This window comes from Planctobacterium sp. AWM4_229, from assembly GCF_056160305.1.
The window spans coordinates 115,344-230,686 of record NZ_JBSWWX010000002.1 but is presented as its reverse complement, the minus strand read 5'-3'; the positions used below and the strand labels follow the sequence as shown (position 1 = coordinate 230,686).

Genomic DNA, 115,343 nt, shown 5'->3' with positions numbered 1-115,343 from the left:
GAATATGTGGCCTTATTACAAGAACTGGCCGCTAAATATCCGGTAATCGCCATCACTAATGGCAACGTTGATATTGCGCGGGTCGGACTGAAGGGCTGTTTCCACCATGTATTTCACGCCAGCACTCAGCTGCGCAGCAAACCCTATGCCGATATGTTTGATGCCGCCAGTTTAGCCTGTGGTATTGATCCTCAGAACATTCTGCATGTGGGGGACAACCTGGAAAAAGATGTTGGCGGTGCGATAAAGGCTGGTTTTCAGGCCGCCTGGTATGCTGAAAATCGACCTATGAATATCAACAATGAGCCAACCCAACAATTGCCTCATGTGGTGCTTAATGAGCTTGAGGAGTTAAAGCAACTGATATAGCTGCTAAGGCTTAAGCGAGGTCTTTAAAACTCCAGATCAGGATTAATATCGTTTAAAAGTACGCTGTTTTTACCTGATTTTTTTGCCTCGTACATAGCTGTATCAGCGGCTTCTATGATGTCTCCTAAATCATCGCCGATAGTAAATTCGCTAATACCGATAGAAACCGTAACCCTTATTTGTTGGTCTGCCACACTAAAAACATGTTGCTCAATGGCCCGGCGTAAACGCTGCATTGTATCCATAGCCACAACTTTATCGCTTTCCAATAAGGCAATGACAAATTCTTCACCGCCCCAACGACAGCAAATGTCTTCCTCACGGCAATGGCTTTTAAGTAGCTTTGCAATGCCTCTGAGTACTTCATCACCGGCACGATGCCCGAAGTTATCGTTGACCTTTTTAAAGTCATCGATATCTATGATGGCAATGCTATGAATTTGCCCTGGGTTGTTGAAGGAAGAATCGTTCTCTGAAAACTCGTTACTTATGGCTCGGCGGTTCAATAAACCAGTTAGTGGGTCGGTTATGGAGAGCTCAATACGCTTTTTTAATTCCGCTTGTACTTGTGCTACCTGATCTTTTAAACGACGGAATTTGCTTTCCAGAATACCGTTACTATTGGTGAGACGGATCAACAAATGGCTGGGGTAGGCGCTTTCCTCTGTTCTCACGGAAGAGAGTGTAATGGTGATAACTGTGGGTTCTGGGTTGTCATTGGATACAACTTCAAAGCGCGCCGGGATAATGGCTGTGGTGCGCAGTGTGCCTTTGGCAACCCGTGAAAATTTAAGTACTTCCAGTCCTAATACTTCAGGTAGATTTACATTAAAGTTTTCATCGTGAATGCTGTCCTGGAGCAATCCTTTGCCAAGGTTATTCAGGTGCAGAATATTGCCGTTTTTATCACACAAAAAAGCCGGCTCATTAAAACCGCTTAACAGGCTTTGTATGGAAAACCTCGGCAGACTTAACTGTTCAGGATTGGCTAAAATACTCACGATACTCCTCACTTTCTGTGAATTCGTCAGACATTTTTAATTCTATTACCACACGGCATCTGCCATGCCCCTGTGCGATTGTTTCCGGTAACTTAATTGCGGCATAGCCGTTGCTGTTAGAAACGATATAACCGAATACATTAGAAGTCATCATGCACAAGGATGGGCGTTGTAACACCTCTTTACCAAAAGGGCAGCGTTTGTTTGTCAGCACCATCTGCTTGTTGTTGATTGACTCTATGCTGAAATCACCCCCAATGCGACGTTTTAAATCTACTAATATGTCTGCAATAGTTTGTTTATCAAAATTTCGCGTCTGAAGTGATTTTTCGTAGGCCAGCTCAATTCTTCTACCTAACTCTTGCCCCAGAACAGCAATGAAGCCTGATGCCTCATCCATACCCACTCTATCTTCTAACGTGCCAGCGACGGTTCGGATCATTTGCCGGAAAAAAATATCGCTATCCAGAGCCACATCGAGATTTTTCACATCGATACGCTCTCCAGCGTTAAGGTCTGGCATGGTTACTCCGTTTCACTAGATTCTTAAACGATTGCCGAGATTTGAATAGGCCATCAACAATCCTCAGACCCACCAAAATTCGACCAACTAAAGCGTCAATTGGATTTTAGTCTAATATGTTTTGAGAGGTAAGTCCCTTGTTGACTTGGTATAGGTGAAACAACAGACATTAAGTATCAACATAATGGCTGTTGTATTATTTGGCATACCTTACTTGGTGTTAAAGGTGAACAATATGGAAAAAATGCTCTGCTATACACCCACTCTGGGTAAAGCGCCCACTAAAATTGATTTCGATAAATACCGACAAGTCGCTGAAGCAATATTAAATGTGTTGCCAGATGAAGGTGATGGATTGGCGTTTAAAGACTTACCGGACCTGGTGGCAGATTACCTTGGTGAGTCAAAAATGCAGGCAATTGGCTCGCGTACCTGGTATACCACTACAGTAAAATTGCACCTGGAAACGGAAGGAAAAATAAAGCGGGTTACTGGTAAAGGTTCACAGCGATTAATTAAAGTGGTTAATTAAAACCAACTCAGCGCGACAATATTTTCTCCTGATGGCTCCATTTCCAGGTAGTGAATCTCATTGAATATTTCTCTATTGTTTCAAGCAGGAATCTTGCATTCCGCCTTTTCGATGCAAATGGGCGCATTTTCATGTTTTTTTTGCAGCTTTTGTAGTGTTATTGCGCCAGTTTTGAGTCTTGTTAGTCTAGCGCTAGACCTTTGTCTAATTCCGGGCGAAAAACAACCAGCTAAACTAGAAGTCATTGGGTTGGAAAAGACTAGATTTAACATTAGGGTTTGATTGCAGGTGAAATTAGGCGTTTATATTCTCGATGATGATGCGCAGTTTACTGGCATGCTTAAACGTATTGCCGAGAGCTTTCATTATCCGGTAAGCGTGTTCAACGACGCACAAGCGTTTTTAGATTTGGATATCGATGTCGGTATTTTAATACTGGACCTCAAAATGCCATCTTGTGATGGTATTGAAGTTATTCGTTTGTTGGCGCAACGACAATCTCGGTTAAAGCTGGTGTTGATGAGTGGTTATGACCAAGGTGTACTGAATTCAGCTAAGACGCTTGCAGAAGCCCACAAGTTATCTGTTTTGGCTTCCTTTAACAAGCCTGTAGATGTACACGAATTAAAGCGAGTGCTAGATGCAGCGACGGAAGGAGAAGAAATAGAACAACCGGATTCTGCAGCACAAATCCAGATCGGCAAATCCACGTTGCAGCAGGCCTTACAAGAAGAGCAGCTTTATCTGGAATACCAGCCACAATACAGTTTAAAGCAGCGACGCGTCACAAGTTTTGAGGCGTTAGTGCGCTGGCATCATCCTGATTATGGCGCCATTTATCCCGATGTGTTTATTCCCATTGCCGAGCGCAGTGGATTGATTAGCGATGTGACAAAACATGTTATTCGTATGGCATTTCAACAACTGGCGCAATGGCAAAAGCAGCGAAGAGATTGGCGAATATCCATCAATATTTCCGCTAAAGATTTATTACAAATGGATTTGCCGGCTTTTCTCACTGAATGTGAAGCGCAATATCAGGTGTCTCCTCAGATGGTGATGTTAGAACTTACTGAAAGTGCTGCCACCGGGAGCCTGACTGACTCACTGGAAGTATTGAATCGACTGCGCTTGCAGGGCTATCAGTTATCAGTAGATGATTTCGGCACGGGCTATTCCTCGTTATCTAAACTTCACGATGCGCCTTTTAATGAGCTTAAGATTGATCGGCGATTTGTGTCGGCATTACTGGTAGATAACAAAGCCATGGCAATTGTAAAAACCTGTGCTGCTTTGGCGAAAATGCTGGGTTTGCATATTGTGGCCGAAGGTGCTGAAGACGAACCAACCTTTAAAGCCCTGGAGGAAATACACTGTGATCTGATCCAGGGCTATTTTATCGGTAAGCCCATGAGTGCGGCAGTGATAGATAAGGAGTATCGCTATGTTTCCTAAACAAACCTTAAGGGCAGGGCTGCTGCTGGTTCTCTTTAGTCTCTTCGCCTGTGTACCGAAACACGAAAAAACATTGCAGGTAAGCAGTAATCATTGGATTGGTTATGAACCCTTGTATCTCGCCCAGGATCAGGGATTTTACAGGAATGCCAATATCAAGATATCCGAATTATCATCTGCCAGTCAGGTAGCGAAAGCCTTTGAACAAGGCGTCATTGATGTGGCTGCACTTACGCTGGATGAAGCCATAAGATTAACGTTCAGAGATGATAATTATGAAATTCTTTGGGTATTAGATTATTCCTTCGGCGGCGATGCCGTTATTGCGCAATCTCAATATCAGTCGTTGTCCCAGTTGAAAGGGCAAAAAGTCGGGCTTGAAGAAGGCGCTGTAAGCAAGTACCTTTTATCTCGAGCGGCCCAGAAGCATCAAATGACTCTGGAAGACTTCGAGATTGTGCCGGTTCATCTGAACCAACAGGAGTCTGAATTTGTGCAAGGGAACATTGCTGCAGTCTCAACCTTTGATCCCACGAAGACCAGACTCTTAGAATTTGGCGCCAATCAGGTGTTTTCCAGTCGTGAAATCCCCGGCGAGATTGTCGATATTTTGGTTGTTAAAAAGTCCACTTATGCAGAATTTGGTGAGCAAATAAAAGCCCTAATAACGGGCTACCTACGCGCGGTAAAATTAATTCAGGAACAAGATAAGAGTGCCATTGAATCACTGGCACAGCGCTCGGGTGTATCCCGCACGGAGGTTTTACTTATGCTTGAAAATATGCGGATCCCGGATGTGCAGGAAGTCGCTGACATGCTGTATTCTGAAAATCCTTCTCTTGAGCAACAAATTAAGCAGCTGTCTGGCTTTTTCGCTGAACAAGGAGAGACTACCAGGTTGCTTGAATCACACAGCCTGATGCCGACATTCAAATTACCATTGTAATATGCTGAAACTACTATCGAGATTGACGGTTGTTAAACAGGTTCTGATTATCCTGCTGACATCCGTCGTTGTGCAGTTGTTGGTGTTACAAGTTTTCACCCAACAAGAGCGGGTCAACGAGGAGATGCAATCCAGTATTGAGAGCATCCGCGACAAATTTTTACTCACCCAGGATGCCATCGAGTACCTGGTGATAGATGGGGTAGAAGAAGAAGTCCGAAAGCTGCTTTTGTTGTTGAATACCGATGAAAACATTACTCACATAGTATTACTGGATAAAAACGATAAGATAAAAATTTCCACCGACGCAAGATTCCGCGATAGTGACCAGCAAACGATGCTCGAAGACCTCAATACTGAGATGCTGTTAGGCGCATTGAAAGCTTCACGTCAAAACCAACAGGCCCTGTTTACTCACTTTCGCGAAAGTGACAATTTACTGATATTAATGGCGCCGATTGAGTTTTCTCGCTTTAATTTTGTAAAGCAGGATTACAGGCTGTTATTGCTCGCAGACTTATCACAACGCAAAGCACAAATTACTTATAGTTCATTACGTCATTTTTTGATTCAGATGGTGGTGATGCTCGCTGCTGCACTGGTGATACTGGTATTGTTCAATCGCGCTATTCAGTCGCGTTTGACTAATCTGACACTGTCATTGCGTGATTATGCTACAGGCAAGTCCAATACCCCGCTTGAGCAATATGGCAACGATGAAATAAGTCAGCTCTCCAATGAAGCCAATCGTCTTATTGAACAAATCAAAGACAGTCGTCTTGAGACGCTAAAACAAAAGGAATACTTCGCTGCGGTATTTGAAAATATGGCGACAGCCGCCGTCATTGTAGACAGGAACAACACTATTCTTAGTTGTAATAACCGGGCGGATTGGTTGGCTGAGCAAGCTGAAGTACTGCCAGGCAGTGGATTTTCAGAGTGCTTTAAGATTACCCGACAAGTGAGCGGAGAGTCGTGTTGGCAACCCACTTTGGCAAGTAATCGAGAATTTATTAGAGGTTTTCTGCATCAGCAACGTGCAGCACTGCGAGTCGCGGTTACGGTTTCTGAGCTGGGACAAGAGCACGGGCCTGGCGGAGAAAAAATCATCCTGATCCAGGAACAGCAAAAGGAGTACGAATTACAGGCCAAAATTCAGGAAAACGAGCAAAAGTTGAGTGCCATTCTGGAAAATATTCCAGGGCCTGTCATGGTGTTTGAAAGCCGGGGGGAGTTGCAGTTTCGCAATGAGCATGCGCAAAAACTATTTGGCGAAAACCCGGACAATTTTAATTACAACGCATCAGACAGTCATTTGCCCGCCGTGTTGAGAGAGCACTTGTTGGTGCGTGAAGACGGTATTCGTCATGGGCGAATGTTTAAAAGAGAAGAGTTGAATTTGCTCATTGACAAGCGCCATTACTGCTTTTCGATAACTTTGTTTCCGGTGGCCAGTCACACTTCATCAGATATTTTTCTGGCGTGTATCATGCTTGATATCAGTGAAGAGGTGCGCAACCGACAGGAATTATTGGGCTCTAAGCAACATCTTCAATCTTTTGTTAGCAATTCACCCACTCCCATCATTGAGTGGGATGAGAACTATCAGATCACCTTTTGGAACCTGGCTGCGGAAAAACTATTTGCAGAGTCTGCAGAGCGAACATTGGGTCGTTCATTGTTGCAGGTATTGAACTGCCGCGACGTGGGGAAATTGAAAGCTCATCTTGGCAATGTTATCGATGGTGAAAAGAACGAGTCTGGCGCCTTACCTTTCGAACTGGCTTCTGGCACGGTGCTGACTGAATGGACCAGCTTTAAGGTGAGTGGCGGATATAGCCAAATGCGCTTTGCATCTTTGGTGTCGGATGTGACGCAAATTCAGGAGATGATCCGCAACATATGTCTAAAAGATGCGGAGAAAGACGAAGTATTGCGCTCTATGGTGGAACCCGTGATCACCATAGATGAAAAAGGTGAAATACTCTCGTTCAATCAGGCTGCTGAAGAAAAGTTTGGTCACCAGGCAAGTGCTGTGATAGGGCGCAATGTGAATATGTTGATGCCGCAAAGCATTGCTAAACATCACGACGGGTTTATCCAGCGTTATCTCAATACAGGAAAGAAGCGCATTATCGGCTCTGGTCGCGAGGTACAGGGGCTCAAAGCGGATGGTTCGCTATTTGCCATGTACCTGTCTATCAGTGAATTGCCCTTGCAGCCCAATGGTGTGAGGCGCTTTATTGGCAACTGTGTGGATTTATCCGTATTAAAAGACAAAGAACGCCAGCTCAATCGCGCGGTTAAAATGGATGCTTTGGGTAAATTGACGGGAGGCATCGCCCACGACTTCAACAACATTTTGAGCATCATGTTGGGCTATTGTGACTTGTTGTTGCTTAATAGTGAACTCAATGAAACCGATAAAAATGCGTTATCAGAGATCAGAAAAGCCGGTGACAGGGCGACTAACCTGACAGGAAAACTGCTGACATTTTCCAAAAAAGGCAGTGGCACTACAACAAGTGCTGATTTAAATACTCTGATCATTGATAACAAGGTTATTCTGGAAAAATCGTTAACTCCCGGTGTTGCATTAAACCTGGAGCTCAGCGAGGGCAAGCATATTGTCGCTGTTGATGTCAGTGATTTTGAGGATGCACTATTGAATTTGGTGATCAATGCCAATCAGGCGTTGGCGGATAGCGGCATCATCCAAATTGCAACCTATCGCGAGGATGGCATCGTCTTGGCGGATGGTAGCGATATTATCTCTTGTATTGTTTGTGAGGTGAGTGATAACGGGCCGGGTATTCCTCAGGAAATTCAGGATAGAGTTTTTGAACCCTTCTTTTCCACTAAAGGAGATAAGGGGACCGGACTTGGATTGAGTCAGGTGTATGGTTTCGTGAAGCGCTCTGGAGGAACTATCGATTTGCAGACTAGCGCGGATGGCACGCGGTTTTTGATGAAGTTCCCCATCAATACACAATCGCTTAAAAAACTTCCTCAAGCTGATAAAGCGCCGGTATCCAGGCTGGACGCCAAAACAAAGATTCTGGTGGTAGACGATGAAACCGGATTAACCGACGTTATCGGAGCAATTCTTGCTAGTGAAGGAATTGATGTCACGTTAGTGAATTCTGGAAAAGATGCCCTTAACACGCTGAAGCACGATACCTTTGATTTGATGTTAAGTGATGTGGTGATGCCTGAGATGGATGGTTTTAAGTTGGCCAAATTTGTCCAGCAGAATTACCCCAAGACCAAAATCCTGATGATGAGCGGCTATCTGGATACTCAACTGATACCCGAGATGGATGAAAGCTTGCTCAATGCCCTACTGAACAAGCCTTTTACGCCCGAGAAGTTGTTGAATGCCATCAGTGCAGCACTTGAGAATGGGTTAGAATAATTCAACATCACTGTCTGAGTTTGCATCGCTATTGTCTTGAAAAGGCACTGCGCCGATGGCATTGGCAATACCAGCTTCATCCCGTAAATTCTGCAACACGTTGTTTAGTTGAGAAAACAGCTCCTTGAATTGGTCAAAGCCACTTAGCTCCTTTTCAATTATATCTGTTAAGTGTTGCTCTTGTGCCTCATTTAAATCCAGGATGTGAAAACTGGCGGTCAGTTTTTCTGAAATGTTGTTCAGGATATTTTGACCAGATTGAGCATGTAGGTGCAATCCTGCCTCTAAAATACTGATTGAGTCATTGAGCTTGTCTACTACGTTGCTCAACGCTGCTTGTTTTTTAATGGCGATATAACGCGCTGATAAACCTTCGATAAGTGCTGCGCAATAATCGCGTATATGGCCAGCATCTGCTTCATCTTCAGGCATATTTTTGACGATAAAGGACAAGTGAAGGTCGTTGACGATCATGCGTTTTCCAAACTGATATAATCTCCCCTGGTTGTGCAGTTTTTCATAGACGCTATGTTCAATGGGACTGATGCGATCGTGTTGATAATCAAAGAAGTGTCGCTCTTCGTCGTTTATCATCAGACTACTTTTCAAGCCAAATCGTTCCATGGCGTTGAAGAAGGTATCGGCCAGTTCGGAAATACTGTTCACATAAAACATACTTTTGAAACAGGCCATAACATTGCCGTATTCCGCTGCTAGCTTCATGGATTCAGCGGCCACTTTTTCAGTTATTTGCAAGTTTTGATTCTGCTTGCGCTGTACAACAAATTCGCTAAGACGACTCACTTTTCGTTGCAGTTCAATGACCTCAAAAGGCTTGGCGATAAAATCATCGCCACCCACATCGAAAGCCTGGAGGCGCTTTTCCAGAGTGTTATAGCCGGAGATAAAAAGAATGACTGGCTGTTCAGTGGATTCTTTCTGTTTTAATTGTTTACACAGCTGATAGCCATCCATTGCTGGCATGTGGATGTCTAAAACAATGACATGGGGGGCAAATTGCGCGGCTTCATCCATTGCGGCCAAAGGATCGCAAACCGTTCTGCAATCGTAATTCACACTTAGTGCCGCTTGCATCATCCGTGCGGCAGCTGGTTCATCATCGACAATCAAGATACGGATCAATTCACTATTGCTGTTATAACTCATGCAGTCTCCTTAAAACTCAAGGTGAAAATTGCATTTTTGAATCCATGTTTTGATATTACTGCCCAATTGCTTGATATTTTGTTTCTCGAACTTTTCTGAAGATTGCCCGAGAGGGAGCCGCACTCTTACGGGAATGACTTTTGCGACTGTTTTGGCAATTAACCCCAAAAATGAGGGACGAGATACATTTAATTGTGGTTGCCTGGTGTTTGTTGACGGGTGACGCAAATTATTTCTAATTTGTTTCCTGGTGTCGCTTTCTGTTATTGCGACCGCCGTTATCCTGCTGAAGGTAAAACAAAGCTAAAACAGGTACCTTTACCCAATACACTCGTGACTTGCATTGTAGCACTGTTGAGTTCCATAAGCTTTTTGCAGATGGCCAGTCCTAGTCCTGCGTGTATGCCTCTGTCCTTTTGGCTATTACTGGCTTGATAACGGGCATCAAAAATCGCGTTTAATTCCGTTTCCGGGATACCTACGCCTGAATCCGTTACAGAGACTGCAATGCCATCGGCTTGCGGCTGAATACTTAAGGTAACATGGCCGCCATTTGGGGTATGGCGGATGGCGTTTTCAATCAGATTGGTTAACACCCGTTCCAGTTTGCCAATATCGGCAGACACCATGGCATTTTTGCTGTCTGGACTGACACTGAGTTGTACCATCTTATCCTGCGCTTTAAGGGAAAATTTGGCGACCACATCATGGATAAGCTCGGCTACCGGAAAGGTTTCTTTGTTTACAGTTACCTGGCCTGATTCAATGTAGGCCAGCTCAAATATCTGATCGATTAGCTGTTTAAGGTTTTGAGCATTATTTAACGAAATTTGAATAAAACGCGCTTTATCTTCATCGCTCAGGGTTTGCTGATTTAAAGCCAGGGTTTCAATATAGCCTTGCAAATTGGCCAGGGGGGTTCGCAAGTCATGGGATAAGTCGGCCAGTAAAGTACGCCGGCGATTGTCCAGTTCCTGCAATACTTCAAACTGCCCTTGTATGTGGGACACCATGTCATTGAAGGCACATCCCAGTTTTTGTATTTCGTCGATGCTGTCTCGATTCCATGGCATTGGGCTGTATCCTGAACGCGTTAAATCGTAATCGGCGGCGCGCACTGATTCCATGGCAAGAGTGAGCTTTTTCATGGGTTTGGTAAGCCAAGCAAATAAGATCACCATCAGTACCAGAAACATCACCAGAGTACTGACGCCTAACAAGGTATACTGGGCGAAGTTGCGGTCGTGGCTGAGTTTACTGACAATGGTATCGTATTGCTCGCCACCTAAAATGACATATAGGTAACCCTGTAGCGCCTGATCTTTATAAACTGGTGCCACCGAGAAGATTTTCTGTTTTTCCGGGTTTTTAGGGTCGCTACCGTAAACTGGCAATGATTTGGGCAAGTCCATAAGCTGTTGAATGGGCGCGAGATCGATACGAGTGAGTTTCACTTTGCCGGGTTTGGCATTATCCGTAAGAATATTTCCCTCGTGATCCAGGTAATAAAATTCAAAGTTTGGCCCCATCACCATCAAGGTATGAAAGAGATTGCTCAAAGCCTGATAGTCAAAGACGCCTTCTTTTAACAGCGGGTTGTCTTCTACCAGATGTTTTGCCAGATTGAGGTGCAGTTGCTGTTCGGCCTGGTGGCTGATGGTGGCCTGCATTTTATCTGACCACCAAAGAAAGATACTGGTGATCAACAAAAATACACTAATGGTTGCCAGTGACAGGCGCTGATAAAAACACAACTTCACGCCAGACCCACCCCTTCGGGATTAAACTTGTAACCGACCCCCCAAACTGTTTGCACTATAGTGGGTGAGGCGGCGTCTTGTTCTATTTTGGCCCTTAAACGATTGATATGAGAATTGACGGTATGCTCATAACCATTATGGGAATAGCCCCAAACGGACTCTAATAATTGCGCCCGGCTAAACACCTGATTCGGGTGTTTGGCCAGATACCAGAGTAAATCGAACTCGGTGGCCGTCAGGTCTAAAGGGAGCTGATTGAGCCAAGCTTGCCGCGACTTGTGATCAATGCTCAATTGTCCTGTCACCAGATTGTTTTCTTCTGCTTGTTGTGTCGATTGTTCTGCAAGCTGCTGTACCAGACTGACTTTGCGTAACTGCGCCCGCACTCTGGCTTGTAGCTCTCGGACACTAAAGGGTTTGCTCATATAGTCATCTGCACCCAGCTCTAGTCCCAGTACTCTGTCGGTTTCGGAATCTTTGGAAGTGAGCATCAATATGGCTTGAGCGGGGTTTTCCTGACGAATGATGCGGCATATATCTAAGCCACTGAGTGAGGGCAGCATGACATCTAAAATTAACAAGTCCCATGGTTCCGAGCGGGCAATATTTAACGCTTTTTCGCCATCGGCACAGTGTCTTAATTCGGCACCTGATTCCGCCAGGTTAACCCTTATTAAGTCAGCGATGTCGAGATCATCCTCAACGATAAGTATTCTATTTGTCATGGGCTCATCAAATGGTTCAATTAAGCGCAATGTCCACTGCAGTAGACATTGCGCTGGCTGTCATTACTCAGTGCGAGTAACCTGTATTTTGGCGATTGGATTGTCAAAGCCATGAAGTTTGTTCAATACCGATGTGCTTAAACCATCATCGATAGAGACGATACCAGGGTGCATGGCAACAAAATCCACATCATCTCTGGCGGCATCAAATCCAACGCCCATATCCACAGGACCGGGGATCGTGCCCATTGCTTCCGAGTTAGCTTCAGTTCCTGAGTCATAAGCCAGCGTTGTGCTGCTCCAGCTCTCTCCCACAGCTAGTTGTGCAAGGCTCTGAGCGTTGATCCCCGTAAAGGCATCATTGCTGTTCACTAACATGGTGACGACAGATAGCAGCGGCATGTCGTTGTCTTCAATACTGATAGAAATAGTTTCAGATCCTCCCGGACCTATGGGTGCCAAACCACTCTCACCGGCCGAAACAACAGGAAGTGCCAGTAAAAAGCTGTTATCGCCGCCTTCGGCAAGATATTCCAACTCTTCAGAGGCGGTTTCGCCCAAAGTCCAAAGTCGTCCTTCAGCGTGCAAAACTACAGCAACAGGAGAGAGGGGTTGGGCACTCGTCAGGTTGGTTATGGTAATGTCATAACTGCTGACAACCGGGGCTGGTGGTGTCACGACTGGTTCTTCCGCAACGTGATCGTCATCATCACTACAGGCGGAAAGCACCAGGGTTGTGGCCAATAACAAGGCCAGGTGTCTGGCAGTTTTTGTGCTGTTATTTTTCATGGCGGTCACCTACTGTACAGTTACAGTTAGCTTAGCCACTGGGTTCAACCAGCGCTGGACACTGCTATTGATGTCGCTAATCCCCGCATCTTGCATGCTGTCGCCCAGATTCCCTCTGTGAATGTGTACTGTTGTGTTGGCTTCTTCCGTCGTGACACCGGTGCCGCCAGTGCCAATCAGGTCTTCGAGAGGTGGAGGCACCGGCATGCCGGCTACACCGGGTGCACCGCCACCACGGATCTCATCATTAGCTTCCGTACCCGCATCGTAGGCGTTGAGATAAACCGTGTAGGTGCCTGCTTGTTCGGGAATGGTCCAATTATCCAAACCCACAAAGGCATCGTTTGTGGGTAAAAGCATGGCGGTTAACGACAATACGGTATTATCTGTGTCTGTGCTCAACATAAAAGTGCGGCTGGCACCGGGAGCGGTAAGCTCTGCTTGTATCTCTGCGCTATTGCCATTAACACTGGCTACAATACTTGCAAGACCACTGACATCACCCCCTTCGGCCATCATTTGTAATTCAGCTGAAGCGGCTTCGCCAGTTTCGAACAAGGATGCTGTCGCCGGGTGGGCAGACACCAGTATTGGCGTGTAATAAATGCCTTGGGTCAGGCTTTGAAATTCAATGGTGAGTTCTGCCGCGTTTGCAGAAGCTGTAGCCAGCATTGCTGAGGCTAATAAGGGAGTGCGTAGTTTCATGGTTTTCCTCGAATCGTTAATTTACAACACGAGAAAAAGTATGGGAGCCATTTATCCCAAAAGTATCACGAAAGTTTTACGATTTGGTACGAATAGGTACCAATTCAATAGAGAAAATTTGAAAGCAGTGAAGTGGGAGTGACCATCATGCATGCAATGAATGCGCGCGCGATAGTCACTCGTTTAATTCACTAATACAGCATGGCGTAGAGCTTGCGGCGGTAAGTGGCAGCGAGGCTGTCGCCTTCAGGTAGTGCATTGATGGTGTCGATCATCAGCTTTTTAGCTTCGCCAAAGTTAATATCTCGTTGCAGTACTTTTAGCAGTAATGCCAGACCTTCTTCCTGGCGATTGTTTTGCTGGTATTGCACGGCGAGATCGACCTTGGCTTGCAGATCCTCTGGATTTTTCTCCACGATTTCTTCTAAGGCTAAAATTTCTGGCGATTGAGACGCTTTTTCTGCCAGTTCCAGTTTGCCTTTCAAAGTTTGGTAGTCAGCGTCTTGATCTACCAGCATGACACTTTCCAGTAGCTCTTTAGCTTGTGCTAAGCGACCTAGTTCTAATTGGGTATCGATAAGCGCAAATTTGATATCGGTTCTGTCTGGCGCGGTTTCGAATGCGGTTTTAAGTAGTGGAAAGGCCTCATCGTATTTGCCTTCCGCCATCAATTCACCAGCATTGGTAAGCAGACCGTCTTCTACTTTCGGTAGGTGCTTTTCCAATAGAGTGCGTATTTCTCCCTCTGGCTGAGCACCCGCAAAGCCATCAATGGGTTGGCCATCTTTCACAAGGATCACGGTAGGTAGATTGCGTACGCCAAACTGCATGGAGATGGCTTGCTGTTCATCACAGTTTACCTTGGCCAATAATAAATCTTGAGGATACTCCGCAGCGATCTTTTCCAGTATGGGCATCAGAGATTTACACGGCTCGCACCAATCAGCCCAAAAATCGATCATCACCAGACGTTGTTGAGATTCTTCCAGCACGATCTGCTGAAAGTTATCAGGTGTCATATGTACGATATTACTGGTAACTTGTTCCACAGGAATTCCTTAAACTATCTGAATTGCTAATTATACCCAAACCACCTCAAGATACTCTGAAGCAGGCATCTTGAGGTAGTTTGGGTATATGTATGGGCTGTCCGGTGCAACACAAGTTCAATTGTCACCTGATTGACAGAGTTTTATTTATATTGTGCTAAGTTAAGCATATTCCAACGCTAAATGAGTGAGCGCTATGTCTGACGTTACACCGCCAAAACAGTTTGCCTCTTTTGCTGAATTCTATCCTTTTTATCTTTCTGAGCATGCCAATCAAACTTGTCGACGCTTGCACTTTGTTGGCTCAACATTGGTGCTGGTTTGTATCGCCGCAGCAATATTGACAAGTAATTGGATGTTGCTTTGGTTATTACCTGTCATCGGTTATGGCTTTGCTTGGGTAGGGCACTTTTTCTTCGAGCATAATCGCCCTGCCACCTTCACTTATCCGTTTTATAGCTTGTTGGGAGATTGGGTGATGTACAAGGATATTTTGACCGGCAAAATCAAGTTTTAAGGGGAAAGGAGTTAAGTTCCCTTAGTATCCTTACACATTGCTAGTGATTAAAATAACAGCGATAACATAAACCCCGAGCATCAGGGCACTTTCAAAGCCGATTCGGCCGATACCGTACTTTTCCCGTAAAACCATGCCCAATAAGAGAATTGCTGACATGAGTATCGCTACCAGGCCCCATGCCATTTGTAATGGGTCCATTGCGTGGTAGATACTGCCATCGGTATAGCCCGCATCGGCGGCGGCCACCACCAGTATATTAAAACAGTTAGTTCCAAATATATTACTTACCGCCAGTGTGAGTGCACCAATTCGAATCGCGGCGATGGTGGTCACTAATTCGGGCAGTGATGTTACCAGTGCTGTAAACATCCCGCCCACTAAGGTATCAGGTAGCCCGGTCTGGTCCGTAATCTCTTTAGCGGCTCCCATCAATACCCAACCGGCTACAGCAGTAATGAGTGCAAGACTGAGAAATGAAAACCAGAGTCGCGCCGTATTTTGCCCCTCATTCGGTGATATATCATCGGTTACTGTCTGGTGAGTTTTGCGAGGAAACCACATGGGACGTTTTTGGGTTTTTTGTACCAGATGCAACCCAAAGAGATAAGCAATAATGATTATTGGCGTAACAGGGTGCATGTTAAAGCCGTCTATCAATGGTATAAATACAGCAAACATAGGCAGGGTTAACAACGCAATCAGTAAACCGGCAAGCATCAGATTCACGGGAGACGCGGCAGCGTGCTCCAGATTGGCCTTGCGATAGAGAATGTCTGCTACCCCCAAAAAGGCGAGGTTAAGCACCATGCTCCCCATAATATTGCTGATGGCTAAATCTGCCCGACTATCCAGTGCGGCACTCAATGTTGAGGCAAAGTCTGGTAGTGAGGTGATACCGGCCAAAAATACGATACCAAATAGCGCTTCCCCCATGCCAGTTTGGTCGGCCAGAGTATCGGCTTGTTTTACTAACTTAACGCCTGCTAACACCATGACAAAAGCGGCAGAGATAAACAGTAAACAACTTAACAGGAGAGGAGACATCATTATTCTCTTTTTGAGTTTACACGGGTTATTTTATACACAAAGATGATTGTTTTTCATTGCTATCAGACCCGGTGAACTCACTCTTAAACCATCAAGCGTAACTCTACTGTATTGCCTTGCGGATCTTTGATGTAAATGGAATTGCCAAACCCCTGCGCTCCATAGCGTTGTTCGAAGTCTCCTTCGGTGATACCAAAGTTTGCCAGATGCAATTTGATATCTGCATCGGATATGGGACTGAGCTGCAGGCAAAAATGGTCCATGTTGTTGCCCGTTGCCGATGGTGCCTCACCGCCAAGCTTGCCCAATTCACTCTCCACAGTCACCAGGTCAATCAAAGCATTTCCGGCTCGTAACTGAACTAAACCGTTTTCTGGAGGGGGTTCTCTCTCGACAGTGCAGCCTAGTACATTGCAGTAAAAGTCCAGCATCTGCTGGAGTTTTGAGGTTCTAAGTACGATATGATCAATGGCAGTGATTTCCAGCATCAGACCTAACCAATCTATATAGATGACTATTAATTTAGCCTATAAAGCCTGAATTAAGAAGCTCGTGCAGGGATGAATAGATAAAACTTATTTGTTTGACGTTGGAATTTGAAGTAGCAGAGATGATACGAATAATCGAACTGTTCAGTTCGACGTCTTAATTAACATTGATATTTTGAATAATTGGAAATCTGGAGAAGAGAAGGAATGGTGCCGACTGCCGGAGTCGAACTGGCGACCTACTGATTACAAGTCAGTTGCTCTACCAACTGAGCTAAGTCGGCACACTAAAACCTTTTCGCTGTGATGCAGAACATCGAAGCGGGCGCCATTTTAGCGGCGCCCTTTATTTTGTCAAGCACAATCACGTACTTAATTGATTAATAATTGCAGTTTTACTATTGCAGTTTCTCTGCCAGAGATTTGAGTAGCGGAAAGCTCTCTTCTGGAAGATGTTTTTGCAGTTCCAGTAATCGACTCGCTAACGTGGCTTTATCTGCCGCGCTGACGTTAAAATGCCCCAGTTTGCGTTTAGCACGTGCGGTTTTGCCGTACCAGTGAATATGGCAGCCGGGAATCGCCAGCATGTCTCTGCTGAAACTACCGCAGCCAATAATGTTCACCATGGCAGTTGCTGAGCGTAGTTCGGTTGAGCCCAGTGGTAAGCCGCAAACCGCCCGCAGGTGGTTTTCAAACTGACAGGTATCAGCACCCTGCATGGTCCAGTGACCCGAATTGTGCACTCGTGGGGCAATTTCATTTACCAGAAGTTGGTCCTCAACCTGGAAAAATTCCACTGCTAACACGCCCACATAGTCCAGATCTTCTGCGAGCTTTTTGAAAATAGTTTCGGCCTGAGCCTGCAGACTCTCAGTGATTTGAGGCGCCGGAGCGATAGTCAGGTGCAACTGACCCTCGTGATGGTGATTTTCCACCAAGGGATAAAATGCAAATTCACCTGTTTGTGAGCGAACGCCCACAAGTGAGACTTCTCTGGAGAAGTTGATCATCTTTTCCACGATTATCGGTACAGTGTGCAAATCCAGCTTGGATAGTGTCAGGCTCAATTCGCTAATGTCGGATTTGTCTTTTAAGCGCCATTGACCGTAACCATCGTAACCATCGCGACTGGCTTTAAGTACCAGTGGTGTTCCCAACTGCTCAACGATTTCTGGCAATTCACTGACATTGCTCATAACGCGGAATTCACTGGTGGGGATGTCCAGACTGGCCAATAAATTCTTTTCTTTAACGCGATCAGCACCGGCGCGAATAGCGGTGATACCGGGTTTGAGTTTGCCTGTTTCATCAGCGAGTTTAAGCAAGTGCTCTGGAACGTGTTCGAACTCAACAGTGATCACATCAGCATCATCTACAGCTTCGGCTAATGAAACTTTGGCAGGTGTTTTACTGATGGGGTTGATAACCTGATCTTTGTTGACATCGACGGCTCTGACATGGATACCCAATGGACATCCAGCCAAGTACATCATTCGGGCTAGCTGCCCACCGCCATAGACGAGCGCCTTCATTCAGGTAACTCCAGCTCACCTTGTTCCAGCACGGTGGCTGTTTGTGTTTCTCTGAAGTTAATCACGCGTTTTCTTAGCGCTTCATCTTGGTTTGCCAGCATTTGCGCGGCCAATAATCCGGCATTGGCGGCGCCCGCTTCACCAATGGCCAGGGTCCCCACAGCAACACCTTTTGGCATTTGAACTATGGATAGCAATGAGTCCAAACCACTGAGTTGCGATGAGCGCACGGGTACGCCCAACACGGGTAAATGAGTATGCGCGGCAATCATACCGGGAAGATGCGCAGCACCGCCAGCGCCGGCAATTATCACTTCAATGCCTTGGTCTGCGGCACCTTCGGCAAATTCGGTCAATAAGTTGGGGGTGCGATGCGCCGATACTACCTTGGCGTCGAAATCCACCCCTAAATCCCTTAACATTAACGCTGCTTTTTGCATGGTTGGCCAATCAGATTTTGAGCCCATCACAATCGCGACTTTTGCCATGAATACCTCGGTTTTGCCTGTTGGAAAAAATGCGCATGATACCTCACAACGCCATGTTTAAACTAGCAATCCACTTAAATAATTCCCGCAAATACCCGGTGATCTGATTTTTTCTGATATTTCCCGCAATAAAAATCATGGTCAATGGCAAAATCACGAGCATTATCTTTGTCACAAACAAGATGCTTTTGTATATAATGCCGCAGTTTTGCAAAAGTCTGTGCTGAATCAATGAATTTTCACGAAAATGTAAGACAATTGTGAGAGCTTTCATCCGACTTGTTTTAAAGAAGTTCAAAAACAAGCGGCATGTTTTGATTTTAAGCTTTTCAGATACCTTTGTGAGTACTGTCTGCTTGTGTAATGTTGGAATTATAGATGACTCATTCAAATCTTGAAGAATCCCAGAGCAAAGAAGTGCAACTTCCCTCAGACTCTTCAAATAAGGCCAAAAAATGGGCCTTTCTGGCGCTTTTAATTTATGGGGTGCTGCTGGCCGTCACCATCATAGGATCAGGCTTTAAGCTGGCTACTGGTGATCACGCTCGAGAATTGTTCGAGTTTGCCTCTAATCCGATAATGGGCTTGATTATCGGCATGGTAAGCACGGCGCTTATCCAGTCTTCCAGTACGGTTTCTTCCATCATCGTAGCCATGGTGGCGGGAGGTTTACCCATTACCATAGCCGTACCCATGATCATGGGGGCTAATATCGGCACCAGTATTACCAGTACCTTGGTGAGCTTGGGGCATGTTGCGGATAAAAAAGAATTCCAACGGGCTTTTGCTTCAGCCACCATCCACGACTTTTTTAATATTCTCAGTGTCTTGATATTCCTGCCGCTGGAAATTGCCTTTAATCTTCTGGAGCGCATCAGTGCTACGTTGATGGAGTTCTTCCACATAGGTGGTGGTTTGTCGTTAGGCGGCTTTAATCCTCTGAAGGCCATAACTGCGCCAGGTGCCGACCTACTTAAAAGCCTGTTTTCTTTCTTGCCGGATGAGTGGGCGGGGGCATTAATGGCCATGATTGGCGTTGGCTTAATTATATTGTCAATCACCTTTATGGGTAAAACCATGAAGTCGTTGATGGTGGGTAAAGCCAAAGACATTCTGCACAGCAGTATCGGTAAAGGTCCCATTAGCGGTATAACTTCCGGTACTTTTATTACGGTGTTGGTGCAGTCTTCTTCTACTACAACATCATTGATTGTGCCATTGGTGGGCAATAATGTACTGACTCATCGCGATATCTATCCTTTTGTTCTGGGCGCGAACATCGGTACATGCATCACCGCAGTCATCGCAGCACTGGCGGTAACCGGAGTCAATGCTGGCTTCGCGCTGCAAATCGCTTTAGTACACTTCTTGTATAATTTCCTGGGAGTAATAGTGATTTATGGGGTTAAGTTTTTGCGTGAAATTCCCATCAAGGCTTCCCATGGCCTATCTATGAAAGTGGCTGAACAAAAATTGTGGGGATTGGCCTACATCGTTGGTTTGTTTTTCCTGGTACCCATTTCCGCGATATTTTTAACTAATTAGTCTGGTTTAATTTCAGCAATAAAAAAGGCAGCGAGGCTGCCTTTTTTATTGCTGTCTTCTAAGTTCGCTAACTCAGTCAGTCTTGAGTTTCCATTGCAGTTCCTGTCCAGCAAAGAATGGCACGATAGGATTACCATTTGGCAGGTTGATGGACTCAGGAACCGTCCAGCTTTCTCGCACCAGTGTTATGCTGCCAGTGTTTCTTGGCAGACCATAAAAATCAGGACCATTGAAACTGGCGAAGGCTTCAAAGTGCTGCAGCGCGTCCAGTTCTTCAAAAACCTGAGCATAGAGTTCGATAGCGCTCCAGGCGCTGTAACATCCGGCGCAGCCACAATCACTTTCCTTCTTACTCTTTTCATGAGGCGCAGAATCCGTGCCCAGAAAAAACTTTTTATTACCTGATTGCACCATGTCTCGAAGTGCCTGTTGATGGGTGTTGCGTTTCAGTACAGGCAAACAATAGTTGTGTGGCTTAATGCCACCCACCAACAGATCATTGCGGTTAAGCAGCAAATGTTGCGGTGTGATCGTGGCTGCAATATTGTCACCAGCGTTAGCCACAAAATCAGCAGCGTCTTTAGTGGTGATGTGCTCCAGGACAATTTTAAGCTTGGGGAAGTCAGCTACGATTTGTGTTAGATGTTGTTCAATGAACTCCTTCTCGCGATCAAAGATATCTACGTGAGATTCCGTTACCTCGCCGTGGACCAGCAGTAACATGCCACAATCGGACATTGCCTGAAATACCGGATAGAGACTCTTTAACGATGAAACACCGTCTTCAGAGTTTGTAGTCGCTCCCGCTGGATAGAGTTTTGAAGCAACAATTCCGCCTTTTTTGGCTTCTAAGATGGTCTCAGGGCTGGTGCTATTGGTTAAATACAGGGTCATCAGCGGTGTGAAGTTTTGACCAGAGGGGATCGCTCTTTCTATGCGTTCCCGATAGCTGCTGGCCAGGCTCAGGTCGGTGACAGGTGGCACTAAATTTGGCATTACAATCGCGCGATTGAAACAACGGGAGGTTGCAGGAACCGTTTCTGCTAGCATGTCGTTATCACGGAAATGTAAATGCCAGTCATCCGGCGTAGTAATTGTAAGGTGGCTCATGGACAGTCCAAATAGTGAATTATAAATGAGGTCAACACGCTCTAGTATGGGTAAATTTACTTCTTTTACCAAGTTCCAACAGGCAAGGAAATGAAATTTTTCTTAACCCTATGGTGTCTGACATAAAATTGTGCCAATGTCGGTCACACTAAAGATTATATTAAATTTTACGCCTAAGCTCACTGACAACATGACCTCACAGATTAGTTTGGCCTCTTTGCTGCCGCCGGAAAAGCAAAAACCGCACATCACACTGCCTATTCGCTTGATTGATAAAATAATGGGATTGGCCAAAATGCAACGTCTGTACGAAGCCAATAATATGCAGGGGCTGGCCAAAGAGGAATTTGCCGATAAGTTACTGTCGGTTTTGAATGTCACTATCGAAGGTGAGCAAGAGCTTCTGGCAAAAGTGCCCAAAACCGGGCCTGTGGTGATTGCCAGTAATCATCCCTTCGGTGGACTTGAAGGCGTTATTTTGGCTCGTCTGTTGGGCAAAGTCAGACCTGATCTAAAAGTTCTGGCGAATGTAGGGCTACAAATATTCTCTGAATTGCAAGATTACTTTATCTTTACCAACCCGCTTTCTGAGCGAGATCCCCGCAACGGACCTTCTTTGCGCACCAGCATGGCGCATGTTAAAGCGGGTGGCGCGTTGCTGCTATTTCCCTCAGGCAAAGTGAGCTATAAAGAGCGCCAGCAAAACCGCGTGGTAGAACATCCGTGGAATCGCCTGGTGGCAAAACTCGTGCAGTCATCACAAGCGCAGTTTTTACCTGTCTGGATTGAGGGGCAAAACAGTGACATGTTTTATCGTATCGAATCCATTTATTATCCATTGCGAATGCTGTTTTTGGGACGAGAACTACTCAATAAGACTGACGCTATCGTTAAATTAAACGCCGGAAATAGCCTCGCGGCAAAGTATTTGGTGCCGCAAAAAGCGGGACAGGAACAAGCCGACCTGGCGCGCTGTTTGAGTGTGGCCTGCACTGATGAATGGCGCAATGATTGGCCCAAACTCAATACGACAAACTTTTCATCACTTGCTGAGCCTGTAGCCAAAGCGACTATCCTGGCCGAAATTGCCAATCTGCCTGCAGAACAACACCTGGTTGCTTACAAACAATTTGATGTTTATTACGGATTTCAATCTCAACTTCCTCAAGTGGTTAATGAAATTGCTCGCCTCAGAGAGTTGGTGTTCAGGCAACACGATGAAGGCAGCGGGCAGCCAAGGGATACTGACAAATTTGATGCTACTTACACGCAATTGTTCATTGTAAATCGCGAAGAGGGACAGATCATCGGTGCTTATCGCATGGGCCAAACCGACAAACTATTGCAACAAAACGGTGTGGAATCTTTGTATTTGTCGCAGATGTTCGAGTTTGATGCGGGCTTTTACAATCAACAAGAGTCGTGCCTGGAAATGGGGCGTTCTTTTCTCATTCCCGAATATCAGCGCAGTTACTACGGTTTGTATTTGTTATGGCGCGGTATCGGTGCATTTGCCTGCAAATTTCCGCAATATCGCCGCCTATATGGTACTGTGTCTATCAGCAAGTTATATGACAAGCGCAGTATCGCGCTGATGGAAAAGGCGCTGGTTCGTCCCCTTTCTACAGTGCGTGCCAGAACACCCTGGAATATACCATTGCAGCCTGATCTGCAGGCGTTTGCAGAGCAATATAATTTAGCTGAACATCTGACCTCATTTTTGAAAACATTAGAAGCAGACGGCAAGGACATCCCAGTATTGCTCAAGCACTACCAAAAACTCGGTGCGGAGTTTTATAGTCTGGGCCTCGATAGCAATTTTGCCGATACGCCGGGGTTGTTACTTTGTGTTGATCTTCTCAATATGCCGGAAAAGTTGGGTAAGCAATATTTAGCTGAAGGCTGGCAGTCCTACAAAAAATATCATCAACAATAGTGGCCGAAAGTCGCTTTTCAGGCCATTTAGCCGGTTAATTCACCGCGCTGGAAGCTTGCCGTTGCTGGTGCCAGTCCAAAACTTTCATCCAGCTTGATGCCCTGAGATCTAGCAATTAGCTTCAGCGTGAAATAGTGATGCACGGCGTGGCTGGAGACAAATACTAGCTCACGACCCAATGTCGAATGACCCGCAAAGTCTTGTTGGCTACTAATGGATATTTCAGAAATAACGCTGACAGGGTGGTGAAGTTGCTCTTCACTAATTCCCGCTAACCAGATTTCTATCTCGGAGAGCTGCTCCAAGGCATTAGTGCGATATTTTTCTGTGTCGCAAAAGCGATGACGTATATTGTAGTTGACCACAGCGTCGGTGGCACCCATTAACGCCATATAGTGGTCTATGATGTGCCGCATGTGAGCACCGGCACTGCTGTTAAATAGAGGTTTTACGATTTTGACGTATTGTGCATCAGTGAGCTTGAGCAGGTACTGCTTGCCTTGCGTTATTATTTCCAGTTGGCTTGCTATCATTATTTTTAATGTTTTTCTGTTCTAGCCTCATAGACCAGCTTACTCAACTTACACTTTCATTGCCATTCAAAATTACAAAGTTTAAAGCCACACTAACAGGATATATCGAACTGATTGGGTAGAATTTAATGCTTTGCAATCCTTATTTCCTCGTCTACCTTTAGCTATGGACCCGCGTAAATGAAATGCGTTTAATACGTTTGTAGAAAAGATTAAGGAATTTTAGTGTTAGTAGTTGCAAGTGTGTTTAACAGGAAAGTATTCAAATCAAAAATCTTCTATTTTTTATTGTCGCTCTTTATTGCTGTTCCAGCTCAAGCCCAAGAATGGCGCGTGGTTACAGAGGTATTGCCGCCACTGCAAATAAAACAAGGTGAGAATATTGCGGGCGAGGCGGTGCAAAGAGTACGTGCTCTGCTGGCTGCCAATGCCTTAGAACTGCCCATTGAGGTATATCCCTGGGCAAGAGCTTATGAACTAGCCAAGAATCGCCCTAATACTTTGATTTTTTCCATGGCCCGTTATGCCTCCCGAGAGCAGAGTTTTCACTGGATTGGCAGTATGGGGGAGATCCAATTTAGTTTTATTGCCTTGGCAGACCGGGAAGAAATTCAAATACATTCAGTCGAAGACGCGCGGAAGTGGATACTGGGTACCGTTCGCAATGACTTTATCCATGATTGGCTGTTACGCAAAGGATTTTCAGAGGACAAACATTTCGTTGTGCGTAGTGATTTGTCCGAGCTTGCTGATTTACTCTACAAAGGCTTAATTGACGGACTATTAGTCAATAAAGAGGTGATTAAAATTATCGCAGCTCAAAAAGGTTATGACGCGGAACGCATCCGCGCCTGGTTTCAACCTCATGATCTCAGTACTCATCTTTATCTAGGGGCCAATATTGACTCTGATATGGAGGTGGTTAAAAAGCTGCATGCGTCTTATCTGCAGCTTTTTCAATAGTCGGGTTTAGTTGTCTAAAACCAGTGCCAGGGCTCCGTACAATCCTGATTTATCCTCTAATCCAGGCAAACAAATGAGATCCTGGAATGCGGTATCTTGTGGTAAGGTTAGGTATTGATTCAAGCTACGCTCAGTATATTTAACTACAGCTTCAAGTAGTCCGGGTTTTTGCATCACACCGCCACCTAAGACGATTTTTTGCGGACTGTAGCTCACCAAAAGATTGTGGCAAAAAGTACCTATTACCTGTGCCTGGATATCCCATGCGCGATGATCCTCGGACAGTGTTTCTGCCGGTTGTTGCCAGATTTGCGCCATGGCATAACCGGAAGCCAGACCCTCGACACAGCTGCCGTGATAAGGGCAGACACCTTTAACGCCATCGATTTCCCCGATGATCATGTGCCCTGCTTCCGGGTGGATCAGGCCATGCACGGGCTTACCATTGATAACGATACCAGCGCCCACGCCTGTGCCGATAGTGACATATACGACCGTGTCACAATCCACTCCCGCTCCCCAGCGATGTTCCGCCATGGCGGCGGCATTAACATCGGTGTCGATAGCGACGTGACAGTTGAGTGATTCTGCTAGAATTCGACTAATGGGGGTGTCACTCCAGTGAGGTTTAGGTGTCGCGGTAATATTGCCCCATGTCGCTGAATCCCTGGTGAGATCCACCGGGCCAAAACAAGCCAGTCCCAACGAATCAAAAGCAAATTTTACCTGCTGGTGTTTAAAAAAATCGATACAAGTACCCAGCGTCTCATCTGGTGTTGTGGTGGCAACACGGTGTTGGGCAATAATGTTTCTTGAATTGTCGATGATTGCACAGTTAAATTTGGTGCCACCCGCTTCAATTGCGGCATAAAGCTTGTTCATGCTCAATTCTCTCTAATTTATCAATTAGTTTTGATATTCAGTTTTTTCAATTTCTGCCAGCCTGGTTTCTGTTGGGTTTCTTAAAAAGTTGTAGAGAAAACCAATGAACAGAAATGTGGCAAACCCGGTGGCAACGATAAAGCCGTACATGGCATCGCCGCCAAACGCATCACTAACGATTCCCATCACCAGTGGTCCGGCAGCAGCACCCGCAGCAGTAAAAAACAAGATCACTCCTGCCACGGTGCCATGCTCGTGTTTCGGGAAACAACTGATGCCTTTGGAGTTGATAGTGGGATAAATCACCGACATAAAAATGCCGGACAGAGGGAACAGATAGAGGGCCACTTCACGGCCGCCCCAAAGGCCGCCAATAAAACAAACCATAATGGCGAAGCTAAACATCAGCATCACCAGTGCCCAGTTAAAGTGCTGCATCATCCAGATACCCACAAATCGGCCTATGGCTCTTAATGAGAAGAAAGCCGAAACGGCATACATGGCCAGCATTTGCTCTGGGCCCTCAGAGTAGCAGCTAAAGGTGGCTTCAAGGGTTGTGGCATCACACATCAGATAGCTGGGCATCCAAACATAAATGGCGCTTTCTGCAGCTACGTACAGGAACGCCGCAATGGAGAAACCCATAGCATAAGGATTGCCGAGCAGCTTCAGACTGCGTCGAACGTCAATGGGTTCGTCGGCTTTTTGGCCTTTACTGTGGTCTGGATAATCTGCTTTCCAGGCCATCAAAATTAACAGAGTGCACAGAACACCGGCAATAATATAGAGCCAGGTCCAATGTACTCCTTCTCTAATTAACCAAGCCACAATCAATGGCCCGATAATCGCTCCCACACCAAAAAAGGCTTCGGCACCGTTCATGGTACCTGTGTGCTCTTTGGTAGAGGTTGATATATCACCAATCAGAGCCAGTGCAGCGGTTTTAAAAATGCCCACAGCCAGACCTGATAAGGTGATCAAACCTAAAATGAAGGTGAAAGAAGTGCCTACCAGAAACAAATAACAAGACAGGGCAAAGAGTGCCAGACCCAACATGATGGTTTTCTTGCGGCCAAACTTATCCGCCAAAAAGCCCAAAAACAATCCGGAAAAGGCGATGCCCACCATAAACAGTGAATGCATCAAACTGGCCTGGGTATTATTGACATCAAATTCGCGTTTAACTTCCTTGATAATTTCGCCCACCGAATCGGAGGTCATCGCGAACATCATAAACATCAAGTAGGTTAACCAGCGTATCAGCTGCAGATTACGTTGCTTCTGTATATCTTGTGGGGACATGACTATCTTCCTCAACCTCAAATTGGGGGTAGCAGGCCCGGGTCTAACGGGCCTGGATTAACGGTATCAGAACTGATACTTCATGGTCACCGATGTCGTGCGACCATTAATAGTACGGGCCCGAATAATATCGTTAGGGCCAGCACTGCCTTCTTCGGCTTCCGTGATGCCCACCGTATCAAACAGATTGTTTACGTTTAATGCCACCGACAGGTTCTCAGTAATACTGTAATCTACAAAGGCATTCACTTGCGTGTAACCATCGAATTTCAGGTCGTTATTGTCCTGCGCATAGGCATCTGTCGTACCAATGAGGTTCAATCCGGCTGTTCCATTGTCGAACTGATAAGTACCCGTTAGCTGATAAATAACATCGGCTTGACGGCGCGGTGTATTGCCTTCAACCGCAGGATTCAGTGCGTCTTTGGCAATCTCAGCATCGGTCCAGGTAAAACCGCCTTTGAAGGTCCAGTCACTCACTACGTAGGCTGCTTCAACTTCAACCCCCAAGGCTTCGTATTCGCGATCAAAGAAGTTTTGCGAAGTGGCTTCGAAGTTTTGCTCTTCGGTTTCGGCATAAAAACCTGTGATGAATAGACCCAAACCGTCCTGGCGATACTTCAGACCCAATTCGTATTGGTCAACCATATCGACTGCATCTTCATCAGCCACGGAACCATCGGCGCGAACTTTACCAAACAGCAAACGATCTGCGTTGGCACGGCCACCCTGGCTCACGCGAGCAAATACTGCCATGTCATTATCAATGCGATAGTTAGCACCGAAAGAGTAGGAGTTATAGCCCCAATCATAGTTTACTGGCATTGCATTGGCTTGATCGGCAGATGCAACACTTTGTTCTGGGATGGAAATCACACCATCGCCATTCATGTCGATACTGCTGGTTACTGCGCCAGCGTAGGTGCCAGAGGCATCACCGGAGTCGCGGCGGAAGCTGGCTTCTAATGTCCAATCGCCAAATTCACCTGAAACGGCGATATAAGGGGCATCGATGTTGTACTGAGTGTCATAGTTGCGCTGACAGCAGTTACCCCAGAATGGTACGCCATAGGCATATAAACCATTATCTGAGTAATTCGTGCCATCTGCGGCTACCGCATCCAGTAGCGCGGCATTGTCGCCTTTCACTTCCATTAAATAGGAATTCCACAGCCAGGACATCTTGATGTTTTGTCTGGCTTTGTAAAAACCTAAGGTGAGTGAGATATTGTCGAAGTCACGCGATAACTGCAGGTCATTGGCGTAAGAATCAAAGTCCTCCATTTCCACATCGAAAGTGTGCACGCGCATTACCAGACCATTGCCCGTACTGTCGCTGTATGCCTGTCCCGCATTTGGTCCATTAGCATAAACTAAGCCTGCGCCATCACCCGCAATACTTTGTGCAACACTGGAAGCACTGGCCACTTCAGCAGGAAAAGGAGACACAAAGTCGCCTGATACACTGGATTTGCGGAAACGATTAACCAATTGCCAGTCATCACCCATGTCGAAGTTAGCTTCAAACCCAATGCTGTTGACCACAGGATGCATGCCATCGCGCAGATCGCCACGACTGATCTGGCCATCACCGTTGATGCGCAAGGTATCTTGTAGGTAAACTGAGTGAGGCGTATCTGATTGAGCATCAAATCCTTCGATAGAATCACCATCGGCATACATTGGCATTGGCAAATAACCTGTGCTCTTGTCATCCAGGTGCTTCAGATAAACACGCACATAGCCAGAATCGAATTCTTTAGTAAAATTAGCTTTAATTTGACCACCTGAATTGCCGTTATAACCGGTTTCGCGTGGACCTTCGCCTTCACGGAAAAAACCGCCGATATGGAAGCGAGTAGAATCGTTGATTTCATCACCGTATTCGAAGTCGGTGCGGAAGGTGTCGTAATCCAAACCAAAAGTGGTGGCCACACTGCCGCCACCGAAGTCGCCGGTTTTACTGATGAAGTTAATTACGCCACCGGGAGAATTACTCGCCATAGTGGAAGATGAACCACCGCGAATGGCTTCGATGCCAGAGATGGTGGAGTCGGCGCGAATAAAGATATCGGCGTTACCGAAAGCTACGTCACCAAACTGCATCACTGGCAAGCCATCTTCTTGCAATACTAAAAACTTTGCGCCGCCTGCGGCTACGGGTAAGCCTCTGACCGCAATGTTTGCGTTACCCTCACCACCGGTGGATTCTGAACGAATACCGGGAATAGAGCGGAAAATTTCCGCCGTGGCTCTGGGGGTGGCAACGGCAAAATCGCCAGGACTCAACGTACTGGAGGAAACACTGGAGTCCATTCTCGATGTCGCTCTGGCCGAGCCGGTTACCATGATTTTTTCAAAATCCAATACATCAGCACTGCTTTCAGCAGTATCTGTTTCCTGTGCATGGACCCATGCCGGACTGGTGGCAAAAGCCAATGCGATAGCGAGTGCAATTGGGGTACGTTGCTTGCTCATTATTTTCTCCTGTAGAAATAGCATAGTGTGTGTTTGCAAAATTGCTTAAGTTTGTGGGCCAAAAACACAACACTTGACCTTGCAACTTAAACGATTAAGATAAAGGTAACAGAACAATTAACAAATGTAAAACCCCTGTTAAAAAATTTCTTTCAGGGCTCTTGCAATACTTTGTTTTTTGGTGTCATTATTATTGTATTGAAACTTAATCGTTTAAGGTGTGGTCGTGAAAAATGTTGAAAAAGCAGCGAAGTTGAGCTTGTCGAGAATAGATTATAGTGCTGAGTTAAAAGGGCTCTCTGAGCAAGAGAAAAAAGTCTTTGCACAGCGTCTAGAGCAAAACTTTGAAGGATTATTTGCCCTTTATCATCAAATCTATGGTGCGCAATACGACTTTTTCTATCATTTGCAGCAACTTGTTTCGGTATTAGCCAGCGGTTATAAATCTCGTTCTGCGGCCCTTAAAAAACTTGATCTAGAGCGTCAGAAAGATCCCCATTGGTACCTGAGTGAGGACATGCTGGGCATGGCCTGTTATGTGGATTTATTTGCTGGCGATCTGAATAAATTGCGTCAGCGAATCCCTTATCTGAAACAATTGGGCATCACCTATTTGCACTTGATGCCCTTGTATTCGTCGCCTGAAGGAGACAGTGACGGCGGCTATGCCGTGTCTGATTATCGCAAGGTGGATCCTAAACTAGGCAGCAACAAAGACTTAAAAGTGCTGGCGCAAGAACTTGCTAAAGCAGGTATCAGCCTGGTGTTAGATTTTGTCTTTAATCACACCTCTGATGAACATGAGTGGGCGAAATTGGCGAAATCCGGTGATGAAAAGTACCAGCAATTTTATTACATGTTCAGTGAGCGGCATAAAGTGGATGCTTATGAGCAACATCTGCGAGAGATTTTTCCGCAGGTGAGGCGCGGTAATTTTAGCTGGAATGAAGAAACCCAAACATGGGTATGGACGACCTTTAACAGTTTTCAATGGGATCTCAATTACAGTAATCCCGAGGTATTCAATGCCATTACGGATGAGATGCTGTATCTCGCTAACTTGGGCTGTGGCGGTTTGCGTCTGGATGCCCTGGCTTTTATCTGGAAGGAATTAGGTACGAATTGCGAGAATCAGCCCAAGGCGCATGCCTTAATTCAGGCGTTTAACGCTTGCCTGCAAATTGCAGCACCCGCGGTGGTGTTTAAATCAGAAGCCATTGTTCATCCAGATGAAGTGAATAAATACATTGCTCCAGAAGAGTGCCAACTATCCTACAACCCGCTGTTAATGGCGCTGCTGTGGAATAGCCTGGCAACCCGTAAAACCCGTTTACTCACCGCTTCAATGCAAAAAAGTTTTACTATTGATCCCCACTGCGCATGGGTGAACTATGTGCGCTGTCATGATGACATTGGCTGGACATTCGATGATGCGGTCGCCGGGCAGTTGGGCATTAATGGGCATGACCATCGCTACTTTTTGAATCAATTTTATGTAGACCGGTTCGACGGCAGCTTTGCTAAAGGAGTGGCATTTCAGGAAAACCCTTCCAATGGTGATTGCCGGGTTTGTGGTTCCTTAGCCAGCTTGACTGGCCTGGAAAAGGCGCTGGAATCCGGTGATGAACACGCAATTCACACGGCAATTGATCGAATCTTGTTGCTACACAGTGTCATCTTGAGTATTGGAGGGATTCCGTTGCTGTTCTCCGGCGATGAATTAGGCCTGTTAAATGATTACAGCTATGAGCAGGACAATAGTAAAGCCCACGACGCCCGCTGGGTAAACCGCATTGCGCTTACCGATGAGGATATAGAAGCAGCTCAAGACAGCAAGACAGTGAGCTATCGTATTTTGCACGGCATTAGTAAAATGGTGCAGATACGCAAATCTCTGCCATTGTTCGGTGCGGCCAGGACAGAAATACTGGAATCAGGCAACCAACACGTGTTTGCCTATAAACGCATTAATGAGCAAGGAGATGAGCTACTGGCCTTGGTTAACTTTAGTGAGTATGCGCAGAGCGTGAATAGCCAGTATCTGCATCTGGGAGAGGATAAAACTTATCGCAACCTGTTAGCGGATAACACAGAGCATAAAGTGGATAGCTGGCTAAATCTCGAACCTTATCAGGTGATGTGGTTGTTGAAGCACTCAGGGTAAGTGTTTGCACGGCTTGCTCGGATACCTTTGTGCACTTTCTTTAGAGGGTATCCGGCTCCCCAGAACTTTGACGCACCATCAGACGGGTCTCCATTAATCGGTTTTTCTGCTGGTTTTCCTCAAACAGGGCTTTTGCTGCCATACGCCCTTTTTCAATGCTTTGCTGACATACCGTGGTTAAGGTCGGAACGGTGCGGCTTGCTTCCGGGATATCGTCAAACCCAACAATGCGTAGTTCTTCTGGCACTTTGATTTTAAGCGATTGTGCCACTCTTAACACTCCCAACGCCAAAACGTCACTCATACACAAAATCACATTGGGGCGAGGGGTAATGGTCAATGCTTCATAGGCGGCTTTTTCTGCCATTTCCGGGGTGTTCATGGGCGTATGCCAAACCATGTGAGGTGGCAGTTCAGCGGATTTTTCCTGGCAAGCATCCATGTAACCTTGTAAGCGATTGTAGGCAATGATTTCCTGGCAATCATCCCGCAGATCCGCTTTTTCAAGGCGACAAACCCGATCTGAGCTGATCAGGCGTAAACTCACTACGGCAACTCTGTCGCTTGCATCCTTAATAACGTGATTGGCCACATCTTTTGCAGCTGAGCGGTTATTGATATTAAGTGAAGGCACAGTGCCTTTTTCAAAGTCAACCGCGATAAGGGGTTTACCGCTTCGACTAATTCGTTCGAAGGCATCGCCTTTAGGTGCGCCATAAAAAATAAAGCCGTCTGGCAGTGATTCCGCACTGCTTTGCTCTTTTGAAGCCAATCGACTGCTCAGTAACAATAACTGTCTTTTCTGCTCTGACAATATTTCTGATACGCCTTGTAAAAACTGACTGGCTACTGGATCGGAAAAGGAATAACTCAAGGTGTCGGCTAACACCACGGCAACCACATCGGTTTTACCTTTGCGCAGCGAGCGAGCGGCCAGGTTGGGACCGTGATATCCCAATTCTGCGGTTTCCTTTAAGATGCGCTGCCTGAGAGACTCCGAAAGTTGATCCGGGCGATTGAAAGCATTAGATACAGTTGCGGTAGAGACGCCCAGTATCTTTGACACTTCTTTCAGATTGAGTGCTTTTTTATTGGCTGGCATGAATAGACTTAAACGATTTTGACCGTCAGATTCTCCCTTAATGCAGGCAAAATGTCCATGTTCTAAGAGGTGATCGTATTTCGAATTTATCTGTGTCAGGATGCTGCATTATTTGAAAAAATTAACATGGCTATGCGCAATTTTATTTCAATACTCGGACCCGGATTGGTTTTTGCCGCAACCAGTATCGGCGTCTCTCACGTTGTACAGTCAACTCGCGCTGGCGCTGATTTTGGCTACGCGCTGGTGGCTATTATTGTTCTGGCACACGTGATTAAGTTGCCCTTTTTCCAGGCGGGACCCAGATATGCCGCCGCCACCGGGGAAAACTTGTTAGATGCCTATCACCGCTTGGGTAAGGGTTATTATATTTCTGTGATATTGCTCACCTTTGCCACCATGTTCATTATCCAGGCGGCCGTAACGATTGTCGCTGCTGGCGTGCTCGCAAATATCTTGCCATTGGGGTGGAGCATTGGTGTGTGGTCCGCAGTGGTATTGATCGCCAGCATGTTATTGCTGATCACGGGCGGATATCGACTCCTGAAAAGTTTGATGAAAGTCATGATGCTGGTTTTTCTGGTGTTATGTGTTATCACTCTGTGCGCATCTTTGCTTTCTGACAGACCTGAACAACTTGCCACAGCACCGCAACTGTTAAGTGTCTCAAGTATTGCCTTTATTGTAGCGTTAGTGGGATGGATGCCTACGGCCATTGAAGTCTCTATCTGGCACTCGTTTTGGGTGGTAGAGCAGCAAAAGCTGGATGAGGTGAATGCCAGTCAGTTAAATTCTTCTGGCACAGATCCCATAGCTTCAAAGGTGAAAATCCGATTGCTGGATTTTAATATTGGTTATCTGTTCTGTTGTTTATTGGCGTTGCTGTTCGTGGCCTTGGGGGCTCAGGTATTATTTGGACGAGGCATTCCTTTGCAAGACAGTGCCATTGGTTTTAGTGCTCAGCTAATAGCCATATTCACTGACATTTTAGGCCCCTGGAGTAAACCCGTAGTTTCCGGGTTGATATTCATTGCCATGTTCTCTACCTGTATTGCAGTGGCGGATGGTTTTAGCCAGGTTATAACTCGAATTGCTGAACAACAATTCGATCTAAGTGGTAGTAAGCATACACTTACTTATCATTTGTGTATTCCTGTTATTGGCATCGGTGGTCTGGGTATCATCCTGCTATTTGCCGGTCAGTTAAAGTCTTTGGTGGATTTTGCAACGACGGTATCGTTTTTGTCTGCCCCTTGGTTTGCCTGGTTAAACATGAAAGCACTGACTTTACCCAATATGCCAGTCGCAAGCCGGGTGACATCAGGGTACAATATTTACACTCAGTGTTGTCTTGCCTGTCTCACTGCCTTTGCCATTTTTTATTTGGCTTGGCGATTATTCTGATCTTCTTTTGCACAGACGGGTAACAAAACATTCATAGCAATGCCATTGTTAGCATTTACAATCAAAAATAGCTTTGATCAATTGGGTTCCTTTGACTTTCAAGGTCCCGGTGAAGATCTCACAAGAAGGAAAGTATCATGACCAATACCATAAAATCTCGCGCAGCCGTTGCTTGGGGGCCGGGCAAGCCAATGACTATCGAAGAAGTTGACGTTATGCCACCAAAAGCGGGTGAGGTATTGGTGCGTATTTTAGCCAGTGGCGTGTGTCATACTGATGCGTTTACGTTATCTGGTGATGACCCTGAAGGTATATTCCCCGCTATTTTAGGCCATGAGGGGGGCGGTATCGTTGAACAAGTGGGCGAGGGCGTGACCAGTGTCGTGCCTGGCGACCATGTTATTCCGCTGTATACGCCAGAGTGCGGAGAGTGCAAATTCTGCACCTCGGGTAAAACTAATTTATGCCAAAAGATTCGTACTACACAGGGCAAGGGATTAATGCCAGATGGCACCACGCGCTTTTCCATCAACGGCGAACCCATCTACCATTACATGGGCTGCTCTACCTTTTCTGAATACACGGTTTTGCCTGAAATATCACTGGCTAAAGTCAACAAGGCTGCTCCACTCGAAGAGGTTTGTTTGTTGGGCTGTGGTGTAACGACAGGGATGGGAGCCGTGCTCAACACCGCCAAGGTCAAGGAAGGCGACACTGTGGCAATCTTCGGTTTGGGGGGCATTGGTTTGTCGGCAGTTATCGGTGCCGTGATGGCCAAAGCCAGTCGTATCATTGCCATTGATATCAATGAGTCTAAGTTTGAGTTAGCTAAAAAACTAGGGGCCACAGACTGCATCAACCCAAAAGATTACGACAAGCCCATCCAGGAGGTGATCGTGGAACTCACCGATGGTGGTGTGGACTTCTCCTTTGAATGCATAGGTAACGTAGATGTAATGCGCAGTGCATTGGAGTGTTGTCATAAAGGTTGGGGCGAGTCGGTAATCATAGGCGTTGCTGGGGCTGGACAAGAGATCTCCACCCGACCGTTTCAGTTGGTGACTGGCCGGGTGTGGCGTGGCACCGCATTTGGTGGTGTTAAAGGCCGCTCTCAGTTGCCGGGCATCGTGGAGCAATATTTGGCGGGGGAAATTCCATTAAATGAATTTATAACCCACACTCTTTCGCTGGATGAAATAAACAAAGCGTTTGATCTGATGCATGAAGGTAAGAGTATTCGCACGGTAATCCATTTTTAACCAGATACATAACTCTAATTACAGGAGTGGCTGCTATGAAGTGTCTTTCTGAAACCACAGTGTTTGGTGGAACCTTGTCTCGCTTTGAGCATGTGGCTATTGCCACTCGCTGTAAAATGCGTTTTGCTATCTATCAACCCCCTCAGGCTTTAAAGGGGGCAAAGTGTCCGGTGGTTTATTGGTTGTCAGGACTCACCTGTAACGAAGATAATTTTATGCAAAAGGCGGGGGCTCAGCGTATCGCGGCTGAGCTTGGCGTGATCTTGGTAGCGCCAGACACCTCTCCCCGAGGTGAATCGGTGCCAGATGTGGATTATTATGACTTTGGCCAAGGTGCAGGCTTTTACGTGAATGCCACACAAGCACCATGGCATACGCACTATAATATGTATGATTATGTGGCCAAAGAATTACCTGAGCTGGTGCAATCGCACTTTCCTTGTAATGGTCAGCAAAGCATTATGGGTCACTCGATGGGCGGTCATGGTGCGCTAGTCATCGGATTGCGCAATCAGCAGCAATATCGCAGTATCTCGGCATTTAGCCCCATATCTAATCCCATGGATTGCCCTTGGGGAATAAAGGCATTTACTGGCTATTTGGGGGAAGATCCTGCTGATTGGTGTGACTATGACGCGACTTATTTGTTGGGGCAACATGGCAGTGAACTGCCCATTTTGATTGACCAAGGGTTAGCAGATGAGTTTCTCGAAGAACAACTCAAACCAGAGAACTTATGGCACGTGGCGGAAGAAAAAGCGGTGCCAATACAGTATCATGGCCATGAGTCTTATGATCATAGCTATTATTTCATTGCCACTTTTATTGAAAAACACTTGTTGTTTCATGCCAGGCATTTTAGCGATTAACGCCAATTAGTCAGATTCGGGACCTGTTACCTGGTTCCCGTCTTAATATTCATTCAATAAGGAAATTCGAGATTGGAAAAACAATCCTTGGGTAAGGGCGAGTTTATCGCGCTCTTTGCTCTATTGATGTCGTTAACTGCGTTAACTATAGATGCCATGTTGCCTGCGCTTCCTGACATTACGCGCGATTTGCACATCGAAAATAGTAACGACGTTCAACTAGTGATCAGCCTGTTTATCCTGGGAACCGTCTTTGGCGAGCTGCTATTTGGTGCATTTGCTGATGCCTTTGGGCGGAAGAAAACAGTGATTGCGGGAGTGGCAATATACCTATGCGGGACAGTTATCGCGATTTTTGCTACGAGCCTTTGGCTACTTTTGTTGGGAAGAGTGTTACAAGGCTTCGGTATTTCTGGCAGTAAAATTGGTTCTCGCGCTTTGATCAGAGATCTCTACAAAGGCGAGCAAATGGCTCAAATCATGTCGGTGATCATGGTGCTATTCATTTTAGTGCCCATGATGGCGCCTTTTTTGGGGCAGTTGGTAATGCAACACTTTGGCTGGCGTGCAATATTTGTGGCTTTTTTGATCTTCGCCTTGGTTGTGGTGACCTGGTTTGTTATCAGACAACCGGAAACACTGACTCTGGAAAAGCGCATTCCATTGTCTTTTACCAACATTTTTAATTCCCTGAAGTTGATCTTGAAACACCGCAGGGTAATGTCCTATTGCCTGGTTACCGGATTTACGTTTGGTGCCATGCTGGTGTATTTGAGCACGTCACAAGCCATGTTCCAGGATTTTTATAATGTGGTGGAGGACTTTCCTCTTTACTTCGCTCTTTTAGCTGCTGGGGTAGGTGCTTCCGCGCTGATAAACAGTAAAATTGTGGTGTTATACGGTATGCACCGTGTATCCGTATGGGCATTGTTGGGTATTGCCGCTGGAAGCTTATTACTGCTTTTGGTTACCTGGCTAAATCAAGGTATCCCGCCTATGCCCCTGTTTTTAGCATGCTTCATGCTGATTTTATTCTTCATGGGATTCATTTTTGGCAACATCAATGCCATGTCTATGGAGTGGCTAGGGGGCATGGCAGGTATTGGTAACTCAATAGTAGGCTCTTTATCCAGCTTAACTGCCGTTGGCTTGGCGGTTTTGGTGGGGCGTTTTTATGATGGCAATGCTTATCCAGTGGCTTTTTGCTTTTTTGCCGTTGCGCTATTCAGTCTATGGCTTTTGAGATATGCGCGGCGTTCTCCGGCAATATCGCTTTGATAATGAGCTTATTAGTTCAGTTCTGAAGTTAACCGCTGTGATGTGCTCGCCATCATGGTCAACGACAATTTGGGCTCTTCTAAACGTTTAATACAAAACCCTTGTCTGGCAATTGACTGACGAGTTTCATATTCTGCCAGTTCTGAATACTGATAAGAATAGGCTTTTGTTGGAGCGGTGCTTTCTGAATCGCCCTTGCAGTTATTGCGGCTCATCCAGGCATCAGAAATAACGGACACCAAAGTCGGACTTGTGTCAGCCTGGACCCGCAACTCGTGCGTTTCTTGGTGTCCCCCTGAATTGATCACCATTAAATGGTATACATCCACAATCATCTTTGTTTTTCTTGTTGTCTTTTTTCTTCTTCTTAGTAAGGATCTTTGACAGCCGCCCTGGAACGTTTGTCATACCTTCCTTGCAGTCGTGGACTCATGCGTGGGCATATACAAGGAAGTCAGCAAACTATGCCGCAAATGTGCAGGAAATATGGAGAATTTAACATTTCTGTAACTTTTACAGTTGTTTGCTCAAAAAATGCACAAAGTGACAGGTTTTTATTGGGGTTTTAAGTCATCCAGGAAAAAATAATGAATAAAGACACAACAAGCCAGCATATCAGACCGTTAGAAGGCATAAGAGTGATTGAATTTGGGCAATTACTCGCGGGGCCTTTCGCGGGGTGCATTTTGGGCTATTTTGGCGCTGAAGTGATAAAAATTGAACCGCCAGAGGGCGGCGATCCGATACGCGGTTGGCGTGAGGTGGAGAATGGCACTTCGTTTTGGTGGCGCAGCATTGGTCGCAATAAAAAGTCAGTGACTTTGGATCTCAAGCAACAAGCTGGCAGAGATATCGCTAAACGGCTGGTACAAAAAGCGGATGTGGTTATCGAGAATTTTCGGCCGGGTGTGATGGAAAACTGGGGCTTAGGTCCGGAGGAAATGAAAGTCAGTAATCCCGGTCTGGTTTATGCACGCATCTCCGGATTTGGGCAAACCGGGCCTTACTCCGATAAGCCGGGGTTTGCGTCTGTATGCGAGGGTATAAGTGGTTTTCGCTATCTTAATGGGCATCCGGGGGAAGTTCCCGTGCGTCCCAATCTTAGCATTGGAGATACCATATCTGGTATCCATGCGGCTCTGGGAATAGCGTTGGCCATCATTCAGCGACAAAAAGACCCTTCGCACCAAGGGCAAGTTGTTGATGTGGCACTCTATGAGTCGATGTTTAATCTGCTGGAAGCGGTAATACCTGAATATTCTGGTGCTGGTGTAGTGCGTGAGGCATCAGGAACAACGGTCACCGGCATTGTGCCCACCAATACCTACACCTGCAAAGATGGCAAACATGTGGTAATTGGCGGTAATGGCGATTCTATTTTCAAGCGGCTGATGCAGGCTGCAAAACGCGAAGACTTAGCACAGGATCCCAGGCTTAGTAGTAATAGCGGTCGAGTTGAGCACGAAACTGAGATTGATGAAGTATTGGCGAATTGGTGCGCTAGTTTACCTGCCGATTCAATATTAAATGTGCTGGCGGAATATCGAGTGCCCGCTGGCCCCATATACAACGTTGAAGACATGATGCAGGATCGCCATTTTAATGAGCGTGGTTTATTCGAAACCGTCGAAATCGATGGAAAACCGTTAAAAATTCCCGCTATCCTGCCCAAATTGCAGGATACCCCGGGGAAAACAGAGTGGCCCGGTGGTAAGGTTGGTCAACACAATCATCAGGTTCTGACTGAACTATTGGCGCTAAATGAGACTGAACTCAGCGAATTACAGCAAACCGGAGCGTTGGGCTCCAGCCCTTTGATGCAAAAGCTGTAATAGTGTGAGAATGCGGACTATTTTTGATAGGCCAATTTGTCGTATTTTTCTAATAATCGACTGAAGTGTTGGCTTTTAATAACCGCAGCCTTGTCCCATATCTGATTCACCAACCGTTGTTGTTGCTGCCAAAAACCCTGACTAAATAACAAGTAACCATATTGGTTTACCAAGGGCGGGGAATGAGCTACAAAATGTAACGGCTGGTCTTTATTTTGATAAAGAAAATATCCTCCTGACTGGCAGTGAGTGACGGCACCTTCAGCCAAGGATTTCTGTAACAAGTTCAGGGCGGATTTCGATGAATTGGTTTTTACGAAGGGAATATCGTGTTTTTCCAGCACTGAGACAACGGTATAACCTTGCGGAACGGCTACGGGTTTAGCTGGATGCATATTAAACTGCGCGCCATCCCAGGTTAACAACGAATCTCGGTGGGTGAACAGGCAGTAGCGAGTGGCGGCGATGGCTCGTTTTGCATCTGGTGCTCCATTTCTCATGGGATAGACACCAATCTGAGTTCTTTCATCTTGAAAACCCGCGATGACAAGGTCAGATGTGTTTTTAGCTAGCTGATTCAGGCAACGCTGCCAGGGGACACGTTCAAATTCGAAGTGCACTTTTGGCATAGCCGCGTCTAGTAGCTGCAGCATTTCAATCATAACACCGGGGTCTTGCTCCGGTGGTTGTAGTCCGGTTCCGGTATAAAAGGGGGTGAGTTCCTGCTCCTCATAACACATACGCAAGGTGGTGATTTTAGCGCTTGTTTCTGCTTGTGCATTAGCACCAGCCCAAACTACGCATATCACCAGCAGTTTGATAATGTGTAGGTAAACCCAACCCATTACTTTTTTGCCACCCCAAATTAAACTTTACTAAAGCATAGTTCAATGTGGCAAAAACTCAGTCTAAAAGTGATGATTTGCCAAAACAGATTTCAGATTGTCTACCTCAACTTTAATATTCTCTTCGATATCGCTGAATTGCACAGTTTCGATGGTGTTTTTTTCTAACAGGTTCAGTAGTTCTTGTAACTTTTCCTGTAAGTGAGTCCAGCCGAGTTTGGACGCTTTAGGGAGTATTCTATTCAGATACAGGCGGGCAATATTGTTTTCGCCACGGGCAAGACAGGACCAAATCTGCTCCAGCTCGTCATTGAGTCGATTGTTGAAATTCTGTAGCTCTGAGAGCAACAACTCAATGTCCATGTCACAACTTACAACACCTCGGGGAATATCCACACTCGACATATTGCAAATCAGTTTGGTTAAAGACATTGTCTCGATATAGCAGTTTTGCGCTTTTTCCAGCTGTTGTTCTTTTAGTAATTGCTCCAGAAGTGCGAATTTTTCACCTAACAAGGCGAACCCAAAAGAGCCAGCGGCTCCTTTGATGCGATGGGCAATTTGTTCCGCTTTTTGTAAATCCCCGGCAGACCAACAGTGCTCAAACTCAACCGCCTGCTGTTGCAGATCAGTATGATAATCTCGCACTAAGCCGAGCATTTCATCGTTGGAAAACAAACTTTCTGTACTCCCCTTGGCGTTCAGATATTTACTGAGTGTGGCAATAAAGTCTTGTCTGACAATGGGTTTGGCCAAATGGTCATTAAAACCTTTGCTCAGATACGACTCAATTTCATGTTTCATATTGTTTGCCGTCAACGCAATAATCGGCAGTTCATAGCCATAGCTACGCAACTGCTCCGTCGCTTCGTCTCCCTTCATCCTTGGCATTTGTATATCCATCAGGATGAGATCGTATTCCTGTTCCAGTACTTTTTGCAAGGCAATATCACCATCTTCTGCTTCTTCGACGGTAACATTCATTCGATTTAAGAGTATTTTAATCAAATCGCGGTTATTGGGATGGTCGTCTACCAATAGTACTTTGGTACCAGAAAAATCCGGTACATCAGAGGTGTCTTGGGGTGACGCTACCACGGAGTCGTTTATCGCTACGATAGTATGCAGCATCTCACTGGATGCTGTAGGGGTGGCGGCAATATTGACGGTAAAACCAGAGCCTTTTCCGGGGATACTTTTAGCCGATATATTCCCTCCTAACCCTTGGGCCAGGCGCCGGGAAATACTGAGCCCTAATCCCGTTCCGCCAAATTGACGTGCGATGGAGGCGCCGCCTTGCTCAAAGGGATCAAAAACGGCGGCAAGCTTTTCCTCAGACATCCCCACACCGGTGTCCTCAACACTGACTGATAGTTTGTTGTCTAACCATGCGACATTGACGGTGACACTCCCCAATTCGGTAAACTTGATGGCGTTGTTGATCAAGTTGAGTAAGATTTGTCGAAATCGGTAAGGATCGGTGACCACTTCAGAGGGCAATGGAAAATGATAGTGCAGGGCAAAGTCCAGACCTTTGTCTCTGGCGCGTTTAGCCATGACTCCCTCAACTTGTGCTAATACCTCGAGCACGGAGCAAGGTTGCATCTCATATTCGAGTTTATCCGCTTCGATTTTACTGATGTCCAGAATGTCACTAATAATGTGCAGCAGATGGTTACCATTCTCAGCGATGACTCTGAGCACTCTTTCTTGCTCATCGCGGTTGATATCGCCTTGTAAAATGCCTTCAGCGTAGCCAATGATTGCTGTTAAAGGCGTTCTGATTTCGTGGCTCATATTGGCAAGGAAGTGACTTTTGGCACTGCTGGCTTCCTGCAATTCACTGATGAGATGCTCAAGAGCAACATTGGCTTCGGCCAACGCCTCGGTGCGCTCATAGACTTTTTGTTCAAGACTACTTGCCAGGCGTCGATTTTCATCGGTTATCAGACTGACTTTAGCCGCCAGGGCCAGAGACAATAAAATACAGCCCGTTGTACTGGATAGCAGGCCGATAAAGTTGATGCTTACCGCGATATGGATTTCAGGTAACAGGAATGCCAATGTCCACAATATTGATTGGATGGCAAAGGCACAATAGGCGAAAACAAAGAAGCGCGATGGATGATAACCCCGTCGCCAGCCGATGATACCAGCAGCAATACTGGTGATAATTACTATTGAAACTGTGGCGTAAACCACCAGTATGCCTGAGTAGGGCGCGAAAGCGGTGATGGGTACTAAGACAAAACAGAGCCAGAAAAACAGCATCAGAGTATTGTCTAATCGCTGTGAAATGCTTTTTAAATCAAGGAAGTCGCGGGTGAACAAAATCGAAAACGCCGCACTGATTAAAAAGGGGGGCAATATCAATAGATCTGGTAGTACCACAAAAAAGAGTTTGATGACGCCGATAATATTGGCCCAAGCGAAAGCAAGAACCGCTGAACAAAGTGTGAAATACAAATAAGCCTTGGCTCGACTGGCATAATACAAAAACAGATTGTATATGCTCAGTGCAATCAACATACCCAAAGCTAATACTTGTATCGCTGATTTACTTTTAAGTTTGCTATCCACTTCTGTGGCGCTAAACAGGTTAACCTTGACCGGCGCCAGATAAAAATCACTATCAAAAACTAATAACAAAGTCCCTGTCACACCTGTTGGAATATCAATGTAGCTGCCTTGCTGCAGAGCAATTTCAGAGGAGTGGTGCAATCCACTTGTTCCCGTCTGTAGGCCGTCTTTTTGGTAAAAGTACACAGACACAGTCTCGGCCACTGGACTAAAAGGATTAATAAACCAACGGGTTTGTTGTGTCGTGTTTAATAGTTTTGTTGCTGCCATCAGACGATCTTCAGCCGCCTGAGGCGTTTCAAGTACGGACAGGCTGCTTAACCAGCTCATCAGCTGTGCCCGGGAATTGGGTAATTCAGAAGTTTCCGGGTGGAAGTAGGTCAGGTCTTCTACCGGTAACACATTGGAAGTGTGGCTTAACTCGAAGGTGTTCAGTTTTGTGTTTGCCAAAGCGAATGGTACATAGCAGAGGTAGCCAATAAGCAGCAATCCATAAATGATTTGACGTTGAAAGTGAGCCAAATTATTAATCCTTTAAACTTAAAATAGTGCGCAGCAATTTGCGAGCTACAACATTTGTAACGGCAAGCAATTAGATTATAGAAAACATTCTTAAATTTGGTTATTCGACGGTTGAATATTTTCAAAATGTTGTTGGAATCGATGCAACAAATCTATTAGTGGAGTTACGTCAGTGCAGCTACTCAAGCTGCAGGCAACGGCCTCAAGGGTGGAAAGCTGGTGCTCAGCATGATTTTTGCGAATGCGGTATTGAGCATCTGGAATGTTACTCAAATGGTAACAAGGCATTGAGCGCAACCAGGGATTCAGGTGCCAGATCTTGCGGGCTTTTCGCCAGGTGGCATCAATAAAGAGCAGTCGGGTGGTGGGCAGTGGTGGATTATTGACTGATTGTGTCGCACTTTCCGGGGCGGGATATATGCAGCCCCAACCCTTTGGATCTTGCGCTGTTTTTGCCTTTAAAATGGCAAAGTCAGATTCAGATTCTCCCGGCCACATTGTCGTTTTTGGTAAAAGCTGTTTTACTAACCGAGCGGTATTTTTACTGTGGTTCTGCTCCAGCGGGTGTTGTAGGATGTGCAGCTCGCCTGAATAATGTATCGGCGCGGTTTCCGCCACCAATTGGCAGATACAGGCTTTTTCCGGTAAGTGGCAGTTTGAACAGATAATTCGTGGCATACACAGATAGAATTTTATAGACAGAAATGAACTCAGTTTACGCCAGAATCTGGCAAACCACATTACAAATTCCTGCGGGTAATGTCGCCAGTTACGGTCAAATTGCTGACCTGGCGGGTTTACCTGGGCGTGCCAGATTGGTGGGAAAAGCCATGGGGCTGGCACCAGAAGCGATGCAAGTGCCTTGGTATAGGGTGCTGCGTTCAGATGGTAAAATTGCTTTTCCTGTTGGCAGTGAACTTGCTGAAAAGCAAAAAGGCCAACTTCAGGAAGAGGGGGTTGTGGTGCTGAACAACAGGGTTAAATTGAAAGAGTTTCAATGGCAACCAGATCTCAGTGAATTGCTATTTAAGCTGAGTTACTAAATATAACTACTCCTGATTATGAGTCCCTTATGTAGAAGGTCTAACGAGACTATGAAAACGACGCTTAGCACATTTTTTGAAGAACCACCCTTTTCCCCTCCTGGAGCGCCATTGAAAAACGTTAAGCAAGTTTCCGGTGATTTTCCTCCCTGAAAATCACCGGAAAATTGTAGTTCTTCAATGAGTTAAGCGCAAGGCGGGGCGCCCTTTGCTTTTGCTTACTTTATCCTTTGGGCGAGCAAAGGAAAAGTAAGTGGACCAAAGGGATTTGGTTCAGAAAAGCCATGGATGGCGTCTGTCAGACTACGTTAGAGTTTAAAATGTTATGGGACTTCTAAAGAATAACATCTGACCAACATGAAATGCGGAAATACGGTTATTTATAGCAGAGTTTCTGACAATTATTTTGACCTGACAGGTAAGAAAGCTCAGTGCTCCTGCACGTCGCGTATTATCACGGCCAGCTGGTCTACCGTGACATCGGAGGGGCACAAGCCTTTACTCACCAACTCGGAATGCACCTTGTCAGGATGATTTTGCCAGTCCTCCTGGGCATTGCGTTTTATATACTTACCAAGTTGTTTTTGCATACTTCTGGTTAAACAAGACATACCACTATTTCCACTCAATACTACTTTGCAGCTGACTATCCGGGTTTTTGTAACCCCAGGCTATTATGTTATCGACTACAGGACTTACATACTTTAGCGTTCGAAAAGCCCCGTTTAATCCACACAGACAAAGCAGCACTAAAAATCCGCAATGGAATAAATGCAAAATTTATTGTTCTGTAAGGATTTTCTTTATTCTTTCAGCCCGATGCAAAAAGTGGGACTGTTCTTGAGGGTGATTACTGTGCGCTTTGGCTTGCAAGTAACTGGCGTGGGCGGAGTTTAAATCTCCTATTCGTTCATATAGATCGGCTCGCAACGCATAAAATGGGGCGTAACTGACAAGGGCTCCGGTTTGTTCCAATAGGTCGAGTTGTTCCATTGCCTGTTCAATGCCACGAGACATACTGATGGCATAGATACTGTTGAGCCTGATAACAGGGGAGTTATCCAAGGCAAGATGTACTCTATATAGTGCTTCAATTTCTGCCCAGTCGGTGTTTTGCCATGAAACACTATGACAATGTACGCCTTGAATGGCCGCTTGTATTTGATAAACACCGAGGGCTTGCCGAGCCATTGCCCGTTGCAATAACCGATCTGCCTCTGCAATCAGGGAAGTTTGCCACAAAGCCCGATTTTGCTCAGAGAGCGGCACTATCTGTTGCTTTGAGTCGTATCTGGAAGCTTGTCTGCATTGGTGGAATAACATTAGGGCTAGCATACCTTCCACCTCGGCCTGCTGGGGTAGTAGATTATCGAGTCGTTTCACCAGGTTCATGGCATTGCCGGTGAGGTCGAAAGGGTCTGATTGTTGATTCACCCCAGCATTGAACATCAGGTAGAGGGTTTTTAAAACGGCATTGAGGCGCTCCGACAGATGCCCTGACTCTGGAATGACAAAAGGAATTGCTGCCTGCTTTATTTTCCGTTTGGCTCGGGTGAGGCGCTGTTCCAGTGTCGTCTGACTCAGCAACAGGGCCTGAGCTATTTGTTCTGTGCTCAAGCCAGCGACAGTACTCAGGGTAAGTACCACTTGTTTGTCAAAATCCAACGCTGGATGACAACAGGCAAAAATCAATTTTAGTTGTTCATCGCCATAGTGGCTGTCTGTCATGTCCTCATCTGCTGCATCTTCTTCAGCGGCAAGAGCTTTGATTAGCATGGCTTTATCCGCAGCCATTTTTTTATGGCGGTAAGTATCAATAAATTTGTTGCGCGCCGTGCGTTTTAACCAGGCTGGTGGGTTCTCAGGAGGACCGTTTTGCCAATGTTGCATGGCCAGCAAGAATGTCTCATGCCAGATTTCCTGAGCGATATCTAAATCCTGTGCCAGGCTCATGATATACGCCAGTATGGGTTGCGAATACTGGCGGTATAACTGCTCTAGCGCGAGAGTTGTAGCGTCGTTGTTTACCACATTAGTCCTGATAAAATAACGGGCGCACTTCTACCGTGCCATATTCAGCACTGGGGATCATGGCTGCCACCTCCGTGGCGTGATCCAGGTCGCGACAATCCACCAGGAAAAATCCCCCAAGTTGCTCTTTGGTCTCTGCAAAAGGCCCATCAGAGATCAGCGTTTCACCGTTGCGAACTTGCACGCTGGTGGCTGTCTCGACGGGGGCCAGCCTGCGTCCATCCAGATACACCCCTTGTTTTTGCAGATCCTCAGCGACGGCGATATATCGGCTCACCAGAGCCTCATCCCAGCCTTCGGGCTGCGCCTGCTCCCAAGCTTCGTTGGCGTAAATCATCAATAAGTATTTCACGTCAATACACTCCCTATTGTTCTACATACTGTATAGCAGAAAGCAGAGCGCCTTGCGGATCTTGAAATACGATAAACTTGCCGACACCGGGAATGTCAGTCGGGGACGTCAGTAACGTACCACCTAAGGTTTTTACCTGCTCCGCTGTTGCCTGAATATCGCATACTGTCACGTACTGGCCCCAACCAGGTGCTGGCATTTCACTGGGTTTTGCCATGATACCAGCAATCTTTTCGCCATCTAGAGAGGCAACGTAATAGTTCTCGCCGCCCATATCCATGACATCAAATTGCCAGCCAAATAAGCCACCGTAAAATTCGGTAGCTTGTTCAGGGGAGGTGGTCATTAGTTCTGACCAAGAAAAGTGGTTAGGTTGAAATGAATTGCTCATCAGGTATCTCCAGTTTAATGCAAAGTTTCAATACCCTGACGAACCGGATGAACGAATTTCGACACCTGGATTAAAAAAATCCGATATTTATTGCAGTACTACTATGCTGTGGCCTTCAAAGGTGACCAATCCTTGCTCTTCGAGACTTTTGAGTACTTTACCCACCATTTCTCGCGTACAGCCAACGTGCCGACTGAGTTCCTGACGTGTAATCTTGAGCATAATGCCATCGGGGTGGGTGATGGCATCCGGTTGGTTGATTAAATCCAGCAGGCAACCAGCAACCCGACCTGTGACATCCAGAAAAGCCAGGTCCGTGACTTTTTTGGAGGTTTTGCGCAAACGCGCGGTTAGTTGCTTGGAAATCGCCATGAGAATATCGGGGCGACTGCGCGCCAGGATTTCAAATTTGTCGTAGGCAATTTCAGCAATCTGACACACAGTGCGGGTTCGAATGGTGGCACTGCGCTCCGACTTGTCGTCAAACAAACCCATCTCGCCAAAAAAAGAGCCTTGGTTCAGGTATGCCAACACAATATCTTTATCGTCCTCATGCTGACGAATAACCGATACGGAGCCTTTGAGTAAAAAATACAGCTTTTGTGTGTGTTCGCCCTGGCGCACAATCACCGCGTGGCGGCGATATTCTTTGACGGTACAGTGTGTTAAAAAATTATCCAGAAATTCCACGTCTTTCACATCATATTGGTTATTTAAATCAGACACTTAAGCAATCCCGTGAGTTGAAGTTTGGGTACAGTAAGTTGTCACTCGAGTGCATCTTGCCACCCGATCTTGCGCGATACCTATTCAACAGTATGGCGTAAAACCTGGATTTTGCCTGAGAACTTCTGGCAATAGCCTGTTGCAAACACAGTTATCGCATTGGATAACTTTGTATTACCCATCATACCCATGTGTTTTGTTTATCGGCAATGGAAAATCCCACCGAATAGGCAGGATTGTGGCTTACTTCACAATAATCTTATTTTATGGCTAAGTGAGAACACCTATGTTCCTTAATGTGGGTAAGTTCGGTGTTTCAGCAGCGAGTCCGCATCTCGCCAGTTTGGCAAGAAGCTATCCATTAGTTGATAAAAGCGCTGGTTGTGGGAGGCTTCTAAAAGGTGAGTCAATTCGTGAACCAGTACCATTTCAGTACATTGCTGGGGATATTGAGCCAATTGCAAGCTTAGCCAGACACGTTGCCTGGTAACGTTGCAACTGCCCCACTTAGTTCTCATATTCTTTACATTCCAAAAAGCCACTTCAACATTCATAGCAGCTTGCCACTGGGGTAATAAAGTTTGCATGAGTTGTTTTAGCTCATCGCGCCAGATTTGTTGCCGCACTATGGTTGCTGCCTCGTTGTTTACGGGTAGTCGGGGCAGGTAGATTGCCGCTTCATCGTGATGGATTTTATAATGTCGACTTGCTGACGGGCTTTTTTCAAAGGCGTATTGCTGTCCCCATAAACACATGGCTCGGGCATTATTTGTGGCTTCAACTTGTTGCTGAGAGCTGGCTAGTCGTTGCTGCTGTTGCGTAATCCAGTTGAGTCTTTGGTTTAAAAAATCCCTGATTTGCGCATCCGTTACCTGATACGGACAGCTAACATTGAGTTGCCCATCATGCTGTACTTTGAGGCGAATGGATTTCATCGCCTTTCGCGTAATCTGGACACACTGTTCTTGCCAAAGTAGTTCAGCTTTTTGATGTGTTTTTGCCTTGCGGAAGCGAAATAGAGGCATCAGAATTAAGGAGAGTTGGCAAGCAGCGCTGACAACCAGGCGCTGCTAAAGAGGCTTATGCCGCAGATTGGCTTTGCTGACCAATTTCCACCACCAAGGTGTCTGATTTGGCACGGATAGCAGCCACAACATCGGCGATAGGGATAATTTGGTTGATCTCACCCGGCGCGATTTGACGGGTATATTTGGCCCAGTCGTCATCGGTAATCGGGTTACAACCTTTCGCAAACGCGATAGCGCCGCGTCTGAATGGTGTTAATTCGTCTTTCAAATTGTTACAGATGTAAAGTCCCTTGTCATTTTTCATGATCAGCGCTCTGGGGATTTTACCGGTGATTATGCGACTGGTATCTGGACGGAATTTTTCTTCCGCGGCTTCTGCCTGAGCCTGGGTACGCCCATAAGCATCCAGAATAATGCCATCCGGATATAGGCTTTCCATAAAAATATGTTCAAAAGTTGGGTACAACACCACATCACCCTGAAGCTCGCGCATCAGGTTGTTAATATCAGATAAATTAAAGACAGCTGCCGCCATTGCAACACTATTCCTGTATAAAACTGCTAAACCAGGTTCAGATTCCGAAATTTTGTTTTGTCATCTGAGCGTCATAATTTGGACCGCAGATTGTAGCGAAATGTGCCTGAAAATCACGCAATTTTTATAGAAAATATTTATCTCTTTTAATGCTTTTTTATGCGCCAAAAGTGTTTCCAAAGTAAATGTTAAGTGGGATTAATATTTACCTGAAGATTTGTGACTACAGGTATCCGTTGGGATATAGCGTTTTTACTCGTTAACATTGCATAATTTGATTTAGATTAAGCTTCTCAAGCCACCTTACTGGTATTTTTCAGCCTCCGTTTTCACGTTTTTCAGATGGCGCTTTAATAAGGTGGATGTTATGCAAGGTCAACACGATGGGCTTTTTAATCAGTCAATGCTCAACAAATATGGCATGTCGGGGCCTCGTTACACTTCTTATCCTACAGCATTAGAGTTTAACACTGAGTTCACTGACAGAGAGTTTCGCAAAGCGGCTTTGCTGGCGGCGAACCCGGAGCTGGCTATCTATATTCACGTGCCTTTCTGTCACAGCCTTTGTTATTACTGTGGTTGCAACAAGATCATCACTCGGAATCGGGACAAGATTGCGCAATATGTTGATTATTTGAAAAAAGAAATAATCTTGCGTTCAGAACTTTTTAAAAATCATCATGTGATACAAATTCATTTTGGGGGTGGTACCCCGGGAATGCTGTCTTTGGAAGAGGTTAAAGACATTCTATCGACGATTAAAAGCCATTATAACCTGGATGAGTTACCAGAAATTAGTCTGGAGATCGATCCTCGGGAAACCACTGTTGAATACATCCGTGGACTGGCGTTTCTGGGGGTAAATCGAATCAGCATGGGGGTGCAGGATACCGATAAGCAGGTGCAGATTGCCATCAACCGAGTTCAACCTACTGAACTGGTATCTCGTTTAAGCAAGGGCGCAAAAACAGCCGGTATTAAGTCCATCAATCTGGATCTGGTTTATGGCCTACCATTGCAAACCCCGCTGGGTTTTGAGCAAACCATCGAAGATGTTTTAAACATTAATCCCGATAGAATTTCCTTGTTTAACTATGCTCATATGCCACAGAAATTCGCTGCACAGCGCAAAATCAAAGATAGCTGGTTGCCCGGTCCGGAAGATAAGTTAAAGCTGATGCGTCTTGCCATTGAGCGCTTCACTGAGGCGGGATATCAAATGATTGGCATAGATCATTTTGCTAAGCCCGGAGATGAGCTGGCCATTGCCCTCAATGAAAAGCGCCTTGGACGTAATTTTCAAGGCTACACCACTTTGCAATATACGGATTTAGTGGGGTTTGGTGTCAGTGCCATTAGCTCTATCTGTAACGTCTATAGCCAGAATTGTAAAAATCCCGCGGATTATTATCAAATGTTGGACGAACAGCAACACGCCATTGAGCGAGGTTTGGTAAAGTCTGAAGAAGATCAGCTCCGAGGTTATATCATCACCCAATTGATGACCAATTTGCGCCTGGACATTGGGGAGTTGGAGGAGTTGTTTGAAGTGAGCTTTGCTGAGCACTTTACAACGGAACTGGACTTGTTAAAGACATTCGAACAGGACAATCTCATCAAGTTGACGGAACAAGCCATCATAGTACACCCGGATTCGCGCTTATTACTGCGCAGCATTTGCATGGTGTTTGATGAATATATGGCAAAACACAAAGCCGCCCAACGATTTTCCAAAGTAGTCTAACTACCGTAAGGCAAAGTTTCAGCGCAGAAACACCCTGATACATTGTTGATTTGATGGTGGTCAGTGAGCCGTTGACATTGCCTTGCGACTGCACGACTATAAAGAACATGAACACTGTTAAATTGTTACCGATAGCTCGAATTTTTATCATCATTCCTTAGGAATGGTGGGATTTGTGCTGTCGTAAATCGATATCAAACCCGCCCGGCAGGCGGGTTTTTTGTTTCCGCCTTTGGGCAACATGGAGGAAGCAAGATGAAAAAAATCGCCATCATTGGTAAACCCGCAAGCGGAAAATCCACCCTTAGCAAAAAGTTAGCTGCGGCGACGGGTATTAAGCTTTATGCCCTGGACTCAATTTTGTATCAGGCCAATGGTGCGGAAATTGAGCGCGCCGACTATGAGGCGATTCATCAAAATATCATTGCTGCGCAAGAGTGGATCATTGAGGGATTTGGGCCCATGAATTCCTTGCACTCCTTTAACAAGCGATTAGAAGCCGCCGATACAGTAATTTATATTGATTTACCTTACACAACGACTTATTGGCTGGTGACAAAACGCTTTTTGAAAGGATTGTTTAAAAAACCAGAAGGTTGGCCCGAAGGGAGCTCGATTTGGCATGGGACTTTACAAAGTTACAAGGTTTTAAAGCTTTGTCCGAAATTCTGGAACGTGCAATTTTTGCAAAGACTGGAGACGCTAACCAGCGATAAAACAATGCATGTGATCCGGTCCGTGGCACAGTTGGATAGTTTTGTGGCAACTCACGTTAAATAAATAAAGGACCCGTCCGGGTCCTTCTGTCTATGATTGCCAGTCGCTATTACATTTCTTCCAGGCGTCTGCCGCGTGTTTCTTTAACGTAGCGATGCACAAAGAATAAGCTGATCAGGGCGCTGGAAGCATACAAACCGTAAGCACCACCTAAGCCGGTTTGGGTGAGCAGGATGGGGAAGGTCATGGTTACCAAGAAGTTGGCCAGCCACTGTGCACTGGCGGCCAGTGCCAGTGCGGCACCGCGAATACGGTTGTTGAACATTTCACCCAATAACACCCAGACTACCGGACCCCAGCTCATACCAAAAAACACGATATAGAGATTTGCCGCCACCAGAGCGAAGGTGCCATTGGCGTCGGTCAAGGCAAGTTTTCCGGCTTCGTCCAGTCCTGCAGTACTGAACAGGTAAGTAAGAATGGAAAGCATAATGGCCATACCGGTACTGCCGATAAGCAACAGGGGTTTACGGCCGATTTTATCTATCAGGGCGATGGCGATAAAGGTGGAAGCTACATTAGTAACACCCCCTAAGACATTAATAAACAATGATTGCGACTCGTCAAATCCCGCTGCTTGCCATAGCTCCGCACCGTAATAAAACACCACGTTAATCCCCACAAATTGCTGGAATACTGACAAGGCGACACCCACCCAGATAATGGGGTGAATTTTGCGGCCTCCTTCGATAAAGAGATCACGCAATGCCGGTTTGTGGTCGCTCTTTAATGAGCGTTTGATTTCATCGATTTGGGCGGTCGCGACGCCGGGTGCGATGCGTTCGAATACGCCTTTGGCTTCGTTATCTTCACCTTGCGCCACTAAAAAGCGCGGTGATTCCGGGATCAATAACACGCCGATAAAAAACAGCGTGGCAGGAATGATCTCCATCCAGAACATCCAGCGCCAGGAATCAATCCCCAGCCAACCTGCCTCACTGGCCCCGCCAGTGTAAGATGCAATGGTAAAATTACTTAAAAATGCGGCGAATAGCCCCAAAACAATCGCCATCTGTTGCAAAGTAGCTAAGCGTCCGCGCAAACTTGCCGGAGCCACTTCAGAAATATAGGCGGGCGCTAACACAGAGGCTGCTCCCACGCCCAGGCCGCCCAATAAGCGGTAAAAGATAAATTCTGGAGAACTGTCGGCAATACCAGAGCCGAATGCACTCACCGCAAAAATGATCGCGGTGATTATCATCACGGGTTTACGACCAACTTTATCGGCGATGGGACCCGCCAACAGTGCACCCAGTGCACAGCCGAGTAAAACCGAGGCTACATTGAATCCGGTGGCCACATCGTTGGCGTTGAACGCTTTCTCCAGAGCACTAACCGTACCGTTGATAACACCTGAGTCAAAGCCAAATAAGAAGCCACCAATGGCGGCGACCGCAGAAATAAAGATAACGTAAGCAACGGAAACGGCTTGTTCCTCTGCAGCGGCGATTTGTGCAGCCGGGGCGACACTGTCCTGTGTCGAGTTGTTTTTATTATTGTGTTCTGCCATGTTTTGGTTCTCAGGTTGATGTCAAGAAAGCGGTTTCTAAAGGACAATACCACAGTTTAATAAATAAACTGTGGTATCTACTGGTGTGACCAGATGCTGTTGCGCCATTAACTGCCCTGGCGCAACAGGATACGATTGTCAGCAGTGCGTTGATGCTGGATATCAAAGTTTTGTTGCAAGGCGCTTAAAAAGCCCGACAAGTCATTGGTTTTAAACAGGCCCGCCACTTGAATTTGATTGAGCTGCTGGTTGGTCAGTTCGAATTTTACTGCATTGTAACGACTTACTTCGGCTAAAACCTGTGCCAGTGGCTCACCGCGAAATACCAGATTGCCTTGTTGCCAGGATAATGCCGCGTCTATTTCTGAGCTGGCTACCGATTCTATGACCAGCGCTTGCTCACTGAGCAGCGTTTTTTGTCCTTGCTCCAATGCAGGCAAGCTGTCTTTTAATCTTATCTGTTGGGGTTGCAAAGGGTTGTCATTGTTTTCAGTTTGTTTTCCGACGCGCACCTTGCCTTCCGTCACAATCAGCTCAACCTGGTCGGTGAGTAATTCCACATTAAAAGCGGTGCCGACGGCTTGAATAATTTGTCTTGCCGCATACACACTCAAGGGCTTTTCTTTATCATGTGCTACCTGCACATGCACTTCACCTCGATACAACTCAATTACCCGTTGTTGTGCGGTAAAGGTGACCTTCACTGAGGTGTTGGTATTGATGGCCAGTTGGCTGCCATCAGACAAGGTGACTTTTTTGGAATCCCCTGTACCGGTTTCAAAGCGCTGTTCCGACAGTACAACTAGCTCATCCTCTGCCAGGAAACCCAAATCCGAGCTATTCCAGATAAAAGCCAGCAATCCCGCCAATAAGAAAAATGAAGCTGCGATGGCATAAGGGCTGCGGCTTTGTTGTTTAACCGGCGGTTCGGGAAACAGCGATTTTAACCTTTCCAGTGCCGCCATGTTGTCCCACAGTTTCGCCATTTTGAATAACATTTCGCGATGCTGTTCATCGGCCTGAAGCCAGTTTTTGAGGGCCTGCTCCTCATCGCTTTTTAAACCACGGTCCATTTTGGCAATCCAGTCAGCGGCGGCATCCAACACTTCTGCTTCATTTGCCTTGCGAGCAGCTTCAATGGAAATCACATTATCCTTCATCGGGATTTTCCTCCCTTAACGAATTCGGTTTCTGTGGCCACAGCATTTTGCTGTTTTTGCATAACGTAGAGCATACTGCGTTTCATTCCCTGAGCGATGTGTTTTTCGATAGTACTTTCACTAATATTCATCATTTTTGCTATTTCCTTTTGGGAATAGCCGTACACCTTTTTCAAGACAAACACTTTGCGGCAAGTGACAGGGAGTTGGCGAACTGCTTCGCAAAAATGGCCAAACTCCTGATCGCTCACCACAGTTTGTAAGGTGTTATCGACCGTTTGTTCCAATAATACGCTGTCTAAACTGTCTTCGGGGCAGTCAGTCAGACGAGTTTCCGCTCTTTTTAAATGATCCAGAGCGAGGTTTTTGGCGGTACGGTACAAAAAAGACTTGGGCTCAGAGATCGACTTAGGTTTTTCAACCTGACAAAGTCGAACATAGGTTTCCTGTACAATATCTTCCACCTCTTTAGGTGGCACCAGACGCGATACCATGCGTGACAGGCCATTTCTGGCCGCCATGTAAGCATCGTGAATTGTAGAGTCTAATGGCATTTTGTTCTGTTCTTAATTGCAATCACTGAGTAAAACGAATCACAAATTAAAATCCACCAGTAGCCTCGCAAAAATTTTTTAAATTTTTTCTGGGGGATTTCCAGATCTGAATCGTCCCACCATTAATTTAACATATTTATAACAAATCCGATGCTGAGCATCGAAGTAAATGGTCATTCTCAGATGTTTAAAAAAAACGCTTTTATTCTGTCTCTTGTCTGCGTCCTGCTATTCCTTGTTGGTCTGCTGATTAATGTTCAAGCCAGCACCATTATTCACCCCAAATCCAATGACCCGAAAGAGAACCTGATCGCGGAGATTCTGAAACTGGCATTGAGTAAATCCGCCAATGGCGATTCCTATAGTTTTCAGCCCTTGCCCAATGCGCAAACCGAAGGACGCTCAATCGAAATGCTCAAGGAAGGCAGTATGTCGGTGATGTGGGCAGGGACCCAAATTCAGTATGAGCAAACCTTATTACCGGTGCGTATTCCGGTGTTAAAAGGCATGTTGGGGCATCGCATTTTTATCATTCGACAAGGCGAAGAGTCGCGTTTTTCCAACATTGATAGTCTGTCGGATCTGCAGCGTTTTCCCGTCGGGCAGGGACGCTTTTGGGGAGATACTGTGGTATTGCAAAACGCGGGTTTAAATGTTGTCACACCGGTAAAGTACGCCAGCTTGTTTCCCATGCTAGAAGGCGGGCGCTTTGATTTATTTCCGCGAGCCATTCACGAGCCTTGGAGTGAAGTGGCCGCAAGACCAGAACTCAATCTGACTATCGAGCCACGGGTATTACTAATTTATCCTTTTGCTATGTATTATTTTGTGGCCCGTGACAATAATGCTCTGGCAAGCGACATTCAGCAAGGGTTTATGCGTGCCATTGAAGATGGCTCCTACGATCAGTTGTTTTATGCTCACCCAATGATAAAAGATGCGTTAAGCTTTGCTCGACTGGATGAGAGAGTGGTGATCCGCTTGGAAAACCCGAATATGAGTGCACAAACCCCGCTGGACGACAAGCGTTTGTGGCTTAATATAGAAGACATGAAAGAGATGAATCTATGAACGAACTCGAGACTCAAGGCGCAGCTATTGTCGCCTGGTCAATAAATCCCTCGACGGGCGTCGTTGCCTATAGCGGTGATTTGTTTGTTCAGGCTTTATCTTCCTGAATTGCCGATGGTGAAGCGCATTTATCAATCTGGCCTTACTCGTTTTCCCATGAAGCTGGTGGCATCAGCATTGCTACTGATCACTACGCCTGTTATTGCCACCGAACAAGAGGAATTACGCCGTTTTCAGATTGAAAGTAAACCTGCTGATGAGGCGCTAATCGAATTTGCCTCTCAAGGTAATCTCACGGTGGTGTTTCCTTATTCGCTGGTTAAGGATATTCAGGCCAACGCACTGCAGGGCTATTTGCCGGCTTCTGAAGCCATTACCCGTTTGTTAGCCGATACGCGTTTGCAGGCACAAATCAGTGAAGATAATCAGATCATCGTTAGCGAAAAGCCGCAAGTGCCGCCTGAGCCGCAATCGCTGTTTGAACGTTTTATCGACTTTGTACGCGGTGACGACAATCTCATCAAAATCGAACCTGCCAAAGCGATCAGCCCTTATGAACACATTATGGTGCGGGGTTATCGCGCCAGTATTCGCGAGTCTCAAAACATCAAACGCGAATCAGATGTGGTGCTGGATAACATTCAGGCGGTGGAGATTGGAAAGCTGCCGGATCAAAATCTCGCGGAATCCCTGCAACGCATCGCTGGTGTCGCCATTGATAGAGCGGAAGGTGAGGGGCAATTTGTTACGGTTCGTGGCTTTGGCCCGGAATTTAATCGGGTATTGCTCAATGGTCGCCAGATGGCAACGGATAACCTCGGGCGAGAGTTCAGTTTCGATACCCTGGCATCAGAAATTGTCAGTGGCGTAAATGTGTATAAAACCCAAAATGCGCAGCAACAATCCGGCAGCATCGGGGCCACCATTGATGTGCAAACGGCCAGACCCTTGTCCATTCCTCATTTTCAGTTTGTAGGCAGTGTTAAGGGCCTGTATGACCGCAACAGTCGTGATTTTTCACCGCAATATTCAGCGCTGATATCTAACACCTGGCACAACAATCGATTTGGCGCGCTATTGGCGTTTAATGAACAGCAGCGGGATGCCCGTATTGATGAAGCGCAAATCGATGGCTGGCTGGTGAACACCAATATTCCAGTAGAGCAGATAAGCAATCCGACAGATAACATATTTGTGCCGCGCAATTACGACCAGCGCGTGCGTTTTGATGAGCGCAAGCGTACCGGCACCACCTTGGTTTTGCAGTATCGGCCAGACGATACCCTGGAGTTTGTGGCTGATGCGCTACATACCCGTTTAGATGTTAGCACCAACGCTACTTCGATGGGGCACTGGTTTACCTCCAGTAATCTGGAACAGGTGAGTTTGGATGAGCAAGGAACCGCAGTCTCGTTTGAACAGAACATCGGCCATGCCACGGATTTTCACGCCCGGACTTTTGATCGCCCTGCTAAAATCGATGCATTGGGACTCAATATTGAGTGGCAACCCGACAGTGCTTTTGCCTGGGAGCTGGATTGGTCATTGTCACGGGCCGAGATTGCCGACACAGACGGCGCCGCGAATGCGCTCTCGCTGATTGGTTATTTAAATCGTTCCCGCTTTGCTCTTGAACAGGGCTACCTGTTACCGCGCATCGACGGTTTTGAATCGGCTGAACCTAACGTGGTGGATGCCAATGGTTTTCCCTCTGGGGTGAGTCATTATCTCGACCCGAGCAATGGTCGGGCCCATGTAATGTTGCGTCGTGGCTGGCACATTCAGGATGAAGTGCAGCAATTTCGCATTGATGGCAATTGGGATGATGCCTTCGCTCAACCCTTTTATCTGGACTTTGGTTATAAGTTTACTGAGCAAGTGAAAACGAATACTCGCTACGATAACGAGGCTAATGCTCGCCATTGTCAGTTTTGTGGTTACTTCGATAGCCCCGACATTCCCGATGATTTTCAAACGGTATTCAGCGCCGGAGAAGATTTTCTCAGCGGTGTTTCTGGTCATCATTGGATACCCAAGCAGTGGTTGCGGCACGATAGTGAGCAGTTATTTAGCTTTCTTGAAAGTTATGACAATAGCGATTTGGGGGTGGCAAAACGCGGTAGTTCTTTCGCGGTAACAGAACAAATAAACGCGGCTTATGTGGATTTTGTACTCAATCAATCTTTGTTAAACAAGCCGTTTACCTTACATGCCGGGCTGCGGTTTGAGCATACCAAGGTGCATATCGCCGGTTTCATTGAGCAGTTACAGCGTCTGGATATTCTGGATCAGACAGAGCTGGGGCCTGTCACCGGAGCGCTGCAACCCGTGACTTTTGAAAATCGTTATCGCAATTGGTTACCCTCTCTCAACGCCAAATGGGAACTGAGCGATGAACTCACCAGTCGTTTCGCCTGGTCGCGCTCATTAACCCGGCCCACCATCTCACAATTATCACCGGGAGTTACCCTAAATACCACGCGCCAGGGGGGCGATTTGCGAGCCAGCTCTGGCAATACTCAGTTGCAGCCCTTCGAATCTGAAAACCTGGATATTGCACTGGAATACTACTACCAGCAAAGCAGCTATTTATCTTTGGGCTTTTTTGTAAAACGCGTTAGTAACTTTATTACTACCCAATCCAACACGGTGGTGTTTGGTGATGTAACCGATCCCAGTACTGGCGATGATCCCGCTGCTCCAGATAATAACGACAGTCTCGCAGAATTCGATTTGGTGCAACCGCAAAATGGCGAGCAGGCCAAAGTGCAGGGCATTGAGCTGAGCATTAGCCATCAGTTTGGGGAAAGCGGCTTTAGTATCTTGGGTAATACCACTGTGGTGGACAGTAATGCCGAGCTGGATCGCGATGATGTCAGCAATAAATTCGCCCTGACGGGTTTAAGCGATGCTTCGAATCTGGTGTTGTTTTACGAAAAGGGCCGATGGCAATGGCGCTTGGCTTGGAATCGGCGGGAGGGCTTTTTGCAATCGCTGGTGCAGCGTCAAAGCTCAGAGCCAACCTTCGTGGCACCTTACCAGCAAGTGGATATGAGCATGAGCTTTGATATTAACCCTAATTTATCGCTGTTTGTGGAAGGCATTAATCTCAGCAACGAAGTGGTCCACAAACACGGTCGCTATGCCAATCAGCTATTATTGATACAAGATACGGGCACTCGCTATTCCTTCGGTATTCGCGGGAAGCTGTAGTTATTTGTCGTTAATTGCGCTTAAATTCAGTCATTGTGACCTTATCTGCAAGGCCAGGTTGGCAGTAAGTCGGCCTTGTTCAGGAGGGCTTGAAAGAGCAAAATCGGGATTGATAATACCCGAATGCAGCAAATTACAAGGGTACACTATCGCCCGGTTAAATCTGGCTGCAACCCGATGGTATTCCGCAAACAGATCCGTATTGCCCTGAATATATTCCGTTGCAGGTAAGCCTTGTGTGGTGGCCTGAATGCCCAGGGTCTTCATATAGTGATTTTGATTGTGCACGCTAATACTGCAATAGCGGGTTTTTCGGTGCTGAAAAAATCCAGTCCCGCCATGGTCTTGTTGAAACAGATAATGCACAACGGCGAATTTATTGGCACAAGTATCGTCAAAATGGGGAATGCACTGGATGGGCTTTAAGGATTTTTCCGCCTGATTAGCCACTGAAAATGCCGAAAATACGCATTTTGCATCTGAGTTTGTTAAGCCCAACGTCGCCCTGAGTTTTTCACTCAGGGTAGTACTCATGATATCAATATATGCTTGCGGCAAAGGGGCACGCACACCCGGATAAAAATCCCCACTATCTCGCTCAAATGTCGCCTGGCAAGCTGCATCAACCAAACTCTCTGGCGATGATAAACAGTCATCAATTACCAACAGGGGAGCTGCGACAGCAGATTGTTCTGCAGCACTGTCTTCTGGTGCAATCCAGTGTAATTGCACTTTGGCTTGTGGATTAAATAGCATCGGCTCTGACATCAGGCTCCCTGACATGAAGTTTTATGTTAACCACCCAATTGACTAGTCTTGCCCAGCGGCTTTAAACCAGCTTTGTGCCTGATCAAGGCGCTGATTTTTCTTATCAATCAGATTGTAGATTTGCCCGGTAGAATGCACCATGGCATAAATATCTGAGAGATAACCGGCTTGTTGCAACTCAGCCAAAGTATCGTTATCCAGAGCGTCCAACTTGTCTTCATCAATGGTATACAGGCCATTAACTTTGGTGCTGCTGTTGTCTGCAAACTGGATTTGCAGCGACATCGCAGTGACTAACCCCAGCTCCAATAATCGTACAATAAATTGTTGCGTGAGCTGTTCTCCTTGCAACAATGTCATTAAATCCCGTTGCTGGCTTTGTAGGTAGGTACTGGGTTGTCCTTGTGCATCAAATAAGGCTTCACCTTTAGTGCCCAAGGCCGGATGGGCTTCGTTGATGCACATTACTGGGTCTTTTGCTGAATTGGGATCCTGCCCCGAACCAGTCTCCTGTTGCCCCAGGAAAAACGGCTGACGTGTCACCTGTAACGGAACATAAATGCCTTGCCATGCTCCTTGCTGCCAGAATAGATTTTCTCCCTGTTCAAAGCCTAACAGGGCTGAACACATAAACTGTCCGGTTTCGCTGCTCTTGGAAAAAACGATGGGGTAGTGCACCAGCAACTTGCGAAACTCGGGCAGCACTACGGGTATCAAATGCAATTCACTGGCTTGCTGTTCCACCTGGCTTTTATCAATGCGGACTTGCTGGTGTGTCTGGCGGCTTAACGCGACAAGTTTCGACATGGTTAACTCCTTAAAACTCGGTTAAATGGCCTGCAGGCCGTATTGTTTAATTTTATTTAAAATGTCGCGATTGTGCGGTAATCGAGACAAAACTTGCTGGATATTGCGTTGATTGATGCTGAACTGTTGTTCGGCCATCTGGCGTGTGTTGGCGCTTAAATAGCGATGCTGGAATTCGCTTTTAAAACCCATTCCATACAATATGTATTGGTAACTGGCAGCCGGAAACACCTCATTATTACTGGTAAAATCGTGATCCTGAGGAGGATGATAGCGCCATAATTGCATCAGCTCCTGCAACGAGTCCGGTACGCTTTGTGGATTGCGGTGGTCTTGCCAGAAAGTATTGTCGTTGCGTTGATTTAACAGGTAATGCAGTTTCAGGAAATCGACGATACGATCCCAGCGATAGATAAAGGTTTCATTAAAACGCTTGGCGATCACGGCCATAACCTCATTATTTGCCGGCATTTGCTCGGCAATCATGGTAGCCGACATCTCTACCAGCACCAGAGCAGAGGCCTCTAATGGCTCCAGAAAACCCGCGGATAACCCAACCGCCACCACATTGTTTTGCCAAAACTGCTGGCGATGTCCGCAGTGGATGGGAATTTTGCGAATGTTCAGATTCTCAAACTGTGGCCCGACATAGCTGGCCAGTTCTTGCATGGCTTGAGATTCATTGCAGTGCTCACTGGAATACACATAACCTACACCGCGTCGTGTTTGCAGACCGATATCCCAAATCCAGCCAGCGGATTGCGCAGTGGAAATCGTATGGCTGGCAATTGGGGAGTCTTCCTGTTCGTAGGGTACCTGTACTGCCAGTGCGGTATCGGAAAAGAGGACGTCACTGCGATCCACAAAAGGGACTTTCAGGTGTTTGCCCAATAGCAGCGACTGAAAACCAGTACAATCGACAAATAAATCTCCGGAGACTTCGCCTGCCTGTTGTGTGAGCAGGGACTGGATATAACCATTGGCGTGGTTTTTGATGTCCACCACATCCGCCTGAATGTGCTTAACGCCAAGTTTCTCGGTGCAATGACGGGTGAGTAGCTTAGTAAACTTACCCGCATCAAGGTGATAGGCGTAATTGACTACCGCCGCGAACTCGGGGGTTTGCAGGGTTTTGGGAGCCAGACCGTGCTCACAGATACTCTCCTGGTAACACACTGATTCTGAAAAGGATTGCCCCGTCTGGCTTTGCTGCCAATGGGGCACTAAATCGCATTGATTAAAGCCTTGCGGCAATACCAGAGGGTGATAATAAAAATCGTCGTTTTGACCGGTAACCCAGCGGCAAAATTTGGCGCCTTGCTTAAAACTGGCTTCGCATTCGCGAATAAACTCGGTTTCGCTAATGCCCAGTTTTAACAGGGTATCCCGCATGGTAGGCCAGGTGCCCTCGCCGACGCCGATGGTAGGTATGTTAGGAGACTCCACCAGGGTTACCTGTAATGCGCCTGCTTGCTTACTGTTATGGTGAGCGGCGATACGGCCTGCGGTAAGCCAGCCAGCAGCACCGCCACCTACCACCACTACCTGTCTGATATCTTGTTTGTTCATGATCTCAATGCGCGTCTTGTTAAACTGATTTAAACAACAAAGCCGCTACCCGAGGTAGCGGCATAATAGCGAGGTTTAGAAATTGCCTCGAATACCCAAAGCAAAGCGCCTGCCACTATCTTCCACCAAGAGCAGGTGGTTGTCGAATCGGCCGCGTTTGTGCACGTATTCTTCGGTGAGGTTAATACCTTCGAAGAACAGGGTGATGTTATCGGTGATGTCGTAACTACCGCTCATATCCAATTGTTGGTAATCCTCTACAATCGTAGGGCCATTGCCCTGAACCTGGGTAAGCGACTGCACAAACTCATCACGCCAGTTCCAGGCTAAGCGCACCTGAAACGGACCTTGCTCATAAAAGCCCACCAGGTTCATGGAATCACTTAAACCAGTTAGTGCAAATATTTGCGTGGTATCGGTTGGGTCAAGCTCGGCATTACTGTCGGCAAAGGTGGCGTTGGCAATAAAGCCAAAACCGCTGTCGAAGGTGTGCTGCCAGGCCAGTTCCAGACCATCCACCGAGGCATTTTCACCGTTGCTGGGTAGCGTATTAGTGAACACCGCATCACTGCCAGAAGATGGATCTTGCACTAAGCCACCGCCCGGCGCATCGAAGGTCAGCGCGCTTTGTCCATTGACGATAAAGTTAGAGACCTCTTTGCGGAAGTAGCCTGCCGATGCATAACTGGCATCGTCGTAATACCATTCAGCCGACAAATCGAAATTGTCTGAAGTAAATGGTTGCAAGGCCGGATTTCCTGAGAAGGAGCGCAAATCTCCGCCCTGACGGGTAGTGGTGATCACCACTGCCGGTGACATACTCTCCAGCGTCGGACGAGTAAGACTGCGTGATGCTGCGGCGCGAATAATTAAATCGTCGGTAAAATCCCACTTAATGGCGACATTGGGCAGCACCGCATCATAGCTTGAGCTTTCAGAAATTGCGGCAGGTGTACCGTAGTTTTGATTGAGCTCGGTGGCATCCAATACAGTTAAGCTCTCCAGTACCGCCTGGGTACCTGATACGTCCACATCCGTGGATTCGAGGCGCATACCCGCGGTAATGTAAATGGGGCGCTTGGCTAAATCACCAACAAAATCCAGCTCCAGATAAGCCGAAATGATGCTTTCTTCTACGTCAAAGGAATTGTCTTTTTGTACAGCATCAAAGCTTTGTCCGGATACCTGCTCCAGGTAAGCGAACATGGCTTCACCATTGTGGGCCAGCCACTGGGTGGGCATGCGGCCACTGCCACTGACACCACTTAGGAAATCGTTACCGGCATCAAACACATATTGCATATCTGCGGGTACCACAGGCGCATCGGGATATCCGCAATACAAGCAATGTACGCCGGTTTCGTTGTCCCAACGGGTGAGAGATTTTTCTTCTGTGGAGTACTGCAAACCGAACTTGGCTTTCACCAGACCAGTATCCTGACCTTCGTCCCATTCGCCGTCCAGGCGGAATTGAGTAACGTCATCTTCCACTGCCCAGCCCCGACGCAACATAACGTGGGCACGACTATTGGCTTCATCCAGGTGATCGCCTACGCCAGCAGCACCTGTGGCACCACCGATCAAGGGGTTATACATTACAAAGCCGGGATTATTGGGATCCGCAACCGTGAGGGGCTGACCGCCTGCCTGCACATCAATTTCTTGTTGGCCGCTGTAGATATTGCCATTAGGTGAGGCAAACATGGTGGCCAGTGGCAGAATACTGTTATCTACCTGAAAGCGAACCCGATTGGAGTAACCAATCAGCGACAACTGGTTTTCGCCACCGTTATTGGCTTCTCGCTCTGCGCTGGAATGGTGCAGGTCAAAATCCAGCTTCAGATTGTCATTGACGTTCCAGGCGATGTTTAACCCGATATCAGAGGTTTCGGTCAGGCGATCAAACTTTTTAGAGTGCATATCTGTCGCCAGACCAATTTCCTGGTAAAGATCTACCACGGTGCCGTTTTCGTCCACGATAGCGGAGCGGCGGTTGCCATTATCGTCAAACAGACTGCCATCATCGCCAACCCCCTGAATGTTAGGAGCTGTAAACCAATGGCCATAAGAGGTGGCATCGGTGCGCACGTCAAAATCGGAATACAGGAAATCAGCGGTAACCACTACATCGTCACTGGCGGCGTATTGAAATACCAGATTGGCGTTAGTGCGGGTACGATCTTCAAAGGTCACTTTGTGGTCGTAGTTACGGGGAGAGAAGATGGTGCCTTCCCAGGGCGTGCCATCGCGAGTAACCGGGTTTGGTACTCCGACGTTTTCCAGCCAGCCGTCCATTTGCGCCTGGTTTAAGCGGGTTTCCCGCTCTTGGTGAGAAACTGCCAGCAGTACACCAAAGGTTTCATCATTGAAGGTGTTGGAAATCAGGCCTGATACCTGCGGTGTTGCTTCTTCGCTGTTTTCGTCATAGACACCTTTAATGCTACCTGCCACTTTAAAGCCATCGATGTTAAAGGGTTTTGCGGTTTCGATATTGATGGTGGCGCCAATGCCACCAGATTGCATGGTGGCCGTGCTAGTTTTGTGCACATCAAGGCTGCGCACTAATTCAGAGGCGATGGTGTCGAAACTAAAGGCGCGAGAATTGTTTTCAGACGCTATCTGACGACCATTTACTAATACGGTATTAAACTCCGGGCCGAAACCCCGCACCGTAATCAACTGGCCTTCACCACCTGAACGGTCTACCGAAACACCCGTAATACGCTGTAGTGATTCTGCCACATTGGTATCGGGAAATTTACCGATATCTTCTGCTGAAATGGCATCCACAACGCCACCGGATTCGCGTTTAACATCCATGGCGCGGGCCATACTGCCGCGAATACCACGCACTTGAATAAGCTCAAATCCGTCACCCGATGCCGCCTCCTGGGCTGAGACACTCGACGTGGTGCTCAGCGAAGCCATAGCGGCTAAAACAGCGGCAGATAATTTAGTTCTTTTTAACATGATGATGTGTGTCCTGAAAAAAGCGTTTGTTGTTGTGTTGTGGCTTAGTCAGGTTGTGCTAAACAGCAATAAACGCCGGGCGTGGCTGCTGGAAAAAGGCCAGCTCTACGAGGTAAAGCTGGCAAAAACACAACACGAGAAGAAACAACACAATGCTATGAACCACTGAAAAAGCTGTGTCAGCTGTGTCAATGTTCACGTCAGGGGTAAAGACGAAGGACGGTTAAATTTCCGCTAAAAAAATTTACGAAAAATTAACAACTGGTCTTTGTTAAGGGCTGCCAGAAAGGTATTGGGGACGTTTGGTTAACCGGCTAACTGTATGATTTACATTGAGTTATCTAATTTTAAAATTTGATGAGCTTGATGTAACAGGCTTACAAAATAAAACCGGATTTTTGTAAACCTGCTCAGCTTATAAGCGAGAGTTTGGACTAAACCAGTATCGAAATGGTGCTTCCGGAATCTCCAGCGCTTTCTTGTTGATTGCCGCCTTGCTGTGCTGCTGGTGGTGGAGGTGGTTCAACACCAGCCAATTTGCCCACTTCTTTGGCATCAAAACCATTTTGTGCCATCACATTCGCAAGATCTTTACCCGGTTTTATGCCCGCATCTTTTAACTGTGCAGCGATGTCTTTCGCGTCAGTCGCCGTGAGATTTTCGGCGTCAAAACTTTCCAGAATGGAGCTTACCGTGCTGCTTTGCTCATCGCTTAAGGAGCGAGCAAATTGAGGCGGTTCAACCCCGGCCAGTTTACCCACTTCTTTGGCATCAAAACCATTTTGGGCCATCACATCTGCGAGGCCCTTTCCGGGTTGTATTCCGGCATCCTTGAGTTGCGTTGCAATATCTTTGGCGTCAGCGGTAGACAGATTATCGGCATCATAGTTTTCCAAAATGGAACTGACAGTACTGCTTTGCTCATCACTGAGAGTGCGGCTTAATTGTGGCGGTGGTGTAAAGCCACCAGAAGAAATTGAATCAATCATATCTTGTCCTCTTTTGCGCATTTAAAAATGCATCAATACCTGTAGGCTATCAGACAAAAAGTGCTCAATTTGAGCGGCTTTACCTAACATTTACAGAGCTTTACCAAAGCAAAAAATATGGGGGTAAAAGTGCACAAATTGACAGGGAGGCGACATCGAGTTGATTAATTTTTTGGCAAAATCTGCGTTCAAAAGGAGAGGAAATTAATTGCTAAACAATAACGTCAACGATAAAGGCGCTCAATATTTAAAGTACTCCTCCCTTTGTCGTTGTTCATTTTACAATTGAATAGCGCAAATCACAGAACACACTTTTGAAAATTTAAACCACTGTAATCAGACTATTCTTGAAGCGTCAACGATTGTCTTTTTCAATGCAAAGATGCGGATTAAGCGAATTGCAGGCTGTTGCAGCAATTGCTATTTATACCGCAAAACCACATACTAAAAAGTTGTAAATTGGCGACTGAGTCACCATCTCATAAAAGTCTTAAAAGTGCTGCTGAGGTTGAAGCCTCTCAATAGGAAAACAGAATAATGGAAAATTGCCGATGACTTCTCCGAGTATGAAAAGTGAACTCATTGCTGCTTCAAAAAATAGCAGCACTGAGGAAATTATGTCCAGAGCAACATATGACTATAAAGTTCTGTTTTTAAATAAAGTTTTTCCAGATCCTGACAATGCTCGTTTTTTGCCTTCATGCATTATCAGTGATATTCATGCCAAACAATTTGTTAGAAGAGTTATTTCAAAAACACAGTTAATTGAAATATACAATGCCAAAAATAAGGTGTTGGTGGGCAAGTCTTGTTTCATTAACTGTTTTGAAAATGGCACGAAAGAGAAGAACTTAGCGGCAAAGAATATTGAGTCTATCATCGAATTAGCGGAAAACATTTTGATGTCAGAAATCATTCAAGTGCCGACAATTTATCCTCTGGATGATGGTAACTACCGGGTTTTGACAGGGCATCGTCGGTTCTTCGCCATGATTTTTGCTTTTGGCGCGGACGGTGCCGCGCAATTTAAGGTATACAACGAACCGCCGCTTTTTAAGCGCATTAAGCAATTCCAGGAAAATGCCAGTCGCGAAGATCTCTCGCCTTTCGGTAAATTGGAATCATTTCTCGCGGCGCAACAAGAGTTGGAAACCATTTCTTCGGTTAATAAAATGAAAGGAGAAAAACCGCTCACTGTAAAGGAACAGGCAAATATTATGGGCATTTCCATGGGAGCTTATGATAATTACAATGTGTTGGCTCGTTACCCTTGTGTGCCCAAGGCATATCAACAAGGCTTATCTTGGCCGTTTACCAAAACTAAAAAAATCATATTAACCGTTGAAAAACAATACAAAACTGACAGGAGAATGCTCAACGTTGAAGACAAGAGGATAATAAATGAAAATATAAAGAGCATCATTGAAGGGAATAAATCAGTAGCCAAACCTCAAGAGTATAAATACGAAATCCGCAATATTCAGTCCCCTGATGTATTGAGGAAACTTCTTACCATGAATGTTTTTTCAATAGATCTTGGTTTCGACTGGGATGCCGTCGATTTATCCGATAAAAAACAATGCGATGATGTAATGTCTAAAGTTTTGAATTATTTACAAAATTCTGATTAAAGAGAAAAGTTGTTTGTCACTTTGTTCAATAAATGTTCTTTCTTTACCTTTAATTACCTATTAAGAGTAAAAAAATACCAATCCTGCTACTTTCCTTGAGCACTCAGTCTTGTGGCAAAAAGTCATAATGAGGTGAAGGGCGTTCTAGTCTGGGGTTATTTAAGAGACAATAATCATTCCAGTGTTCAGAACCACTGATACACTGCGGATGTGCTGTTTTGTAGGGTATCCGGGACTATTATTGTTGACCATTATTTGCAAAAAACAAGTTATTGCAATTGTTCGCCTCGCTAGTTGGTCAAAGTGCGTAATGATGTTGATTTATTAACAACAAGGAAATAATTCAACCTGGTCGGATGAGTATAATGTATTGCATGTAAAGGCCAGTTATCTCTTATTTTCAACCATTTACCTTAATTTTGTGTTGTTTTATTGTAACTTTTATTTAATTGACTCCCCGCTTTTCATTGGTTAGATTACTACTCCGAATTTGAGTGGTGCCTAAAAAAATACACAATAAGAACTGTGATGTTTATTTGCCTACACGGTTTTATTAAAAATATAAATAGCGCCCAATAGTGAAGGAAGAAGTATGCAGTCCGCTGTAGATGATTTAACCGTTGCATTGATCCAGAAATATTATGAAAAAGGATATTGGCAGGGAAAGCATGATGAAAAGGATGGTATCTACATTGGAAAACGCCAACTTGCAGAAGCGATAAAAGAAGATCTCACGCGTGAGATGGGTAAGGCTGTAGCCACTTAATATGAGCGCGTAAATAGCTAATTTCTCATCTGCGAATTGAATACGCTGGATGGATATAGCGAGTTATAGCGGTAGTGGCATTAATAAAGATCCAAAAATAACTGATTAAATTGTCCGAAATCTCTGGTGCATATCATGGTTGGCTTGGCCAGCAAGTGACCAATGGCCGGGGTGGATTCCAATAATTGCGCTTTCATTCAGGAAAGCTTTTAAAAGGGATACTACTTAGGTAGCAGCTATGAATAAGCACGATTGACAAGAAGAATAAGAAAACTAATAAAATGGTAGATTTACGATGATGAACTCTAACTTTCGCGAAGTTCAAGACGAAATTCTGTACGCCTATAACAATACTCACTTTTTTCGAAAACACATGGAGCAGGCTGGCTTGGTGCCCGGCGATATCAAGACGCCCGACGATATTGCTCGTATCCCTCCCACAGTAAAAAAGGATTATAGAAAAAGCTTCCCTGTCGGTGTGCTTGCCTCCGGATACAACCTAAAAAGTCCTCATGTTATGCGCTTTCAAAGTTCCGGTACTGAGGGTGACCGTCTGGTGAGCGTTGTTTTGTCCTATGATCTGGCAAGGCGTCAGGCCAGCTGTATTTCTGTTAATCCAAATTTCTCTGCTCTTTGGAAACCGGGACTCAAATTGCGAACTTGTCGTTTTGCTGCGCCAAATTGTTCTGATGTTGAGTGTGCCAATCCCAATAGTACCATGGATAGCCGGATGCTAGATGATGGTACTTTGGTATTGCCAGTATACCACGATCTTCTTACTACCCCTGAGCGCATGGTCAATATGGCACTGGACGAGATTGAAGAGTATGACCCGCATTTACTTTTTGTGGATCCAACTCACTTTGCATTCCTGACTCGTGCCATGAAAAAAGCCGGGCGTATTCCTCATAAAAAAGAGGGCTTTTGTATCATGTCCGGTTATACATTGTGTACGCAGGTGGCAAGGAGGCAAATCAAAGAATGCTACGGTGATAAAGTTGCCTTTGCCGATATGTTGGGCATGTCTGAATTAGGATATCTCGGATTTGAATGTCCTCATGGAAGACAGCACATGAACATTGAAGATTACCACGTTGAATTTATTAAGGATGGGCGCCCTGCAGAGCCGGGAGAACTCGCAGAACTAATTATTACAACTCTTGGTGATGAATTATCACCACACATCCGCTATGCCACTGGTGACATGTACCGATTGAACGCTGAACCCTGTACCTGTGGGAACTCTGCACCCGTAGTGCGTGCCGAGGGCCGGGTAAAAAATGCTCTTTGGCTAAATAACGGTAGGGTAGTTACGCCGAAAGAGTTGGATGAACTTATTGGCCCGGCTGATTGGATGGATATGTATCAAATGAATCAAATCAATGACGATGAGTTCGTATTTCAATATCTACGCAATGAAGCTTGGACTCAACAAAAAGAGAAACATCTGCTTGAGCAATTCAAGGATACTCTCAAGAGCAACAATGTCAGTTGCTCTGAAACTCAATACTTACCTGCTGATCGCGGTGGAAAATTTATCTCATGTGTATCCGCTGTAGCAATGAGAGAAGAAAAAAGGAGACAACTATCATGGGTATAGCTGAATGCCAGGCGGACTTTCCGGTTCTAAAGCGCCAAATTGATGGGCAAGGTATTACTTATCTGGATAGCGCCGCCACTTCTTTGAAGCCCCAAATCGTGATTGACGCAATGTCTGATTATTATTCGCAAAATGGCGTTAATATACATCGAGGTAAATATTATCTGTCAGAAGAAGCCTCGGACGCTTACGAACGAGTTCGTTATTCCATCGCACAGTATTTGGGCGCCTATGGTAATGAAATTGTCTTTACCAAAGGCACCACTGAATCATTAAATCTGGTCGCTCACGGCCTGGGTCTGCAATCTGATGACATGGTGGTCGGCTTCCTGGATTCACATCATGCTCAGCTATTGCCTTGGCGACGCTTTGCAAAGTTAGAACTGGTAAGACTGAACAATGATGGTTCTATCGATTTGGAGCACTATCATGAATTGTTAAAGTTGAAGCCCAAAGCCGTGGTATTGACCCATTGTTCCAATGTTACCGGCAACGTGGCGCCGGTTGAAGAAATGGCAAAGGCGGCCAAAGAAGCCTGTGACGCTATTGTGGTGGTGGATGCGGCTCAGTCAATTCCACATCCCCACATGCGCCTGGACGTGTCTAAACTTCCGATTGATTTTTTGGCTTTCTCCGCACATAAAATGTTAGGTCCGACAGGGGTTGGTTGTTTGTATGGCAAAACGGAAAGACTCAATGCATTAAAGCCTCTCATGCTTGGTGGTGGAATGGTGGACTGGGTGGATATTGAAGGTTCACAGCAGCGAAAAATTCCGCATCGTTTCGAGGCTGGGACCCCTCCAATTGCTTCAACCTTGGGATTGGGCGCGGCGCTGTCGTATCTCAGTCAAATCAGCCCTGAGGAATCTAGAGAACACACCGAAGAGTTAACCGCTGCCATTATTAAAGGCGCTCAGGACCGAGATTACCTCAAGTTGTTGGGCACAAAAACCACTAAAAATCGCTGCGCTATTGGTAGTTTGAGGATCAAGGGATGTAATGATTTGTCTGATATTGCCAGATCGCTCAGTGATTCCTACGGATTCATGTGCCGAACCGGGCACATGTGTGCTCAACCCGTGGTGGATGACCAAATGGATGGCGAGATTCTGCGGATTTCTGCTTACATCTATAACACCACTGAGGAAATCGAGAGGTTTTATGAGTCTCTAGATGAACTTGTTTCTTTCATGGGGCTTTAGCGATGAAAGCACCATCATCCAGTCAAAGTAATTCAAATGACATTAAATCGACCTCCGGGGAATTGATTGCAATTCTATATCATGCCGTAGAGTTAAAAAGGAAATAACAATATGATAATGCGCTCTCACCCTATTTTATCTCGTTTTGTCCTCTGGGTTTTTTGTCCTATTCTCATTGCAGTTGCTTTCTTTTATAGCTTTCTGCTGAAGAGTTTGCCACAAACTGAAGGTACCGTTCATCTTGAGGGCCTCACCGCGTCCGTTGAAGTCATTCGCGATGAATACGCTATTCCCCATATTAATGCCAAAACCGACCATGATGCTTTTTTTGCTATTGGTTACCTGCACGCCCAGGATCGTCTCTGGCAAATGAACTATAAACGACGCACCGCTCAAGGGCGCCTGAGTGAAATATTGGGGATTGATGTCCTGGATGGCGATAAGCTCATGCGTACTTATGGGCTTACTCGTGCTGCTCAGCAAGCGCTCGACTCACTGGATGAATCAGCCGTCGCAGTTTTAGAAGCTTATTCTGCGGGAGTTAACGCTTGGATTAATGAGGGTCATAGACTGCCTGTTGAGTTTTATATTTTTGATACTAACCCCGAATTGTGGAAACCCGTAGATTCGGTATTAATGATTAAGTTAATGGCTCTCTCACTGGGCCCAACTCACTCCATCGAAACTAACTTTGATCTGTTAGTGAAACAGATTGGTTTAGATAGAGCGAATGAAATTATGCCCAATGTCAATCTGCACAATCCATCTGCTGGCGATGTTTATGCTGGTAGCGTCGCAGATAGCGAAATTCAAAAAGGTTTAATTGCTTTAAATGACCGATTACAAGCAGAGTTTAATACTGGTGGTGAAATTGCGATGGGCAGTAACGCCTGGGTTGTCTCAGGCGAGCATACGGCAACTGGCTTTCCTTTATTAGCAGGTGATCCGCACCTTGGACCGGCTATTCCTTCCCTCTGGTATCTGGCGGATATCAAAGGCGATAAACTCCATGTCACCGGCGCCACGTTTCCGGGTAATCCGCTTGTTCTTATGGGCCGGAATCAGCACGTCGCTTGGGGTAATACTAATATGTTCCCCGATGCAGCAGACACTTTTGTGGAGCGTGTTAATCCGGTAAATCAGAATCAGTATGAAGTAAATGGCGAGTGGGTAGACATGGAAATTGAAGAGCAATATATCCATATCAAATCCGCCTTTCCGTCATTTCTGACTGAGAAGATACAACCTGTGAAATGGGAAGTGCGGAGGACGCGAAATGGTCCCTTAATCAGCGACGCCATTGGCCGAGTAGACCGTCCTTTATCGGTTAGATGGTCCGCCTTAGATGCGACAGACAAAACCTTTGAAAGTTATCTAGGCATGAACTATGCCACGGATATGACCAGCTTTAGCGCGGCGCTGGAGAATTATAAAACACCGGCGGTGAATATCATTTACGGCGATTCTGAAAAGAATATCGCGCTTTTTGCTGCTGGCAAAATCCCCATCCGCAATAATGGTAATGGGAGATTACCAGTACCAGGGTGGAATGATGAGTATCAATGGCTAAGGTACATTCCATTTGAAGAAATGCCACACAACATCAATCCGGAAGAAGGTTTTATTGTTAATGCAAATGACCAGAATCATCCTGACGATTACCCCTATATCATTGCAAACTTGTGGTCACCGCCCTATCGGGCCGAGAGAATTAGAGAGGTTATTGAACATAGCATTGATAACCAACAACATTTAACGCCAGCAGATTTTAAGGCGCTTCAAGGTGATACGCAGAGCACGCAAATAAGAGAGTTATTACCTTTTTTGGTTAACCTGCCAGTTACAACTTCGGAACAAAAAGAAGTCATTCAGAAACTAAAAGATTGGAATGGCATATTAACAGGTGACAGCACAGAGAGCGCAGTCTATCAGGTGTGGTTAAAGTACTTTAACAGTTTGTTACTTGCTGATGATTTGAGAGGCACACTGTTGCACGAACTGCAGGGTAATATGGTGCAAACCTTCATTGCCAGACTAAACCCCACTTTGTTTAAAAAAGTGGTTTACGGAAGTCCTGAAGTAAAGTTTGACTGGTGTGATCAAATTAATACGCAAGAGCATGAGTCTTGTGATGATTTGGGATTGATTGCCTTGGATTTAGCAATTGATGAGCTGAGTCGTGAGATTGGCTTCTCCACTCAATGGGAAGATATTAATACCCTCTTCCTACCCCATGATGCATTCGTTGGCTCTCAGTTTTTGAACAGCTTCTTTGATCGTTCCATTGCTGGCAGCAGTGATCGATTTAGTGTTAACAGAGCTGATTGGTTTTATTCCGAAGAGCATGGGTACGGTGTGATATCCACTGCCGGTTATCGCCAGGTAATAGACCTTAGTGCAGAAAATGACAGCGGCTTTATTACCCAGACGGGGCAAAGTGGACACGTGTTTAGTGAGCACTATGACGATGCACTTGTGCCCTATAAAGCGCTGGAATTGTGGCCCATGCAGATGGGGGTTACAGAAGCTGCACAAACTGAGCACAAACTCGATTTGGTTCCAGCCAAATAAAGCCATCAAGGGAATTAAGGTGTACAAAATGAAAAACGATAACCACAACAATTCTAAGATAAAGTTATTTGGACTGTTAACATCCACAGCACCTAATAAGGTGTTTCTATCCATTTTACTGGGCGGACTTGGAGGGATAGCGTATTCCTTTTTAGTACCGCTTATTTTGCTCTCTTTGCAACCACCATTGAGTCGAATTATGGAACCGGAGTTTGAGGACTCATATTGGTTAATGGGAATGTTTGAAGTTTCACATCCAACCCAAGCCTTGTTCTTCTTCTCCGTTTGTCTGGTGATCCTGTTTTGTCGTGGATTATCCGGGATGTTTATGCTGCAGGTAGCCACAGATGCGACAGTGGGTTTGCGTAAAAACATCTACAACCGAATTTCTAAGCTCCCTATCCAGAATTTGGATCAGGTTGGTCCTTCTCGATTTTTGACAGCACTCAATAAAGATGTTGCGGAAATCGCGAATGGAGCATCAGCCATTCCCGCCTTATTGGTGGCCGCCACGACATTTTTCGGCATGCTGAGTTTTCTTATCTACTTGAAGTTGGAAATCTTCTTGTTCGTTATTGGTTTAATTGCCTTTGGATTTCTCACTTACCAAATTCCAGTCAGGTTTGGCTCCAGGCACATGTCCAGAGGGCGCAATAGTTATGATGAAGTGCAGGAAGGAATACGAGGTCTAATCTATGGTGCGAAAGAGCTGAAATTAAACAAGCAAAAACAAGAGGCATTCCTAAAAGAAGAACTATTCAAAGTGGAAGATGAATTCGGTAGTGCAACCAAAGCCGGCAAATCCTTTATTGTTTTTGCGACAACTTATAGCAACTTAATCAGTTTTTTCACCATTGGTGCAGTGGCGTATGTCATGGTGAATTACTTCACGCTGTCACAGGATGCTCTATTGGGTTCAATAATGATCTTGCTCTATATATTGGGACCGATCACTGTACTGGTGGGGTCAATGCCCACCATTGTGACAGCGAAAGTCGCTGCCAGAAAACTCAATAAGCTTTATGACGAAATGGCAATTGAACAGGAATCTGATGTCGCATCACAAAAAATTGCCAGCCCGGATGAGATTCGATTAGAAAACGTGGAGTATATTTATCCAGCTTTGAAGAACGAAGAGGAAGGCTTCCATTTAGGACCAATTAATCTGACGCTTAAACGAGGAGAGATCACTTACCTTGTGGGGGGGAATGGTTCAGGTAAAACTACACTGGCAAAATTATTATCACTGCATTACATCCATGACAAGGGCAATATCTTTTTTGATGGTAATGCAGTAACTGACAATAACCGCGATCTTTGTCGTCAAAACATCTCGGCTATCTATTCCGACTTCTTTCTGTTCCCTAAATTATTTGGCTTGTCAGACAAAGATCTGGATAGTCGCGCTACAGAGAAGTTGAAGCAGCTTGGGCTGGAGGAAAAAGTCACCATTAAGGATGGGCAGTTCTCCAGTACGGACCTTTCTGATGGTCAAAAGAAGCGCTTAGCGTTACTGGTTACTTATCTCGAAGATCGCAGTATTTACTTGTTTGATGAATGGGCTGCCGATCAGGATCCAGAATTTCGAGAGATATTTTATTCTGACATTTTACCCAACCTGAAAAAGCTCAATAAAATGGTGATCGTTATCACTCACGATGATCGATATTTTCACCTTGCAGATAAACTCGTGAGAATGGAAAGAGGCCGGATCATCGAAGACAGCGACTATCAGTCTTTGGATCGAGTGGCGTTGGATAAAAGTACCGAGGAGTCCGCAAGTGTCATCTAATCATGAGGTATTAGATGAGCTGCAAATGGCCAGGCTCTTTCGTGGCTTTGAATTGACTATGGAATACAGAGAGATCTTGTATTCCGGCGAGTCGCTTTTCAGCCATCTACCAAAGCTTATCAAAGGAGCCATTGAATACCAGTTTTTGCCTTATTATTTTTCTGATGTGCCCAAGTGGAGATTGAGGTTCAGGGACTGGGTTTCTAAAGAGCGATTCGTTCCCAATTATGTGATGACGGGCCCGGGCAAGAGTGGTTCCAGTGATCTGGTAAGCCATTTGTTGGCCCATCCCAATGTTTATCCGCCGCTAGTGAAGGAGCCGAAATTACACTGGAAAAAATACTGGCGAGCCTGCTACCCCACAGTGAAAGAAGTACAAAAAAGAGCTGAGCAAGTGGGCGGTCCCATTCGATGTGGTTATCTCGACCCTAAACTACATAGCATTTTTGTCATGGAAACACTCTATGAACACAACCCCGATTGTAAAATCATTATTACTCTGCGTGATCCTGTAGACCGGGCTTATTCTTTCTGGAAGTGGGAATTGCTAAGAGGCGGCAAAGGTCTGCACAAGCACAAAAGGTATCAGCATTTCAACTCGTTTGCCGATTACGCTGACCGGGCTATGGATTTATTCCCCAGCATACCCGTTGAGAGTATCAATGGTTTGCCCGTTTTAGAGGAAGGTATTTATTACAAAGCGGTTGAGTTATGGCGCAAACGCTTCGGCAACAAAAATGTTTTAGTACTGGATGTCGCCGATTACTTCCGCCAGAGACAGCCAACATTGGAAAGAATCCAAGAGTTTCTGGAAATACCAATTATCGATATTCCCGAATACGACAAAAAGGTCAATGAAAATCCCATAAAACGCCCCCCGGCTGATGCGCAAACAAAGGCGGCACTGGCAGAGTTTTACCGACCTTACAATCAAAAACTGTTTGACTTGTTAGAAACTGAATTTGACTGGCAGTGATCGGTTCTACAATCCGAAGCACTGTCAAATGCGAGAAAACTGAGAACTATAATTATGAGCAACGAATTGCTTTATCTAAAAGAAGACACTTACTTTGAACCCTTAGTGAACCATTGGTATGCGTGGCCTTATCTTTTGCCACCAGTCACTGCATCCCGATACATCGTCAACACTCACCGCCGCATTATGCAGTCCTTTGTGAAGAACTATAAGTTACACATAATCGCTTCCAAAGAAACCGTGCTCACGGGAGGTGAATTTCTGAATTGTACTGAAGATCAAGTACAAGATATCCAGGCTTTGATTACTGAACTTGACGAAAAATGTGGTGATCTCATTGAGTTATCAGATGCGGTCAGATATCTGGATGAGTTGCTATTCAATCACACCAGTGGCGAAACTATTGAATACCTTTACGATAAAATCCCCGATCCGCTAAAGGGCTGTGTTGAACTGTTCCTTGATATGGAACACCGTCCTTCCTATCGACTAATTGAGCCACTGCTATACAGAAGTAGTTATTATAAACCTGAGCTGCAAAGCTTGTCTTTCGGCATGCTCTCCAAAGTAGAAGAGCGTCCGTTTGTGTTAAGTACACCAAGACTACCAGATGCCAATCATATGCAGATTGCAGCAGATTTTAATGCAGACATTGTCGATGAGATATTCAGAGCTCGTGAAGTGCCCATCTCGGCAGAAAGAGTGGATGAACTATTCGGCAAGTATGAGCAAACCGGCGGGTTAGCATATCGCGATTTGTTCACCACCGAAAAGCCTCAAATTGGCCACCAACCAGTAACTGAAGGGGTGAGATTACGATATACCGGACATGCCGGGTTTATTTTTGAAACCAAAGAGGTGTGTATATTGGTGGATCCTATTATTGCGTCGAGAGATGCCAATGATGCCGAAGCCATGATTGGTCACAGTGAATTACCGGCGGTGATAGATTATATCCTGTTAACCCATACCCACATGGACCATGCCAATATCGAAACACTGCTACAACTGCGTTATAAAACCAACAAAGTGGTTGTACCGAAAAACAATGGTGGCAGCTTAGCTGATCCCTCGTTGCGCTTAATGTTAAAACAGCTCAATTTCGACGTATTGGAAGTAGACGACCTGGACGAAATCAGCATTCCCGACGGACGTATCGTGAGTATTCCGTTTTTGGGGGAACACGGTGATCTGAATATTCGTTCTAAAACAGCCTGGTATATCGAGGCCTACGGCAAAAAATGCTTCTTTGGGGCAGATTCGTCTAACCCGGATCGCAACCTCTATCAACAATTAGGCAAGCTTTTCACGGACCTTGATGTATTGGCGATTGGAATGGAATGCGTTGGGGCGCCATATACCTGGGCTTACGGGGCGTTACATACCAAAAAGGTGCCGAAAAACATCAAAAATTCGCGTCGCTTAGATGGCTCCGATTGCGCTCAGGCATTGCCCATGGTGAAAGAGTTTAACGCCAAACAGGTTTGTGTATATGCCATCGGTTTGGAGCCGTGTTTTAAATACTTCAACGGTCTTGAGCATGAAGAAGACTCGAGACAGGTTCTTGAGTCCAATAAGTTTTTGGCGGCCTGTGAAGAAATTAATGTGCCTGCAGAAATCATGTTCTGTAAGAAAACCATCGATCTCAAATAACGACTGAAATTAAAAACTAAAAGAATAACAAAGCTAAGGTGCTTGTATGGAAACTATCTACGATTTTCTGGCAGTTCATGCTCAATCTAAACCCCTTGAAGAGGCGTTTACTTTTATTGAAGACAATGGTGAAACGTCATCAATAAGCTTCAGTGAATTGCACCAAAAGGCGCAATCAATCGCAGGGTATTTGCGCAAGCAATGTGAAGCCGGGTCCAGAGTCGTTTTATTGTTTCCACCGGGTCTTGAGTATATTCAGTCGTTTTTAGGGTGTTTATATGCTGGTGTTGTGGCGGTACCGCTATACCCGCCGCAAAGTAAAAAGCACGCGGGGCGTGTGGTGACGGTAATTGATGATTGCAATGCCAACCTGGTACTCACCAATGAGATGTTGAAATCCCAGTTGGAAGGTGAATTAGCGCCACTCCCGGTGAAAGGGTTTGCGCAGCTAACTTCAATGTCGGACGAGCAACTTATCGAACAGCCCAAGGCTGAGCAAATCGCTTTCTTGCAATACACCTCTGGTTCAACGGGTACGCCAAAAGGCGTGGTGGTTACTCACGGCAATATCGTCGCTAACCTTAAAACCCTGCAACAGGCCACCAATTGTAGTGAGCAGGATGTGTTCTGTAACTGGCTGCCGTTATTCCATGATTTAGGCCTGGTGAATACCTTGTTGCTGCCAATATATCTGGGGGTTCACTCGGTTCTGATGTCACCGGTTCGATTTATCAAAAATCCGCTTGCCTGGTTGTCAGCGATTACCGAATACAAAGCCACTATTGGTGGGGCACCAAATTTTGCTTTTGATCATTGCCTTGAACGCATCAAGCCGCATCAAATGGCTGGGCTTAATCTCTCCAGCTGGCGTATTGCATTTAATGCTGCTGAACCTCTTGATGCTGACACGCTAATGCGCTTTTGCGAACGCTTTTCCAGAGTTGGTTTTAAAGAGTCTGCGATATTCCCTGCATATGGTATGGCAGAAGCAACTGTGTTTATTTGTGGCGGCACCTATTCAGCGCCTTATCTGGCCAATGCCTTTGTTAGCGAAGGCCTGCAACAAGGCCAGGCGCAACTTTCTCAAGATGAGACAAAACAACAAATTTTGATTGCGCACGGTAATATTCAGCCTGAGCATCAGCTAAAAATTGTATCTCCTGATACGCTAAATGAACTGCAAGAAGGCGAAGTGGGAGAAATCTGGTTTGCTGGTCCCAGTCTGGCTCAGGGGTATTGGAACGACGAAGAAAAAACCAATGCCGCCTTTGGTTTCAGATTGCCAAATGATGAGCACCGTTATTTGCGCACTGGCGATTTAGGATTTTTGCATCAGGGCGAGCTGTATATTTCGGGGCGCATTAAAGATGTGATGATTATCAAAGGACGTAACTATTATCCTCAAGACTTCGAAAAGCTGGCTTACAACGTTTATCCCGGTTTGAATCAAAATGGCGCGGCTGCTTTTGAATACAATGGTAAGGCGGTTTTATTGTTGGAAGTTAGTCGTCATGAGATGAAAGGATTTGATTATAACGCCGCGGTTGAGACCATTAAATTCGCCATATTTGAGCAATTTGAAGTGGTATTAGATGATGTGGTTTTCATGAAGGCTGGCCGCATTAACAGAACATCAAGTGGTAAAATTCAGCGTTCATTGTCGAAAAAGCGTTATCTGGCCAATGATTTGGAGCCACTTTATTCTGCGTTGCAGGGGGCAGAAGCAGGCCCCGCTACAACGCAACCGGAAATTGTAAAGCCTCAGGTTTCAGATGTGGAAGCTGAGCTTTGTGTTATTTGGCAAGAAACGTTCGGTGTCGAGCACATTGGTGCAGAAGACAACTTCCTGAATTTAGGCGGCCACTCTTTGCTGGCTACAAATCTGATTTCCCAGATCCAGAAAAAGTGGCAGATTGATGTTTCGATTCGAGATTTCTTCAGCAACAATACGATTCGCAAACTTGCCAAAGTGATTGAAACCGCTTCTGGCACTACTGTGCCAAGCATTGAGGCTGTATCGGTAACGGGAGATTTGCCTGCCTCATTTGCACAGGAGCGGATGTGGCTGGTGAATCAAATTGAATCAGACCGGGCGCAATATAATCTGTCCTGGTCTGTAAAGTTATTCGGCGAGCTCAATGTCAGTGCGCTGCAAAAGGCGTTTATTACGATAGTTGACCGACACCAAGCCTTGAGAACAACTTACATAGAACAAGATGGTCAGGTTCTACAACAGGTCAACAATGCCGTCCAGTTTGAATTGGCGGCGCTGGATCTCTCTACTCTGCAAAACAACGAACAGCAACAGCGTATTGCACAACTGAGTTTGGAAGAAGCCAACAAACTGTTCAATCTAGCAGAAGATTTAATGCTGCGTGCCACCTTGCTTAAGCTTAATGCCCAGTCACATATTCTGTTATTAACGGCGCATCACATTGCCGCTGACGGCTGGTCTTTGGGAGTGCTTACCAAAGAGTTGAATGCCCTTTATGGCGCTTATAGTGAGGGGGCAGAGAATCCCCTGGCACCATTGGCAATTCAGTATGGCGACTATGCACAATGGCAAAGAAATTGGTTACAAGATGATGTGTTAAAACATCACCTGGACTACTGGAAACAACATCTAAACTTATTACCTGAAGTGCATGGCTTGCCATTAGACAAGCCCAGACCTGCAGCACAAAGCTTTTCTGGTTCGGCGCTAAAACAGACACTTTCAAAAGACCTCCTGGAATCGTTATATCAGTTGGCACACAACAGCAATGCCACTTTCTTTATGTTGATGAATGCCGCTTTTGCCTCATTTATTGGTCGCTATTCCGGTGAAACAGATATTGTGATTGGCTCTCCCGTTGCCAATCGCGAGCAGTCGGAATTGGCTTCGTTAATTGGCCTGTTTATCAATAATCTGGTGTTCCGCACAGACTTGTCTGAGGATCCGTCATTTGTGCAGCTCCTTGAGCAAAGCAAAGAACGTACTTTAGCGGCTTATGAACATCAACAAGCCCCGTTTGCAAAATTGGTGGACGAACTGCAACCTCAGCGTGATCTGAGTCATAGTCCATTGTTCCAGGTTATGCTGATCTTGCAAAGTCAGGACGCAGAACCCCTCAATTTAGCAGGACTAGAGAGCAAACAACTGGCGTCTTTGGGAACTTTTGCTCAATACGATCTGACGCTCACCATCGAAGAAAATAACAACGGCCTTGAAATGGAGTGGCGATATGCCAGTGATCTATTTGAGGAAACGACCATTAAGGGCATGATGACCCATTTTGCTGCGCTGCTTGAGAGTATTGTTGGCGCACCACAAACTCCTATCAGCCAATTGCCTTTATTAAGCCATACAGAGCACAACACATTATTAACCTCCTGGAATAGTACGCAAGCCGAATTCCCCACAGATAAAACTATTCATCAGTTATTCGAACAACAGGTAGTCGAGACACCAACTGCGATTGCAGCCACCTGTAATGGAAAAAGTCTAACTTACGAACAACTTAATCAATACGCTAATCGACTGGCCCATTACCTTGTACTTCAAGGTGTTAAACCCGATACGGTCGTCGCTATTTGCCTGGAACGTTCACTAGATATGCTGGTGGCTAGTTTGGCCATTATGAAATCCGGCGGTGCCTATTTGCCAATGGATCCTGCCTATCCGAATGCCCGTCTAGAGCATATGATGTCTGATTCTGGTGTTCAGTGGGTAATCACTTCTGAGGCGCTGCAAGCGAGATTTTCAGGGCAACAGGCAATTTGCCTGGACAATCAACAGATGCAAGACATACTGGCACAGTGCGAGTGCAGTAATCTCAATATCGCTGAGCTCGGTCTGACAGCAAGCCATCTGGCATATTTGATTTATACCTCTGGTTCAACTGGCAAACCCAAGGGGGTTATGCTGGAGCACCGAAACATTACAAACTTCCTGTTAGCAATGCAAACAGCACCGGGATTGCAACAGAACGACATATTACTGGCCGTTACCTCACTTTCTTTTGATATTCACGTGCTGGAACTTTATTTGCCTCTTATCGCAGGGGGCGAAGTGATCATTGCCTCCGCAGAAGAAGTAGTGTCCCCTGATGCTTTGGCAGCGCTTATGCAGGCCCATGGTGTCACTATTATGCAGGCAACACCTGCTACGTGGAAAATGTTAATCGACAACGATTGGCAACCAGAAACTGGTTTGAAAGCCCTTTGCGGTGGAGAAGCTTTGCCTGTGGATTTAAAAGATGCATTGCTGACTAAAGCTCACATTGAGCTATGGAATATGTATGGCCCAACAGAAACCGCAGTCTGGTCGGCCACGACGCGCATTACAGATGATATCACCCTTGGAACACCTATCGCGAATACCCAATGTTATGTGTTGGACAAACACTTGAGTCCAGTACCTGTTGGTGTGGCGGGAGAGCTTTATATCGCTGGTGCAGGTGTAGCCAGAGGCTACCTGAATCAGCCTGAATTGACTGCAGAGAGATTTATCACCAACCCGTTTGCGACAGACGCTGATGAGCGTTTTTACAAAACCGGAGATCTAGTGCGTTGGTTAGCGGACGGAACATTGGAATATTTGCGCCGTGTCGATTTACAGGTAAAGGTACGTGGTCATCGTATCGAACTGGAAGAAATTGAAGTTTCACTAAAGCAGCATAAGGATGTGAAAGATGCGGTGGCACACGTCTTTGGTGAAGGGCAGGCAAGTTATCTGGTAGCCTATGTGGTTCCCGTGGCTTGTGCCGCAACAGAGAGGGATTGGCAGTCGGATTTAAGTGCTTATCTGGAGACTCTGTTACCAAGCTACATGTTGCCTTCTGCGGTGATGGTTTTAGAGCAGATCCCGTTAACTCCCAACGGTAAAATCAATCGCAACGCCTTACCTGAACCGATTATTAGCGCTACCGAAGACTATGTTGCGCCAGAGACTGAAACCGAAAAACAACTTTGTTTGATGTGGCAAGAGCTTTTAAACATCGACGTGACAGGGGACCGTGGCATCAGTGTTACGGCCAACTTCTTTCAGCTTGGAGGGCACTCTTTGTTGGCTGCTCGTCTGGTGGCACAGATCCGCAAAGTGTGGAGTGTCGAAGTGCCCATCAGAATTTTATTTACTGAGCAAACCGTTAGGAAGCTGGCGAAAGTCATAGAAATTGCAGCGGTGAGCCAGGTACCAAGAATTTTACCTCAACAAACTAATGAATCTGTGCCACTTTCCTATGACCAGCAACGACTTTGGTTACTGGATCAAATCGAGCAGGGCAGTACCCAATACAACCTCTGTCGCGGATTTACCCTGTCAGGCAAGCTGGCGTTGGATGCACTGAGATTTGCATTCCAGAGTATCGTAGAGCGTCATCATGTGTTGCGCACCACTTTCCACACGAGTGAGTCGGGCGATGCGACACAAGTTGTCTCAAAATCCTTTGATTTATCACTGCCAGTTGAACACCTTCATGGCTTGAGCGAAGCTGAAAGACAGCAGGCTACACGGCACCATATACAAGAAGAAACCGACAAGGTTTTTGATTTGAGTAACGACCTGATGCTGCGCGTGAAATTGCTACAATTCAGCGAAGAAGAACATGCTTTATTGGTTACCATGCATCATATTGCCGTTGATGGTTGGTCTGAAGGTATCATCATTAAAGAGTTCACCGCCTTATATCAATCATTTGTAGAGCAGCAGCCTAATCCATTACCAGCGCTAGAAATTCAATACACAGATTATGCCTCGTGGCAAAACAACTGGTTACAGGGTGATGTGCTAGAACATAATTATCAGTTCTGGAAGGCGCAGTTGAAGGGCATACCGGAGGTTCACAATTTACCCCTGGATCGCGCGCGACCAGCAATGCAAAACTTTGCAGGACGCACTTATCAACAAAAGATCAGTAAAGAAGTGCAACAAGGGCTGCACAGATTAGCGCAGCAATACGATGTTACGCTGTTTATGGTACTGAATGCCGCCTACGCTGTTTTATTAGGTCGCTACTCCAACGAAGATGACATTGTGGTGGGAACGCCAGTAGCAAACCGAGACCAGGCTGAACTTGCGCCTCTGGTGGGTTTCTTTGTTAACACGCTAGTGTTACGCACTGACTTGTCTGATAACCCAACGTTTGAAACCTTATTGCAACGCACTAAAGACTATCTGTTAGGTGCATACGAACATCAGCAATTACCCTTTGAAAAACTGGTGGACGAATTACAACTGGATCGCAGTTTGAGTTACTCACCTCTGGTGCAGGTTAAGTTGGCACTGCAGAACAATGAACTTGGTCAGTTTGAGCTACCGGAATTGACCATAAACGCGGTGCAGCAAAACCAATCGGTTTCTAAACTGGACTTAAGTTTAGATATTTTCGAAATGGAGCCAGCTGCTGACCACGGCATGCTCTTTGTTTGGGAATACGCCACATCGCTATTTGATACTGCCACGATTGAACGCTTGAGCCGCCACTTTGAAGTCTTGTTGCAGGCAATTGTAAACACGCCGAGTATGACCGTTGCTGAACTACCGCTATTGACCGAATCAGAAACACAGCTGATGTTAAGCGGGCAATCTGCTGCCTCTGATGCCGAGCAACTCCATGTTGCGCAAAATCAATGTATACATGAATTATTTGAAGCGCAGGTGCAGCAAAGTCCAGACGCCATAGCTGTGGTGTTTAGTGCGGGATGCAATGGTATCGAAGAAAAACTCACCTACGCTCAGTTGAATGCGGCATCGAATCAGGTGGCTCACTACTTGATAGAGCAGGGGGTAAAACCCGACGCATTGGTGGGCATCTGCGTGGAACGCTCTCTGGAAATGATGATTGGCCAGTTGGGGGTTTTAAAAGCAGGGGCCGCCTACGTGCCAATCGACCCTGGCTACCCGCAAGACCGTATTGAGTATATTCTGGAGGATTCGGCAGTAGAAATCCTGCTGACCGAAAACGATCTGCTATCTGAGTTACCTTTGGATGAGCAGCAAATACTGCCGTTAGACGAGGAAATACGTGAGGCTTTGCTGGGGGATTACAGTGAAGAGAATATAAACAAGACAAATCTGCCCTGCGGAGAGGTTTTAACGCCAAACCACCTGGCTTATGTAATCTACACCTCAGGCTCCACGGGCAAGCCCAAAGGTGTGCTTATTGAGCATGCCGGTATTGTGAATCTCGCTCTGGATATGCAGCAACGATTCGGCTATGACTGCAATACGTGTATTTTACAATACTACTCCTTCGCTTTTGACGCCGGTGCAGAAGACTGGATTGGAGCGCTGACATCAGGCGGCACATTGCGCCTGATCAGCAACGATGACCTGTTGGATTTGGATACTATCACCGAGGTGGTGAATAAATCCGGGGTGACCCACTTACACGTTCCGCCATCGGTTCTTGCTCTGCTAGACGCGGAGGCTATGCCTGGCATTAAAACCGTTGAGGCTGGTGGCGAAAAATACAGCCTGGAACTGGTGGAAAAATGGGGTAAAAGGGCAAAATTTTTTAACGTTTATGGACCTACCGAAACCAGTATTTCCAGCAGTTTTAAACACTGCATACCCGGTGATGAGGTGATGTCTTTTGGACGCGCCATTGCCAATGTTCAGTATTTTGTACTGGACCGCAATCTGGCGCCTTGCCCTGTGGGTGTTGCTGGCGAGCTATTCATTGGCGGCATTGGCCTTGGGCGAGGTTATATCAATCAACCAGGATTGACTGACGAGAAGTTCATTGCCAATCCTTTTTACAATCCTGGCGTGAAAAATAGTAGCGAACGTATATATCGCACTGGTGACCTGGTGCGCTGTATTCCCGGTACGGGATCCGCACACAGTGTCGGTGAGCTGGAGTTTTTGGGGCGTATTGATCAGCAGGTGAAAATTCGCGGATTTCGCGTTGAGCTCAGTGAAATCGAAGCGGTGTTGTTGCAGCACGAACAACTTAACGAAGTAGCAGTTATCGACCGAGATACGCCGAAAAAACTGGTTGCTTTCTTTACACGTACAGAACTCAAGAACGCTGAACTTTCTCAAAGTCCGGAGCAAATCATTGCTTCTTTGCGCGACCATCTTAAGCAGTCTTTACCGGATTATATGATGCCGTCGGCGTTTGTGATGTTGGAGCAACTGCCTTTGACTGCCAATGGTAAAGTTGACCGTAAAGCACTGCTGGCTATAGACGTCTCGGCTCAACTCACGACTCAGAAATACGTGGCACCTGGCACAGAGACAGAAAAGCAATTGTGTGACATCTGGCAGGAATTGTTGAAGATAGAAAAGATAGGTATCACCGATAATTTCTTTGCCTTAGGCGGTGATTCTATTTTGGCAATTCAAGCCGTCAATCGAGCTACTCAGGCCGGGCTTGGGCTCACTACACGTCAATTATTTGAGTCACAGACCATCGAAAAATTGGCAGCTCAGGTGAATACGCAAAATACACTGGAACAAAACGCTGAACTCCCTGATGCCAATATCCTCAAACAGCAGGGATTGGCGTCCGATGTGCAAGCGAAAGTGGCTTTGTGGCACCAGACATGGCCTAACCTGGAAAAGGCTTATGCGACCACAGGTATGCAGCAGGGGATGTTGTTCCATAGCAGTCTTGATGCCTCTGCGTATGTATCACAATTGTCGCTTAATTTGTCTGGCCCTCTTAACACCGATGCCCTGAAATGGGCCCTTAATACCGTTATCAGTCGCCATGATGTATATCGCACCTTGTTCACTGAAGATTTTACCTGGCAGTTAGTTTTATCGACGGCTGAACTTCCATTGGCACAAGTTGACCTGTCAGCATTGAGTGAAGAAGAACGCCAGAAGCGCCTGGAAATCTTGATTAAGGAAGATAAAGCTCAGGGATTTGATATAGCACGGCCTCCGTTGATGCGTATTACCTTGGTGAAATTGTCACAAGAGCAACACTGCCTGATTTGGTCAAATCACCACGCGTTGACAGATGGTTGGTCGTTACCCTTGGTGTTTAAAGACGTTATGGCGTTGTACCTGGAAGCTGAACAATCTGCGCATGGCGAAAATAACCCCATGTCTGCCAGTTTAGCCACATCACTACTGCAGGTTCAGTCCTATGGCACCTATATTTCATGGCTGCAGCAGCAAGACCACGAAAAAGCGCGCAACTGGTGGAAAACAACGTTAGCAAGTGTGGTAGCAACCACTCAGCTTGATGTGGAGAGCCAGAGTGACAGGCAAAGCGCGGGCGCCAGAAAACAAGTGCATACTCTGAACGCAGTACAATACGCCGAATTACAATCAGTTGCGAAGCAACATCAGGTCACGCTCAATACCTTAGTTCAGGCCGCATGGGCTTATTTGCTGCACCGTTATAGCGGTGAACAGCAAGTGATTTTCGGCGAGACTATCTCGGGACGTCCGGCGCAGATCATGGATGTTGAGCAGATGGTTGGACTGTTTATTAACAGTCTGCCGGTTTTGGTTGATGTTACTAAAGACGGTGCTATCGACATTTGGTTGAAAGCACTTAACAAATCCAGTATTGAGCGCGCCGACCATGGTTTTGTGCCGCTATCTGAGATTCAGCAATTAAGCCCACTGGGCAAAGGCAGTGAAAGGGGGCGAAACCTGTTCGATACCCTTGTGGTATTTGAAAACTATCCGGTGGATCAGGAAATCGAAAAAGTGATTGCTGACTCTGACCTTAAAGTTTCTGGCATTCAGAATGATGAGCAAACCAACTATGCGCTGACCTTAACCGTGCTACCTGAAAATAACCCGGAAAATAGTCAGCTCAGTTTTGAGTTGGCCTATCGCGCCGAGCAGTTTAGTGATGCCACCATTGCCAGATTATTACAGTACTTCGCTAAAGTGTTGGCTGCTTTGCAGAGCTCTGATTGCAAAACTTTGCAGGATATCAGCAACAGATTATCAGCGTCGGAACTCGCACTCCTGGACAAGCAAAACGATACTGCAACTGACTATGCTAAGGAAAAATGCATTCACCAACTGATTGAAGCACAAGCAGAAGCCCAACCTGATGAGGTCGCCTTGGTTTTTGCCGGTGAGGCATTGACTTATGCGCAGCTAAATCATCGCGCCAATCAACTGGCTCATTATCTGGTTAAACAGGGGGTTAAGCCTGAATCAGTCGTGGGTATCTGTGTCGATCGCTCTACTGAAATGTTGATTAGTGTTTTGGCGGTTATGAAGGCGGGTGGAGCATACCTGCCAATGGATCCAGCTTACCCGCGCGCCCGCTTGGTACACATGGTGGCAGATTCAGAAGTGCATTGGGTTATTACCCAAACGCACCTGACCCAGCAGTTTACTACCGAACTGTTCTCTGGAGGTCTCTTTGCGGCGCAGTTGGCCCAACAACAAACCGCCTCCGTAGATCAGGTCATCTGTCTGGATGATGCTGCCTTTGCCAGCGAGTTAATGCAGCAATCCACTGATAATATTGATATCCGGGAAGTGGGCCTGAGTGCCAGCAACCTGGCGTATTTGATTTACACCTCAGGTTCAACAGGTAAACCCAAAGGCGTGATGCTGGAGCATCATAATGTCACCAACTTCCTGAGCTCAATGCAAGACAAGCCTGGTTTCTGTCAGAAAGATACTTTGCTGGCAGTAACATCTTTGTCTTTTGATATTCACGTTTTAGAGCTTTATCTGCCGCTGATTAGTGGCGGAAAGGTGGTGCTTGCTGCTGCCGACGACATCAGCTCGCCAGATCGTTTGGCTAACCTGATAAGCAGCCATAATGTATCCGTTATGCAGGCGACACCTGCCACGTGGAAAATGCTGCTAAATAACAACTGGCAACCAGAGCAGTCACTCAAGGCCCTGTGTGGCGGCGAAGCAATGAGCAACGATTTAAAAGAGGGCTTATTGGCTTGTGAGCAGTTGGAACTTTGGAATATGTATGGCCCCACTGAGACCGCTGTTTGGTCCACTACCTGTCAGGTTACCGATACAGTCTCGTTAGGTAACGCTATTGCCAATACGCAGTTATACGTGTTGGACAAAGCACTTAACCCGACTCCGGTTGGTGTCGCCGGTGAACTTTACATCGGTGGTGAGGGGGTGGCCAGGGGGTACTTGAATCAACCTGCACTGACCGCTGAACGGTTTATTGCCAATCCTTTTTCCGATGATATCAAGGCGCGTCTTTATAAAACCGGGGATCTGGTACGTTGGGTACCAGACAACGATCGCGATTTTATGCAGCTGAGCTATATTGCACGGGCTGATCAGCAGGTGAAGCTGCGCGGTTATCGCATTGAACCCGGTGAGATTGAAACGCGACTGAATCACCACCCGGAAATTAAAGAGAGTGTGGTGGTAGCCCGAGGCGAAGAAGGCAGTAAGTCACTTGTGGCCTTCTATTTGGCCAAAGCCTCCACGGAAGATAAGTTAATTGAACTGGATGTCGAGCAACTAAAAGCCGCGCTCAGGTTGGATTTACCTGAGTACATGGTACCAGCAGCCTGGGTCAGCATTGCATCTGTGCCATTAACACCGAATGGCAAAGTCGACCGCCTGGCATTGGAAACTATGGAGTTGAATCTGGCCCATAAACAGGGCTATGTGGCACCGAGCAATGACAACGAAGCAGCTTTAGTCGCAATCTGGAGTGAAGTTTTGGGACTAGAGGTTGATGAAATCGGGATCCATGACAGCTTCTTTGCACTGGGGGGACACTCGTTGCTGGCGACCCAGGTAATTTCTAAAATTCGCGCGTTGTTTAACATTGATCTGGCGTTAAAAACGCTGTTTGAACAGGAAACGGTGGCCGAGTTAGCTGACACTGTGAGTAAAACTGAGCAAAGTCAGTTACCTGCAATCGTACCGGTTAGCCGCGCTGAATTGCTAGCGCAAGGCAATGACTCGCTGCCACTGAGTTATGTTCAGGAACGCTTGTGGTTCATCGATCAGCTGGATCCTGACAGTGCCGGTTACAATATTCCTGGCGCTGTGACAATCAAAAGCGATGCGAGCCAGCCGTTGGACAGCCGACAGGTAGAGCAGGCCATGAATTTGATTATTGCTCGTCACGAAAATTTACGCACCTTGTATCCGGGTGTGGATGGCAAAGTTCAGCAAGTTATTTTAGAACACCTGGAATTCAAGTTAGCAAGTGCAGACTTAACTCATCTTGGAAGCCATGCGCAACGGGTAGAAGTTGCACAGGAGTTGTGTCAAAAAGAGGCGTCTACACCTTTTGATTTAGGACAAGGACCGCTCATTCGAGGCCAGATCATTAAACTCAGTGATGTGGAACATGTGCTGGTATTGAACATGCATCATATCATCAGTGATGGCTGGTCTATGAATGTCATCATCAAGGAATTCCGTCAGATTATGTCTGCGCTGCAGCAAGGTCAGGCTCCACAGTTACCAGCACTGCCTGTTCAGTATTTGGATTACAGTATCTGGCAAAGAAAGTACATGGAAGAAAGTGGCCTGCTAGACAAGCAGCTAGACTACTGGCGCGAGAAATTGGCAGATGCACCAGAGCGCTTGAAGCTAGCCACAGATTTTCCTCGACCCACTGTGCCCAACTTTGCCGGGGCTACCGAAGTGTTTCATATTGATGCCGAATTAACACAGGCACTCAATCAGTTAACCGAGATGCAAGACGCGACTTTATACATGACTTTACAGGCAGCGTTTAAAGCCTTGCTATACCGTTACACTGGTCAAGAAGATATCTGTTTTGGTGGTTCTATCGCCAATCGTCAACACGAGGAAACAGAAAGCCTGATTGGTATGTTTGCCAACACCCTGGTTTACCGTGACCAGGTGCAAGATGATGACTCGTTCGTATCTTTCCTGGAGCAGGTGAAAAACACCTGCCTTGAAGCCTATGAGCACCAAGATACGCCATTTGAGAAAGTTGTCGATCTGGTTCAACCCGACCGAACTGTCGGCATTAGTCCGTTATTCCAGGTGATGTTTGTGTTGCACAACGTGGCCATGGATCTCTCAGATGAGGATATCCGGGACTTTCCACTGGCATTGAATTTCAGCCGCTTCGATTTGATTGTGCACTTCACAGAAACTGAGCAAGGTCTGGAAGGCATGATTGTCTACAAAACGGCGTTGTTTAAGCAGCAAACTATTGAGCGCATGGTGAAGCATTTCACCGCACTTTGCCGAGCAATTGTCGCGGAGCCAACAGCGCGACTCACCCAATTGAATTATGTGGATGAAGTAGAACAACAAAAACTGTTGGTGGAAAACAATAGCAATAACCTGGTTTATCCGAAGGGCCAATGTATCCATCAGTTGTTCAATCATCAGGTAACAGAAAACCCTGAGAAAGTGGCTTTAGTGGAAGCACACGAGAGCGAAGTCAGAGAAATGACTTTCAAGCAGCTACATCTGCAGAGTATGACATTGGCCTTATATCTCCAATCACAGGGGGTTAAGCCAGATAGTCTGGTGGGCTTGTGTGTGGAAAGATCACTGAGCATGATGGTGGGGCTCGTGGGCATTCTGCAAGCTGGTGGCGCTTATGTGCCACTGGATCCTGATTATCCACAAGAGCGTTTGTCTTACATGTTGCAAGATAGCCAGGCCAACATCGTCATTACTCAGACAAAATTTAAAGACAAAGTCTCCTCCTTGGTAAAACCTGGAACAACAGTCATTGTGTTAGACGATAGAGGATGTCTTGCTGATGACATCATTGCTCGAGTTAACGCAGGTGATCAAAATCTCAATACCTCAGCTACATCCGACAATCTGGCGTATGTGATTTATACCTCTGGCTCAACAGGGCAGCCCAAAGGGGTAATGATCGAACATCGAATGGTGGTGGATTATTGTTATTCTGTTGTGGAAAACATGGATTTATTGGCCTGTGATACATTTGCTGCAGTGTCCACATTTTCCTCCGATTTGGGCAATATTGCCTTGTATGTGCCGCTGCTGTTTAGCAAAACGCTGACCTTGTTCAGTAATGATTACGTGAACAACCCAGCAGATCTGCACAGTTATATGGCTGCGCATCCCATCGACTGCATGAAAATCACGCCCTCTCACTTTGAGATGTTCAAAACCTCAGAAACCCAGATAGTGAAAGTAGAAAAAGCGTTGATTTTTGCTGGTGAAGCGTTAAGTAAACCCATTGTAGATTTGGTTAACGTGCTAAATCCCCAGTGCCAGGTCTTTAATAACTACGGTCCTACTGAAACCACAATTTCGAAAATTTGTTCGGAGCCTTTGACCCAGGAAAATACCTGCAATAGCACCAGTATTGTCTTAGGTAAACCGCTAAATAACACTCAAGTGTATATTCTGGACAAAGAGGGCTTGCCTGCTCCGGTAGGTGTGCCAGGCGAACTCCATATCGCTGGTGACGGCGTAGCACGAGGTTATCTGAATCGTCCAGACATGAACAAGGAGAAGTTTGTTGTCAATCCATTCACTCGTTCCGGAAGAATGTATAAAACCGGGGATCGGGCACGCTGGTTAGATGATGGCAACATCGAGTACTTAGGGCGCATTGATACCCAGGTGAAAATTCGTGGTTTCCGAATCGAAACGGCTGAGATTGAATCTGTGCTGAATCAACATCCTCAGATAGCCAGTTCGGTTGTAGTGGTGCAAAGCCAGGAAAACGAAGATGGCCTGATAAACAAACAGTTGATCGCCTTTTACATCGCCAATGACACAGAGCAAACCCCGGACAGCGAAGCGCTCAAAGAACACCTGTTGCAAACCCTTCCTGAATACATGGTACCAATGGCCTTTGCCGCGCTGCCAGAAATGCCGCTGATGGCCAACGGTAAAGTGGACCGGCAGACGTTAGAGCAGATGAATATCAGCCTTGCTTCAGGAACGGTATACGTGGCACCGCACAATGACCTTGAGAAAAAGTTGGTGGATATCTGGGCTGGCATACTGCAAATCGCCCCAGAAACCATCGGAATTAATGACGATTTCTTTAGTCTCGGTGGTCACTCATTGCTGGCGGTTATGCTGGTGTCCAAAGTGAAGCGAGAGCTGCAAATCAAATTACCATTGCAAGCGCTCTTCAACCTGAAAACCATCAGTGGTACAGCGGAATACATCATCGCCAATACCACTCCTGAGCAGCCTGATGGGTTGCTGTCCACAGGCGAGTCGGCGAACACCGGACAAGCCACTGACGATGATTTTGTGGAGGGTGCCCTTTAATGTGAAAAATCGCTTTTAAAAATTTTAACCGAAGAAATTAAATTCCGGGCACAGTGCTAAAAGACTTACCTAACGACAGAGCTAATGCGCTTCGCCCGGCAAAAAACTACTTAACCTAAAAACAAAAATGAAGGTAAATATGAAACTAGATTACGTTATTGTGGGCGCGGGCCCTGCAGGTTTACAGCTGGCTTATTTTCTGGAAAAGCAGCAAAAAAGCTACACTATCGTCGAGGCTGCTGACAATGTTGGCGAGTTCTTCCGTCACTACCCTCGTCACAGACAACTGATTTCAATCAATAAGGTTAATACCGGTTTTGATGACGCGGAAATTAATTTGCGTTGGGATTGGAATTCGTTATTAAACGACAAGGTTTTCTTCCCTGAGTACAGTCAGGACTATTTCTCATCTGCGGATAAGTTGACTGAATATCTGGAAGATTTTACCAGTACCCACAACCTGAAAATTAAGTATGGCTTTAAAGTGGCTAAGGTCAGCAAGAATAAAGGTGAATTCACAGTGAAAAGTGAAAGTGGCGATATGGTGGTGGCTAAGAACATTATCGTTGCTACTGGCTTTTCCAAAGAAAAAATTCCAACATTCCCGGGCGCTGAATTAGCTGAGATGTACAGCGAGCACTCTATCGACCCGATGAAATACAAAAATAAGCGGGTACTTATTTTAGGTAAAGGTAATTCAGCACTGGAAACTGCTGAAAACCTGATTGAAACCACCGCTGTTGTGGCTCTGTGTAGCCCGAGCCCCATCAAACTGGCGTGGAATTCTCACTATGTTGGCAATGTGCGCGCCGTCAACAACAACTTCCTGGACACTTATCAGTTGAAATCGCAGAACATCGTTTTGGATGCGGATATCACTTCTTTGGAGCGCACCGAAGATGGCAAAATCATGGCTCACATCCATTACACACACGCCAAAGATGAGTTGCGTTCTATCCCATTTGATCACGTGATCATGGCAACGGGATTCAAATTTGATAATTCCATCTTTGATGAAAGCTGCACTCCAGCACTAAGCCACGAAGGCAAGTTCCCGAAAATGACCAGCTCATGGGAATCTACCAATGTACCAGGTATGTATTTCGCCGGTGTGTTGATGCATCAGCGAGATTTTAAAAAGACCATGTCTGGTTTTATTCACGGTTTCAGATACAACATTCAGGCATTGGCTAATTTGCTTAACAAGAAAAATCACGGTGTCGCCTGGCCTGCTGAAAAACTAGCCAGAGATCCCGAAGCAGTTGCCAAACATGTACTCAAACAAATGACATACTCGTCAGCCATGTTCTTGCAGCCGGGCTTTATCGGTGATGTCATGGTATTTGACGATGTAGAAGAGTTAACGTATCTGAAAGATGTGCCGTTCGAATATATGGCAGATAGCGAGCTTTCCTCTCTCGACTCTTACTGCACAATTTCATTGGAATACGGCGATTTCAGTCATGTAACCGACACCTTCAACATTGAGCGTGATCCGTCGCCGGAAAAAGCCCATGAAGTGGAATATCTGCATCCAATCGTGCGCTTTTACAGCAAAGGAAAAATGACCTATGAGCGTCACATCCTTGAAGACCTGGAAAACGATTATGAAAGAGAGTGTTTCCGTGAAGTGGCTGTGAATATCTTCAAAGAAGCCATGATGGACGAAGCTATGACGCCAAACGCCACTATGGACGCGGGTCTTTCTATGGCTATGGAGAAAGATTTCTCTATGAATACAGCGCAAAACAGCCCTATGGCGGCGGCCAAATAGGCGTTTTATAAGGTAGAGATAAATAATGCTGGATGAGCCTACGGGCTCTCCACTTTTTGTGAGAATGATTAAATGACCATAACAACAAAAATATTCAACGAGCAATGTGGTGCTCCATTTATCATCGAGGCTGAGGGGCCATCCAGTGCTTCAAAACTATCTGAATTAACCGCATGGAAGGCAGAAAACAGTGACTTGTTAAAAGAGAAACTATTAAGCCATGGCGCTATCTTGCTGCGTAACTTTGGCATTGATACAGTTGAGCACTTTGATGAGTTTTTACAGCAGTTTAAACAATCCGGTTTATTGGATTACACCGGCGGAAACTCACCTCGTACTAAGCTGTCAAAAGGTATATATACCTCCACAGAATACCCCGCCGAACATTTTATTTCGTTGCACAATGAGTTTTCCTACAACCAACAGTGGCCAGAACACTTATTTTTTTGTTGTGTAACAGCGCCCCACAAAGACGGTAATACACTGATTGCCGATGGCCGCAAAGTGTTGAGCTTGTTGGACCCGGAAGTCATCGATATGTTCGAGCAACGCAAGGTGACCTATATACGCAATATGCATGATGGCACAGGTATTTTCGGGCCTTCGTGGCAGGATACCTTTGAAACTGAAGACAAAGATGAAGTCTCTGAGTTTTGTAAGAAATCCAATATCGATTTTGAATGGAAAAAGGACGGAGGATTACGAACCACCCAGTTAGGTCTGGGGGTCGCGACCCATCCTGTTACTAAAGAAAAGGCCTGGTTTAATCAGGCAGATCAGTTTCACGCCTCTAACCATCCTCGTGATTACTACGAAGCCATGGTGGATATGTGTAACGGCAAATTACACGAGTTACCACAACACGCATGCTTTGGTGACGGTAGTGAAATGTCCGACGAGATGTTGGCTAGCGTAAGAAATGCATTCAAACAACTGACCATCTATTTCCCCTGGCAAAAAGGGGATGCGTTGATTATTGACAACGTGTTGATGGCTCACGGCAGGGCGCCTTTTTCTGGCCCGCGAAAAATTCTGGTGGCGATGTCGTAAAAGTAGCTTTTTGGTAAAGCTCTTTTCTCTGCAAAGCGTTGCCCCGCTGCAAGTTCAAGTGATAGCGCGACACAATAGAAAATAAAAAATGCCAGGTGATTGAATTTTTCCAGCTACGTAAATCACTCGTGCAAAACAAGATTAAGAAGTAACAATTGAAGGACTCGGTAAGATGACTATAGCGACATTTATCAACAGAATTAATCAACTGGGAATTAAGCTATGGTTAGAGGATTCGCAGTTAAAGTTCAAAGCGCCTAAAGGGACTTGGAATAACGAGATCCGCGATGAATTGGTAGCCAACAAAGCCGAAGTCATTGCCTTTTTAGAGGCTTCACAAGCGTCGCAGCAAGAAGCGGAAGTTCCAGCAATACAAGCTGTTGCCAGGGTTACTGCAGAAGGTGAAACCATCACAGGCTTTCCGCTTAGCTTTTCCCAGGAACGGTTATGGTTCATCGACCAAATGGAAAAGCAAAGTGCCAGTTATAATATTCCAGTAGCGGTAAGCATTAAAAGTCAGCCAGGAGAGCGGCTCAATGTGAGCTTTATTGAACGCGCTTTTAATTTGATTATTGCTCGTCACGAAAATCTTCGCACCGTGTTTCCAAGCTACAAGGGTAAAGCTCAACAGCGAATTCTTGATGAGTTGCACTTTTCTTTGGAGCAGGTGGATCTCAGTGGTATTACATGCCACTCGGAGCAGCAGCAGGATGTGATGCGCCGTTGTCAGAAAGAGGCAAAAACCCCCTTCAACTTGGCCACCGGGCCCCTGTTAAGAGCACAGATCTTCAAACTGACAGAGCAGGAATCTGTGTTGCTCACTAACATGCATCACATTATCAGCGATGGTTGGTCAATGGGGGTACTGGTAAAAGAATTCGCTTTTATTATGGCGGCTTTCAAAAAAGGAGAGAACCCGCAACTCCCCTCACTGCAATTCCAGTATCTGGATTACAGTATCTGGCAAAGAAAATGGCTGGGGGGCGAACGCGAAAACGCCAATAACAAAGACGAACAAGCTAGCCAAAGTGACTTATCAGCAAAGAGTGTGTTGCAAAAACAGCTGGCTTATTGGCAGAACAAGCTCACCGGAATTCCAGAAAGCTTAAATTTGATAACGGATTTTCCAAGGCCTGCTGTTCAGGATTTTACGGGTGACAGACTCCGATTCGCTTTGGACCCGCAACTTACCCGGCAGCTCAAACACTTCGCTGAACAACAAGGTTGTACACTCTATATGTTGCTGCTGACGGTATTTAACGTCTTGTTGTATCGCCACACCGCTCAAGAAGATATCTGTATCGGGACACCCGTGGCCAATCGTCATCATGAAGGCACTGAAAGTTTGATTGGCTTATTTATCAATACCTTGGTATTGCGCAATCAATTAGCGGGAGAGTTTACTTTTGGCGAGGTGCTGAACCAAGTGAAAGTCACTTGTCTGGAAGCCTTCGAACATCAGGACACGCCTTTTGAACATGTGGTTGAATTAGTGCAACCCGAGCGAAACTCTGCAATCAGTCCATTGTTCCAGGTGATGTTTGTGCTACAAAATACGCCAGACAGAACACTTGGTCCGGGGATGGAAGCCCGGCCTGTAGAAGCGGGGATCAGTAAGTTCGATATTACCCTGGAGTTTAACGAACACAATACTGAATTGGCGGGCTCTATTGAGTATCGCAGTGCCTTATTTAAGCGCGAAACCATTGCGCAAATGGCGCGTCACTTTAACAGTCTATGCCAGGCCATCATTAGTAATCCCGACGCCATCATCGGAAAACTGGCATTGCAAAGCGAAGCCCAAACACAGCAATGGTTAAGTGGTCAAAATCAAACCCAAACAGACTATGCCAAAGACACCTGCATCCACCAACGGTTTGTGGCGCAGGCTGAGCGCTATGCCGACAAGGTTGCGGTGCTATATGACGATGCAACACTAACCTATCAACAACTCCACAAGAAAAGCCACGACCTGGCGTTATATCTGCAATTACAAGGGATTAAGCCCGACACTCTGGTGGGGGTTTGTATTGAAAAGTCCCTGGATATGGTGGTCGCCGTGCTTGGCATTTTACGGGCCGGGGGAGCTTATGTGCCAATGGATCCCACTTATCCAGATGAGCGAGTGGCCTATATGGTGGAGGATTCTCAAACCGCTATAGTGCTCACCCAGAGTAAACTCAAAGACAGGCTTTCAAACCTGATACCCAAAGGCAGTAAACTACTTGCCTTGGATACCCAGTGGTCAGCAATAGAAGAGCATGTCGCTGAGCAACAACACCGTGGTGTTGCATTGCAGGATAACGTTGAGGCTCATCACCTGGTGTATGTCATTTATACCTCAGGTTCCACGGGCAAACCCAAAGGCGTTATGTTGGAACATCGCAGTGTGATGAACTATTTGCACTATTGCTTGCAACACTACTTTCCTGAAGCCCGTCAGCCTCAGCAGGAGCGCAACGGTGCCAGCATTGTTCATTTTCCATTGTCATTTGATGCTTCAGTTACGGCATTATTTTCACCCCTGATGTTGGGTAAAACAATTGAAGTGAGTTCTGACAGCAGTCTTGAACTATTCGGAGGTGGAGCATTTTTGGACAAAGGGTATGATTTTGTCAAACTCACACCGGGTCATTTGTTACTGCTTAAGAATAATTTCAAACGGATCCCCAAGACATTTTTTGAACGTAATAACCTCTTAATTTTAGGGGGCGAAGCCTTAACCAGTGAACATGTTGATTTTCTCAATGTGCCAGGTTCTGGTATCGAAATTATCAATGAATACGGGCCCACAGAAGCCACAGTGGGCTGCTGTGTATCCCGCTATCCTGCGTCGCAGTTTGGCAATGGCGGAACGATTGTGAATATTGATATTGGCAGCCCGATTAATAATACCCAGATTTACATATTGGACGAATTTGCGCAGCCACAACCTGTGGGTATCCCCGGTGAGTTGTATATTGCCGGTGACGGACTAGCCCGAGGCTATTTGAATCGACCTGAACTGACTGCTGAGAAATTTGTTGCCAATCCTTTTAACCCCGGAACACGAATGTATAAAACTGGCGATCTGGCACGCTGGTTAGATGACGGTAACATCGAATATTTAGGCAGAATCGACTCTCAAGTGAAAATTCGTGGTTTTCGCATTGAGTTAGGGGAGATTGAAGCTCAGCTTAATAAACACCCATTAATAAAAGACAGTGTCGTGGTGACCCAAGGTCAAGCTGATGACAAGAAGCTAATTGCGTTTTACGTTGTTGAGCCCAGCGGCGAAGAGCAGGATACAATAACACAAGAAGCGAAAGCTCAGGATACCGAACAGACTTCGAGGGGCAATGAAGTTGAACCGGGGGCTTGGCTTAAGAAGAGTTTACCTGAATTTATGTTGCCGTCAGCATATGTGAAGCTGGATGCTATTCCACTGACCCCCAATGGAAAAATCGACCGCCTTGCGTTGCAGCAGCATGAGGTTAGCTTTGAGTCTTGCCAGGAGTACGTGGCTGCGCGCAATAATACGGAACAAAAACTGGTGGAAATCTGGGCTGAAGTACTCAATCTTGAGACAGATAAGATTGGCGTTCGCGATAACTTTTTTGAGTTGGGTGGTGATTCCATTAAAACCATACAAATTATCGCCAAGGCAATCGAACATCAGATTCATTTCGATATTCGCGACATGTTTAATCACCAGAGTATCGCCGATTTGGTGGCACATTGTGATACCTCAAAATCCAGAGAGATTCTGAAAGAGGAAGGGATATTGGAAGGGCCTGTTAAATTGAGCCCTGTGCAGACCGAATTCTTTGAGACAAGCCAAACAGACCGTCATCATTACAACCAATCTGTGCTGCTGAACCTGAACACATCGCTGTCATTTACTGATTTAACTGCGATCAATAATACGCTACTAAAACAGCATGACGCCTTGCGACTTCGCTATTTCCATACCAATGGCACCTGGCAGCAACAGTATCAAGGTGATCTTTCAGGGGCGGTTGATGCAGCAAATCCAGAGACATTAGGGTTACATCGGTTTGATATTTCTCTGTTCGACGAACACGCCCGTAGCGAGTTTGTTGAGAAAACCTGTGATCACTGGCAGACCCAGTTCGATTTGGAAAATGGCCCCATCATGCGGTGGTTATGGTTTGACGCCAAAGGTAAAGGCACAGATCAGTTAGCTATCATCATCCATCACCTGGCGATAGATGGTGTTTCGTGGCGTATTCTTTTGGAAGATCTGGACCGTTTAATTGCGCAGCACATGGCTGGTGAAACGCTAAAATTGGCGGATAAACGCAGCTCATATCGAAATTGGGTTGATTCACTGGAAAATTATATTGATACGGATCAGGGACAAAAAGACCTGGCATATTGGGTTGGACAAAGTGAGCAGGCGCAATCTTTAGCCCCCGCTTTTGCAGCCGAAGCGTTTAAATACAAAGATTTTTGTCAGGATAAAGTAAGTTTATCTCGGTCACATACGGAGAAATTGTTAAAGCATTGCCATAAAGCCTATGGCACTGACATTAATGATATTTTGCTAACAGCACTGATGTTGAGCTATCAACAAATATCAGGTCACTCATCTTTGCTGGTGGATATGGAAGGTCATGGTCGTGAACAAATAGACGCCGCTATCGATGTCACCAGAACCCTTGGCTGGTTTACCAGTATTTATCCGGTGCACTTACAGCTGTCGAACCCAAAGGATATCGGACTGAGCATTAAAGAGGTGAAAACCGCCTTAAACGCAATCCCCAACAAAGGTGTGAGCTTTTCGATTTTTCGCCACATCAACCAGCACGACACAGTGCAAAAGATGCCTCAGGCTCAAGTCATTTTTAATTACCTGGGGGATTTTGACACAAAAGACAAAACACCAGCTGATAATCATTTCAGCTTCAGTGACAACAGCAGTGGTCAGGCAATATCTCCGGAAAAAGAAGCCGATAAACTGGTGAGAATTAACGGCATGGTGGTATTCGGTGAATTGTCGTTTACTTTCAGTTACCCACAGCAATGGCAAAGCCAGCCCATTAGCGAATGGCAGCAGCGGTTTGTTGATGCATTGGAATTGTTGCTGAGCCATTGCTCAGAATCCACCAAATTAGGCTTTACGCCGGGGGATTTTCCACTGCTGACGGTGACCTTACCCGAATTGGACAAATTGACTTCAGCACTACCGCAACAACGCGCCATTGCACTAGATAATATTCAGGATATTTATCCGCTGACACCATTGCAATCAGGCATTTTGTTCGAAACGCTGTTAGCGCGTAGTAATGAAAATAAAGGCATGTACTTGACCCAGGCTGCTATCGGCATCAATGGCAGAACCGACATAAATATTTTACAGCAAGCCTGGCAGTTGGTTGTTAACCATTACGATGCTTTGCGTATGCAGGTTGTATCTGCAAGCGAGTTTGATTCAGGTACTGGTCTGCAGGTGATTGTAAAACAAATGCCTGTAGAGGTTCAGGAAACTGACTGGACAGACAAAGACGACGTGGAGCTTAAAGTCGCTTGCGAGCAGTGGATGCGGGAAAGTAAGCGCTCGGGGATCTGCTTTGAAGGTGGTCCACTGATGCGTATGCATCTTTTTCAGGGGCGAGATTGCAGTTATTTACTGTTTGAACAACACCATATTATGCTGGACGGTTGGTCGCAAAATATTGTGTTATCGAATCTGTTTAAGCTTTATCAAGCATTAATGCAACAGCAGGACTATCACCTGCCTGCATCGGCCTCTTATGGGGCTTATGTTAAAACACTGATTAACCGCAACCTCGAAGATGATAGTGCCTATTGGAAGCGATATTTAAGCGCTCATGAAGAGAGAACGCCACTGCCCGGAGAGTTCCTGTTCTCCCGACAACAGGGGGAAATCAACCAGAAACAGCAAGATCAAGCGCGCGATAATTTCACTACTACCAGTTTTAGCTTTTGCAAAGAAACGACAGCACAGTTGGAGCAATTGCTCAAACAATACAGAATCACCAACAATACGGCGTTGCAGTTTGTTTGGGGGCTATTGTTGCATTTGCACAGTGGTAATCAGACCGTCACTTTCGGTAGCGTCAGTTCCGGACGCAGCGGTATCCAGAATATTAAACACGGTGACCAGATGGTCGGTCTGTGTATTAACACTACACCCACCTGTGTCACATTTGATGCACAATTGAATTTGCTTGAGCACCTGCGTCATATGCAGGCAAGAGAATCAGCGAAACTGAGCTACGAAGTCACGCCTCTGCCTCATATTCAAAGTTTGTTGGGCCTGAGCAATAACCACGAATTTTTCCAAAGCCTGTTTGTTTATGAAAACTATCCGGTGGAAAAAATCTCTGATTCAAATCATTTACTCAAAGACTTTATCGGTAATGAGGCGCCGAATTATCCACTTTCCGTATTGGCCATGTCGGGGGAAACACTTGAGGTCTCCTTTACCTGGGACCGTCACTATTACAGTGAGGACACTATTGCCCCGCTGATGGCGCAATTTGAGCGATTAACTAAACAATTGATCGCTGTCCCTGAGGCGAAACTCGCGCAGTTAAGTCTGATCTCGGCACAGGAGAAAAACCGACTGCTGATTGACTACAATCAAACGCAGCAGAGCTATGCAAAGGAACAATGCATTCACAACCTCTTTGCACAGCAAGTGGCTCACAGTGGTGATGATATTGCCGTGGTTTTTGAAAAGGCGTCGTTGAGTTACCAACAGTTGTACGAAAGAAGCCACTCGCTGGCGTTATATCTGCAAGCGGCAGGCGTGGGTCCAGACATCCTGGTAGGACTGTGTATGGAACGGTCTTTGGATATGGTGGTGGCAATGCTGGGGATTTTGCAGGCGGGTGGCGCATATGTGCCGCTGGACCCCACTTATCCTAATGAACGGGTCGCTTACATGTTGGATGATTGTCAGACCAAGATAGTTCTGACTCAGGAAGCACTGAAAAATAAATTGCAGCTGTTGTCAGGCAATGACACAAAACTGGTTGCATTGGATTCGCAGTGGTCGGCGATTCAAAACTGCGCTGCCGATTTACTGGCAAATAAAGTGACATTATCCCAGCAAGTCACATCGCAACACTTGGCTTATGTGATTTACACCTCTGGTTCAACGGGCAACGCCAAAGGGGTGGCTATCGAACATCATAGTGCGGTAGCGCTGATATCCTGGGCACAGCGTGTTTATGGTGCTGAAGAGCTCAGTGGTGTGCTGGCAGGAACGTCGATTAGCTTCGATCTGTCTGTTTATGAAATCTTTCTGACCCTGGCATCTGGTGGCAAAGTCATTTTGGCTACCAATGTTTTAGGATTAATGCAGCTGGAAAACAAACAAGAAATTACGCTCATTAATACGGTACCGTCCGCTATGGAGGAACTGGTAAAGCTCGACGCCATACCTGAGTCGGTACTTACCGTTAATTTGGCTGGGGAGCCTTTGTTGCCTGGCTTGGTGGATAAGATATACCAGTACAGTGGGGTTGAGAAAGTTTATGACCTGTATGGGCCTTCTGAAGATACCACTTATTCGACGTTTATCTTGAGGAAGCCAGGTGCCCCGCAAACTATTGGTCGGCCAATCTCCAATACCCAGGCTTATGTGCTTGATCAGTACAACAATCCGGTTCCCGCTGGCGTGCCGGGCGAGTTGCACTTATCGGGTGATGGTCTTGCCAGAGGCTATCTGAATCGGACTGAGTTGACCGATGAAAAATTTGTTAGTAATCCGTTCGCTGTAGGCACTCGCATGTATAAAACCGGGGATTTAGTGCGTTGGTTGGATGATGGCAATATCGAATATATCGGCCGAATTGATAACCAGGTAAAAATCAGAGGTTTTCGCATTGAGTTAGGAGAAATTGAAAATCGGCTCAAGCAGAATCCGGGGATCGCGGATTGTGTTGTAGTGGCACAAGAGCACCATGCCGCCGACAAACAAAAACACAAACAACTGGTAGCTTTTTATGTGGCCGCCAGCAGTTCAGCTTCAAGTCATAGCGAATCTGCAAGTGAACTCTCTGCTGAAGATTTGCGCGCAGGTTTGCAAGCGGTTCTACCTGAATATATGGTGCCTTCCGCTTTTGTAAACCTGACAAGTATCCCGCTTACGCCAAATGGCAAAGTGGACCGCCTTAAACTGACAATGATGGACGTCAGTGTGCAAACAACTCAAAGCTATGTGGCGCCTCGTAATCAGACTGAGCAGAAAATGGTGGCAATATGGGCTGAGATATTGGATGTACCGCCGCAGCGCATTGGCGTCAATGACAGCTTTTTTGAGCTTGGTGGTCATTCTTTGTTAGCGACGCAGTTGATATCAAAAGTGCGTCGTGAGTTTGATGTAGAGTTGCCCCTCGTGGCGCTGTTTGAGCATCCGGATATTGCCAGTTTTGTCATTCAGCTCAAAGGTGCTCAAGGGACGGTAGTGCCCACCATCCAACCGGTCAGCCGTGTATCTGAAGCGGGGAATCTGATTAATGCCTTTCCGATGAGTTACGCCCAGGAACGGGTCTGGTTTATAGAGCAATTCTCGCCGGGTAATGCCGGCTATAACATGCCCGGAGCAGTGCTTATCAATGGTGAACTGGACATTACACATGTTGAAAAAGCCTTTAACCAGATCCTGAAGCGTCATGAGAGCTTACGCACTATCTTTCCCGATATAGAGGGTAAAGCACAACAGATTATTTTGGAGAATGTTGATTTTCATTTACGGGTAACAGACCTGTCTGGTGAAACGTCGGAACAGGAACTTCACAAACAGGCACTTAGCTTGTGCAATGCCGAAGCAGCCACAGAATTTAATTTGAGTCAGAGCCCTTTAATTCGCGCCCAGGTAATCAAGCTGTCTGATGCAGAACATATCTTGATGTGGAACATGCACCATATCGTCAGTGACGGTTGGTCGATGGGTATCATTGCTGATGAATTCAGCACTATCTTAGCGAGTCTACAGCAAGGACTTGAGCCTCTGTTACCCGAGTTGCCAATCCAATACGCTGATTACACTGTCTGGCAACGACAGATACTGGACGAGGGCGGCGTTTTAGAGCAACAAATGGCTTACTGGCAAAACAAACTAGCCGGTGTGCCAGAGAGTCTCGATTTGGTGACGGATTTTCCCCGTAGTACCGTCGAAAATGGGATTGGAGCGAGGTGTGAATTTGCCCTTAATTCAGCATTAACTGAGCAGCTGAAATCCCTGTCTGATAAACATGGAAGCACCTTGTTTATGACCTTGCTCGCTGCTTTTAACGCCTTGTTCTATCGCTATACCGGGCAACAAGATATCTGTATCGGGAGTCCGATAGCTAACCGACATTACGGTGAAACTGAGGGATTAGTGGGCATGTTCGTGAACACCCTGGCACTGAGAAATCAGGTGCAGGGAGAAGCGCCGTTTAGTGAATTACTGGAACAAGTAAAGCGTACCTGTCTGGAAGCTTATGAACATCAGGATGCGCCTTTTGAGAAGATTGTCGAGCTTGTGCAACCAGAGCGCAACATGGCTATTAGTCCGTTATTTCAGGTTATGGTTGCTTTACAAAACGCGCCCAAGGAATCTAAACAAGCACATATTCGCCCCTATCCGCTGGAGAATACAAGCAGCAGTAAATTTGATTTGAGCATTACATTCAGTGAAGCCGATGGCGCCTTAAAAGGGAGCATTGAATACTCTACTTCGCTTTATAAGCTGCGCACAGTCGAACGTATTGCTGAGCATTTTTTCGCACTATGTCAGACCATCGTTAAAGCTCCTTCAGCGAAGGTGAGTGAACTCAATTTTATTGGTGAGGACGAAAAACAACAGCTGTTGCGCTGGAACGACACTGCAACGGATTATCCCGTTGATAAATGCATGTATGAACTGTTTGAAGAACAGGTAATAAAGCAACCAGATGCTGTAGCGGCGATTTTTCGCAATTCTGCTGCTGTTGATACGACGATTACCTATGGTGAATTAAACGCCAGAGCAAATCAGTTAGCTCGTTATCTGCAAAAACAAGGGGTTGAGCCGAATACTCTTGTGGGTCTGTGTATTGAGCGTTCAATAGATATGTTAGTGTCTCTGTTGGCTATTTTGAAATCAGGTGCTGCTTACCTGCCCCTGGATCCAAACTATCCCAAAGAGCGCATCCAATACATGATCAACGATTCACAAGTTCGTTGGGTCATTAGCCAAAGCCACCTGACAGGGCACTGTGCTGCCGAGAGCTTGATTTGTGTTGATAACCAGACACTGCAGAGTGAGTTGCGCGCACTAGACAGCACAAATATCATCAACGGAAACCCGGGTGTGGCGCAAAACAATCTGGCTTATGTTATCTATACTTCGGGCTCCACAGGCAAACCCAAAGGGGTTATGCTGGAACAGCGCAATCTCAGCAACTTCCTATGTGCTATGCGCTCTGAGCCTGGAATGGAAAAAGATGATAGATTGTTAGCGGTAACTTCTTTTTCCTTTGACATCCATACCTTGGAATTGTACCTTCCACTGATTGTCGGTGGATGTGTAATTATTTGCTCGTCTGAAGACACAGTTTCTCCAACTGCGATTGAACAATTGATCCTGGATCATCAGGTCACCATGATGCAGGCAACGCCGGCTACATGGAAAATGTTGCTTAACAACCAATGGCAACCGGCAGGAAAATTTAAAGCGCTTTGCGGTGGAGAGGCGTTAAATGCAGATCTAAAAGATGAATTATTGCAACGTGACACCCTCGAACTGTGGAATATGTACGGTCCGACGGAAACGGCAGTCTGGTCAGCGACCAAAAGAATTACAGATACAATTTCTTTAGGCGCACCTATTGCTAATACTCAGTTTTACGTTCTGGATAAGCATTTAAATCCAGTGCCCGTCGGCGCTGTTGGTGAGTTATTTATTGGTGGGGATGGCCTGGCTCGCGGTTATTTGAATTTACCTGAATTGAGCAACGAGAGATTTATAGCCAATCCGTTTTCTGATGATGCGAGTGCGCGCTTATACCGAACGGGTGATCTGGTGCGTTGGCGTTCAGACATTGAAGCGTCAACCGGAGATCTGGAATACATTAGTCGCACAGATCAACAAGTGAAAATTCGCGGATTTCGCATCGAATTGGGTGAGATTGAATCTCGCTTAAATCAGCATGCGGACATAACGGATAGCATTGTTGTGGTCAAGGAGATGAATGGTAACAAGCAACTTGTTGCTTTTTACGTGACCAGAGAAACAGAGCTGGAAAATCCACTGCTGCCAGCGAGTGAAGAGCTCCGTAACTGGCTGCAGCAAACTTTGCCCGATTATATGCTTCCTTCGGCGTATGTCAGTTTGCAGGTCGTTCCGCTGACGCCAAATGGCAAGGTTGATCGCAAAGCGCTGGTGCAACAGGAAGTGAGTATGGCTTCTGAAGAGGCTTATGTTGCGCCGCGCAACACAATAGAAATGCAACTGGTGCAAATATGGGCAGAGCTATTGAATTTAGATGCCAGTCAAATCGGAGTGAATGACAACTTCTTTGAGTTAGGCGGGCATTCGTTATTGGCAACTCAAGTTGTGGCAAAAATTCAAAATCAGTTAGAAATTAAGGTTCCAGTGAAAGCATTGTTTAGTGTTAATACCCTGGCTGAAGTGGCTGAGGTGTGTCAGGCGGTTACTGCACAAAATAAAAAATCATCTGTTGATGAACAGTGCAATGATGATGAGTTTGAGGAATTGTCTTTATGACAACGTTTGCGTTAATCAACCAGCTGCATACTAAGGGTATTGAGCTTTGGGAAGAAAATGGGCAACTGAAATTGAAGGCACCTAAGGGTGCCATTACCGAAGAAATACGCCAACAATTAGTCAGTAACAAGCCCGACATTATCGCCTTCTTAAAAGCGGTTTCCAACGCAGAAAAATTACCTGCGATTAAACCTGTGGTGCGGGAAAGCACATCTGCTGAGTTGCCTTTGAGCTTTGCACAACAACGTCTTTGGTTTATTGATAATTTGCAGGGCGGTTCTGCTGAATACAATATGCCGCTAGCATTTGATTTAGTGGGAAAATTGAACGTGCCTCTGGTGAGGGACGTTTTTAACGCCATTATTGCCCGTCATGAAGTCCTGCGAACCGTTTATGTTACCCAAGATGGTGAAACGAGACAAAAAATCCGTCCTTTTGACGATGTAGATTTTGATATAGAAATTGCCGATCTGAGCCATCTCACGGGTGAGATGTTGAACGTCCAGCTAAATGCTTTATTGGATGCACAGAGCACTAAGCCTTTCAACCTCTCAGAGGATCTGATGTTGCGGGTGACTTATATTAAGAAAACCGCAAACAGTGGAGTTTTGCTGTTTAATATGCACCATATCGCTTCTGATGGGTGGTCACTTGAGGTGCTGACCAAAGAATTCTTGGCTCTTTATCGTGCATTTAGTCAGGGTGATGAAACTCCACTCTCACCTCTGGCAGTGCAATATGCGGACTATGCTCAATGGCAACGAGAATACCTTGAAGGAGAGATGCTGGAAGCGCAGTTGGATTACTGGCAAAAGCAACTCTGTGATGTTCCTGTACTACATAGCATTACTTTAGATTACGCGCGCCCGAAAGTGAAAACCAACCAAGGGGCGGTGGTTACAGGAAGGCTCGCAGCACCTGTCGCCAGCAGGCTCAACGCAGTGGCTAAATTTCACCAGCTCACTCCCTTTATGTTATTACACGGTGCACTGGCTTTATTGTTATCAAGGCACAGCAATAGCAATGATATTGTAATTGGAACGCCGGTCGCTAATCGCTTGCAGGTGGAAGTTGAACCCCTGATTGGCTTTTTCGTGAATTCTCTGGTGCTCAGAGTCGACACCTGCCATGCGACTCTTTCAGACTATTTTGACCATATCAGGCAGGTGCACACCGACGCCCAGTCAAACCAAGACGTGCCTTTTGAGCAATTGGTGGAGCGCTTGCAAGTGCCAAGGAGTACTGCACATAGTCCGCTTTTCCAGATAGTACTGACTACAAATAGCGACTTTGGTCAGCGTGATAACTCTGAGGCGTTTGAATTGCCGGGATTGCAGATTCAGCCGTCTACCAGTGATTTGGTGCAGTCGAAGTTTGATTTGAGTGTTAACTTGAGCCTCAGTGACACGGGCGTGGAATTGCGCTGGACTTACGATGTGAGCTTATTTAAGCAGCAACACATCGAGCAATTTAACGCACATCTGTGCCGCCTTCTCACGGGGTTGAGTGAGTGTCTTGAAACACCACAAAAAGCGCCACAAACACTGCCGTTATTGTCCCCCGAAGAAATCCATTACCAGGTTCACAAGCTAAATGAGAAAAGGAGCAATTATCCGAGTAATAAGTGCATTCATGAATTGTTTCAACTGCAGGCGCTAGCAAACCCCGATAAGGTTGCTGTAGTACACAGAGCAAACTCACTGACCTATCGTCAATTAAATGAAAAAGCTAATCAACTAGCTCGGTTTTTGCGAGATAACCATGAGATAACACCCGATACCCTGATAGGGCTTTGCATAGATCGTTGCGCAAATATGATGATAGCGATTTTGGGGATATTAAAAGCCGGTGCCGCATATGTCCCGCTGGATCCATCTTATCCTGAGAGTCGCTTGCACTATCTGTTGCAAGATGCGGCGCTGAATCTGGTGTTAAGCCACACTTCGATACAGTCAGTTTTGCAAACGTTCAACGGGACTGTCATTCCACTTGATGGTTTGGATGGGATAGAAAGTCACTTCTGTAGTGAGTATGCCATTGATGATTTAACGGCTGACACTGTCGGGATATCGCCATCAAATCTGGCTTACGTTATTTATACTTCAGGCTCTACAGGTAAGCCTAAGGGCGTAATGACAGAGCATATTAGTGTTGCTCGCCTGGTAAAGAATGCCAGTTTTATGTGCCTGGATGAGCATACCGTGATGCTGCAAAGTGCAAATATCGCCTTTGATGCCACCACCTTGGAAATCTGGGGACCGTTACTCAATGGTGGCCAATGCATTCTCTACCCGCATCAATATCTGGAAACTAATCAGCTTAATGACGTTATTGAGCAATATCAGGTGAACGCCCTTTGGCTGACAGCCGGATTATTTAGTGAATGGTCACACGGCGTACACGGATGTAACAGCTTAAAATACTTGCTGGCTGGTGGCGATACACTCGATCCCGAAGCGATTGCAAGAGTTCAACAACAGTTGCCACAACTTACTTTGATCAATGGCTATGGACCGACTGAAAATACGACATTCTCCACTACCTACACGTTTGAAAAACCGCATAAATTAGACATTGTTCCCATTGGAAAGCCGCTCGATTCCGATGTGGCGTATATTTTGGATTGCGCCGCTCAATTAGTTCCACAAGGGTGCATCGGTGAACTATGTGTCGGTGGAGATGGCCTCGCCAGAGGGTATTTGAATCGCCCGGAGCTTACCCAAGAACGATTTGTAACAAACCCATTCTTCGATGAGCTGGACAGTGACACACCTCAATTACTTTATCGCACCGGGGATCTTGTTCGGTATTTGCCGGATGGCAATCTGGCGTTTTTAGGACGTGCCGACAATCAAGTAAAAATCCGTGGTTTCAGAATTGAATTGGGTGAGATTGAGGCACAACTCGCCAGTTTCGAAGAGGTGGACTCTGCATTGGTCATGGTGAAAGAAAGCGCCGATTCCAAACAGCTCGTGGGTTACATTAAGACCATCCAAACCACTGAGCAATCGGATTTAGTTGCTTTCATTGCCCACATTAAATCCCTCTTAGCTGAGCAGTTACCCGATTATATGGTGCCTGGTAACATATTGTTGGTGGATGAGTGGCCCTTAACCGCCAATGGCAAAGTCGACAGAAAAGCGTTACCTCAGCCAGACGGCTCCTGTTTGATGAACAACTATGTAGCACCGGAAAATGACATTGAACGGATTTTAGTTCGCGTCTGGGGGCAATTATTGAATATTGAGGCAGAATCCATCAGCAGCTCTGCAAATTTCTTTGAATTGGGAGGCCACTCTCTACTTGCTATTCGCCTGGTTGCTGAGATTCGAACTCATTGTGAGATAGAGATTTCCGTACAAAATATCTTTGAAACAGCCACCTTAAAATCATTAGCCGAAGTGATTACAAAGGCCGGCAACACATTGATGCGACCTGTGCCCAAGCCTTTCAAACGCCTTAGTGACAAGTTGCCAATGTCTTTTGCCCAACAGCGACTGTGGTTTATTGATAGTCTGCAGGGGCAGTCTGCTGAATATAACATGCCATTAGTATTTGAAGTGGCAGGCCAGTTGGATCTCACTCTACTGCAAAATGTATTCGCTACCATCGTGACACGACACGAGGTTTTGAGAACTGTGTATGTTGTAGAGCAAGGAGAGCCCCTGCAGTATGTGCGCCCTGTGTCTGACGCGGTATTGGAAATAGAGGTAAAAGATGTATGCGATCTCACGGGTGAGATCTTGCAAACTCGATTACAAGACCTCGTACAAACTGAAGTCACCCGCCCCTTTAACCTGACAAAAGACCTCATGTTACGGGTCACTTATATTAAGCAAGCGGCTGATTGCGGCGTCATGATACTCAATATGCATCACATCGCGTCTGACGGTTGGTCACTTTCTGTGCTGACTGAAGAATTCCTTGCGTTATATGAGGCATACCAACAAGGACAGCCTGATCCGCTGCCTGTACTAGAGCTTCAATATGCTGATTTCGCCCAATGGCAACGAGAATATCTCGCTGGTGAGGTACTTGATTGCCAATTGAATTATTGGCAAAAGCAACTGGATGAATTGCCGGCAGTGCATAGCTTAGCGCTTGACTATGAGCGCCCTAAGAGCAAGTTACACCGCGGAAAGCTGGTGACCGGAGAGCTGCCCACAAGCGTGGCAAACAGATTACAGGCCATTGCAAAGCAGCATACACTCACTCCATTTATGCTATTACACGCGGCTTTTGCATTGCTATTGTCCAGGCATGGAAATAGCTGCGATATTGCCATCGGCACCCCTGTGGCTAACCGTTTGCACACCGAACTGGAACCCTTGTTGGGATTTTTCGTCAACACTCTTGTGTTGCGAGTGGATACCTCTCATCAAACTTTAGCTCACTACTTTGAGCATGTCAGACAGACTCATCTTGAAGCTCAGTCAAATCAAGATGTGCCTTTTGAACAACTCGTGGAACGGCTGAATGTGCCGAGGAGTACCGCCCATAGTCCACTGTTCCAAACCATGATGACTACCAATAGTGACTTCGGTGACAAGCCCCTGTCCCAATCGTCATCTTTGGTTTTACCCAGCATCGAAATAAAATCATTTCAATCGCAACAAGTGCAGACGAAGTTTGACTTGAATCTCGATGTGAATTTCGGGGAAGCTGGTATCCAGCTGAGCTGGATTTATGATGTCAGCTTGTTTGCTGAGCAGCGCATCACGCAGCTAAATGAGCACTTGTGTCGTTTGCTCACAGGCCTTAGCACAATAAGAGATATGAAATCGCATGCCCCTCATAAGCTACCACTGTTCTCAGAGGAAGAAATTCAGTATTTGATTCATGAGTATAACAATACAGAGCAGGCCTTTGCCAAAGATAGCTGTATTCATAGGCTGTTTGAACAGCAGGCAGGAGTAACACCAAACAATGTGGCTCTGGTAATGGATGATTTCTCAATGACCTATCAACAGGTCAATGAAAAAGCCAATCAAGTCGCTCGTTATTTAATGGCAAAACACCGAATTACCCCTGATACATTAGTGGGAGTTTGTTGTCATCGCTCACCCGAGATGGTGATTGCGATACTCGGTATTCTCAAGGCGGGTGGTGCCTACGTACCATTGGACCCAACCTATCCTCGTGAGCGTTTGAGTTTCATGTTGGAAGATGCGTCTTTGACGGTGGTGCTTAGTCAGTCCGGCGTGCAATTTGTTTTATCTGAATATGCGGGCAATGTTGTTGCCTTAGATGGATTGGTGAATAGTACAGACCACAGCTTTTACCTGTATGCAACTGATAACATCAGCCATGATGAAAATGGCCTGACTGCTTCTAACCTGGCTTATGTCATTTATACCTCTGGTTCCACGGGTAAGCCCAAAGGTGTTGAATTAACGCATCGCAGTGTTTTGAATTATCTGACTAATACGCAAAATTATCTGACCCCAGATATCGTATTTTCAGCATTGAGTACTTCACTAAATTTTGATGCCACCGTGACATCTTTATTTGCTGCCTGGTTGAAAGGGGGATATTTGAGCCTGGTGAGTGAAGACGAGGATGTCTTTGTGGCGTTAAAGCGCATGCTGACACAGCATCAAGCGGGACTCTTTAAAGTGACACCTGCCCATTTGCAAGGTCTGGTGTTCGAATCCCCAATATTGACTCCGCATGTTGTGGTCGTGGGCGGAGAGGCATTTGGTATTGAGCTGGCAGAGAAAATTACCAAACAATTACCAAATACACGGTTTATCAATGAGTATGGCCCAACAGAAGCCACTGTGGGCTGCAGTTACGAATGCTTTACATCGGCCACTTTGGAGCGCTATAGAAAACTGCCAAGTATTCACATCGGAAAACCAATCCTGAATACCCAGTTTTATGTACTGGATGCACAACAGCAATTATTACCTCGAGAAGCGATTGGTGAACTGTATATTGGTGGAGAAGGGCTTGCTAAGGGGTATCTCAATCGCGAGGAACTTACCGACGAACGCTTTATCAGTAATCCGTGGTATCAGGCAAAAGTACCTGGTAGCTCACCGCGCCTATATAAAACCGGAGATCTGGTTCGTTATTTACCGGATGGCAATTTAGTCTTTTTAGGACGCATTGACGATCAGGTAAAAATCCGCGGATTCAGGGTTGAACCAGGGGAAGTCGAAGCGAAACTGGCGCAACTTGCGTCGCTAGATTCAGCGTTGGTATTGGATTCAGAAATTGCCGGTAGCAAACAACTGGTGGGCTACGTTAAGCCAAAAGAGCAACTGAGCGAAGATGGCATCTCTGGTTTTGTTGCGGACATAAAATCACAACTGCTGCAGCAACTACCTGAATACATGGTACCGGGCTTCATTGTGGTGGTGGCTGCATGGCCACTGACGCCCAATGGCAAAATTGATCGCAAGGCGTTACCTGAGCCTGTTGGCAATATCCATAAAGGTGAGTTCGTCCCGCCGCACAGTGAGATAGAGCAAACGTTAGCTGATATTTGGGCCGGGCTTTTAAAGCTTGATGTCGCGGCAATTAGTGCGACTGCCAATTTCTTTGAATCCGGTGGTCATTCGCTTTTGTCAATGCGTTTGGTGGCAGAGATAAGACAGCGCTGCAATGTCGAATTGTCGATTCACACTATCTTTGAAGCGCCGACATTACAGGCAATGGCTGCTCTTATTGAGCAAGGAGCAGCTAGTGTCGTGCGTCCACCAGTAGAGGCGCTGATTCGGAACAGCAACACCTTACCGGTTTCTTTTGCTCAGCAACGTCTGTGGTTTATCGACAACCTTCAGGGAGGCTCACCTGAATATAACATGCCGCTGGCACTGGAGGTGGCAGGACAACTGGATCTCCAACTGGTAAACAGGGTGTTTACCACCATTATTGAACGTCACGAAATACTGAGAACCGTGTATGTTGTAGATAATGGCGAAACTTTTCAGCGTATTCTTCCATCATCCGATGTCCGTTTTGAAATCACAGTGGAGGATCTCAGCCACTATCATGCAGAGGCACTTGCATCTCAGTTAAAAGAGCGCGTCGAAGCACAAGCAGGTTACACCTTTAATCTGGCTGAGGACTTAATGCTACG

Annotated in this window: 71 protein-coding genes and 1 tRNA gene (2 of these 72 cut by a window edge); 34 read left to right on the top strand and 38 right to left on the bottom strand. The window is 46.1% G+C overall.

Features of this window, described 5'->3' with window-relative positions; all coding sequences use genetic code 11:
* Positions 1-369, top strand: the 3' portion of a protein-coding gene (locus ACXAGP_RS04140) for an HAD-IA family hydrolase (RefSeq protein ID WP_475259728.1). Its footprint begins 348 nt before the window's first position; the window shows 369 of its 717 coding nt (coding positions 349-717); its start codon lies off the left edge, out of view; the stop codon is at positions 367-369.
* 23 nt (positions 370-392) lie between these two features.
* Here the strand turns inward: ACXAGP_RS04140 and ACXAGP_RS04135 are convergent, their stop codons facing one another.
* Positions 393-1,370 carry a GGDEF domain-containing protein gene (locus tag ACXAGP_RS04135; protein WP_475259727.1) on the bottom strand — a complete coding sequence of 326 codons (978 nt, stop codon included), beginning with the start codon at positions 1,368-1,370 and terminating at the stop codon, positions 393-395.
* Positions 1,348-1,893 carry a methanogen output domain 1-containing protein gene (locus ACXAGP_RS04130; RefSeq protein WP_475259726.1) on the bottom strand — a complete coding sequence of 182 codons (546 nt, stop codon included), beginning with the start codon at positions 1,891-1,893 and terminating at the stop codon, positions 1,348-1,350. The genes ACXAGP_RS04135 and ACXAGP_RS04130 overlap by 23 nt, the downstream gene beginning before the upstream one ends.
* 235 nt (positions 1,894-2,128) lie before the next feature.
* Here ACXAGP_RS04130 and ACXAGP_RS04125 point away from each other — a divergent pair, with 235 nt between their 5' ends.
* From ACXAGP_RS04125 to ACXAGP_RS04110, 4 genes are all read left to right on the top strand, one after another.
* Positions 2,129-2,425: a DUF6958 family protein gene (locus ACXAGP_RS04125; protein WP_475259725.1), complete on the top strand. Its 297-nt coding sequence runs from the start codon at positions 2,129-2,131 to the stop codon at positions 2,423-2,425.
* Positions 2,426-2,713: 288 nt separating this feature from the next.
* Positions 2,714-3,880 (top strand): EAL domain-containing protein, encoded by a 1,167-nt coding sequence (locus ACXAGP_RS04120; protein WP_475259724.1) that lies wholly within the window; start codon positions 2,714-2,716, stop codon positions 3,878-3,880.
* Positions 3,870-4,826, top strand: a complete 957-nt coding sequence (locus ACXAGP_RS04115; protein WP_475259722.1) for an ABC transporter substrate-binding protein — start codon at positions 3,870-3,872, stop codon at positions 4,824-4,826. The genes ACXAGP_RS04120 and ACXAGP_RS04115 overlap by 11 nt, the downstream gene beginning before the upstream one ends.
* Before the next feature lies 1 nt (position 4,827).
* On the top strand, positions 4,828-8,241 hold the full coding sequence (locus ACXAGP_RS04110; protein WP_475259721.1) for a PAS domain S-box protein: 3,414 nt from the start codon (positions 4,828-4,830) through the stop codon (positions 8,239-8,241).
* Here ACXAGP_RS04110 and ACXAGP_RS04105 read toward each other — a convergent pair.
* From ACXAGP_RS04105 to trxA, 6 genes are all read right to left on the bottom strand, one after another.
* Positions 8,233-9,408 carry a response regulator gene (locus ACXAGP_RS04105; protein ID WP_475259720.1) on the bottom strand — a complete coding sequence of 392 codons (1,176 nt, stop codon included), beginning with the start codon at positions 9,406-9,408 and terminating at the stop codon, positions 8,233-8,235. The genes ACXAGP_RS04110 and ACXAGP_RS04105 overlap by 9 nt on opposite strands.
* Before the next feature lie 278 nt (positions 9,409-9,686).
* Entirely contained in the window at positions 9,687-11,168 is a 1,482-nt protein-coding gene (locus ACXAGP_RS04100; RefSeq protein WP_475259718.1) for a sensor histidine kinase, read from the bottom strand.
* Positions 11,165-11,893, bottom strand: a complete 729-nt coding sequence (locus ACXAGP_RS04095; protein ID WP_475259717.1) for a winged helix-turn-helix domain-containing protein — start codon at positions 11,891-11,893, stop codon at positions 11,165-11,167. Before ACXAGP_RS04095 ends, ACXAGP_RS04100 begins: the two co-directional genes overlap by 4 nt.
* 63 nt (positions 11,894-11,956) lie before the next feature.
* Positions 11,957-12,682: a spondin domain-containing protein gene (locus tag ACXAGP_RS04090; RefSeq protein ID WP_475259715.1), complete on the bottom strand. Its 726-nt coding sequence runs from the start codon at positions 12,680-12,682 to the stop codon at positions 11,957-11,959.
* Between the two features lie 9 nt (positions 12,683-12,691).
* Positions 12,692-13,387, bottom strand: coding sequence for a spondin domain-containing protein (locus ACXAGP_RS04085; protein ID WP_475259714.1), 696 nt, complete (start codon positions 13,385-13,387; stop codon positions 12,692-12,694).
* A 191-nt stretch (positions 13,388-13,578) separates the two neighbouring features.
* On the bottom strand, positions 13,579-14,436 hold the full coding sequence (gene trxA / locus ACXAGP_RS04080; RefSeq protein ID WP_475259713.1) for a thioredoxin: 858 nt from the start codon (positions 14,434-14,436) through the stop codon (positions 13,579-13,581).
* Between the two features lie 196 nt (positions 14,437-14,632).
* Between trxA and ACXAGP_RS04075 the strand changes: the two genes are divergently transcribed.
* Positions 14,633-14,953, top strand: coding sequence for an Mpo1-like protein (locus ACXAGP_RS04075; protein ID WP_475259712.1), 321 nt, complete (start codon positions 14,633-14,635; stop codon positions 14,951-14,953).
* Between the two features lie 30 nt (positions 14,954-14,983).
* Here the strand turns inward: ACXAGP_RS04075 and ACXAGP_RS04070 are convergent, their stop codons facing one another.
* From ACXAGP_RS04070 to purE, 5 genes are all read right to left on the bottom strand, one after another.
* A complete protein-coding gene (locus ACXAGP_RS04070; RefSeq protein WP_475259711.1) occupies positions 14,984-16,003 on the bottom strand; it encodes a sodium:calcium antiporter in 1,020 nt (339 codons plus the stop codon).
* An 83-nt stretch (positions 16,004-16,086) separates the two neighbouring features.
* On the bottom strand, positions 16,087-16,491 hold the full coding sequence (locus ACXAGP_RS04065; RefSeq protein ID WP_475259709.1) for a VOC family protein: 405 nt from the start codon (positions 16,489-16,491) through the stop codon (positions 16,087-16,089).
* A 208-nt stretch (positions 16,492-16,699) separates the two neighbouring features.
* Positions 16,700-16,775 (bottom strand) — tRNA-Thr (locus ACXAGP_RS04060).
* A gap of 114 nt (positions 16,776-16,889) precedes the next feature.
* The gene (locus ACXAGP_RS04055) at positions 16,890-18,023 is read right to left on the bottom strand and encodes a 5-(carboxyamino)imidazole ribonucleotide synthase (RefSeq protein ID WP_475259708.1); all 1,134 of its coding nucleotides are present in this window, start codon (positions 18,021-18,023) and stop codon (positions 16,890-16,892) included.
* A complete protein-coding gene (gene purE / locus ACXAGP_RS04050; RefSeq protein WP_475259706.1) occupies positions 18,020-18,511 on the bottom strand; it encodes a 5-(carboxyamino)imidazole ribonucleotide mutase in 492 nt (163 codons plus the stop codon). Before purE ends, ACXAGP_RS04055 begins: the two co-directional genes overlap by 4 nt.
* A 378-nt stretch (positions 18,512-18,889) precedes the next feature.
* Between purE and ACXAGP_RS04045 the strand changes: the two genes are divergently transcribed.
* A complete protein-coding gene (locus ACXAGP_RS04045) occupies positions 18,890-20,056 on the top strand; it encodes a Na/Pi symporter (protein WP_475259704.1) in 1,167 nt (388 codons plus the stop codon).
* A 72-nt stretch (positions 20,057-20,128) separates the two neighbouring features.
* Here ACXAGP_RS04045 and pyrC read toward each other — a convergent pair whose 3' ends face one another.
* Positions 20,129-21,166, bottom strand: coding sequence for a dihydroorotase (gene pyrC / locus ACXAGP_RS04040; protein ID WP_475259703.1), 1,038 nt, complete (start codon positions 21,164-21,166; stop codon positions 20,129-20,131).
* Positions 21,167-21,356: 190 nt separating this feature from the next.
* Here pyrC and ACXAGP_RS04035 point away from each other — a divergent pair, with 190 nt between their 5' ends.
* Positions 21,357-23,102 carry a lysophospholipid acyltransferase family protein gene (locus ACXAGP_RS04035; RefSeq protein WP_475259702.1) on the top strand — a complete coding sequence of 582 codons (1,746 nt, stop codon included), beginning with the start codon at positions 21,357-21,359 and terminating at the stop codon, positions 23,100-23,102.
* Between the two features lie 26 nt (positions 23,103-23,128).
* Here ACXAGP_RS04035 and ACXAGP_RS04030 read toward each other — a convergent pair whose 3' ends face one another.
* Positions 23,129-23,635, bottom strand: a complete 507-nt coding sequence (locus tag ACXAGP_RS04030; RefSeq protein WP_475259700.1) for a hypothetical protein — start codon at positions 23,633-23,635, stop codon at positions 23,129-23,131.
* Positions 23,636-23,860: 225 nt separating this feature from the next.
* On the opposite strand from ACXAGP_RS04030, the gene ACXAGP_RS04025 reads away from it, so the two are divergent.
* Positions 23,861-24,598, top strand: coding sequence for a hypothetical protein (locus tag ACXAGP_RS04025; RefSeq protein ID WP_475259699.1), 738 nt, complete (start codon positions 23,861-23,863; stop codon positions 24,596-24,598).
* A gap of 6 nt (positions 24,599-24,604) precedes the next feature.
* Here ACXAGP_RS04025 and ACXAGP_RS04020 read toward each other — a convergent pair whose 3' ends face one another.
* The 3 genes from ACXAGP_RS04020 to ACXAGP_RS04010 form a co-directional block, all read right to left on the bottom strand.
* Positions 24,605-25,480 carry an ROK family protein gene (locus ACXAGP_RS04020; protein ID WP_475259698.1) on the bottom strand — a complete coding sequence of 292 codons (876 nt, stop codon included), beginning with the start codon at positions 25,478-25,480 and terminating at the stop codon, positions 24,605-24,607.
* 24 nt (positions 25,481-25,504) lie between these two features.
* A complete protein-coding gene (locus ACXAGP_RS04015; protein ID WP_475260243.1) occupies positions 25,505-26,719 on the bottom strand; it encodes an MFS transporter in 1,215 nt (404 codons plus the stop codon).
* A gap of 129 nt (positions 26,720-26,848) precedes the next feature.
* Positions 26,849-29,260, bottom strand: coding sequence for a TonB-dependent receptor domain-containing protein (locus tag ACXAGP_RS04010; protein ID WP_475259697.1), 2,412 nt, complete (start codon positions 29,258-29,260; stop codon positions 26,849-26,851).
* 226 nt (positions 29,261-29,486) lie between these two features.
* Here ACXAGP_RS04010 and ACXAGP_RS04005 point away from each other — a divergent pair, with 226 nt between their 5' ends.
* Positions 29,487-31,424, top strand: coding sequence for an amylosucrase (locus tag ACXAGP_RS04005; RefSeq protein ID WP_475259696.1), 1,938 nt, complete (start codon positions 29,487-29,489; stop codon positions 31,422-31,424).
* Between the two features lie 40 nt (positions 31,425-31,464).
* Here the strand turns inward: ACXAGP_RS04005 and ACXAGP_RS04000 are convergent, their stop codons facing one another.
* Positions 31,465-32,526, bottom strand: a complete 1,062-nt coding sequence (locus tag ACXAGP_RS04000; RefSeq protein ID WP_475259694.1) for a LacI family DNA-binding transcriptional regulator — start codon at positions 32,524-32,526, stop codon at positions 31,465-31,467.
* Between the two features lie 126 nt (positions 32,527-32,652).
* Between ACXAGP_RS04000 and ACXAGP_RS03995 the strand changes: the two genes are divergently transcribed.
* The 4 genes from ACXAGP_RS03995 to ACXAGP_RS03980 all read left to right on the top strand — a co-directional run bounded on the left by ACXAGP_RS03995 (position 32,653) and on the right by ACXAGP_RS03980 (position 37,336).
* A complete protein-coding gene (locus tag ACXAGP_RS03995) occupies positions 32,653-33,930 on the top strand; it encodes an Nramp family divalent metal transporter (protein ID WP_475259693.1) in 1,278 nt (425 codons plus the stop codon).
* 137 nt (positions 33,931-34,067) lie between these two features.
* Complete coding sequence (locus ACXAGP_RS03990) at positions 34,068-35,189, top strand: S-(hydroxymethyl)glutathione dehydrogenase/class III alcohol dehydrogenase (RefSeq protein WP_475259692.1); 1,122 nt, start codon at positions 34,068-34,070, stop codon at positions 35,187-35,189.
* A 35-nt stretch (positions 35,190-35,224) separates the two neighbouring features.
* Complete coding sequence (gene fghA / locus ACXAGP_RS03985) at positions 35,225-36,058, top strand: S-formylglutathione hydrolase (protein ID WP_475259691.1); 834 nt, start codon at positions 35,225-35,227, stop codon at positions 36,056-36,058.
* Between the two features lie 72 nt (positions 36,059-36,130).
* Positions 36,131-37,336 (top strand): multidrug effflux MFS transporter, encoded by a 1,206-nt coding sequence (locus ACXAGP_RS03980; protein ID WP_475259690.1) that lies wholly within the window; start codon positions 36,131-36,133, stop codon positions 37,334-37,336.
* Between the two features lie 11 nt (positions 37,337-37,347).
* Here ACXAGP_RS03980 and ACXAGP_RS03975 read toward each other — a convergent pair whose 3' ends face one another.
* On the bottom strand, positions 37,348-37,671 hold the full coding sequence (locus ACXAGP_RS03975) for a hypothetical protein (RefSeq protein ID WP_475259689.1): 324 nt from the start codon (positions 37,669-37,671) through the stop codon (positions 37,348-37,350).
* Positions 37,672-37,923: 252 nt separating this feature from the next.
* On the opposite strand from ACXAGP_RS03975, the gene ACXAGP_RS03970 reads away from it, so the two are divergent.
* Positions 37,924-39,168 (top strand): CaiB/BaiF CoA transferase family protein, encoded by a 1,245-nt coding sequence (locus ACXAGP_RS03970; protein WP_475259688.1) that lies wholly within the window; start codon positions 37,924-37,926, stop codon positions 39,166-39,168.
* Between the two features lie 17 nt (positions 39,169-39,185).
* On the opposite strand, the gene ACXAGP_RS03965 is transcribed toward ACXAGP_RS03970, so the two are convergent.
* The 3 genes from ACXAGP_RS03965 to ACXAGP_RS03955 form a co-directional block, all read right to left on the bottom strand.
* The gene (locus ACXAGP_RS03965) at positions 39,186-40,013 is read right to left on the bottom strand and encodes a substrate-binding periplasmic protein (protein WP_475259686.1); all 828 of its coding nucleotides are present in this window, start codon (positions 40,011-40,013) and stop codon (positions 39,186-39,188) included.
* A gap of 63 nt (positions 40,014-40,076) precedes the next feature.
* On the bottom strand, positions 40,077-43,115 hold the full coding sequence (locus ACXAGP_RS03960) for a response regulator (RefSeq protein WP_475259685.1): 3,039 nt from the start codon (positions 43,113-43,115) through the stop codon (positions 40,077-40,079).
* 90 nt (positions 43,116-43,205) lie between these two features.
* The gene (locus ACXAGP_RS03955) at positions 43,206-43,793 is read right to left on the bottom strand and encodes a tRNA-uridine aminocarboxypropyltransferase (RefSeq protein ID WP_475259684.1); all 588 of its coding nucleotides are present in this window, start codon (positions 43,791-43,793) and stop codon (positions 43,206-43,208) included.
* 26 nt (positions 43,794-43,819) lie between these two features.
* Between ACXAGP_RS03955 and ACXAGP_RS03950 the strand changes: the two genes are divergently transcribed.
* A complete protein-coding gene (locus ACXAGP_RS03950; RefSeq protein WP_475259683.1) occupies positions 43,820-44,158 on the top strand; it encodes an MGMT family protein in 339 nt (112 codons plus the stop codon).
* Between the two features lie 428 nt (positions 44,159-44,586).
* Here ACXAGP_RS03950 and ACXAGP_RS03945 read toward each other — a convergent pair whose 3' ends face one another.
* The 7 genes from ACXAGP_RS03945 to ACXAGP_RS03915 form a co-directional block, all read right to left on the bottom strand.
* Positions 44,587-44,769: a hypothetical protein gene (locus ACXAGP_RS03945; RefSeq protein ID WP_475259681.1), complete on the bottom strand. Its 183-nt coding sequence runs from the start codon at positions 44,767-44,769 to the stop codon at positions 44,587-44,589.
* Positions 44,770-44,938: 169 nt separating this feature from the next.
* Positions 44,939-46,189 carry an RNA polymerase sigma factor gene (locus ACXAGP_RS03940; RefSeq protein ID WP_475259680.1) on the bottom strand — a complete coding sequence of 417 codons (1,251 nt, stop codon included), beginning with the start codon at positions 46,187-46,189 and terminating at the stop codon, positions 44,939-44,941.
* 1 nt (position 46,190) lies between these two features.
* The gene (locus ACXAGP_RS03935) at positions 46,191-46,541 is read right to left on the bottom strand and encodes a YciI family protein (protein ID WP_475259679.1); all 351 of its coding nucleotides are present in this window, start codon (positions 46,539-46,541) and stop codon (positions 46,191-46,193) included.
* A 13-nt stretch (positions 46,542-46,554) separates the two neighbouring features.
* Positions 46,555-46,932 carry a VOC family protein gene (locus tag ACXAGP_RS03930; RefSeq protein WP_475259677.1) on the bottom strand — a complete coding sequence of 126 codons (378 nt, stop codon included), beginning with the start codon at positions 46,930-46,932 and terminating at the stop codon, positions 46,555-46,557.
* 87 nt (positions 46,933-47,019) lie between these two features.
* Complete coding sequence (crp, locus tag ACXAGP_RS03925; RefSeq protein WP_475259675.1) at positions 47,020-47,658, bottom strand: cAMP-activated global transcriptional regulator CRP; 639 nt, start codon at positions 47,656-47,658, stop codon at positions 47,020-47,022.
* A 293-nt stretch (positions 47,659-47,951) separates the two neighbouring features.
* Positions 47,952-48,593: a YgjP family zinc-dependent metalloprotease gene (locus tag ACXAGP_RS03920; RefSeq protein ID WP_475259674.1), complete on the bottom strand. Its 642-nt coding sequence runs from the start codon at positions 48,591-48,593 to the stop codon at positions 47,952-47,954.
* Positions 48,594-48,738: 145 nt separating this feature from the next.
* On the bottom strand, positions 48,739-49,221 hold the full coding sequence (locus ACXAGP_RS03915; protein WP_475259672.1) for a DUF3085 domain-containing protein: 483 nt from the start codon (positions 49,219-49,221) through the stop codon (positions 48,739-48,741).
* A gap of 367 nt (positions 49,222-49,588) precedes the next feature.
* On the opposite strand from ACXAGP_RS03915, the gene hemN reads away from it, so the two are divergent.
* Positions 49,589-50,965, top strand: a complete 1,377-nt coding sequence (gene hemN / locus ACXAGP_RS03910) for an oxygen-independent coproporphyrinogen III oxidase (protein ID WP_475259671.1) — start codon at positions 49,589-49,591, stop codon at positions 50,963-50,965.
* A gap of 255 nt (positions 50,966-51,220) precedes the next feature.
* Complete coding sequence (locus ACXAGP_RS03905; RefSeq protein WP_475259670.1) at positions 51,221-51,745, top strand: P-loop NTPase family protein; 525 nt, start codon at positions 51,221-51,223, stop codon at positions 51,743-51,745.
* A gap of 46 nt (positions 51,746-51,791) precedes the next feature.
* On the opposite strand, the gene ACXAGP_RS03900 is transcribed toward ACXAGP_RS03905, so the two are convergent.
* The 3 genes from ACXAGP_RS03900 to ACXAGP_RS03890 form a co-directional block, all read right to left on the bottom strand.
* Positions 51,792-53,252 (bottom strand): sugar porter family MFS transporter, encoded by a 1,461-nt coding sequence (locus tag ACXAGP_RS03900; protein ID WP_475259669.1) that lies wholly within the window; start codon positions 53,250-53,252, stop codon positions 51,792-51,794.
* A gap of 107 nt (positions 53,253-53,359) precedes the next feature.
* Complete coding sequence (locus ACXAGP_RS03895) at positions 53,360-54,412, bottom strand: FecR family protein (protein WP_475259668.1); 1,053 nt, start codon at positions 54,410-54,412, stop codon at positions 53,360-53,362.
* A complete protein-coding gene (locus tag ACXAGP_RS03890) occupies positions 54,409-54,966 on the bottom strand; it encodes an RNA polymerase sigma factor (protein WP_475259667.1) in 558 nt (185 codons plus the stop codon). The genes ACXAGP_RS03895 and ACXAGP_RS03890 overlap by 4 nt, the downstream gene beginning before the upstream one ends.
* A gap of 183 nt (positions 54,967-55,149) precedes the next feature.
* Here ACXAGP_RS03890 and ACXAGP_RS03885 point away from each other — a divergent pair, with 183 nt between their 5' ends.
* Together ACXAGP_RS03885 and ACXAGP_RS03880 are read left to right on the top strand one after the other, a co-directional pair.
* Positions 55,150-56,037 (top strand): diguanylate cyclase, encoded by an 888-nt coding sequence (locus tag ACXAGP_RS03885; RefSeq protein WP_475259665.1) that lies wholly within the window; start codon positions 55,150-55,152, stop codon positions 56,035-56,037.
* A 114-nt stretch (positions 56,038-56,151) separates the two neighbouring features.
* On the top strand, positions 56,152-59,250 hold the full coding sequence (locus tag ACXAGP_RS03880; protein WP_475259664.1) for a TonB-dependent receptor: 3,099 nt from the start codon (positions 56,152-56,154) through the stop codon (positions 59,248-59,250).
* Between the two features lie 30 nt (positions 59,251-59,280).
* Here ACXAGP_RS03880 and ACXAGP_RS03875 read toward each other — a convergent pair whose 3' ends face one another.
* From ACXAGP_RS03875 to ACXAGP_RS03860, 4 genes are all read right to left on the bottom strand, one after another.
* Complete coding sequence (locus ACXAGP_RS03875; protein WP_475259662.1) at positions 59,281-60,018, bottom strand: DUF6445 family protein; 738 nt, start codon at positions 60,016-60,018, stop codon at positions 59,281-59,283.
* 42 nt (positions 60,019-60,060) lie between these two features.
* Positions 60,061-60,825, bottom strand: a complete 765-nt coding sequence (locus ACXAGP_RS03870; protein WP_475259661.1) for a SapC family protein — start codon at positions 60,823-60,825, stop codon at positions 60,061-60,063.
* 21 nt (positions 60,826-60,846) lie between these two features.
* The gene (locus ACXAGP_RS03865) at positions 60,847-62,394 is read right to left on the bottom strand and encodes a tryptophan halogenase family protein (RefSeq protein ID WP_475259659.1); all 1,548 of its coding nucleotides are present in this window, start codon (positions 62,392-62,394) and stop codon (positions 60,847-60,849) included.
* 75 nt (positions 62,395-62,469) lie between these two features.
* Positions 62,470-65,364, bottom strand: coding sequence for a TonB-dependent receptor (locus tag ACXAGP_RS03860; RefSeq protein WP_475259658.1), 2,895 nt, complete (start codon positions 65,362-65,364; stop codon positions 62,470-62,472).
* Here ACXAGP_RS03860 and ACXAGP_RS03855 point away from each other — a divergent pair.
* On the top strand, positions 65,363-65,533 hold the full coding sequence (locus ACXAGP_RS03855; RefSeq protein WP_475259657.1) for a hypothetical protein: 171 nt from the start codon (positions 65,363-65,365) through the stop codon (positions 65,531-65,533). The genes ACXAGP_RS03860 and ACXAGP_RS03855 overlap by 2 nt on opposite strands.
* Positions 65,534-65,798: 265 nt before the next feature.
* Here the strand turns inward: ACXAGP_RS03855 and ACXAGP_RS03850 are convergent, their stop codons facing one another.
* Complete coding sequence (locus ACXAGP_RS03850; RefSeq protein WP_475259656.1) at positions 65,799-66,353, bottom strand: hypothetical protein; 555 nt, start codon at positions 66,351-66,353, stop codon at positions 65,799-65,801.
* Between the two features lie 566 nt (positions 66,354-66,919).
* Here ACXAGP_RS03850 and ACXAGP_RS03845 point away from each other — a divergent pair.
* The 13 genes from ACXAGP_RS03845 to ACXAGP_RS03785 form a co-directional block, all read left to right on the top strand.
* Positions 66,920-67,984: a hypothetical protein gene (locus ACXAGP_RS03845; RefSeq protein ID WP_475259655.1), complete on the top strand. Its 1,065-nt coding sequence runs from the start codon at positions 66,920-66,922 to the stop codon at positions 67,982-67,984.
* A 592-nt stretch (positions 67,985-68,576) separates the two neighbouring features.
* On the top strand, positions 68,577-68,750 hold the full coding sequence (locus ACXAGP_RS03840) for a hypothetical protein (RefSeq protein WP_475259654.1): 174 nt from the start codon (positions 68,577-68,579) through the stop codon (positions 68,748-68,750).
* Positions 68,751-69,045: 295 nt separating this feature from the next.
* The gene (locus ACXAGP_RS03835) at positions 69,046-70,350 is read left to right on the top strand and encodes a phenylacetate--CoA ligase family protein (protein WP_475259652.1); all 1,305 of its coding nucleotides are present in this window, start codon (positions 69,046-69,048) and stop codon (positions 70,348-70,350) included.
* Positions 70,341-71,552: an aminotransferase class V-fold PLP-dependent enzyme gene (locus ACXAGP_RS03830; protein WP_475259650.1), complete on the top strand. Its 1,212-nt coding sequence runs from the start codon at positions 70,341-70,343 to the stop codon at positions 71,550-71,552. Before ACXAGP_RS03835 ends, ACXAGP_RS03830 begins: the two co-directional genes overlap by 10 nt.
* 111 nt (positions 71,553-71,663) lie before the next feature.
* Positions 71,664-74,123, top strand: coding sequence for a penicillin acylase family protein (locus tag ACXAGP_RS03825; protein WP_475259648.1), 2,460 nt, complete (start codon positions 71,664-71,666; stop codon positions 74,121-74,123).
* A gap of 28 nt (positions 74,124-74,151) precedes the next feature.
* The gene (locus ACXAGP_RS03820) at positions 74,152-75,915 is read left to right on the top strand and encodes a cyclic peptide export ABC transporter (protein WP_475259646.1); all 1,764 of its coding nucleotides are present in this window, start codon (positions 74,152-74,154) and stop codon (positions 75,913-75,915) included.
* Positions 75,905-76,891, top strand: coding sequence for a sulfotransferase domain-containing protein (locus ACXAGP_RS03815; RefSeq protein ID WP_475259644.1), 987 nt, complete (start codon positions 75,905-75,907; stop codon positions 76,889-76,891). The genes ACXAGP_RS03820 and ACXAGP_RS03815 overlap by 11 nt, the downstream gene beginning before the upstream one ends.
* A 54-nt stretch (positions 76,892-76,945) precedes the next feature.
* Positions 76,946-78,544 carry an MBL fold metallo-hydrolase gene (locus tag ACXAGP_RS03810; RefSeq protein ID WP_475259643.1) on the top strand — a complete coding sequence of 533 codons (1,599 nt, stop codon included), beginning with the start codon at positions 76,946-76,948 and terminating at the stop codon, positions 78,542-78,544.
* A 46-nt stretch (positions 78,545-78,590) separates the two neighbouring features.
* Positions 78,591-93,704 (top strand): amino acid adenylation domain-containing protein, encoded by a 15,114-nt coding sequence (locus ACXAGP_RS03805; protein WP_475259642.1) that lies wholly within the window; start codon positions 78,591-78,593, stop codon positions 93,702-93,704.
* A gap of 139 nt (positions 93,705-93,843) precedes the next feature.
* Positions 93,844-95,478, top strand: a complete 1,635-nt coding sequence (locus tag ACXAGP_RS03800) for an NAD(P)-binding domain-containing protein (protein WP_475259641.1) — start codon at positions 93,844-93,846, stop codon at positions 95,476-95,478.
* A 72-nt stretch (positions 95,479-95,550) separates the two neighbouring features.
* Positions 95,551-96,528 (top strand): TauD/TfdA family dioxygenase, encoded by a 978-nt coding sequence (locus ACXAGP_RS03795; RefSeq protein ID WP_475259640.1) that lies wholly within the window; start codon positions 95,551-95,553, stop codon positions 96,526-96,528.
* Between the two features lie 172 nt (positions 96,529-96,700).
* Positions 96,701-108,256, top strand: a complete 11,556-nt coding sequence (locus ACXAGP_RS03790; protein WP_475259639.1) for an amino acid adenylation domain-containing protein — start codon at positions 96,701-96,703, stop codon at positions 108,254-108,256.
* Positions 108,253-115,343: the 5' portion of an amino acid adenylation domain-containing protein gene (locus ACXAGP_RS03785; RefSeq protein ID WP_475259638.1), read on the top strand. Its footprint extends 6,796 nt past the window's final position; the window shows 7,091 of its 13,887 coding nt (coding positions 1-7,091); its start codon is at positions 108,253-108,255; the stop codon falls past the right edge of the window. Before ACXAGP_RS03790 ends, ACXAGP_RS03785 begins: the two co-directional genes overlap by 4 nt.

What these genes read in the sequence shown, in the direction of transcription:
- ACXAGP_RS03880 (WP_475259664.1), top strand. Translation starts at nt 56,152, where the DNA reads ATGGTGAAGCGCATTTATCAATCTGGCCTTACTCGTTTTCCCATGAAG.
- ACXAGP_RS03810 (WP_475259643.1), top strand. Translation starts at nt 76,946, where the DNA reads ATGAGCAACGAATTGCTTTATCTAAAAGAAGACACTTACTTTGAACCC.
- ACXAGP_RS04055 (WP_475259708.1), bottom strand. Translation starts at nt 18,023, where the DNA reads ATGAAGGCGCTCGTCTATGGCGGTGGGCAGCTAGCCCGAATGATGTAC.
- ACXAGP_RS03820 (WP_475259646.1), top strand. Translation starts at nt 74,152, where the DNA reads ATGAAAAACGATAACCACAACAATTCTAAGATAAAGTTATTTGGACTG.
- ACXAGP_RS03875 (WP_475259662.1), bottom strand. Translation starts at nt 60,018, where the DNA reads ATGTCAGAGCCGATGCTATTTAATCCACAAGCCAAAGTGCAATTACAC.
- ACXAGP_RS03850 (WP_475259656.1), bottom strand. Translation starts at nt 66,353, where the DNA reads ATGATTGATTCAATTTCTTCTGGTGGCTTTACACCACCGCCACAATTA.
- ACXAGP_RS04095 (WP_475259717.1), bottom strand. Translation starts at nt 11,893, where the DNA reads ATGACAAATAGAATACTTATCGTTGAGGATGATCTCGACATCGCTGAC.
- ACXAGP_RS04125 (WP_475259725.1), top strand. Translation starts at nt 2,129, where the DNA reads ATGGAAAAAATGCTCTGCTATACACCCACTCTGGGTAAAGCGCCCACT.
- ACXAGP_RS03905 (WP_475259670.1), top strand. Translation starts at nt 51,221, where the DNA reads ATGAAAAAAATCGCCATCATTGGTAAACCCGCAAGCGGAAAATCCACC.
- ACXAGP_RS03840 (WP_475259654.1), top strand. Translation starts at nt 68,577, where the DNA reads ATGCAGTCCGCTGTAGATGATTTAACCGTTGCATTGATCCAGAAATAT.
- ACXAGP_RS03990 (WP_475259692.1), top strand. Translation starts at nt 34,068, where the DNA reads ATGACCAATACCATAAAATCTCGCGCAGCCGTTGCTTGGGGGCCGGGC.
- ACXAGP_RS03995 (WP_475259693.1), top strand. Translation starts at nt 32,653, where the DNA reads ATGGCTATGCGCAATTTTATTTCAATACTCGGACCCGGATTGGTTTTT.
- purE (WP_475259706.1), bottom strand. Translation starts at nt 18,511, where the DNA reads ATGGCAAAAGTCGCGATTGTGATGGGCTCAAAATCTGATTGGCCAACC.
- ACXAGP_RS03965 (WP_475259686.1), bottom strand. Translation starts at nt 40,013, where the DNA reads ATGGGTTGGGTTTACCTACACATTATCAAACTGCTGGTGATATGCGTA.
- ACXAGP_RS03930 (WP_475259677.1), bottom strand. Translation starts at nt 46,932, where the DNA reads ATGAGCAATTCATTTCAACCTAACCACTTTTCTTGGTCAGAACTAATG.
- hemN (WP_475259671.1), top strand. Translation starts at nt 49,589, where the DNA reads ATGCAAGGTCAACACGATGGGCTTTTTAATCAGTCAATGCTCAACAAA.
- ACXAGP_RS03860 (WP_475259658.1), bottom strand. Translation starts at nt 65,364, where the DNA reads ATGTTAAAAAGAACTAAATTATCTGCCGCTGTTTTAGCCGCTATGGCT.
- ACXAGP_RS04030 (WP_475259700.1), bottom strand. Translation starts at nt 23,635, where the DNA reads ATGATAGCAAGCCAACTGGAAATAATAACGCAAGGCAAGCAGTACCTG.
- ACXAGP_RS03865 (WP_475259659.1), bottom strand. Translation starts at nt 62,394, where the DNA reads ATGAACAAACAAGATATCAGACAGGTAGTGGTGGTAGGTGGCGGTGCT.
- ACXAGP_RS03955 (WP_475259684.1), bottom strand. Translation starts at nt 43,793, where the DNA reads ATGCCACGAATTATCTGTTCAAACTGCCACTTACCGGAAAAAGCCTGT.
- ACXAGP_RS03950 (WP_475259683.1), top strand. Translation starts at nt 43,820, where the DNA reads ATGAACTCAGTTTACGCCAGAATCTGGCAAACCACATTACAAATTCCT.
- ACXAGP_RS03795 (WP_475259640.1), top strand. Translation starts at nt 95,551, where the DNA reads ATGACCATAACAACAAAAATATTCAACGAGCAATGTGGTGCTCCATTT.
- ACXAGP_RS03830 (WP_475259650.1), top strand. Translation starts at nt 70,341, where the DNA reads ATGGGTATAGCTGAATGCCAGGCGGACTTTCCGGTTCTAAAGCGCCAA.
- ACXAGP_RS03845 (WP_475259655.1), top strand. Translation starts at nt 66,920, where the DNA reads ATGAAAAGTGAACTCATTGCTGCTTCAAAAAATAGCAGCACTGAGGAA.
- ACXAGP_RS04085 (WP_475259714.1), bottom strand. Translation starts at nt 13,387, where the DNA reads ATGAAACTACGCACTCCCTTATTAGCCTCAGCAATGCTGGCTACAGCT.
- ACXAGP_RS04090 (WP_475259715.1), bottom strand. Translation starts at nt 12,682, where the DNA reads ATGAAAAATAACAGCACAAAAACTGCCAGACACCTGGCCTTGTTATTG.
- ACXAGP_RS03970 (WP_475259688.1), top strand. Translation starts at nt 37,924, where the DNA reads ATGAATAAAGACACAACAAGCCAGCATATCAGACCGTTAGAAGGCATA.
- ACXAGP_RS03885 (WP_475259665.1), top strand. Translation starts at nt 55,150, where the DNA reads ATGTTTAAAAAAAACGCTTTTATTCTGTCTCTTGTCTGCGTCCTGCTA.
- ACXAGP_RS04015 (WP_475260243.1), bottom strand. Translation starts at nt 26,719, where the DNA reads ATGTTTATGATGTTCGCGATGACCTCCGATTCGGTGGGCGAAATTATC.
- ACXAGP_RS04045 (WP_475259704.1), top strand. Translation starts at nt 18,890, where the DNA reads ATGACTCATTCAAATCTTGAAGAATCCCAGAGCAAAGAAGTGCAACTT.
- ACXAGP_RS03855 (WP_475259657.1), top strand. Translation starts at nt 65,363, where the DNA reads ATGATGATGTGTGTCCTGAAAAAAGCGTTTGTTGTTGTGTTGTGGCTT.
- ACXAGP_RS03790 (WP_475259639.1), top strand. Translation starts at nt 96,701, where the DNA reads ATGACTATAGCGACATTTATCAACAGAATTAATCAACTGGGAATTAAG.
- ACXAGP_RS04110 (WP_475259721.1), top strand. Translation starts at nt 4,828, where the DNA reads ATGCTGAAACTACTATCGAGATTGACGGTTGTTAAACAGGTTCTGATT.
- ACXAGP_RS04020 (WP_475259698.1), bottom strand. Translation starts at nt 25,480, where the DNA reads ATGAACAAGCTTTATGCCGCAATTGAAGCGGGTGGCACCAAATTTAAC.
- ACXAGP_RS03800 (WP_475259641.1), top strand. Translation starts at nt 93,844, where the DNA reads ATGAAACTAGATTACGTTATTGTGGGCGCGGGCCCTGCAGGTTTACAG.
- ACXAGP_RS03900 (WP_475259669.1), bottom strand. Translation starts at nt 53,252, where the DNA reads ATGGCAGAACACAATAATAAAAACAACTCGACACAGGACAGTGTCGCC.
- ACXAGP_RS04070 (WP_475259711.1), bottom strand. Translation starts at nt 16,003, where the DNA reads ATGATGTCTCCTCTCCTGTTAAGTTGTTTACTGTTTATCTCTGCCGCT.
- fghA (WP_475259691.1), top strand. Translation starts at nt 35,225, where the DNA reads ATGAAGTGTCTTTCTGAAACCACAGTGTTTGGTGGAACCTTGTCTCGC.
- pyrC (WP_475259703.1), bottom strand. Translation starts at nt 21,166, where the DNA reads ATGAGCCACCTTACAATTACTACGCCGGATGACTGGCATTTACATTTC.
- ACXAGP_RS04105 (WP_475259720.1), bottom strand. Translation starts at nt 9,408, where the DNA reads ATGAGTTATAACAGCAATAGTGAATTGATCCGTATCTTGATTGTCGAT.
- ACXAGP_RS03975 (WP_475259689.1), bottom strand. Translation starts at nt 37,671, where the DNA reads ATGATTGTGGATGTATACCATTTAATGGTGATCAATTCAGGGGGACAC.
- ACXAGP_RS04010 (WP_475259697.1), bottom strand. Translation starts at nt 29,260, where the DNA reads ATGAGCAAGCAACGTACCCCAATTGCACTCGCTATCGCATTGGCTTTT.
- ACXAGP_RS04065 (WP_475259709.1), bottom strand. Translation starts at nt 16,491, where the DNA reads ATGCTGGAAATCACTGCCATTGATCATATCGTACTTAGAACCTCAAAA.
- ACXAGP_RS03805 (WP_475259642.1), top strand. Translation starts at nt 78,591, where the DNA reads ATGGAAACTATCTACGATTTTCTGGCAGTTCATGCTCAATCTAAACCC.
- ACXAGP_RS03835 (WP_475259652.1), top strand. Translation starts at nt 69,046, where the DNA reads ATGATGAACTCTAACTTTCGCGAAGTTCAAGACGAAATTCTGTACGCC.
- ACXAGP_RS04130 (WP_475259726.1), bottom strand. Translation starts at nt 1,893, where the DNA reads ATGCCAGACCTTAACGCTGGAGAGCGTATCGATGTGAAAAATCTCGAT.
- ACXAGP_RS03825 (WP_475259648.1), top strand. Translation starts at nt 71,664, where the DNA reads ATGATAATGCGCTCTCACCCTATTTTATCTCGTTTTGTCCTCTGGGTT.
- ACXAGP_RS04000 (WP_475259694.1), bottom strand. Translation starts at nt 32,526, where the DNA reads ATGCCAGCCAATAAAAAAGCACTCAATCTGAAAGAAGTGTCAAAGATA.
- ACXAGP_RS04035 (WP_475259702.1), top strand. Translation starts at nt 21,357, where the DNA reads ATGACCTCACAGATTAGTTTGGCCTCTTTGCTGCCGCCGGAAAAGCAA.
- ACXAGP_RS04115 (WP_475259722.1), top strand. Translation starts at nt 3,870, where the DNA reads ATGTTTCCTAAACAAACCTTAAGGGCAGGGCTGCTGCTGGTTCTCTTT.
- ACXAGP_RS03915 (WP_475259672.1), bottom strand. Translation starts at nt 49,221, where the DNA reads ATGGCGGCAGCTGTCTTTAATTTATCTGATATTAACAACCTGATGCGC.
- ACXAGP_RS04075 (WP_475259712.1), top strand. Translation starts at nt 14,633, where the DNA reads ATGTCTGACGTTACACCGCCAAAACAGTTTGCCTCTTTTGCTGAATTC.
- ACXAGP_RS03870 (WP_475259661.1), bottom strand. Translation starts at nt 60,825, where the DNA reads ATGTCGAAACTTGTCGCGTTAAGCCGCCAGACACACCAGCAAGTCCGC.
- ACXAGP_RS03945 (WP_475259681.1), bottom strand. Translation starts at nt 44,769, where the DNA reads ATGTCTTGTTTAACCAGAAGTATGCAAAAACAACTTGGTAAGTATATA.
- ACXAGP_RS03920 (WP_475259674.1), bottom strand. Translation starts at nt 48,593, where the DNA reads ATGAAATCCATTCGCCTCAAAGTACAGCATGATGGGCAACTCAATGTT.
- ACXAGP_RS03895 (WP_475259668.1), bottom strand. Translation starts at nt 54,412, where the DNA reads ATGAAGGATAATGTGATTTCCATTGAAGCTGCTCGCAAGGCAAATGAA.
- ACXAGP_RS03890 (WP_475259667.1), bottom strand. Translation starts at nt 54,966, where the DNA reads ATGCCATTAGACTCTACAATTCACGATGCTTACATGGCGGCCAGAAAT.